Origin of the sequence: Cryptosporangium minutisporangium (genome assembly GCF_039536245.1) — a bacterium.
Taxonomy (GTDB): Bacteria; Actinomycetota; Actinomycetes; order Mycobacteriales; family Cryptosporangiaceae; genus Cryptosporangium; species Cryptosporangium minutisporangium.
Genome location: NZ_BAAAYN010000017.1, coordinates 230,687 through 346,029 on the forward strand (window position 1 = coordinate 230,687; position 115,343 = coordinate 346,029).

Annotated in this window: 98 protein-coding genes, 1 tRNA gene and 2 pseudogenes (2 of these 101 running past the window's edge); 38 read left to right on the top strand and 63 right to left on the bottom strand. The window is 70.4% G+C overall.

Annotation, left to right across the window (positions count from 1 at the left end):
• Window positions 1-485, top strand: the end of a protein-coding gene (locus ABEB28_RS12870; protein WP_345728279.1) for an RDD family protein. It extends 559 nt beyond the left edge of the window; the window shows 485 of its 1,044 coding nt (coding positions 560-1,044); the start codon falls outside the window, past its left edge; it ends in the stop codon at window positions 483-485.
• A gap of 40 nt (window positions 486-525) precedes the next feature.
• On the top strand, window positions 526-1,599 hold the full coding sequence (hisC, locus tag ABEB28_RS12875; protein ID WP_345728280.1) for a histidinol-phosphate transaminase: 1,074 nt from the start codon (window positions 526-528) through the stop codon (window positions 1,597-1,599).
• Between the two features lie 119 nt (window positions 1,600-1,718).
• Here hisC and ABEB28_RS12880 read toward each other — a convergent pair whose 3' ends face one another.
• The 4 genes and pseudogenes from ABEB28_RS12880 to ABEB28_RS12890 form a co-directional block, all read right to left on the bottom strand.
• On the bottom strand, window positions 1,719-2,837 hold the full coding sequence (locus tag ABEB28_RS12880; RefSeq protein ID WP_345728281.1) for a M20 family metallopeptidase: 1,119 nt from the start codon (window positions 2,835-2,837) through the stop codon (window positions 1,719-1,721).
• Window positions 2,838-2,943: 106 nt separating this feature from the next.
• Window positions 2,944-3,150: pseudogene (locus ABEB28_RS43105) on the bottom strand (hypothetical protein); the annotation flags it as partial.
• Window positions 3,151-3,231: 81 nt separating this feature from the next.
• Window positions 3,232-6,765: pseudogene (locus tag ABEB28_RS12885) on the bottom strand (ABC transporter ATP-binding protein); the annotation flags it as partial.
• Between the two features lie 68 nt (window positions 6,766-6,833).
• Window positions 6,834-7,832: an AraC family transcriptional regulator gene (locus ABEB28_RS12890; RefSeq protein WP_345728283.1), complete on the bottom strand. Its 999-nt coding sequence runs from the start codon at window positions 7,830-7,832 to the stop codon at window positions 6,834-6,836.
• A gap of 184 nt (window positions 7,833-8,016) precedes the next feature.
• Between ABEB28_RS12890 and ABEB28_RS12895 the strand changes: the two genes are divergently transcribed.
• Genes ABEB28_RS12895 through ABEB28_RS12910 form a run of 4 tightly spaced genes read left to right on the top strand, consistent with a single transcriptional unit; the run spans window position 8,017 to window position 13,711 of the window.
• Complete coding sequence (locus ABEB28_RS12895) at window positions 8,017-8,961, top strand: carbohydrate ABC transporter permease (RefSeq protein ID WP_345728284.1); 945 nt, start codon at window positions 8,017-8,019, stop codon at window positions 8,959-8,961.
• Window positions 8,958-9,779 (top strand): carbohydrate ABC transporter permease, encoded by an 822-nt coding sequence (locus tag ABEB28_RS12900; RefSeq protein WP_345728285.1) that lies wholly within the window; start codon window positions 8,958-8,960, stop codon window positions 9,777-9,779. Before ABEB28_RS12895 ends, ABEB28_RS12900 begins: the two co-directional genes overlap by 4 nt.
• Window positions 9,780-9,781: 2 nt before the next feature.
• Window positions 9,782-12,409, top strand: a complete 2,628-nt coding sequence (locus ABEB28_RS12905) for an alpha-L-rhamnosidase (RefSeq protein ID WP_345728286.1) — start codon at window positions 9,782-9,784, stop codon at window positions 12,407-12,409.
• Window positions 12,410-12,436: 27 nt separating this feature from the next.
• Entirely contained in the window at window positions 12,437-13,711 is a 1,275-nt protein-coding gene (locus ABEB28_RS12910) for an ABC transporter substrate-binding protein (RefSeq protein WP_345728287.1), read from the top strand.
• Window positions 13,712-13,775: 64 nt separating this feature from the next.
• On the opposite strand, the gene ABEB28_RS12915 is transcribed toward ABEB28_RS12910, so the two are convergent.
• Window positions 13,776-13,988: a hypothetical protein gene (locus tag ABEB28_RS12915; RefSeq protein ID WP_345728288.1), complete on the bottom strand. Its 213-nt coding sequence runs from the start codon at window positions 13,986-13,988 to the stop codon at window positions 13,776-13,778.
• A gap of 180 nt (window positions 13,989-14,168) precedes the next feature.
• Here ABEB28_RS12915 and ABEB28_RS12920 point away from each other — a divergent pair, with 180 nt between their 5' ends.
• Window positions 14,169-15,536 (top strand): GH1 family beta-glucosidase, encoded by a 1,368-nt coding sequence (locus ABEB28_RS12920; RefSeq protein WP_345728290.1) that lies wholly within the window; start codon window positions 14,169-14,171, stop codon window positions 15,534-15,536.
• Between the two features lie 4 nt (window positions 15,537-15,540).
• Here the strand turns inward: ABEB28_RS12920 and ABEB28_RS12925 are convergent, their stop codons facing one another.
• The 4 genes from ABEB28_RS12925 to ABEB28_RS12940 form a co-directional block, all read right to left on the bottom strand.
• Window positions 15,541-16,818, bottom strand: a complete 1,278-nt coding sequence (locus tag ABEB28_RS12925; protein WP_345728291.1) for an ATP-binding protein — start codon at window positions 16,816-16,818, stop codon at window positions 15,541-15,543.
• A gap of 248 nt (window positions 16,819-17,066) precedes the next feature.
• Window positions 17,067-17,555 (bottom strand): 2-C-methyl-D-erythritol 2,4-cyclodiphosphate synthase, encoded by a 489-nt coding sequence (ispF, locus tag ABEB28_RS12930; RefSeq protein WP_376980336.1) that lies wholly within the window; start codon window positions 17,553-17,555, stop codon window positions 17,067-17,069.
• 143 nt (window positions 17,556-17,698) lie between these two features.
• Window positions 17,699-18,451 carry a 2-C-methyl-D-erythritol 4-phosphate cytidylyltransferase gene (gene ispD / locus ABEB28_RS12935; RefSeq protein WP_345728292.1) on the bottom strand — a complete coding sequence of 251 codons (753 nt, stop codon included), beginning with the start codon at window positions 18,449-18,451 and terminating at the stop codon, window positions 17,699-17,701.
• A gap of 3 nt (window positions 18,452-18,454) precedes the next feature.
• Window positions 18,455-18,937 (bottom strand): CarD family transcriptional regulator, encoded by a 483-nt coding sequence (locus tag ABEB28_RS12940; protein WP_345728293.1) that lies wholly within the window; start codon window positions 18,935-18,937, stop codon window positions 18,455-18,457.
• Window positions 18,938-19,471: 534 nt separating this feature from the next.
• Between ABEB28_RS12940 and ABEB28_RS12945 the strand changes: the two genes are divergently transcribed.
• The 5 genes from ABEB28_RS12945 (at window position 19,472) to disA (ending at window position 24,932) form a co-directional block, all read left to right on the top strand.
• Window positions 19,472-20,206: a hypothetical protein gene (locus ABEB28_RS12945; RefSeq protein ID WP_345728294.1), complete on the top strand. Its 735-nt coding sequence runs from the start codon at window positions 19,472-19,474 to the stop codon at window positions 20,204-20,206.
• A gap of 6 nt (window positions 20,207-20,212) precedes the next feature.
• Window positions 20,213-21,076 (top strand): UbiA family prenyltransferase, encoded by an 864-nt coding sequence (locus tag ABEB28_RS12950; RefSeq protein ID WP_345728295.1) that lies wholly within the window; start codon window positions 20,213-20,215, stop codon window positions 21,074-21,076.
• Between the two features lie 185 nt (window positions 21,077-21,261).
• Window positions 21,262-22,101: a copper chaperone PCu(A)C domain-containing protein gene (locus ABEB28_RS12955; protein ID WP_345728296.1), complete on the top strand. Its 840-nt coding sequence runs from the start codon at window positions 21,262-21,264 to the stop codon at window positions 22,099-22,101.
• A gap of 93 nt (window positions 22,102-22,194) precedes the next feature.
• The gene (gene radA / locus ABEB28_RS12960; protein ID WP_345728297.1) at window positions 22,195-23,658 is read left to right on the top strand and encodes a DNA repair protein RadA; all 1,464 of its coding nucleotides are present in this window, start codon (window positions 22,195-22,197) and stop codon (window positions 23,656-23,658) included.
• 176 nt (window positions 23,659-23,834) lie between these two features.
• Complete coding sequence (gene disA / locus ABEB28_RS12965) at window positions 23,835-24,932, top strand: DNA integrity scanning diadenylate cyclase DisA (protein WP_345728298.1); 1,098 nt, start codon at window positions 23,835-23,837, stop codon at window positions 24,930-24,932.
• 584 nt (window positions 24,933-25,516) lie between these two features.
• On the opposite strand, the gene ABEB28_RS12970 is transcribed toward disA, so the two are convergent.
• Entirely contained in the window at window positions 25,517-26,224 is a 708-nt protein-coding gene (locus ABEB28_RS12970; RefSeq protein WP_345728299.1) for a hypothetical protein, read from the bottom strand.
• A 164-nt stretch (window positions 26,225-26,388) separates the two neighbouring features.
• On the opposite strand from ABEB28_RS12970, the gene ABEB28_RS12975 reads away from it, so the two are divergent.
• Window positions 26,389-27,306, top strand: coding sequence for an HhH-GPD family protein (locus tag ABEB28_RS12975; protein WP_345728300.1), 918 nt, complete (start codon window positions 26,389-26,391; stop codon window positions 27,304-27,306).
• 129 nt (window positions 27,307-27,435) lie between these two features.
• On the opposite strand, the gene ABEB28_RS12980 is transcribed toward ABEB28_RS12975, so the two are convergent.
• The 11 genes from ABEB28_RS12980 to ABEB28_RS13030 all read right to left on the bottom strand — a co-directional run bounded on the left by ABEB28_RS12980 (window position 27,436) and on the right by ABEB28_RS13030 (window position 40,986).
• On the bottom strand, window positions 27,436-29,961 hold the full coding sequence (locus tag ABEB28_RS12980; protein ID WP_345728301.1) for an ATP-dependent Clp protease ATP-binding subunit: 2,526 nt from the start codon (window positions 29,959-29,961) through the stop codon (window positions 27,436-27,438).
• A 409-nt stretch (window positions 29,962-30,370) separates the two neighbouring features.
• Window positions 30,371-30,721, bottom strand: a complete 351-nt coding sequence (locus ABEB28_RS12985) for a histone-like nucleoid-structuring protein Lsr2 (RefSeq protein ID WP_345728302.1) — start codon at window positions 30,719-30,721, stop codon at window positions 30,371-30,373.
• 137 nt (window positions 30,722-30,858) lie between these two features.
• Entirely contained in the window at window positions 30,859-32,325 is a 1,467-nt protein-coding gene (gene lysS, locus ABEB28_RS12990) for a lysine--tRNA ligase (RefSeq protein WP_345728633.1), read from the bottom strand.
• Between the two features lie 182 nt (window positions 32,326-32,507).
• The gene (locus ABEB28_RS12995; protein ID WP_345728303.1) at window positions 32,508-33,164 is read right to left on the bottom strand and encodes a TetR/AcrR family transcriptional regulator; all 657 of its coding nucleotides are present in this window, start codon (window positions 33,162-33,164) and stop codon (window positions 32,508-32,510) included.
• A complete protein-coding gene (locus tag ABEB28_RS13000; RefSeq protein WP_345728304.1) occupies window positions 33,137-34,513 on the bottom strand; it encodes a methyltransferase in 1,377 nt (458 codons plus the stop codon). The genes ABEB28_RS12995 and ABEB28_RS13000 overlap by 28 nt, the downstream gene beginning before the upstream one ends.
• The gene (locus tag ABEB28_RS13005) at window positions 34,510-35,421 is read right to left on the bottom strand and encodes an SRPBCC family protein (RefSeq protein WP_345728305.1); all 912 of its coding nucleotides are present in this window, start codon (window positions 35,419-35,421) and stop codon (window positions 34,510-34,512) included. The genes ABEB28_RS13000 and ABEB28_RS13005 overlap by 4 nt, the downstream gene beginning before the upstream one ends.
• 209 nt (window positions 35,422-35,630) lie before the next feature.
• Complete coding sequence (locus ABEB28_RS13010) at window positions 35,631-36,389, bottom strand: type III pantothenate kinase (RefSeq protein WP_345728306.1); 759 nt, start codon at window positions 36,387-36,389, stop codon at window positions 35,631-35,633.
• Window positions 36,364-37,278: a carboxylating nicotinate-nucleotide diphosphorylase gene (nadC, locus tag ABEB28_RS13015; RefSeq protein WP_345728307.1), complete on the bottom strand. Its 915-nt coding sequence runs from the start codon at window positions 37,276-37,278 to the stop codon at window positions 36,364-36,366. Before nadC ends, ABEB28_RS13010 begins: the two co-directional genes overlap by 26 nt.
• A complete protein-coding gene (locus tag ABEB28_RS13020; protein WP_345728308.1) occupies window positions 37,275-38,951 on the bottom strand; it encodes an L-aspartate oxidase in 1,677 nt (558 codons plus the stop codon). The genes nadC and ABEB28_RS13020 overlap by 4 nt, the downstream gene beginning before the upstream one ends.
• A 75-nt stretch (window positions 38,952-39,026) precedes the next feature.
• The gene (panC, locus tag ABEB28_RS13025; protein ID WP_345728309.1) at window positions 39,027-39,884 is read right to left on the bottom strand and encodes a pantoate--beta-alanine ligase; all 858 of its coding nucleotides are present in this window, start codon (window positions 39,882-39,884) and stop codon (window positions 39,027-39,029) included.
• A gap of 172 nt (window positions 39,885-40,056) precedes the next feature.
• Window positions 40,057-40,986, bottom strand: coding sequence for a Rossmann-like and DUF2520 domain-containing protein (locus ABEB28_RS13030; protein ID WP_345728310.1), 930 nt, complete (start codon window positions 40,984-40,986; stop codon window positions 40,057-40,059).
• 241 nt (window positions 40,987-41,227) lie between these two features.
• On the opposite strand from ABEB28_RS13030, the gene ABEB28_RS13035 reads away from it, so the two are divergent.
• Window positions 41,228-42,517, top strand: a complete 1,290-nt coding sequence (locus tag ABEB28_RS13035; protein ID WP_345728311.1) for a DoxX family protein — start codon at window positions 41,228-41,230, stop codon at window positions 42,515-42,517.
• Window positions 42,518-42,639: 122 nt separating this feature from the next.
• On the opposite strand, the gene ABEB28_RS13040 is transcribed toward ABEB28_RS13035, so the two are convergent.
• A complete protein-coding gene (locus tag ABEB28_RS13040) occupies window positions 42,640-44,070 on the bottom strand; it encodes a sensor histidine kinase (protein ID WP_345728312.1) in 1,431 nt (476 codons plus the stop codon).
• Between the two features lie 28 nt (window positions 44,071-44,098).
• On the bottom strand, window positions 44,099-44,776 hold the full coding sequence (locus ABEB28_RS13045; RefSeq protein WP_345728634.1) for a response regulator transcription factor: 678 nt from the start codon (window positions 44,774-44,776) through the stop codon (window positions 44,099-44,101).
• Window positions 44,777-45,157: 381 nt separating this feature from the next.
• Here ABEB28_RS13045 and ABEB28_RS13050 point away from each other — a divergent pair, with 381 nt between their 5' ends.
• The 4 genes from ABEB28_RS13050 to ABEB28_RS13065 are packed head-to-tail and all read left to right on the top strand — an operon-like array spanning window position 45,158 to window position 49,089.
• Window positions 45,158-46,147 carry a LolA family protein gene (locus ABEB28_RS13050; RefSeq protein ID WP_376980338.1) on the top strand — a complete coding sequence of 330 codons (990 nt, stop codon included), beginning with the start codon at window positions 45,158-45,160 and terminating at the stop codon, window positions 46,145-46,147.
• Window positions 46,144-47,127: an ABC transporter ATP-binding protein gene (locus ABEB28_RS13055; RefSeq protein WP_345728314.1), complete on the top strand. Its 984-nt coding sequence runs from the start codon at window positions 46,144-46,146 to the stop codon at window positions 47,125-47,127. The genes ABEB28_RS13050 and ABEB28_RS13055 overlap by 4 nt, the downstream gene beginning before the upstream one ends.
• Complete coding sequence (locus ABEB28_RS13060; protein WP_345728315.1) at window positions 47,114-48,097, top strand: ABC transporter permease; 984 nt, start codon at window positions 47,114-47,116, stop codon at window positions 48,095-48,097. The genes ABEB28_RS13055 and ABEB28_RS13060 overlap by 14 nt, the downstream gene beginning before the upstream one ends.
• A gap of 11 nt (window positions 48,098-48,108) precedes the next feature.
• Window positions 48,109-49,089, top strand: a complete 981-nt coding sequence (locus ABEB28_RS13065; RefSeq protein ID WP_345728316.1) for an SAM-dependent methyltransferase — start codon at window positions 48,109-48,111, stop codon at window positions 49,087-49,089.
• A 93-nt stretch (window positions 49,090-49,182) separates the two neighbouring features.
• Here ABEB28_RS13065 and ABEB28_RS13070 read toward each other — a convergent pair whose 3' ends face one another.
• Together ABEB28_RS13070 and ABEB28_RS13075 are read right to left on the bottom strand one after the other, a co-directional pair.
• The gene (locus tag ABEB28_RS13070) at window positions 49,183-50,574 is read right to left on the bottom strand and encodes a RidA family protein (RefSeq protein WP_345728317.1); all 1,392 of its coding nucleotides are present in this window, start codon (window positions 50,572-50,574) and stop codon (window positions 49,183-49,185) included.
• Window positions 50,575-50,980: 406 nt separating this feature from the next.
• Window positions 50,981-52,216: a cytochrome P450 gene (locus ABEB28_RS13075; RefSeq protein ID WP_345728318.1), complete on the bottom strand. Its 1,236-nt coding sequence runs from the start codon at window positions 52,214-52,216 to the stop codon at window positions 50,981-50,983.
• 120 nt (window positions 52,217-52,336) lie between these two features.
• Here ABEB28_RS13075 and ABEB28_RS13080 point away from each other — a divergent pair, with 120 nt between their 5' ends.
• Complete coding sequence (locus ABEB28_RS13080) at window positions 52,337-53,461, top strand: NADH-quinone oxidoreductase subunit D (RefSeq protein WP_376980340.1); 1,125 nt, start codon at window positions 52,337-52,339, stop codon at window positions 53,459-53,461.
• Between the two features lies 1 nt (window position 53,462).
• On the opposite strand, the gene ABEB28_RS13085 is transcribed toward ABEB28_RS13080, so the two are convergent.
• From ABEB28_RS13085 to dacB, 14 genes are all read right to left on the bottom strand, one after another.
• A complete protein-coding gene (locus ABEB28_RS13085; protein WP_345728320.1) occupies window positions 53,463-55,106 on the bottom strand; it encodes a hypothetical protein in 1,644 nt (547 codons plus the stop codon).
• Window positions 55,107-55,532: 426 nt separating this feature from the next.
• Window positions 55,533-56,345, bottom strand: a complete 813-nt coding sequence (locus ABEB28_RS13090; RefSeq protein ID WP_345728321.1) for an ATP-binding cassette domain-containing protein — start codon at window positions 56,343-56,345, stop codon at window positions 55,533-55,535.
• 118 nt (window positions 56,346-56,463) lie between these two features.
• Window positions 56,464-57,651: an ABC transporter permease gene (locus tag ABEB28_RS13095; RefSeq protein WP_345728322.1), complete on the bottom strand. Its 1,188-nt coding sequence runs from the start codon at window positions 57,649-57,651 to the stop codon at window positions 56,464-56,466.
• 84 nt (window positions 57,652-57,735) lie between these two features.
• On the bottom strand, window positions 57,736-58,020 hold the full coding sequence (locus ABEB28_RS13100; protein ID WP_345728323.1) for a hypothetical protein: 285 nt from the start codon (window positions 58,018-58,020) through the stop codon (window positions 57,736-57,738).
• Entirely contained in the window at window positions 58,017-58,529 is a 513-nt protein-coding gene (locus ABEB28_RS13105; protein ID WP_345728324.1) for a DUF3180 domain-containing protein, read from the bottom strand. The genes ABEB28_RS13100 and ABEB28_RS13105 overlap by 4 nt, the downstream gene beginning before the upstream one ends.
• A gap of 6 nt (window positions 58,530-58,535) precedes the next feature.
• Complete coding sequence (folK, locus tag ABEB28_RS13110) at window positions 58,536-59,060, bottom strand: 2-amino-4-hydroxy-6-hydroxymethyldihydropteridine diphosphokinase (protein ID WP_345728325.1); 525 nt, start codon at window positions 59,058-59,060, stop codon at window positions 58,536-58,538.
• Window positions 59,057-59,419: a dihydroneopterin aldolase gene (gene folB / locus ABEB28_RS13115; RefSeq protein ID WP_345728326.1), complete on the bottom strand. Its 363-nt coding sequence runs from the start codon at window positions 59,417-59,419 to the stop codon at window positions 59,057-59,059. The genes folK and folB overlap by 4 nt, the downstream gene beginning before the upstream one ends.
• Complete coding sequence (gene folP / locus ABEB28_RS13120; RefSeq protein WP_446684879.1) at window positions 59,416-60,216, bottom strand: dihydropteroate synthase; 801 nt, start codon at window positions 60,214-60,216, stop codon at window positions 59,416-59,418. Before folP ends, folB begins: the two co-directional genes overlap by 4 nt.
• 86 nt (window positions 60,217-60,302) lie before the next feature.
• Window positions 60,303-60,914 (bottom strand): GTP cyclohydrolase I FolE, encoded by a 612-nt coding sequence (gene folE, locus ABEB28_RS13125; protein WP_345728635.1) that lies wholly within the window; start codon window positions 60,912-60,914, stop codon window positions 60,303-60,305.
• 26 nt (window positions 60,915-60,940) lie between these two features.
• Window positions 60,941-63,154, bottom strand: a complete 2,214-nt coding sequence (gene ftsH / locus ABEB28_RS13130) for an ATP-dependent zinc metalloprotease FtsH (RefSeq protein ID WP_345728328.1) — start codon at window positions 63,152-63,154, stop codon at window positions 60,941-60,943.
• A gap of 217 nt (window positions 63,155-63,371) precedes the next feature.
• Window positions 63,372-63,941 carry a hypoxanthine phosphoribosyltransferase gene (hpt, locus tag ABEB28_RS13135; protein WP_376980342.1) on the bottom strand — a complete coding sequence of 190 codons (570 nt, stop codon included), beginning with the start codon at window positions 63,939-63,941 and terminating at the stop codon, window positions 63,372-63,374.
• Between the two features lie 57 nt (window positions 63,942-63,998).
• The gene (gene tilS, locus ABEB28_RS13140) at window positions 63,999-65,033 is read right to left on the bottom strand and encodes a tRNA lysidine(34) synthetase TilS (RefSeq protein WP_345728330.1); all 1,035 of its coding nucleotides are present in this window, start codon (window positions 65,031-65,033) and stop codon (window positions 63,999-64,001) included.
• Window positions 65,034-65,038: 5 nt separating this feature from the next.
• A complete protein-coding gene (locus ABEB28_RS13145) occupies window positions 65,039-66,136 on the bottom strand; it encodes a zinc-dependent metalloprotease (RefSeq protein ID WP_345728331.1) in 1,098 nt (365 codons plus the stop codon).
• A 115-nt stretch (window positions 66,137-66,251) separates the two neighbouring features.
• Window positions 66,252-67,652: a D-alanyl-D-alanine carboxypeptidase/D-alanyl-D-alanine endopeptidase gene (gene dacB, locus ABEB28_RS13150; RefSeq protein ID WP_345728332.1), complete on the bottom strand. Its 1,401-nt coding sequence runs from the start codon at window positions 67,650-67,652 to the stop codon at window positions 66,252-66,254.
• Window positions 67,653-67,727: 75 nt separating this feature from the next.
• Here dacB and ABEB28_RS13155 point away from each other — a divergent pair, with 75 nt between their 5' ends.
• The 3 genes from ABEB28_RS13155 to ABEB28_RS13165 all read left to right on the top strand — a co-directional run bounded on the left by ABEB28_RS13155 (window position 67,728) and on the right by ABEB28_RS13165 (window position 69,866).
• Complete coding sequence (locus ABEB28_RS13155; RefSeq protein ID WP_345728333.1) at window positions 67,728-68,255, top strand: inorganic diphosphatase; 528 nt, start codon at window positions 67,728-67,730, stop codon at window positions 68,253-68,255.
• A 74-nt stretch (window positions 68,256-68,329) separates the two neighbouring features.
• On the top strand, window positions 68,330-68,854 hold the full coding sequence (locus ABEB28_RS13160) for a GNAT family N-acetyltransferase (protein ID WP_345728334.1): 525 nt from the start codon (window positions 68,330-68,332) through the stop codon (window positions 68,852-68,854).
• Window positions 68,855-68,975: 121 nt separating this feature from the next.
• Window positions 68,976-69,866, top strand: coding sequence for an endonuclease domain-containing protein (locus ABEB28_RS13165; RefSeq protein WP_345728335.1), 891 nt, complete (start codon window positions 68,976-68,978; stop codon window positions 69,864-69,866).
• 69 nt (window positions 69,867-69,935) lie between these two features.
• Here ABEB28_RS13165 and ABEB28_RS13170 read toward each other — a convergent pair whose 3' ends face one another.
• Genes ABEB28_RS13170 through ABEB28_RS13180 form a run of 3 tightly spaced genes read right to left on the bottom strand, consistent with a single transcriptional unit; the run spans window position 69,936 to window position 72,461 of the window.
• Window positions 69,936-70,694, bottom strand: a complete 759-nt coding sequence (locus ABEB28_RS13170) for an SDR family oxidoreductase (protein ID WP_345728336.1) — start codon at window positions 70,692-70,694, stop codon at window positions 69,936-69,938.
• An 11-nt stretch (window positions 70,695-70,705) separates the two neighbouring features.
• Window positions 70,706-71,665, bottom strand: a complete 960-nt coding sequence (locus ABEB28_RS13175) for a quinone oxidoreductase family protein (protein ID WP_345728337.1) — start codon at window positions 71,663-71,665, stop codon at window positions 70,706-70,708.
• A 1-nt stretch (window position 71,666) separates the two neighbouring features.
• Complete coding sequence (locus ABEB28_RS13180; RefSeq protein ID WP_345728338.1) at window positions 71,667-72,461, bottom strand: SDR family oxidoreductase; 795 nt, start codon at window positions 72,459-72,461, stop codon at window positions 71,667-71,669.
• A 93-nt stretch (window positions 72,462-72,554) separates the two neighbouring features.
• Between ABEB28_RS13180 and ABEB28_RS13185 the strand changes: the two genes are divergently transcribed.
• Complete coding sequence (locus tag ABEB28_RS13185; protein ID WP_345728339.1) at window positions 72,555-73,778, top strand: acyl-CoA dehydrogenase family protein; 1,224 nt, start codon at window positions 72,555-72,557, stop codon at window positions 73,776-73,778.
• Window positions 73,779-73,786: 8 nt separating this feature from the next.
• Window positions 73,787-74,401 carry a TetR/AcrR family transcriptional regulator gene (locus ABEB28_RS13190; protein WP_345728340.1) on the top strand — a complete coding sequence of 205 codons (615 nt, stop codon included), beginning with the start codon at window positions 73,787-73,789 and terminating at the stop codon, window positions 74,399-74,401.
• Between the two features lie 210 nt (window positions 74,402-74,611).
• Here the strand turns inward: ABEB28_RS13190 and ABEB28_RS13195 are convergent, their stop codons facing one another.
• The 3 genes from ABEB28_RS13195 to ABEB28_RS13205 all read right to left on the bottom strand — a co-directional run bounded on the left by ABEB28_RS13195 (window position 74,612) and on the right by ABEB28_RS13205 (window position 77,643).
• On the bottom strand, window positions 74,612-75,073 hold the full coding sequence (locus tag ABEB28_RS13195; RefSeq protein WP_345728341.1) for a hypothetical protein: 462 nt from the start codon (window positions 75,071-75,073) through the stop codon (window positions 74,612-74,614).
• Between the two features lie 108 nt (window positions 75,074-75,181).
• A complete protein-coding gene (locus ABEB28_RS13200) occupies window positions 75,182-75,667 on the bottom strand; it encodes a helix-turn-helix domain-containing protein (RefSeq protein ID WP_345728342.1) in 486 nt (161 codons plus the stop codon).
• Between the two features lie 146 nt (window positions 75,668-75,813).
• Complete coding sequence (locus ABEB28_RS13205) at window positions 75,814-77,643, bottom strand: FAD/NAD(P)-binding protein (protein WP_345728343.1); 1,830 nt, start codon at window positions 77,641-77,643, stop codon at window positions 75,814-75,816.
• Between the two features lie 175 nt (window positions 77,644-77,818).
• On the opposite strand from ABEB28_RS13205, the gene ABEB28_RS13210 reads away from it, so the two are divergent.
• From ABEB28_RS13210 to ABEB28_RS13225, 4 genes are all read left to right on the top strand, one after another.
• Window positions 77,819-78,580 (top strand): MerR family transcriptional regulator, encoded by a 762-nt coding sequence (locus tag ABEB28_RS13210; RefSeq protein ID WP_345728344.1) that lies wholly within the window; start codon window positions 77,819-77,821, stop codon window positions 78,578-78,580.
• 59 nt (window positions 78,581-78,639) lie between these two features.
• Window positions 78,640-79,473 carry a hypothetical protein gene (locus ABEB28_RS13215; RefSeq protein WP_345728345.1) on the top strand — a complete coding sequence of 278 codons (834 nt, stop codon included), beginning with the start codon at window positions 78,640-78,642 and terminating at the stop codon, window positions 79,471-79,473.
• Window positions 79,474-79,594: 121 nt separating this feature from the next.
• Complete coding sequence (locus tag ABEB28_RS13220; protein ID WP_345728346.1) at window positions 79,595-80,731, top strand: PrsW family glutamic-type intramembrane protease; 1,137 nt, start codon at window positions 79,595-79,597, stop codon at window positions 80,729-80,731.
• A 60-nt stretch (window positions 80,732-80,791) separates the two neighbouring features.
• Entirely contained in the window at window positions 80,792-81,433 is a 642-nt protein-coding gene (locus ABEB28_RS13225) for a DUF4352 domain-containing protein (RefSeq protein WP_345728347.1), read from the top strand.
• 30 nt (window positions 81,434-81,463) lie between these two features.
• Here ABEB28_RS13225 and ABEB28_RS13230 read toward each other — a convergent pair whose 3' ends face one another.
• Entirely contained in the window at window positions 81,464-82,132 is a 669-nt protein-coding gene (locus ABEB28_RS13230) for a MarR family winged helix-turn-helix transcriptional regulator (RefSeq protein WP_345728348.1), read from the bottom strand.
• Between the two features lie 69 nt (window positions 82,133-82,201).
• Between ABEB28_RS13230 and ABEB28_RS13235 the strand changes: the two genes are divergently transcribed.
• A complete protein-coding gene (locus ABEB28_RS13235; RefSeq protein WP_345728349.1) occupies window positions 82,202-84,274 on the top strand; it encodes an MMPL family transporter in 2,073 nt (690 codons plus the stop codon).
• A gap of 252 nt (window positions 84,275-84,526) precedes the next feature.
• On the opposite strand, the gene mgrA is transcribed toward ABEB28_RS13235, so the two are convergent.
• The 4 genes from mgrA to ABEB28_RS13255 form a co-directional block, all read right to left on the bottom strand.
• Window positions 84,527-85,552, bottom strand: coding sequence for an L-glyceraldehyde 3-phosphate reductase (gene mgrA, locus ABEB28_RS13240; RefSeq protein ID WP_345728350.1), 1,026 nt, complete (start codon window positions 85,550-85,552; stop codon window positions 84,527-84,529).
• Between the two features lie 72 nt (window positions 85,553-85,624).
• Window positions 85,625-87,103 carry a purine-cytosine permease family protein gene (locus ABEB28_RS13245; protein WP_345728351.1) on the bottom strand — a complete coding sequence of 493 codons (1,479 nt, stop codon included), beginning with the start codon at window positions 87,101-87,103 and terminating at the stop codon, window positions 85,625-85,627.
• Between the two features lie 189 nt (window positions 87,104-87,292).
• Entirely contained in the window at window positions 87,293-88,036 is a 744-nt protein-coding gene (locus tag ABEB28_RS13250; protein ID WP_345728352.1) for a hypothetical protein, read from the bottom strand.
• Window positions 88,037-88,210: 174 nt separating this feature from the next.
• A complete protein-coding gene (locus ABEB28_RS13255; protein ID WP_345728353.1) occupies window positions 88,211-89,236 on the bottom strand; it encodes a phosphotransferase family protein in 1,026 nt (341 codons plus the stop codon).
• Between the two features lie 99 nt (window positions 89,237-89,335).
• Between ABEB28_RS13255 and ABEB28_RS13260 the strand changes: the two genes are divergently transcribed.
• Both ABEB28_RS13260 and ABEB28_RS13265 read left to right on the top strand, forming a co-directional pair.
• Window positions 89,336-90,250: a TetR-type transcription factor C-terminal domain-containing protein gene (locus ABEB28_RS13260; RefSeq protein WP_345728354.1), complete on the top strand. Its 915-nt coding sequence runs from the start codon at window positions 89,336-89,338 to the stop codon at window positions 90,248-90,250.
• Window positions 90,251-90,315: 65 nt separating this feature from the next.
• Entirely contained in the window at window positions 90,316-91,542 is a 1,227-nt protein-coding gene (locus tag ABEB28_RS13265) for an acyl-CoA dehydrogenase family protein (protein WP_345728355.1), read from the top strand.
• A gap of 51 nt (window positions 91,543-91,593) precedes the next feature.
• Here ABEB28_RS13265 and ABEB28_RS13270 read toward each other — a convergent pair whose 3' ends face one another.
• Window positions 91,594-92,208 (bottom strand): hypothetical protein, encoded by a 615-nt coding sequence (locus ABEB28_RS13270; protein ID WP_345728356.1) that lies wholly within the window; start codon window positions 92,206-92,208, stop codon window positions 91,594-91,596.
• Between the two features lie 136 nt (window positions 92,209-92,344).
• Between ABEB28_RS13270 and ABEB28_RS13275 the strand changes: the two genes are divergently transcribed.
• The 3 genes from ABEB28_RS13275 to ABEB28_RS13285 are packed head-to-tail and all read left to right on the top strand — an operon-like array spanning window position 92,345 to window position 96,239.
• The gene (locus ABEB28_RS13275) at window positions 92,345-93,001 is read left to right on the top strand and encodes a response regulator transcription factor (RefSeq protein WP_345728357.1); all 657 of its coding nucleotides are present in this window, start codon (window positions 92,345-92,347) and stop codon (window positions 92,999-93,001) included.
• The gene (locus ABEB28_RS13280) at window positions 92,998-94,119 is read left to right on the top strand and encodes a sensor histidine kinase (RefSeq protein WP_345728358.1); all 1,122 of its coding nucleotides are present in this window, start codon (window positions 92,998-93,000) and stop codon (window positions 94,117-94,119) included. Before ABEB28_RS13275 ends, ABEB28_RS13280 begins: the two co-directional genes overlap by 4 nt.
• 44 nt (window positions 94,120-94,163) lie before the next feature.
• Window positions 94,164-96,239 (top strand): serine/threonine-protein kinase, encoded by a 2,076-nt coding sequence (locus tag ABEB28_RS13285; RefSeq protein ID WP_345728359.1) that lies wholly within the window; start codon window positions 94,164-94,166, stop codon window positions 96,237-96,239.
• 412 nt (window positions 96,240-96,651) lie between these two features.
• On the opposite strand, the gene ABEB28_RS13290 is transcribed toward ABEB28_RS13285, so the two are convergent.
• The 8 genes from ABEB28_RS13290 to ABEB28_RS13325 all read right to left on the bottom strand — a co-directional run bounded on the left by ABEB28_RS13290 (window position 96,652) and on the right by ABEB28_RS13325 (window position 106,448).
• Window positions 96,652-97,101 carry a very short patch repair endonuclease gene (locus ABEB28_RS13290; protein ID WP_345728360.1) on the bottom strand — a complete coding sequence of 150 codons (450 nt, stop codon included), beginning with the start codon at window positions 97,099-97,101 and terminating at the stop codon, window positions 96,652-96,654.
• A 50-nt stretch (window positions 97,102-97,151) separates the two neighbouring features.
• Window positions 97,152-97,940: a DUF6339 family protein gene (locus tag ABEB28_RS13295; protein WP_345728361.1), complete on the bottom strand. Its 789-nt coding sequence runs from the start codon at window positions 97,938-97,940 to the stop codon at window positions 97,152-97,154.
• A complete protein-coding gene (locus ABEB28_RS13300; RefSeq protein ID WP_345728362.1) occupies window positions 97,937-98,851 on the bottom strand; it encodes a hypothetical protein in 915 nt (304 codons plus the stop codon). Before ABEB28_RS13300 ends, ABEB28_RS13295 begins: the two co-directional genes overlap by 4 nt.
• Window positions 98,848-100,677 (bottom strand): hypothetical protein, encoded by a 1,830-nt coding sequence (locus ABEB28_RS13305; RefSeq protein ID WP_345728363.1) that lies wholly within the window; start codon window positions 100,675-100,677, stop codon window positions 98,848-98,850. Before ABEB28_RS13305 ends, ABEB28_RS13300 begins: the two co-directional genes overlap by 4 nt.
• Window positions 100,674-101,669, bottom strand: a complete 996-nt coding sequence (locus tag ABEB28_RS13310) for a PD-(D/E)XK motif protein (protein ID WP_345728364.1) — start codon at window positions 101,667-101,669, stop codon at window positions 100,674-100,676. Before ABEB28_RS13310 ends, ABEB28_RS13305 begins: the two co-directional genes overlap by 4 nt.
• Window positions 101,666-104,239: a Z1 domain-containing protein gene (locus ABEB28_RS13315; protein WP_345728365.1), complete on the bottom strand. Its 2,574-nt coding sequence runs from the start codon at window positions 104,237-104,239 to the stop codon at window positions 101,666-101,668. The genes ABEB28_RS13310 and ABEB28_RS13315 overlap by 4 nt, the downstream gene beginning before the upstream one ends.
• A gap of 42 nt (window positions 104,240-104,281) precedes the next feature.
• On the bottom strand, window positions 104,282-105,364 hold the full coding sequence (locus ABEB28_RS13320; protein WP_345728366.1) for a DNA cytosine methyltransferase: 1,083 nt from the start codon (window positions 105,362-105,364) through the stop codon (window positions 104,282-104,284).
• 1,007 nt (window positions 105,365-106,371) lie between these two features.
• A tRNA-Thr gene (locus ABEB28_RS13325) sits at window positions 106,372-106,448 on the bottom strand.
• 108 nt (window positions 106,449-106,556) lie between these two features.
• Here ABEB28_RS13325 and ABEB28_RS13330 point away from each other — a divergent pair.
• Together ABEB28_RS13330 and ABEB28_RS13335 are read left to right on the top strand one after the other, a co-directional pair.
• Window positions 106,557-106,769 (top strand): DUF1737 domain-containing protein, encoded by a 213-nt coding sequence (locus ABEB28_RS13330; RefSeq protein WP_345728367.1) that lies wholly within the window; start codon window positions 106,557-106,559, stop codon window positions 106,767-106,769.
• Between the two features lie 60 nt (window positions 106,770-106,829).
• On the top strand, window positions 106,830-107,453 hold the full coding sequence (locus ABEB28_RS13335) for a hypothetical protein (RefSeq protein ID WP_345728368.1): 624 nt from the start codon (window positions 106,830-106,832) through the stop codon (window positions 107,451-107,453).
• 745 nt (window positions 107,454-108,198) lie between these two features.
• On the opposite strand, the gene ABEB28_RS13340 is transcribed toward ABEB28_RS13335, so the two are convergent.
• Window positions 108,199-108,726: an NUDIX domain-containing protein gene (locus tag ABEB28_RS13340; protein WP_345728369.1), complete on the bottom strand. Its 528-nt coding sequence runs from the start codon at window positions 108,724-108,726 to the stop codon at window positions 108,199-108,201.
• An 18-nt stretch (window positions 108,727-108,744) separates the two neighbouring features.
• Entirely contained in the window at window positions 108,745-109,587 is an 843-nt protein-coding gene (locus tag ABEB28_RS13345; protein ID WP_345728370.1) for a PSP1 domain-containing protein, read from the bottom strand.
• Between the two features lie 238 nt (window positions 109,588-109,825).
• Between ABEB28_RS13345 and ABEB28_RS13350 the strand changes: the two genes are divergently transcribed.
• Complete coding sequence (locus ABEB28_RS13350; RefSeq protein ID WP_345728371.1) at window positions 109,826-111,037, top strand: LPXTG cell wall anchor domain-containing protein; 1,212 nt, start codon at window positions 109,826-109,828, stop codon at window positions 111,035-111,037.
• 72 nt (window positions 111,038-111,109) lie between these two features.
• Here ABEB28_RS13350 and ABEB28_RS13355 read toward each other — a convergent pair whose 3' ends face one another.
• Together ABEB28_RS13355 and tmk are read right to left on the bottom strand one after the other, a co-directional pair.
• Window positions 111,110-112,315 (bottom strand): DNA polymerase III subunit delta', encoded by a 1,206-nt coding sequence (locus tag ABEB28_RS13355; RefSeq protein ID WP_345728372.1) that lies wholly within the window; start codon window positions 112,313-112,315, stop codon window positions 111,110-111,112.
• A complete protein-coding gene (gene tmk / locus ABEB28_RS13360) occupies window positions 112,312-114,606 on the bottom strand; it encodes a dTMP kinase (protein WP_345728373.1) in 2,295 nt (764 codons plus the stop codon). Before tmk ends, ABEB28_RS13355 begins: the two co-directional genes overlap by 4 nt.
• A 566-nt stretch (window positions 114,607-115,172) precedes the next feature.
• Here tmk and nrfD point away from each other — a divergent pair.
• Window positions 115,173-115,343 carry the beginning of an NrfD/PsrC family molybdoenzyme membrane anchor subunit gene (nrfD, locus tag ABEB28_RS13365; protein WP_345728374.1) on the top strand. It continues 885 nt past the right edge of the window, so only the first 171 of its 1,056 coding nucleotides appear in the window; its start codon is at window positions 115,173-115,175; its stop codon lies beyond the right edge, outside the window.

Consider the following 115,343-nt stretch of genomic DNA (forward strand, 5'->3'; position numbering starts at 1 on the left):
CGGTGTTCCTGCTGTGCCTGGTCGTCAACGGGTACTTCTACCTGCAGTTCGCGGAGCAGGTCGGGCCCAACATCAACGACATCCTGCTCGGCAAGGAGACGCTGTCCGCCGAGGCGAGCCGGCTGAACTGGATCATCTTCGTCCTGACGATCGGCCTCTGGTTCGCCTACGAGGTCCCCGGCACCGCCAACAGCGGGCAGACGCTCGGCAAACGCATCGTCGGCATCCGCGTCATCCGCGTCCTCGACGACCACACGCTGACGTTCGGCCAGTCGATCCGCCGCTGGCTGATCCTGATGCTGCCGAGCCCGGCGGTGAGCTTCCTGTGCGGCCTGCCCCTGCAGCTCGCCGACCTGCTCTGGTGCACGTGGGACCGACCGGCTCGGCAGTGCCTGCACGACAAGGCGGTGACGTCGATCGTCGTGCGGTCCGCAGCCGTGCCGGTGACCGGCGGGCCGTCGTCCGAACCGAAGAAGCCGCGCTGACCACCACCGATGTCAGCCTCGATCCCCGAAGGAGCCCTCGATGCCGCTGACCCGCGCTGACCTCGCCACGATCCCGCGCTACGTGGCCGGCCGGAACCCGAGCGACGTCGCGCGCGAGTCGGGGATACCGGAAGCCGTGAAGCTGGCCAGCAACGAGGTGCCTTACGGACCGCTGCCCGGCGTGATCGAAGCCGTGGCCGAGGCCGTCGCGCAGACCCACCGTTACCCGGACCCCGGCGTCACCGCGCTGCGGGCGCGGCTGGGCGAGCGGTACGGCGTCGCGCCGGAGCGGATCGTCTCCGGCTGCGGGTCGGTGGCGCTCGCCGAGCACATCGTCCGGGCCGCGGTCATGCAGGCCGACGAGGTGTTGTACTCGTGGCGCTCGTTCGAGGCGTACCCGATCATCGCGACGTCGAGCGGCGCGACGAGCGTCCGGGTGCCGAACACCGCTGACCACGGCCACGACCTGGACGCGATGGCGGACGCGGTCACCGACCGGACTCGGGTGGCGATCGTGTGCACGCCGAACAACCCGACCGGAACCGCCGTGCGCCGCGACGACCTGGAGCGATTCCTCGACCGTGTCGGGCCGGACGTCCTGGTCGTGATCGACGAGGCGTACCGGGAGTTCGTCCGCGACCCCGAGGTGCCGGACGGCTTGGACGTCGCGGCCGGCCGCCGGAACGTCGTCGTGCTGCGGACGATGTCCAAGGCGTGGGGGCTGGCCGGGATCCGGGTCGGGTGGATGGCGGCCGACCCGGAGGTGGCGGAGGCCGTCCGGAAGGTCGTCACGCCGTTCTCCGTCAACCACGTCGCACAGGCCGCGGCGCTGGCCGCGCTGGCCGCCGAGGACGAGATGGCTCGCCGGGTCGAGCTGGTCGTCGCCGAGCGGTCCCGGGTGCGCGACGCGCTGGTGGAGCTGCGTCCGGACGTGCCGGAGACGCAGGCGAACTTCGTCTGGCTGCCGCTCGGGGACGAGGCCGTGGACTTCGCGGCCGGGTGCGAGAAGCGCGGTGTGATCGTGCGCCCGTTCGCCGGCGACGGCGTCCGCGTGACGATCGGAACCCCGGCCGAGAACGACCTGTTCCTCACCGCCGCCCGCGAACTCCTCTGACGCTCCGTGGCGCGCGGAGCGCCCGCGGCTCGACGCCATTTCACGCCGAATCCGCCTCCACGCGCGCCGTGGAGGCGGATTCGACGTAAATCCGCGGGGCGGCGCGCTACGGCGCGGCGCTACTCGTGGGTGGCGACGCGGGAGACGTAGTCGCGGAGTACCGGGACGAGTTGCGCGAGCGACTCGGCGTCGACCCACTCGTCGTCACCGTGGTGCCCACCGCCGACCGGACGCGTCACCGCACACGGCACCCCCACCGTCGCGAACTGAGCGGCGTCACTCGACCCGAACGAGAGGCACCCGCCGCACGTCGCCCCGGTCACCCGCTCGACGCTGCGCGCGAACTCCGCCAGCAGCGGATCGGTGAGGTCGTGCTTGACCGGCGGGAACAGCACCAGCAACTCGAGGTCCGCACCGTGCTGCCGGCAGATCTCCGCGACGTCCTGCTCGACCGCCGCGAGCTCCTCCGGGCCCATCACCCGGATGTCGAGCACCGCCTCGGCCTGGTCGGGCAGCTGGTTCGGCGCCGTGCCGGCCCGGAGGAAGCTGATGTTCAGCGTGTCGACGTGCGGATCCTCGACCGGGAACCGGCGGCGGATGTCGGTGAGCAGGTCGAGCAGCTTGAACGACGCGCTCTCCCCCGCCCACGGCCGCGACCCGTGCACCGGAATGCCGTACGTGCTCACCCGCACCCGCCAGGCGCCCTTGGCCACCTCTTCGAGCTGCCAGTTGTCGCCACCGTCCGGCAACACCGCCACCCGCGCCCGGTACCCCTCCTCCTGGAGCAGGAGCTTCACGCCCAGGTCGCGGGTCTCCTCGTCGGTCGTGATCATCACGCCGAGGTCGTAGCGGTGCAGCTCGGGCGCGAGTTCGTCGATCAGCGCGAGGTAGGCGGCGATGGCCCCCTTCATGTCGAACACACCCCGCCCGACCAGCCGCTCACCGTCCCGCTTCAGCGTGAACAGGTGCTCCGGCCCCGGGACGACGTCCAGGTGCGCAGTGAGCATGACGCTGGGCGCCAGCGTGGGGTGCACGGTCGCCACCAGCGCACCGAATCCGTCCTGGTCGAACCGGCGGACCCGCATGCCGCGCTCGGCGAGGAACTCGCCGATCAGGTCGAGACCCTCCTCGGACGCAGCGAGGTTGCCCGACACCGTAGGCAGCGCTACCAGGCGCTCCAGCATCGGCACCAGCAACTTCGCACCGCCCGGCTCGGCCGCGACAAGGTCCCAGTCCAAGAAAACCTTCCCCAGAGAACGGGTTCAGCCCACGGATCGGAACGCGCCCGATGCCCGGCAATCGTCAGCTCCGCACCCTACCTACCCCTTCCCGACCTGTTCGCGGCTAACCCACCGCCTTCACCGAGTCCCGGCCCAGGGCGGCCGCTTCGGCGTCCAGCGCGGCCGCACCGTCCTCCGCCCAGAGCCGGGCGTAGACGCCGTCCGCCGCGATCAGCTCGGTGTGCGTGCCCTGCTCGGCGATCTGCCCGTCGACCAGCACGACGATCCGGTCGGCGCGGGCGGCGGTCGCCAGTCGGTGCGCGATCACAACGGTCGTCCGGCGACGCGACAGCGCGTCCCCGGCGGCGAGCACCACCGCCTCGCTCGCCGGGTCGAGCGCCGCGGTGGCCTCGTCGAGCAGCAGCAGGTCGGGGTCGACGAGCTCGGCGCGGGCCAGCGACACCAGCTGGCGCTGACCGGCCGAGAGGCCACCGCCGCGTTCGGAGACCGCGTGCCGGAAGCCGCCACGGACCGATCCGATCATCCCGATCGCCCCCACCGCCCGTGCGGCGTGCTCGATCCTCGCCGGCGGGCTGCTCGGCCGTCCGTAGCTGACGTTCGACGCGACGTCGCCGGTGAACAGGTGCGGTTCCTGCGGGACGACGCCGAGCCGGCTGCGGTAGTCGGCCAGCGGGTACTGCCGGACGTCCACTCCGTCGACCAGAACGGCGCCCTCGGTGACGTCGTAGAAGCGAGCCAGCAGCTTCAACACCGTGGACTTGCCGGCACCCGTCTCCCCGACCAGCGCGACCGTCTCTCCCGGCTCGATCGTCAGCGACACCCCACGGAGCGCCTCGGTGCCGGCACCGGCGTAACTGAAGCGGGCCTCGCGTAGTTCGACCCGCCCGGTCAGCCGCTCCGGAACCGGCGTCGGCTCGGCGGCGTCGCGTACCGACGTCGGCGTGCGCAGCAGGTCGCCGATCCGGCCGAGCCCGATGCGCGCCTGCTGGTACCCGTCGAAGACCTGGGAGAGCTGCTGGATCGGCTGGAAGAACAGCGCGAGGTAGAGCAGGAACGCGGTCAGGATGCCCGGTGTCACGCCGCCGCTCGCGATCCGGTGCGCGCCGACCGCGAGTACCGCGGCCTGCGCCAGGTCGGACAGCAGGCCGACGAACGGGAAGAAGATCGCGATGTAGGTCTGCGCCCGCATCCGCGACCGCCGGTACGCGTCGCTGCGGCCCGCGAAGTCCGACGCGGAGCGCGCCTCCCGCACGTACGCCTGCGCGACGCGCATCCCGGCGACGTTCTCCTGGAAGTCGGCGTTCACGATGCTGACGCGTTCCCGCGCCTCCTCGTACGCCACCGCGGAGAGCTTCCGGAAGAGCAGCGTCGAGATCAGCACGATCGGCAGCACCGCGAGGGCGACCAGCGCCAGTCCGACGTCGGTGAGCAACAGCGCGCCGGTGACGCCGATGATGGTCAGGACGCTCACGGCCGCGGTCGCCAGCCCGGTCTGCAGGAACGTCGAGAGCGCGTCGACGTCGGTCGTCATCCGGGTCATGATCCGTCCGGCCAGCTCGCGCTCGTAGTAGTCGAGCCCGAGCCGCTGCAGGTGCGCGAAGCTGCGGATGCGCAGCAGGTAGAGCACCTGCTCACCGGCTTTCGACGCGGTCACGGTCTGCGTGCGAACGGCGAGCCAGTCGACGAGCACCACGAGGACGCCGAGCACCCCGGCGACCACCAGCTGACCTTCCGAACCGCCCACCACGCCGGCGTCGATCGCGTGCTGGGCGAGCAGCGGGAACGCAACCGTCGCCAGCGCGTCCACCGCGATCAGAGCGATCGTCGCCCAGAGCAGCACTCGGATCGGGCGCAGCAGCCGCGCCAGCCGGAACTGCGGATCGGGCGCCCGCGGGTCGAGGCCCGGCAGGTCGGGACGCTCGGTGGCCGGCGGCAGCGCACGGACCTGGGCGAGCAGCTCCGGAGTAGCCGGCATGCCGCCCTGGTCGCCGTGCATTCCGCCGCCGTGTCCGACGACCCGGACGCCGGCGCGGCTGCCCGACGCGCGGGTCTCCAGCGCCTGGAGCGCCCGGTCGGGCGAGGACGCGACCAGCGGGTCCTCGATCTCCTCCACCGCCGGCCACAGCTCCGGCGTGACGCCCTGGGCGTCCGGATCGGGCGTGGCGCCCTGGGTGCCCACCGGGTCGGCGTCGGCTTCCGACTCGGGGCCGGCCAGCAACGACCGGAACAGCGCGCACCGCTCGGTCAGCTCGGCCTGCGTTCCCACGTCGACCACGTGGCCGCCGTCCAGGACCGCGATCCGATCGGCGAGCGCGAGCGTTGAGCGCCGGTGTGCGATCAGGATCGTCGTGCGGTCGGCGGTGACCTCGCGCAGCGTCGCGTGGATCGCGGCTTCGGTGACGTTGTCGACGGCGGACGTCGCGTCGTCGAGAAGCAGCACCCGCGGGTCGGTGAGGAGCGCGCGGGCCAGCGCGATCCGCTGCCGCTGACCGCCGGAGAGCGTGAGCCCTCGCTCGCCGACGAGCGTGTCGTAGCCGTCCGGCAGCGCGGTGATGAAGCCGTGTGCCTCGACCGCCCGCGCGGCCGCCTCGACCTCGGCTTCGGTGGCGTCCGGTCGGCCGTAGGCGATGTTCGCGCGCACCGAGTCGGAGAACAGGAACGCTTCCTCGAAGACGACGCCGATCGCACCGCGCAGGTCCGCCAACCGCACCCGACGAACGTCGACGCCGCCCAGCGCCACCTCGCCGCCACGGACGTCGTAGAAGCGGTTGAGCAGCAGGGACACCGTCGACTTGCCGGATCCCGGCGGCCCCACCAGCGCCAGCGTCTCGCCGGGCCGCACGTCCAGCGACAAGCCGTCGAGCACGGTGTCCTCCGGCGCGTAGCCGAACTCGACCCGGTCGAAGCGGACGCCGAGCGGCCCGTCGGGCAGTGGCACCGGATCCGGGTCGTCGACGATCTCCGGCCGGCTCTCGATCACGTCGTAGACCCGCTCGACGCCCGCCCGGGCCAGTTGCCCCATCGTGAGAAGGCCGGACACCACCCGGGTCGCGCCCGCGAGCGTGGCGAGGTAGGCCGCGAACGCGACGAACGTCCCGATCGTGATCCGGTCGGTCAGTGCGAGCCAGCCGCCGAGCACGAGGACCGCGACCTGGCCCAGCTGCGGGAGCGCGGCGAGCGTCGGGGTGAGGACTGCGTTGATCCGAGCGGCGCGCATCCGGTCGGCGTAGAGGCGCCGGGCGGCGTTCTCCAGCCCGGCGATCTCCCGGGACTCCTGGGCGAACCCCTTCACGACGCGGACGCCGGTCACCGACTCCTCGACCCGCTCGGCCACCTCGCCGGCCCGCTGCTGGGCCGACCACGTCGCCGGGAACAGCCGCTGACGGCTACGAGTGGCCGCCCACGCGACCGCCGGGGACACGGCGAGCGACACCAGCGTCAGCGGTACCGAGAGGGAGAACATCGCGACGACCGCGATGACGAACAGCAAGACCATGCCGAGCGCGAACGGGACGAACGCCAGGATGCCCTGCACCATCTGCAGGTCGGAGATCGCCCTGGAGACGACCTGGCCGGTGCGCAGCGCGTCCTGGCGAGGGCCGTCGAAGCGTTGCAGGGTCGTGAACACCGCGTTGCGTAGATCGTGCTGGACGTCGAGCGAAAGCCGCCCGGCGGTGTACCGCCGCATGAACGTCGCGGCGAACCGCAGGACGCCCAGACCGGCCAGGATAGCGGTGATCATCGTGACCCGGTCGACCCGACCGTCGATCGCGTCGTCGATGGCTTCCCTGGCCAGCAGGGGTGCCGCGCCTTCGAGGAGGGTGGCGCCGACCGAGGCGACGATGACGCCGACGACGAGCCGGGGGTGGGCCCAACAGGCGGTGAAGAGGCGGCGGATCCATCCGGGAGACGTCGTTGTCGGCACAATCGGAGGTTACTTCGCACCCCCGACGTTCTGCCGGGCCGCGCTTCCCGCGCCGAGCTTCCCGCTCGTCACCGGGAGCCGTCGCGCAGAGCCGTCTCCGCGCAGCGGGCGGCGTTCGCCGGGCGGAAGTACGCACCGGCCGACGTTGGCGCGTCCGCGTGCGGCCGGACCCGCAGCTGCGCCCGGTTCTCCGCGAATTGGCTCCGGTAAGCGGTCGCGGTGACGCCGAAGTGCGCCTTGAACCGCCGCGCGAAGTAGTTCTGGTCCGGCCACCCGACCGACCGGCCGATCTGCGTCACCGGCTCGTCGGTGTCGAGCAGCAACTCCGCCGCCTTCTCCACCCGGTGCCTCGCGAGGTAGGCCATCGGCGGCAACCCGGTCGCCGACTTGAACAGCCGCACCAGGTACCCCGGCGTCAGGTGTAACTCGTCCGCCAGCTCGGCGAGCGTCCACGGATAGGCCGGACGCTCCTCCAGCAGCCGCATCGCACCGAGCACCGCCCCATGGGTCGGTCCGGGCGACTCCCCTGCCCGCCCGGACGCCGCCGCCCGCGCCACGATGCTCAGCGACAGGGTCAGCCGCGCCACCATGTCCGCTCGATGCGTGAGCACCGACTCCGAACCCAGCTCCGCCAACGCGTCCAGGTGCTCGATGCACTCCGCGAGCCGCGCGTCCGGCAGCGCCATACTCAGCACTCCACGGCGCTGCATCGCCATCGGGCCGGTCCACAGCAGGTACCCGAGCCCCGGGTCGGCTTTCGCCCAGGCCAGCTCCCGGTGCACCATCTGCGCCGGGACGCAGAGGTTGTAGAGCCGTAAGTCGCGGCATTCCTGGTACGCGTGCCACACCCCGGGCCGTAACAGCAGCACGTCGCCGCGCCGCAGCGGGTCGCGTCCGGCCGGCGACACGTGCAATCCTTCCCCACCGAGGACGAACGCCACCTCGAAGAAGCTGTGGGTGTGCGTCTTCTGCACCACCGAGTGCAGGAATCGAAATGCGTAGGCCTGGACGCCTTCGCGCAGGTAGAGCAGGCCGCTCCGCGCCTCGTTGACCGGGATCTCCCGCACGCCAGCACGCTACCGCTGGGCGACGCAAAAGTTAATTCTGTGCTACCGCGGGTGCATCCAGGGCTATCGACCCCTGGGTGGGCAGGCGCATGCTTCCTCCCCAAGAACGGTCGGTGGAACGTTTCAATCGATCGTCCGGCAACCCCGGTCCACCCGACACCGCTGTCTGCCCGGAGGTGAGGCCATGCCCGCGCGTACGCGCACCCGGCCCGCGCAGTCCGCGCCGCCGCCCCTCGACGAGCCGCCCACCCGTCGGCGCCGCCGCCCCGGCACGCTCTGGCTCTTCCTGGTGCCTGCGCTCGCGCTCTACGCGTTCGTCGTCCTGATCCCGAGCGGGCGCGGAGCTCTGCTCGCGTTCACCGACTGGGACGGCCTGAGCCCGGACCGGGCGTGGATCGGCTTGGACAACTTCCAAGCCATCCTCGACGACGAGGACGCGCGCGCCGCCGTGGGCCAGACGGTGCTGGTCGCGGTGGCGATCATGGTCATCCAGAATGCGATCGGGCTGCTGCTCGCGCTCGGCGTCAACTCGCGGATCAAGAGCCGCAACGTCCTGCGCGTCTTCCTGTTCGCGCCGGCCGTGATGACTCCGGTCGTCGTCGGTGCGCTCTGGAAGAACCTGCTCGCCCCGGACGGCGCCGTGAACTGGGCGCTCGACACGGTCGGGCTCGGCAGCCTGAAGCAGGACTGGCTGGGCGACCCGAACGTCGCGATCTGGTCGGTCGTCGGCGTGGTCGTCTGGCAGTTCGCCGGCTACTCGATGGTGATCTTCCTGGCCGGCCTCCAGGGCGTCCCGCAGGACGTCTACGAGGCCGCCGAGGTGGACGGAGCGGGCCCGGTCCGCCGGTTCCGACACGTGGTGTTTCCGCTGCTCGCGCCCGCCACGACGATCAACCTGATGCTCTCGATCATCGGCGGGCTCAAGCTGTTCGACCAGGTCTGGGTGATGACCGGCGGAGGTCCCGGCCACTCCAGCGAAACGCTGTCCACGCTCATCTACAAGGACGCGTTCCAGTTCGGCGAATTCGCGTACAGCATCGCGCTCGCGGTCGTCCTGACGATCTTCGTGGCGCTCATCTCCAGCGGTCAGTACTGGCTGCTCCGCCGCCAGGAGGAGGCGTCCCGATGAGGTCCTACAGCTGGCGGACGTTCGTCCTCGAGTTGGTGATGCTCGCGGTGACCGTCGCGTTCGCGTTCCCGCTCTACGTGCTGGTCAACCTGTCGCTCCGCGACCCGCAGGACCCCTCGTCCGCGGCCAGCCCCACGACGTCCCCGACCACCCAGAACTATGCCGACGCCTGGCAGCAGGCGGGTCTCGGCGGGGCGATCGCGAACAGCGCCCTGGTCACGATCGCCAGTGTCGTGGTGATCGTGCTGGTCTCCTCGCTGGCGGCCTACCCGCTGGCCCGCTCGACCGCTGCCTGGTCCCGCGCGACGTTCCTACTGGTCATGCTGGGCCTGCTACTGCCGTTCCAGCTGGCGCTGCTGCCGCTCTACCAAACGATCCGCGACCTGCACCTGCTCGGGACGCCGTGGGCGTTGGTGCTGTTCTACAGCGGTCTCCAAGTGCCGTTCGCGACGTTCCTCTACGTCGGCTTCCTCCGAGCGATGCCCAGGGACTACGAGGAGGCGGCGCTGCTGGACGGCTGCTCACCGTTCCAGGCGTTCCGCAGTGTCGTCTTCCCGCTGCTGCGGCCGGTCACCGGCACCGTCGTCATCCTCAACGCGGTGCTGGTCTGGAACGACTTCCTGACGCCGCTGCTCTACCTGAGCGGAAGTACCCAGCAGACGATCCCGGTCGCCATCTTCGGCTTCCTGGGCCAGTACGTCTCGCAGTGGGAGCTGGTCTTCGCCGGCCTGGTCATCGGCTCGCTGCCGATCCTCGTCGTCTATTTCGCGATGCAACGCCACATCATCAAGGGCTTCGCCGGAGGGCTGAAGGGTTGATCATGCTGACCCCGTACGCACTGAGTTGTGACGGCCGGACCACGCCGCTGGGCCTCGACGAGCGCACGCCGCTGCTCTCCTGGCGCCTCCGGTCCGACCGGCGCGGCGACGCCCAGACCGCCTACCGGATCCTCGTCACCGAGGACGGCGTCCGGCGCTGGGACAGCGGCCGCGTCGAAGCGGGCGAGAACGCTCAGATCCGGTACGACGGCCCGGCGCTGCGCTCCGGCACCCGGTACGAGTGGAGCGTCACGGTCTGGAACGCCGACGGCGCCGAGGCGGGCACCGCTGACTCCTGGTTCGAGACCGCGCTGCTGCACCCGGACGAGTGGGCCGCGGTCTGGATCGGTCGCGACCCGAGGATCCAGCCGCCGTTCGACCCGCCGGTCGTCGACGACCTGACCGACCGGGTCCGGCACCTGGCCCCGCCGCCGCACCTCCGCCGGGCGTTCCAGCTGGCGTCGCCGCCGGTCCGCGCTCGCCTCTACGCGACCGCCCGGGGGGTGTACGAGCCCCGACTGAACGGGGTTCGGATCGGCGACCGGGAACTCGCGCCGGGCTGGACCGAGTACCGCACTCGCATCCTGTACCAGACCTACGACGTCACCGACGTCGTGCAGGCCGGCGAGAACGTACTCGGCGCGGTGCTCGCCGACGGCTGGTGGTCGGGGTACGTCGGCTTCGACAGCCGGCACCAGGCCCAGCACTACGGCGACGCACCGCAGTTCCTGGCCCAGCTCGTTTGCGAGTTCGCGGACGGCTCGACCCGCACGATCACCACCGACTCCGAGTGGGTCGAGCGTCCCGGGCCGATCCGCTACGCCGACCTGCTGATGGGCCAGCACGAGGACGCGGCCCTCGCGCTCCCGGGCTGGGACTCCCCCGGCTACGACGCGCACGGGTGGACGCCCGTCCAGGTAGTGGACACCGCACCCGGGCCACTCGTCGCCGAGCCGGACGAACCGATCCGGGTGACCGAGGAACTGCACCCGGTCTCGGTGACCGCACTGGGCGACGGCCGGCACCTGGTGGACTTCGGCCAGAACATGGTCGGCCGGATCCGGCTGACGATCCGGGACGCCAAGCCCGGCCAGCGGATCCGGCTGCGCCACGCCGAGGTGCTGACCGACGGCGAGCTCTACACCGAGAACCTGCGCACCGCCGAGGCCACCGACCTCTACCTGGCCGCCGGGCAACCGCTGGAAACCTTCGAGCCGTCCTTCACGTTCCACGGCTTCCGCTACGTCGAGGTGACCGGCTACCCCGGCACGCTGGCGGCCAGGGACGTCGTCGGCCGCGTCCTGCACAGCGACACACCGTTCACCGGTTCGTTCGAGTGCGACGACGAGACGGTCAACCGGCTGTACCGCAACATCCGCTGGGGACAGCGCGGCAACTGGGTGTCGGTACCCACCGACTGCCCGCAGCGGGACGAGCGGCTCGGGTGGCTCGCCGACGCGCAGATCTTCGCGCCGACCGCGATGCGCAACGCCGACGTCCAGGCGTTCTTCGCCCGGTGGCTCGCCGACGTACGGGCCGCCGCGACCCCGGAGGGCGCGTTCCCGGACATCGCACCGAAGGTCGCGATGCTCACCGAGGGCGCGCCGGCCTGGGGTGACGGGGGCGTGATCATCCCGTGGCTCCTGTACCGCGCCTACGGCGACACCAGGACCCTCGAGCGCTCGTACGACTCGATGACCGCGTGGATCGGGCACGTCCACCGCCACAACCCCGATCTGATCTGGCGTCACCGGGTCGGCAACAACTACGGCGACTGGCTCCAGGTGGACGCCGAAACTCCACGAGACCTCCTGGCCACCGCGTACTTCGCCCAGAGCACCGCGCTGGTCGCCGCCGCGGCACGCGTCCTCGGCCGGGACCCGGAGCCTTACGACACCCTGCACGCGCGCATCCGCGCGGCGTTCGTCGACGCTTTCGTCGAGGACGACGGCCGGGTCATCGGCGACACCCAGACCGGTTACCTGCTCGCGCTCGGGTTCGACCTGCTGCCGCCGCACCTGGTGAAGCCAGCTTTCGCTCGTCTCGCGGCCGACGTGGAGAAGCGCGACCACCACCTGACCACGGGGTTCGTGGGGGTGGCGCTGCTCTGTCCGGTGCTCGCTCGGCACGGCCGCCCCGACCTGGCCTACGCCCTACTGCACCAGGACACCTACCCCTCCTGGGGCTACTCGATCGTCCACGGCGCGACCACGATCTGGGAGCGCTGGGACGGCTGGACCGCCGATCGGGGATTCCAGGCCGCCCAGATGAACTCGTTCAACCACTACAGCCTGGGCTCGGTCGGCGACTGGCTCTACGGCGGCGTCGCCGGGATCGAGCAGGCGCCGGACTCGGTGGGCTACCGGGCGCTCGTCCTGCGTCCCACCGTCGGCGGGCGCCTCACCTGGGCCCGCGCGAGCCAGGAAACGATCCGCGGCCGGGTCGCCTGCGGGTGGCGCCTCGACGGCGACCAGGTCGTCGTCGACGTCGAACTCCCGCCGGGCACCACCGCCGACCTGCTCGTCCCCACCTCCGATCCGACGTCGATCCGCGACGGGAACGGCGAAGCCGTTCCCGGGCCGGAGCTCCGGTTGACGTCCGGCACCTACCGATTCACCGCCCCCCGATAACCCCCACCCCACTCCGGGAGGACACCGATGTCCAGAAAGCGGTCACTCGCCACTGCCGTACTCGCGGCGAGCGTTGCGCTCACCGCAGCCTGCTCCGGCGGTACCAACGCCGCGAACGACGACGGCGGCGGTGGCGACACGCTGCGCATCGCGTCGGTCGCCACCGACCGGGTCGGCACCGAGGCGGTGATCGCCGCCTTCAAGAAGTCCCACCCGGACGTCGAGTTCACGACGTCGTACGCCGACACCGACCAGTACCAGGGGACGCTACGCACGCAGCTGGCCAGCGGCACCGCCCCGGACGTGTTCTTCGCCTGGCCGGGTAACGGCAACCCGGGCGCGATCGAGGTCCTGGCCCCGACCGGCTACATCGAGGACCTCTCCGACCGCCCGTGGGTGAGCGACATCCCGGACGGGATCAAACCGGTCACCGAGGTGGACGGCAAGACGTACGTGGTCCCGCTGACGTTCGCCGGGATCGGCGCCCTCTACAACAAGAAGGCGCTGACCGACATCGGCGGCAAGGAGCCGACGACCTGGTCGGAGATGCTGACGCTCTGCGGCACGGCCAAGTCCAAGGGCAAGGCGCTGTTCGCGCTCGGCAACCAGACGAACTGGGTCACCCAGCTGGCCGACTACGCGCTGGCCGCGACGCTCGTCTACGGCAAGACGCCGGACTTCGCCCAGCAGATGACCGACGGGAAGGCGACGTTCGCCGGGTCGGCGTGGAAGACCGCGCTAGTCCAGTACCAGGAGATGGAGAAGCGGGGCTGCTTCTCGGCCAACCCGCTCGGCACGTCGGTGGAGAACGCGGTTTCGCAGGTCGCCTCCGGTAAGTCGGTCGGCATGATCCACGTGACCTCGGGGCTCAACCAGCTGAAGGCGGAGGCTCCGAGCGGTACCGAGTTCGGCATGTTCGCCGTGCCCGCCACCGACAACCAGGCCGACACCCGGATGCCCGGCGCCGCCGGCGGTTCGTACGCGGTGAACGCGAAGGCGAAGAACAAAGACCTCGCGCAGGAGTTCATCGACTTCCTCGGAACCCCGGAGGCGATCAACGCCTACGCGCAGGAGACCGGCAACCTGCCGGGTATCCCGAACGACGAGTTCAAGGCCGACCCGGCGCTCCAGCCGCTGATCGACGCGCAGAAGGCCGGCAAGACCGTGCCGTTCATGGACCAGCTCTGGCCCAACCCGAAGGTCCAGAACGTGCACTTCGCAGCGATCCAGGACATGTTCTCCGGCAAGGCGACGCCGGATCAGGTACTCGCCCGGATGGACGAGGCCTACAAGGCCGGCTGACCGGAAACAACGAGGCGGGGCGGCCCCGAGAGGGGTCGTCCCGCCGTGTCAATCCCACAGTCGATTAGCCAATGAGTTGCAATGCCCAGCGCATCCGGTCGGCCGCCATCTCGGGGTGCTCGCCGTACTCGGCAGCGAGCCAACAGGCGCAGCCGGTCGGGCCGCCGAAGCTCCGCAGGCTGTCGTCGATCGCGGCTTCCACCTGAGCGGGCGTTGGATGCTCGGACGGTTGCAGCGGGCTGACGAACAGCGCTTCGGCCGCCACTGCAAGCGACATCTAGATCACCCCCCTTCGTCTGCCCCACTGTATGACCATCGTCACTCCGGCGCCCGATGAATGGACATTGCCGGTTGCAAGCCTCCCATTACTACCTTATTGAGGGCAAAACAACACCTCTAACGCGCGTGACGAGGACGTACGAGACCCCCCGCTAAGCTGCTCCACCGGAGGTGGAGCGTGACCGTATCCGAGCAATTCCCCCAATTTCCACCAGACTTCGTATGGGGCGTGGCGACCGCTTCGTATCAAATCGAAGGCGCGGTCAACGAAGACGGACGCGGTCCGTCGGTGTGGGACACGTTCAGTCACACTCCGGGGAAAACCCATAACGGCGAAACCGGTGACGTCGCCGACGACCACTACCACCGGTACGCCGAGGACCTGGACCTGATGGCCGGCCTGGGGGTGGACGCCTACCGCTTCTCGATCGCCTGGCCGCGGATCCAGCCGACCGGTGACGGCCCGGCCAACCCCGCCGGCCTGGACTTCTACGACCGGCTCGTGGACGCGATGCTGGCGCGCGGGATCACCCCCGCGGCGACGCTCTACCACTGGGACCTCCCGCAGGCCCAGGAAGACAAGGGTGGCTGGCTGCAGCGGGACATCCCGCAGCGGTTCGCCGACTTCACCGCGCTCGTCGCCGAGCGGCTGGGCGACCGGGTCGGCTACTGGATCACGCTCAACGAGCCGTTCGTCGTCACCGCGTTCGGGTACGCGCTGGGCACGCACGCCCCGGGGCAACGGCTACTCGCCGGCGCGTTCCCGGTGGCGCACCACCAGCTGCTCGGGCATGGTCTCTCGATCGAGGCGCTGCGCGCGGCCGGCGTCTCGGGCAAGCTCGGCGTCACGAACGCGCTCGCGCCGGTGCACCCGGCGGCCGACGACCCGGCCGACGCCGCTGCGGCGAGCATCCTGGACCTGCTGCACAACCGCACGTACACCGACCCGCTGCTGCTCGGCCGCTACCCCGACGACGTGCCGACCGTGTACCGCGGCGCCGACCTGTCGGTGATCAAGGACGGCGACCTCGCCACGATCTCCACGCCGATCGACTTCTTCGGCGTGAACTTCTACAACCCGCAGCGGGTCGTCGCGTCCGGGCCGGAGAACTTCGGCCACGAGATCGTCGAGTACCCCGGCGTCTCCACCACGGCGATGGGCTGGCCGGTCGTTCCGGAGGCGTTCACCGAGCTGCTCACCGGCCTGACCGCGCGCTACGGCGAGAAGCTGCCGCCGATCTACATCACCGAGAACGGCGCGGCCTACGACGACAAGGCCGACGCCGACGGCCGCGTCCAGGACGACGACCGGATCGCCTACCTCGACGCCCACCTCCGCGCGGTGTACGCGGCGATGGCGGCCGGAGCCGACGTCCGCGGCTACTTCTGCTGGTCGTTCCTCGACAACTTCGAGTGGGCCGAGGGGTACGCGAAGCGGTTCGGGCTCGTCCGCGTCGACTACGAAACGCAGCAGCGGACACCGAAGGCGTCGTACGACTGGTTCCGCGCCGTCATCGCCCGCACCCGGGACGCCCACGGCGAGTAGTCGGTCAGCGCCTGCGGTGCGTCCGCAGGTAAGCGTGCAGGTCCTCGTAGCTGCCGTCGGACGGTCCGGCGGCAGCACGGGCCAGATCGAGCCAGGTGCCGACGCTCGGCCGCACCCGCCGCACGGCCGCGGCCAGATCCGTCTCCTCGATCGGCCGTACCTGGCCCTGCTGCAACGAGTCCGACAATGCCGTGTCGGCCGCGATGTCGACGACCCGCCGCAGGTCAGCGGCGGAGTAGCCGGCGGTCGCCTCGGCGGTCACGCTCAGGTCGAAGTCGGCCACCAGGCGGTCCCGCAGCTGGTAGCGCAGGATCGCGTGGCGGGCGTCGGCGTCCGGCGGTGCGACCAGCACCATCCGGTCCAGACGCCCCGGGCGGCGGAGCGCCGGGTCGAGGTCCCACGGCCTGGTCGTCGACGCCAGCACGACCACCCCGTGGTCGGCCCGGGCCAGCGAGTCGAGCTCGAACAACAGCTGGTTGACGACGGCGCGCAGCGGGCTCGGGTTCTGCAGCCGGGAGCGCTTCGGGCCGAGTGCGTCCACCTCGTCGAGGAAGAGCACGCACGGCGCACTCCGGCGGGCGGTCGCGAAGACCGCGCGTAATCGGCGCTCGGCGGCGGGATTCGACGCCAGCATCTCGGCGGTGGAGGCGGGCCGGTCGAGCACGTCGGAGCGGCCCACCCGGTAGAAGTTCGCGCGCAGTTCGCCGGCGATCGCACGGGCGACGAAGGCCTTGCCGCAGCCGGGCGGCCCGTACAGCAGGACGCCGCCGGTCGTGCGCTTGCCGAATGCCCGGGCGAGCGCGGGGTTCCGGGTCGGGGCGATCGCCCGCTCGATCCGCTCTTTCGCGTCCGCCGCCCCGACGACGTCCGCCAGCGTCAGGTCGGTGAAGACGACGCCGTCCACGTCGCCGACGCCGACCGGATCGGGTAAGCCGTCGTGGACGCGGACGTCGGGCAGGTCCTGCACCTGGGCCTCTGCCGCGTCCCAGTCGAAGCCGGAGCGGTCCACCATGGCCGGGTCGGTGCTCGGACGGTCCGCGGCCACCCGGCTGCCCGGGCGGGTGAGGCCCAACTCGGCGGAGGCCCGTCGCAGCAGCGCGATCGCCTCTTCGTTCGCGGGATCCGACCGGAGCACGGTCGAGCAGTGTTCGAGCGCCTCGGCGGCACGCCCACGGTCGAGCAACAAGCCGGCGACGTGGAGGCGCAGTGGGATGTCACCCGCGGCGGCGGCGACCGCAGCCAACAGGCTGGCCAGGAGCGGATCCTCCTCTGCCGGTCGCATACCGCGCAGCGTATCGACCCCCGGCCGTGCACCGCTTCGGTAGCGCGCACACGTAACAAACATCAACCCGAAAAGCCGATGCCCCCCGATCGGCGGTCGCGAAGTCGCCCACGCGCGCAGCGCAGTTTGCTTTTGTACCTGCTACGGCGCTGGAGCCCGCTGAGGGCAGGGCTGGCAGTCGAGCGCGCTGACGCCGTGACCCCGGGCTTGCTGTCATAAGGAAGCGCGCTCGCCTGTCAGCGTCGTCCTCAGCGGGCCGCCACCAGGGCGACCGCGGTGGCGGCTAGGCCTTCCCCACGGCCGGTGAAGCCGAGGCCGTCGGTGGTGGTCGCGGAGATCGAAACCGGAGCGCCGACTGCGGCGGTGAGCACCTGCTCCGCCTCCGCCCGACGCGCCCCGATCCGCGGCGCGACCCCGATCAACTGCACCGACACGTTCCCGATCAGGTGTCCGGCGGCCCGCACCCGCCGGGCGGTCTCGGCGAGCAGCGTCACGCCCGAAGCACCGGCCCACTCCGGCCGATCGGTGCCGAAGTTGGTCCCCAGATCCCCGAGCCCCGCGGCCGAGAGCAACGCGTCGCAGGCCGCGTGCGCCGCGACGTCGCCGTCGGAGTGACCGGCGAGGCCGGGCTCACCGGGCCACTCCAGCCCAGCGACCCAGCAGTCCCGATTCTGGTCGTACGCGTGCACGTCGCTGCCGATGCCCACTCGCGGCAACCGCGGCGACGGCTCACCCACCGGCAGCGGCGCTCCGGCCGGCGCGGGGCTGATCGGCGCAGGCAACTGGGAGCCCAGTTCGTGGGCGCCCAGCTCCACCGTGTCGGGAATCTCCACGGCACCGGGGTCGGTAATGATCTCCGGCGCGGGCTCGGGTGTCGTCGTCACGTGCGGGAGCCTGCCATGCCGCTCGCCGAGCGCTGAACACCGCTCTCCTCCGCGAGGACCGCATGTGCGACGACCAGGTCGAACGGTCGCGTGATCTTCAGCGCGGACGCGTGCCCCGGCACGGTGTGTACCGGAACCCCGAGCCGCTCCACCAGACCGGCGTCGTCGGTAACGTCTTTTCGACCGCCCGTTGCCGCCGTCGCGTGCGCCTCGGCCAACACCGACCGGGCGAACCCCTGCGGCGTCTGGACCAGTCGGAGCACTTCCCGGTCGACTGTGGACGACGCGACGCCGTCCGGACCGACCTGACGCACGGTGTCGACCACCGGCAGCACCGGCACCACCGCCGGATGCCCGGCCCGCACCGCCGCCGCGACCTCGTCGGCCAGCCCGGGGGGCGCCAACGCACGCGCGGCGTCGTGCACGAGCACGATGTCGCAGTGGCTCGGGGCGGCAGCCAGCGCGATCGCTACCGACGCTTGGCGGGTGTCACCGCCCTCGACGACTACCAGCTCGGCGGCCGAGACGACCGGCGCGAGCAGGCCGCGAACCGTCTCGGCGGCGCCGGGTGGGGCCGCCACGACCACCGCGGCGACGCTGCGGGCCGCTGCCAGCCGCCGTACGGCGTGCACCACCAGCGGTTCCCCGCCGAGGTGACGGAGCGACTTCGGTGCCCCCGGACCAAGACGCTCGCCCCGGCCGGCAGCCGGGACGAGCGCAACGGTGTCTCGAGTGTCCAGTGCGGACACGAACTACGAAGCCAGGACCTTGTCGAGCAGCTGCTCGGCGTCGTCCTTGCCAGTCCCCTCGGCGAGGGCGAGTTCGCCGACGAGGATGTCGCGGGCCTTCGCGAGCATGCGCTTCTCACCAGCGGAGAGGCCACGCTCCTTGTCACGCCGCCAGAGATCACGAACGACCTCGGCGACCTTGTTCACGTCACCGGAGGCGAGCTTCTCGAGGTTCGCCTTGTAGCGACGCGACCAGTTGGTCGGCTCCTCGGTGTGGGGAGCGCGGAGAACCTGGAAGACCTTGTCCAGACCCTCCTCGCCCACCACCTCGCGGACGCCGACGATTTCCGCGTTCTCGGCAGGGACACGAACGGTCAGGTCACCCTGGGCGACCTTCAGGACGAGATACTGCTTTTCGACACCCTTGATCGTTCGGGTTTCGATGGCCTCGATGAGAGCGGCCCCGTGGTGGGGGTACACAACGGTCTCGCCGACGGTGAAAGTCATGAGTCGGAAACCCCTTTCGCTGTGTCAAGGATAACACGGCGTCACCGCGATCGGGCATGGTCTGGGCCACTGAAACCGCAGGTCAGGGGACGTGACAAAACTCTTGGAAGCTTGACACGTTCATCCGGCCTCTGATCGGCGCGCTGGTCATCGTCGGTGGCCGGGTTCCACACAAAGGACGGTACCGGGTTCCGCCAGGCCCACCATGTGAGATCAGCCGCAGCCTCGTCGACCGACCCGTAAGCCCTGTTCGGCCGAGGTCCCGGGGCCCGTTTCCGACCCTCACCTACGGAATCCGTAGGTGGGGGCCGACGAACACGGCGAGCCGACCGACGCACCGGCGACGCGACGGCCTCCAGGGCGTACCGACCGACCGCGCACGCACCGCTCCGACCCCCCGACTCCGCCGTTCGTCGCCCGGTTGCCGGACGCTCCGGTGGCCGCTTTTTCCGGGTTTTGAGACCCGATCTGGGAGTGAGGTGGCGCGCTGTCGAGGAGTCGGTCACAGTAGGGGAGAGCGTGGTGGAGGCGCCGATGAGCCGCCGACCTGACAGTGACGAACCGGCCAGCGACGAGCCTGGCCACGACGGAGAGATCCGCGGTCTGCCGCCCGAGTGGGGGACGATCGTGGTCCCCGATGACCTGCGCGATCTGGCCGACGAGATCTCTGCGGTGCAGGCCGAGCTGGCCGGTCGACCCCCCGGTCGACGACGGCGGTGGCCGCGCCCCGGAATGTCCGCGCCGCTGTGTGCGCTGATCCTCTTCCTGGTGGCCGCGATCGGCAGCTTGATGGTGATCGTGTTGCCCAAACCGAACCGGCCGCCCAGGCGGGAGCCGCTGGCCAGCCCGAGCGTGGCCGTCGGCGTGGCGGGCGGGCTGGTACCCCCCCTCTCCCTGGTCGGCTCCGATGGGCAAGGTTCGTCGCTACGCGAGTTCCGGCCGTCCGTGTTGCTGATCTCCCCCGCCGGCTGCGTTCGCTGTGCGGCAGTACGGAATCAGCTGATCGAGGCGACTGACGAGACTCAGCTCACCATTGTCTGGATTACGGAGAGTAAGCGGCCCGTTACAGAAGTACCTGGCCTGCCGACCGGGCGGCTCGTCTCCCTGGCCGATCCGACCGGAACCGCCAGAGCCGCGATCGCCAACGTCTCGGCGACCGAGCCGACCGCCGTCCTGGTGCGGACCGACGGGCGGATCCGCCGGATCGTCCCGAACGTGCCGGACCCCGCTCAGCTCCGGCCGGAGCTCGCCGCACTGACGATCCGCTGACGCCCGTTGACGATCTCGACACCGACCCGACGCGCTCCCGCCCGGTGGATCCGTGCCGGTTGGGCGCTGATCCGGGCGTGCCACCCCGAGCCCGCTCTCGCCGTGACCGTCGGCGTCACCGCGCTCGCTGCGGCCAGTGGCCGGTCCGTCGCAGGCCTGGCGGCGGTGGCCACCGCGGTGCTCGCCGGGCAGCTGGCGACCGGCTGGAGCAACGACTGGCTGGACGCCGACCGCGACGCGGCCGTCGGGCGGACGGACAAGCCGGTGGCTACCGGCGAGGTCTCCCGCCGTCTCGTCGGCGTGGCGGCGCTCGTCGCGGGGCTGGCCTGCGTCCCGCTCTCGCTGCTCTCCGGCTGGCAGGCCGGCCTGGTCCATCTGGCCGCGGTGGGCTGCGCGCTGGCCTACAACGCCCGCCTGAAGTCGACGCCGTTCTCCGCCCTCCCGTACGCGCTCGCGTTCGCAGCGGCACCGGCGTTCGTCACGCTCGCTCTCCCCGGCTCGCCGTGGCCGCCGGTGTGGCTGACGGTGGCCGGTGCCGCGCTCGGCGCCGGTGCGCACTTCGCGAACGTCCTCGGTGACCTGGAGGAGGATGCGGCGACCGGTATCCGCGGCCTGCCTCACCGACTCGGCCGACGAGCGAGCGAGGCGATCGCAGCCGGGTTGATGGCGCTGGTGGCGGTCGTGTTGACGGCCGGACCGCCCGGGCCGCCGCGGCCCATCGCCTGGGGCATCCTGGGCGTCACCGCGATCGCGCTCGGCCTCGGCGCCGTCCTGGGACGTCGGCCGGGCTCCCCGGCGCTGTTCCGGGCGGTGCTGGTCGCCGCGGTCTGCGACGTCGCGCTGCTACTCCTCAGCGGCACCAATCTCTGACGAATAGCGTCGCTGACCTCGGGTAATTCGTAGCTCGGCGTGGCACGCCGACCCGATGCGCGGACCCGCGTCGGCCAGACACTACGCTATAGGCGGTCTACGCAACGTAGATACCCGAGGTGTGTACGCGCAGTCGACGCCTATCCCGCTCGCCTGCGTCAGTAGAGGCCAGAGAGGAAGCTGCCGTGAGCCGCTCGACGGACACCAGGCGGCGTGGCCGCCGGGCCGCGACCCTGATCACGCTAGGTCTCGTCGGCGCGTTCGCGCTGACCGGTTGCAGCTCCGGCCAGATCGCGGAGACCGCGCTCAAGGTCGCGTCGATCCCCGGGGTCGACTCGCAGGCCGGTGACGTAGCGATCCGGAACGTCGTGGTGTCCTTCCCCCCGGAGGGCTACACCTGGCCCGCCGGCAGCAACGTCCCGCTGCAGCTCACGCTGATCAACAACGGCAACACCGGCGACCGGCTGACGTCGGTCACCAGTGACATCGCCGGCTCCGTGGTGCTGCAGGAGGTACCGGAGGGCGGTCAGGCCACGGTCGGACCGACCGTCACCCCGTCCGCGAGTGCCTCCGAGACCGCCTCGCCGTCAGCGGGCACACCGAGCGCCGGCGACGTGACGCCGTCCGGCGCGGTCGTGGTCGGCACGCCGACGCCGACGCTCAGCGGTGGGGTGCCGAGCCCGGCGCCATCCCGCGGAACGCCGTCCCCGGTCGTCGAGTCGCCGCTGGCGACCGCGAGCCCGGCCGCCTCGCTGCCGCTGGAGATCCCGGCCCGCCGAGTGGTCCCGCTCCAGCCGGGTGGCCCGCAGCTCGTCCTGACCTCGATCACCGAGGAGCTCGACGCGGCGACGGTCGTCACCGTGACGTTCAACTTCGAGCGCGGCGGCTCGGTGACCCTGCAGGTGCCGTTCGCCGCGCCGGAGAGCCCGCTGCCCCGCGCCTCGGTCACCCACGAGAACGAAGAGGGCGGCCACGGCGTCGAGTCCGAGCACGGCACGGAAGAAGACAACGAGCACGCCGAGTAGGCGCACTCCGCACTCCCGACGGCGGGCGGCCGGACCACGTGTGGTCCCGCCGCCCGCCGCTTTGTGTCACACCGGCACCGTAGGGTTCGGCTCATGCCACCCCGCACCGCTACCAAGGCCAACCGCGAGCGGCCCGCCTACCGCTGTACCGAGTGCGGCCTCACCGTTGCGAAGTGGGTCGGCCGGTGTCCCGAGTGCCAGGCCTGGGGCACGATCGACGAGGTCGGTGCGGGCCCGGTCGCTCTGCAGCAGGTGGGTGCCGGTCCGGTCACCGCACCGGCCCGCCCGATCGGCGAGATCGACGTCCGGGCCGCCCAGTCCCGGCCGACCGGCGTCGACGAGCTCGACCGGGTACTCGGCGGCGGCCTGGTGCCGGGCGCCGTTCTACTGCTCGCCGGCGAGCCGGGCGTGGGTAAGTCGACGCTGCTGCTCGAGGTCGCTCATCGGTATGCCGCCAGCGGCGGTGCGCCGGCGCTGGTGGTCACTGGCGAGGAGTCCGCAGCCCAGGTCCGGCTGCGCGCCGACCGCACCGACCGGATCCACCCGTCGCTCTTCCTCGCGGCCGAGACCGACCTCTCCGCCGTGCTCGGTCATGTGGAGGCGGTCTCCCCCGGGCTGCTCGTCGTCGACTCGGTGCAGACCATCTCCTCACCCGCGCTCGACAGCGCGCCGGGCAGCGTCACCCAGGTACGCGCGGTCACCTCGACCCTGATCGCCTCGGCGAAGGCCCGCAACATGGCGACGATCCTCGTCGGTCACGTCACGAAGGACGGCAACGTGGCCGGCCCGCGCGTGCTCGAGCACCTCGTCGACGTCGTCCTGCACTTCGAGGGCGAGCGGCACTCGACGCTGCGGCTGGTCCGCGCGGTGAAGAACCGGTACGGGCCGTCCGACGAGGTCGGTTGTTTCGAGATGCACGACCGCGGCATCCGCGGCCTGGCCGACCCGTCCGGGCTATTCCTCACCCGGCACAGCGAGGCGGTACCGGGTACCTGCGTGTCGGTGCTCCTGGAGGGGGTCCGGCCGCTGCTGGCCGAGGTACAGGCGCTGGTGGCGCCCAGCCACATCCCCACTCCCCGGCGAGCGGTCAGCGGGCTCGACTCGGCCCGCGTCGCGATGGTGCTCGCGGTCACCGAACGACGGGGCCGAGTGCGGCTGCAGGAGCGCGACGTCTACACCGCGACGGTCGGCGGCGCGAAGGTCACCGAGCCCGCCGGAGACCTCGCGGTCGCGCTCGCCGTGGCGTCGGCTGCGCGCGACGAGGCGCTGCCACCCGACCTGGTGGCGATCGGCGAGCTCGGGCTGTCCGGCGACGTCCGCCGGGTGGGCGCGGTGGAGCGGCGATTGGCCGAGGCCGCGCGCCTGGGCTTTCGGCAGGCGCTGGTGCCGACCGGCTCGATCGAGCGCAAGCCACCGAACATGATCGTCACCGAGGTCGACGATCTACGGGCCGCCTTGGGGCACGCGTTCCGGGATAAGGTGCGTAGCCTGTCCGAGGTACGGCCGACGCCGTCCGGGGAAGGATCCCCAACAGGTCGACGACGCCCTGCTCCGTGAGGCTGCGCTTCGGAGATCGGACTTGCCCGCGGCGGGCACTCTGAGGCTGTCCAGGGAGTCCGCTACGACCGCCGCGCCGGTGGAGTGCCAACTTGTGTCGGTACTCCGACACGGTGTCACCAGCGGGCCCACACCGCGCGGAGAGGCGTGGCCGCCGTAGACTGCCGGAGAATCAGATGCCTGGAGGTACAGCCGTGGTCGGGACGGAGCGCGATGAGCAGCTCCGGCAAACGCTCGCCCGGATCGCGCCGGGTACCTCCCTGCGGGACGGACTCGACCGGATTCTGCGCGGTAGCACCGGTGCCCTGATCGTTTTCGGACACGACAAGACCGTCGACGCGATCTCGACCGGCGGCTTCCCGCTCGACGTCGAGTTCACCCCCACCGGGCTTCGTGAGCTGGCGAAAATGGACGGTGCGCTGGTGCTGTCCAACGACGGCTCGCGGATCGTGCGGGCCGCCGTGCACCTGATGCCCGACTCGTCGATACCGGCGGTCGAGTCCGGCACCCGGCACCGCACCGCCGAGCGGGTGTCCAAGCAGACCGGCTTCCCGGTGATCTCGGTCAGCCAGTCGATGCGCATCATCGGGCTCTACGTCGGCGGCACCCGCTACGTGCTGGACGAGACGTCGTCGATCCTGTCGAAGGCCAACCAGGCACTCGCGACGCTGGAGCGCTACAAGCTGCGGCTCGACGAGGTGTCCGGCACCCTGTCGGCGCTGGAGATCGAAGACCTGGTCACGGTCCGCGACGCGATGTCGGTGACCCAGCGGCTGGAGATGGTCCGCCGGATCTCCGACGAGATCGCCGGCTACGTGATCGAGCTCGGCACCGACGGACGCCTGCTCAAGCTCCAGCTGGACGAGCTGATGGCCGGCGTCGACGCCGACCGTGAGCTGGTGATCCGCGACTACCTGCCCTCCGGCCGCCGCACCAGGTCGGTCGCCGACGTCCTCGACGACCTCGACCGGCTGTCCGCGACCGAGCTGCTCGACCTGACGCTGGTCGCCCGCGGAGTCGGCTACCCGGCCACGGCCGACACCCTGGAAGGCGCCGTGAGCCCGCGCGGTTACCGGCTGCTCGCGAAGGTTCCCCGCCTGCCGGGCGCGGTCATCGACCGCCTGGTCGAGCACTTCGGCGGGCTCCAGAAGCTGCTCGGAGCGACGGTCGACGACCTCCGCGCGGTAGAGGGCGTCGGCGACGCCCGCGCCCGCTCGGTGCGCGAAGGCCTCTCCCGCCTAGCCGAGTCCTCAATCCTCGAACGCTACGTATAGCGGCCCGCCCAGAACGACGCGCCGCTGATGGTTGGCACGCGTTCCGGGTAGCGCGCCGGGTGGTTGTCGCGCTCTCCGGGTCGCGCCGGGTGGTTGTCGCGCTCTCCGGGTCGCGCCGGGTGGTTGTCGCGCTCTCCGGGTCGCGCTGGGTGGTTGTCGCGCTCTCCGGGTCGCGCCGGGTGGTTGTCGCGCTCTCCGGGTCGCGCTGGGTGGTTGTCGCGCTCTCCGGGCAGTGCAGCGTTCCGGGGTGGGCGTCCACGGCGACCGGCCCTCCGCTCCGAAGGTGTTGCCACGACCGTAGGAATCCACCGGCCGCCGCGACGTGTTTTCGGGAAGACCACCTCCCACGGAGCACCCGGACGTGGTTTTCGGGGAAGACCACCTCTCAAGGGGCCGTCGCGGCATGGTTTTTCGGCAAAACCCCAAGCGCCACCCGCGCATGACGAAGCGCCCGCCCCGAATCGGGACGGGCGCTTCTGGTGTCAGCGCTCGCCGGCGCGGTGGCCGGCGGAGATCACTTGACCGAGACGGTGGCGCCGGCAGCCTCGCACTGGGCCTTCGCCGTCCTGGGCGGGCCGTGCACCTCAGGGATTCACCGTGAAGGGGACGGGCTTGCTCTCCAGGGTGCCCAGGCGAGCCACCAGCTGGTACTTGCCCGGCTTCACCGGGGCGCCGGTGACGCAGTTCTTCGACGACGTCGTCCCGCCCCACTTGATGTAGTAGTTGAGCGTCTCCCCCGGTACGAGCTTCCGATCGACCGTGGCCGCGGCGGCGTCCGCGCGCGAGCTGCAGTCGTCGGACGACCACACCTTCGCCGTGCCGGAGAGGATCTTGAGCTCCTGCTCGTTCGAGCCGACGTCGCGGCGGCACGCGGCCGACGAGGAGTTCTTGACGACCAGCCGCATGGCGGCGAACTCACCGATCCGCACCGAGCCGTCGGAGGGCACGGCGGTGAGGGTGAGCGCCGTGTCCGCACACGCCGCCGAGGAGGACTTGGATCCGCCGGCCGGTGCCTGCGGTGCGGCGGTCGCCGAGTCGGGCGACTCCTGGCTTGGGGAGGCGTCGGCGGAGCCTGCCCCGGACTCGCCGGGATCGGGTGAGTCACCGCCGCCTGCCGCCGGGGAGGCCTGGGTCGTGGAGGGCACGCCGACTACACGTGCCGCGTCACTGCCGGAACCACCGGAGATCATGCACGACGCGAACGCCAGCAGAATGATTACCAGTGGCCCGAGGATCAACAGGCGCCGACGCCAGTAGACGCTGGATGGGTGGGGTCCGACCGTCCAGTTCATGGTGGACGAACGGTATCGCTCCGAGCCGCCGGATGCGCGACGGCGCGCCGAGTCTCAACCTGACGTGGAGACGATCACACGCGTCCGCCGTCCACCTCCCGTCTCACCGCCGCGGCGGGGGCACGGCGCGCGGGAAGACACCGACCCTGGCACGATCAACGCTGATGTCAGCGACCCCCGCCTTCGATACCCAGCCCCCGGAGATCCCGCTCGCTACCAGGTTCGCCGCACTCGTCCTCGACTGGTACGGCGAGAACGCCCGGGACCTTCCCTGGCGCACCGCGGACGCCACTCCCTGGGGCGTCCTCGTCAGCGAAATCATGCTCCAGCAGACGCCGGTCTCCCGCGTCCTGCCCGCGTACGAAGCGTGGATGGCGCGCTGGCCGACGCCGGCGGCGCTGGCGGCGGACGAGCCGGGCGAAGCCGTCCGCGCCTGGGGGCGCCTCGGTTATCCGCGGCGTGCGCTCCGGCTGCACGAGTGCGCGGTGGCGATCACCGAGCGGCACGGCGGGCAGCTCCCGACCGACCTGGAGTCCCTGCTCGCGCTGCCAGGCGTCGGGGCGTACACGGCCCGGGCCGTCGCGTCGTTCGCGTACCGGCAGCGTCACGCGGTCGTGGACACCAACGTCCGGCGGGTGCTCAGCCGGGTCGTGACCGGGGTGGCCGACGCCGCTCCGGGGTCCGCCACCCGTGACCTCGCGTTGGCCGAGCCGCTCGTCCCCACGGACGCCGAGGTGGCCGCGCGCTACGCAGTCGCGGTGATGGAGCTCGGAGCGCTCGTCTGTACGGCTCGAGCGCCCCGCTGCGCCGACTGTCCGATCGTGGCCGACTGTGCGTGGTTCCGCGCCGGTAAGCCGGCCTACGACGGACCGGTGCGGCGTCCCCAGGGTTACGCCGGCACCGACCGGCAAGTGCGTGGGCGGTTGCTGGCCGTCCTACGGGACGCCGAGGGCCCGGTCGCCCAGGCGGCGCTGGACGTCGTCTGGCACGACGCCGTGCAGCGCAGCCGCGCCCTGGACGGCCTCGTGACCGACGGGCTCGTCGATCCGCTCCCCGACGGCCGCTACGCCCTACCCCGCTGATCTACGCCAAGTCCGCCTCCACGACGCGTGTGAAGGCGGATTTGGCGTAACTGCGCGTCCGGCCCAGCTCCGGTGAAACGCCGAAGGGCGAGCCCAACGGGGCCCGCCCTTCGAGCGAAACAGCGTGCCTTACTCGGCGGCCGTCTCGCCGGTGGCGATCTCGGCGGTGACCGCATCCGGCAACGGAGCCGGCTTGTCAGCACCGCGGAACGTGAACTCGCCCTTGGTGTTGTCCTTCTCGTCGAGCCCGGTCACGTCGACGACGACGATCTGACCGGCGGACAGCTCGCCGAACAGGATCTTCTCCGACAGCGTGTCCTCGATCTCGCGCTGGATCGTCCGACGCAGCGGCCGAGCACCCAGCACCGGGTCGTAGCCCTTCGCCGCGAGCAACTTCTTCGCGTTGTCGGTGAGCTCCAGCCCCATGTCCTTGTTCTTCAGCGCGGTGTCCACCCGGTTCAGCATGAGGTCGACGATCTGAACGATCTCTTCCTCGGTGAGCTGGTGGAAGACGATCGTGTCGTCGATCCGGTTGAGGAACTCGGGACGGAAGTGCTGCTTCAGCTCGTCCTGGACCTTGAGCTTCATCCGCTCGTAGTTGCTGGTCGTGTCGTTGCCGGCCTGGAAGCCGAGCGACACGGCCTTGGCGATGTCGCGGGTACCCAGGTTGGACGTCAGGATCAGCACCGTGTTCTTGAAGTCCACGATCCGGCCCTGGCCGTCGGTCAGGCGACCGTCTTCCAGGATCTGCAGGAGCGTGTTGAACACGTCCGGGTGAGCCTTCTCGACCTCGTCGAAGAGCACCACGGAGAACGGCTTGCGGCGCACCTTCTCGGTGAGCTGGCCGCCCTCGTCGTACCCGACGTAGCCGGGAGGGGCACCGACGAGCCGCGACACGGTGTACCGGTCGTGGAACTCGGACATGTCGAGCTGGATCAGCGCGTCCTCGTCACCGAACAGGAACTCGGCGAGCGCCTTCGAGAGCTCGGTCTTACCCACACCGGACGGGCCGGCGAAGATGAACGAACCACCGGGACGCTTCGGGTCCTTCAGGCCGGCCCGGGTACGCCGGATGGCCTGCGAGACCGCCTTGATCGCCTGCTCCTGGCCGACGACCCGCTTGTGCAGCTCGTCCTCCATGCGCAGGAGACGGCTGGTCTCCTCCTCGGTGAGCTTGAAGACCGGGATGCCCGTCCAGTTCGCCAGGACCTCGGCGATCTGCTCGTCGTCGACCTCGCTCACGACGTCGAGGTCGCCGGCCTTCCACTCCTTCTCCCGCTGCGCCTTCTGGCCCAGCAGCTGCTTCTCCTTGTCGCGGAGCGACGCGGCCTTCTCGAAGTCCTGCGCGTCGATCGCGGACTCCTTCTCCCGCCGCACGCCCGCGATGCGCTCGTCGAACTCGCGCAGGTCCGGCGGAGCGGTCATCCGACGGATCCGCATCCGGGCGCCGGCCTCGTCGATCAGGTCGATCGCCTTGTCCGGCAGGAAGCGGTCGGAGATGTACCGGTCGGCCAGCGTCGCGGCCGCGACCAGCGCCCCGTCGGTGATCGAGATCCGGTGGTGGGCCTCGTAGCGGTCACGCAGGCCCTTGAGGATCTCGATCGTGTGCGCCAGCGACGGCTCGCCGACCTGGATCGGCTGGAACCGACGCTCGAGAGCGGCGTCCTTCTCGACGTACTTGCGGTACTCGTCGAGCGTGGTGGCGCCGATCGTCTGCAGCTCACCCCGGGCCAGCATCGGCTTCAGGATCGACGCGGCGTCGATCGCGCCCTCGGCGGCACCCGCACCCACCAGGGTGTGGATCTCGTCGATGAACAGGATGATGTCGCCGCGGGTGCGGATCTCCTTGAGCACCTTCTTCAGGCGCTCTTCGAAGTCACCGCGGTAGCGCGACCCGGCGACCAGCGCGCCGAGGTCGAGCGTGTAGAGCTGCTTGTCCTTGAGCGTCTCGGGCACCTCGCCCTTGACGATCGCCTGCGCCAGCCCTTCGACGACGGCGGTCTTGCCGACGCCGGGCTCGCCGATCAGCACCGGGTTGTTCTTGGTGCGGCGGGACAGCACCTGCATGACCCGCTCGATTTCCTTTTCCCGACCGATGACCGGGTCGAGCTTCTGCTCGCGTGCGGCCTGGGTCAGGTTGCGACCGAACTGGTCGAGGACGAGCGAGGTGGACGGCGTGCCTTCGGCTGGGGCACCGGAGCCGGCCGGCTCCTTGCCCTGGTAGCCGGAGAGCAGCTGGATCACCTGCTGGCGGACCCGGTTGAGGTCAGCCCCCAGCTTCACCAGGACCTGGGCGGCCACGCCCTCGCCCTCGCGGATGAGCCCGAGCAGGATGTGCTCGGTGCCGATGTAGTTGTGGCCCAGCTGCAGGGCCTCGCGGAGCGACAGCTCCAGCACCTTCTTGGCCCGTGGCGTGAACGGGATGTGCCCGCTCGGCGCCTGCTGACCCTGCCCGATGATCTCCTCGACCTGCTGGCGAACGCCCTCCAGCGAGATCCCCAGGGACTCGAGCGCCTTGGCCGCGACGCCCTCACCCTCGTGGATGAGGCCGAGCAGGATGTGCTCGGTGCCGATGTAGTTGTGGTTGAGCATCCGGGCTTCTTCTTGAGCCAGGACGACAACACGCCTCGCGCGGTCGGTAAACCTCTCGAACATCCCTCGTTAGCTCCTCACGTGCCGGTGGGCACCGTGTGGTCGCGAACACCTGATGGCGCCCGTCCCACCACTGTAGTCGGGTGATGACCTCCGGCCACCCGCCGCGGGAACCGGATCCGGCTACCGCCGGTGCACCGCACCGGCGACGTCCATGACTACGGTTCTTACAACGGTGGAGCGGAAGCCACGCTTCCGACCGGCTGTCCGCTGAGAGCGAACAACCGCCTCGTCCCGCCACGGTCGGCTTTTCGCCGACCGCATAACTACCCCTAACAGCAGGTTACGGACGCTCTGCACGGCGGCGTCCGCGGGGTGGCCGGTACGGGGCCGGCGGCGGGGCAGGGAGCCCGAAAGGAGTACGTCGAGAGGCGGTGCTGGGGCTAACGGTGAGCACCCACCGCTGTCCGGGTCAGCTCGCGTGGAACTTCTGAACGATGTCGTTAGGGATACGACCGCGGTCGGAAACCTTGAATCCGCGCTTCTTGGCCCATTCCCGGATGGCCTGGTTCTGCTCGCGATCAGCGGTCGCAGTGGAGCCGGAGGAACGGGTGCGGGCAGCGGCGGCCTGCTTCACTGCGGCGGACCGGCCGGACTTACGCGCAGCGCCGACGTAAGGCGCTACCGCATCCCGCAAGGTCGCGGCGTTCTTGGACGACAGATCGATTTCGTAAGATACGCCGTCGAGCGAGAACGAGACCGTCTCTTCTGCTTCCCCTCCGTCGATGTCATCGACGAGAAGCACCTGCACCTTCTGCGCCACGAATTCCTCCCGGCTCACCAGAAAAACTGGGTACGGCTAAATACAATCACGGCACCGACCGAAACGCCAATACCCAGTATCCACAAAACGCTGGGTAACCGCTCAGCACCCTGCCTGCGGTCACCCAACCGTCGCAGTTAAACCGGTCGGACGAACGGGAACAGAATCGTCTCTCGGATGCCGCGACCGGTGAACACCTGGAGCAAACGGTCCACGCCCATACCCATTCCACCGGACGGTGGCATGCCGTATTCGAGGGCGCGCAGGAAGTCCTCGTCCAACTGCATCGCCTCGACGTCTCCCTTGGCCGCCATGGCGGACTGGGCGACCAGGCGTTCGCGCTGGATGACCGGGTCGACCAGCTCGGAGTAGGCGGTGCCGCGCTCCACCCCGTCGATGTAGAGGTCCCACTTCTCCGCGACGCCCGGCACCGACCGGTGTGGACGCGTCAGCGGACTGGTGTCGAGCGGATAGTCCCGGACGAAGATGGGCCCGGCCAGCCGCTCCTCGCACAATGCCTCGAACAGCTCCTCGACCAGCTTCCCGTGGACCCACAGTGGATTCACAGCGATACCGTGCTTCTCGGCGTACGTGCGCAAGGTCTCGATCGGCGTCTCCGGCGTGACCTCCTCGCCGACCGCCTCGGAGACGAGCGTAAAGAGCGACGCGGTCTCCCATTCACCGCTCAGGTCGATCTCGGACCCGTCGAAGCGCTCCACGATCGTCGAGCCGAAGACCGCGGTGGCGGCCTCCTGGTACAGCTCCCTGGTCAGCCGGGCCATGGTGTCGTAGTTACCGTAGGCTTCGTACACCTCGAGCATGGTGAATTCCGGCGAGTGCGTGGAATCCGCCCCTTCGTTACGGAAGTTTCGATTGATCTCGTAAACCTTCTCAATGCCACCCACCACACAACGCTTCAAGAAGAGCTCTGGTGCGATGCGTAGGTAGACGTCGAGATCGAACGCGTTGAAATGCGTGATGAACGGCCGAGCGGCCGCGCCTCCGTGCACGGTCTGCAACATCGGCGTCTCGACCTCGAGGAACTCCCGACGGTTCAGGGAATCCCGTAGCGCGCGTACCGTCTCGGTACGTACTTCCACCATCCGGCGGGCTTCCGGCCGAACGATCAGATCCGCATAACGCTGTCGGATCCGGGTTTCCTCACCCATCGGCTTGTGAGCGACCGGCAACGGACGCAGAGCCTTTGCGGTGAGCACCCAACGATCGGCGAGGATGCTCAACTCGCCTCGCCGGGACGTGATGACCTCACCGTCGATCCCCACGTGATCGCCGAGATCGACCAGGGACTTCCAGCTCTCCAGCGATTCCGCGCCGACCTGGGCGAGGCTGAGCATCACCTGCAGCTCGGTGCCGTCGCCCTCCCGCAGCGTCGCGAAACAGAGCTTGCCGGTGTTGCGGATGAAGAGGACCCGTCCGGTCACCGAAACGCGCTCGCCGGTGTGCTCGTCCGGCCCCAGGTCGGGGTAGCGGCCCCGGATCTCCGCCAGCGTCGTCGTGCGCGCGAAGCCCACCGGATACGGCTCGATGCCCTCGGCGAGCATTCGGGCCCGCTTCTCCAGCCGGACCCTGACCTGCTCTGGCAGGTCGCTCTCGAACGCGTCGGCGTCGGCCGCCGGGTCGGCGTTCCCCGGCGAAACAGGAGCCCCGTTGTCAGAGCGCGCGGGCTGGTCGGTGGAGTTCTCGGTCACGCGTGGAGCCTATCGAGCCTCGCCGATCCGTTTTGACCGGCGGCAGCGGTATCAATTCCGCCGTTGCGTCGCAGATCTCATCTCCCGCGGGAGGGCGGCGTATTCGATCCGGTGACGCCGCGGATCCGACGTCGCAGTGCGGAACTCGCGACCGGGCCGAGGTCGTCGGCGACCTCGAGCAGTATTCCGAGCCGGTCCAGCGCGTCCAGCGCGGCGGTGGACCCGTTCGGGTCGACGGCTTCGAACAACTCCATGCCGACGAACGCCGCCGAGACCGCGTGCGCCAATCCGGTCACGTCGACGACCTGTTCGATCGGCGATCCGGTGACCACCCGGCGGAGCACACCTTCGATCTCCCGCACCCAGAGCTGGATCGCCTCGCTGGTCGCGGACGCCAGACGCTCGTCGCCCTGCGCGCCGGCCAACATCTGGGCCAGCAGCGTGACGTTGCCCCGCTCGCGCTGATCGGCGTGCAGGTCGCGGCCGAGCGCGAGCAGTTCCCGCATCGTCCGGATCGCCGCGAAGCGCTCCCGGTACCGGGCGACGTCGGCCGCGGTGGCTGCCCGGCAGGCCTCGTTCAGCAGGTCCGCGACGCTGCCGAAGTGGTAGAAGACCAGCGCCTGGTTGACGCCGGCGGTGGCCGCCACCGTCCGCGCGGACGTACCGGCGATGCCGTTCCGGCGAACCGTCTCGATCGCCCCGTCGATCAAGCGCTGCCGGGTGTCCTCCGCCATTCGTCTCCGTTCACCGAGGCCGCTTCGGGCCGCTCGTCGTGGCCCGGCGCCGACGGTAGTCCGCGGCCGACCGGCTCCGCGCTCGGGCCGAAGCCCACTCCGTCGGCGACCCTCGCCACGACCCACCGAATCACCGGCAGCCGCGCGAGCCAACCGAGCACGGCGGGCCCCGCGCCGACGTGCTCGACGGCGAGCGCGACCGCCTCGACACCATCGACCACTACGCCGTCGTCGCGTTCGTACCGCACCCGGTACAGCGCGCCCGGATATTCCCGGGCGTCCGCCAGCGTCAGCCCGACTCCGTCCGAGCGGCCGAACGCGCCGTGCAGCTCGCGGCACTGCACGCAGCCGAGGTCCAGATAGAGCGTGGCGGATCGGAACCCGGCCGGACGCCGTCGCGGGATCCAGCGCCGCACCCGGCTGCGGTACGCCGTCCACTCCGGCCCGTACCGACGCCGCAGGTCGTCGTCCTCGTGTTTCTCGGCGACGGCTTCGCTGAAGACCACCGACATCACCGCGGCAGCGGCCACCGCCCAGCTCTCGAGGGCGATCGCGAGCACGCCGGTCAGTAGCGTGGCCGAGACCTGCATCGGGTTCGCCAGGTAGGCGTACGGACCGGTGGTGACCAGCCGGCTCGGTGGGTCCCACGGGTAGGGCGTCCCGCCGCCCCGCTCGGCGAATTCGCGCACCGCGGCCAGACCGGGCACCGAAGCGAGCACGGCCGCCTGAACCAAGAGCGAGAGCCACCAGCGCGGAGCACGCAACACCGCACTCCAGGATCCGTCGCCCACCGCCATCACGACGGTCGGCACCAACCAGAGCACCAACCCGGCGAAGAGAGCCATCTGCAGAACGACCCGCAGACGCAGGTGGCGTCCGGCCGCCGTGCACTCCCCCAGCACGACCGCCGGCAACGCCACCAGCAGCAGTCCGAGCAGCTCGCCCCATCCCCAGCCGGAACCGAGCCGGACCAGCGGCGTGAGGGCGGGCATCGTCACCGCGTCGATCCAGCCGACCGCCGCGAGCAGGATCGGCGTCCGCAGCATCGTCGGCCAATGACCGGACAGCAGTCGACCGACCGCCACCGGCAGCGGTCCCCAGAGCACCGCCCAACCCAGCCAGAGGTCGGCGGGCAGGCCGTCGAACGCTCCGTGGACCGGCAGGTACGACCACCAGTCGGCCCAGCGCGCCAGGCGGTCCAGCAACGCGACGCCGACCAGCGCCAGGAGGAACGCGAGCAGTAGCGCGCCGCGCGTGCGCCGGGAGCCGCGGACCGGGTAGGCGGCCGCGACCAGCGCGGCGACGGGCACCGCGAGGACGGCGTACCGCGCGACCGCGAGGCCGGTCATGCCGGTTGCAGCCCGAGGCTGTCCAGGAGGTAACGCTCTCCGGCGCGGACGAACGCGTCCTCCATCGGCCCGAAGTACCAGGACGGGTCGAGTCGGCGCTCGAACTCGATCTGCAGCCGGACGTCCGAGCCGCCGTCCGGATTCGACGCCCACCGCAGGACGGCCGTTCGCCAGATCAGCGAGTGGTTCGTCATCGACGTGTCGGAGAGTCGGCGGAACACGATCCGGCGACCGTCCCGGTACGGCTCGTTCGCGACGACCTGGGTGACGATCGCGCCACCGTGCTGGCCGATGTGCCACCGGCGGCCGACGTCCACGCCGGCGCCGGCCGCGTGGTCGGGCGTCGGGTAGCCGAGGCGGAGCAGCAACGGGCGCGCGACACCGAACCGCGGACCGGCCGCGACGGTCGCCTGCACCTGCGCGGGTGTGAGCACGACGTGGCGGGTTACGGTCACCGCCTGGACCGGCGCGATCCGCAGCGTCGGGATCACGCCCTCGATTGCGATGACGGCGAGTAGTGGCAGAGCGAACGCCACCCCGAGGCGGCGGTCGAACAGCCGCACCAGGCCGGCGACGCCATGCGCGGCCAGGTAGACCAGCGGAGCGGCCATCAGCAGGCAGATCGCGCCTTCCTGGAGCAGGGCGGCGAAGAGCAGCATGAGGATCGTCGTCGAGACGAAGACCGTGCCGTGCAGGCTGTAGGGCGCCGGGGCCAGTGCGAGCAGGAGCGCGAGCCCTGCCGGAAGGCCCACGAACAGCAGCGCGCTGTCCTCCCGACCGGTCGCGACCGTGATCCAGAAGCCGAGGATCGCGAAGACCGCGACGATCACCGTCCATCCGACGCGCCACCACATTCCACGCCGCCGACGTGGTGTCTCCTGCGGCGCCGCCGCTTCGCCCTCGTCCATGCTCGCCTCCTTTGAGCGATCGCTCAAGGCCGAGCATAGGCAGGGTTTGAGCGATCGCTCAAGACGCCGCGCCGTTGAACCGCCGTAACTACGGCGCTGGAGCCCGCTGAGGGCGGCGCTGGCAGTCGAGCGCGAGACCGCCGCGACCTGGCTGTTGTCTCGAGATCTCGCGCTCGCCTGTCAGCGTCGTCCTCAGCGGGCCGTGCAGATCAGGCGTTTTTCTCGAAGGCCAATCTGAGGCCGATCAGAGTCAGGTTGGGCTCGTGGTTGGTGATCTCGCGGGACTCGCCGATCACCAGCGACGCGAGGCCGCCGGTGGCGACGACGGCGGTCACCCCGCCGAGTTCCTCCACCATCCGACGCGCAATCCCGTCCACCTGCCCGGCGAACCCGTAGATGATCCCGGACTGCAGCGCTTCGACCGTGTTCTTCCCGACCACCGACCGAGGTCGCACCAGCTCCACCTTCCGGAGCTGCGCCGCCCGCGCGGCCAACGCGTCGACCGAGATGTCGATACCCGGTGCCAGCGCGCCGCCGAGGAACGCCCCGTCCGCCCCGACGACGTCGAAGTTCGTCGACGTCCCGAAGTCGACGACGACGGCCGGCCCACCGTAGAGGTGGTACGTCGCGAGCGTGTTCATGATCCGGTCCGAGCCGACCTCTTTCGGGTTGTCCATCACGATCGACACCCCGGTCCGAATGCCCGGCTCGATGATCATCGTCGGGATGTCGCCGTAATACCGATCGAGCATCGTCCGCAGCTCGCGCAGCGTCGCGGGCACCGTGGAGCACGCGGAGACGCCGGTGATCTGCACGGCCTCGCTCTCCAGCAGACCGCGGAACAGCAGCGCGAGCTCGTCCGCGGTCATCCGGCTGTCGGTCCGCACTCGCCAGGAGTGGACGAGCTTCTCCCCCGAGAACGTCGCGAGCACGATGTTCGTGTTACCGACGTCGATGGTGAGCAGCACCGTGAAGACCTTCCTGGCGGGGGCGTAGATCGAGGGCGATGTCGAGGATCGGGGACGAGTGGGTCAGGCCGCCGACCGAGAGGTAGTCGACGCCGGTCTCGGCGAACTCGCGGGCCCGGTCGAGCGTCAGCCCTCCGGTGGCCTCCAGCTCGACCTTCGCGCCGACGGCGGCCACCACCTCGCGCAGGAGGTCGGGCTCCATGTTGTCGAGCAAGAGGAACGTCGCACCGGCGTCCACGGCTTCGACCGCCTCGGCGACCGTGTCCACCTCGACCTGGACCGGCACCTCGGGGAACGTCGCCCGGACCGCCTCGAACGCCGCGGTGATCGAGCCGGCCGCGAACTTGTGGTTGTCCTTGATCATCGCGACGTCGTAGAGGCCCATCCGTTTGTTGGTGCCCCCACCGGCCCGAACCGCGTACTTCTCCAGCGGACGCAGGCCCGGCGTCGTCTTGCGGGTGTCCAAGACCTGCGCGCCCGTACCCTCGATCGCCTCGGCCCAGCTCCGGGTGTGGGTGGCGACGCCGCTCGCCCGGCAGAGCAGGTTCAGCGCGGTGCGCTCGGCGGTGAGCAGCGCCCGCGTCGGCCCGGTGACCGTCGCGAGCACGTCCCCGCGCCGCACCGAGGCCCCGTCCGCCACCAGCACCGTCCAGTCCGTCGCACCGGCCGCCTCGAACACCGCCAATCCGACCGACAGGCCCGCGACCACACCGGAGTCCCTGGCGACCAGGTCCACGACGTCGACCTGGTCCGCCGGGATCGTGGCCACGCTCGTCACGTCGACGCCGTCCGGACCGCCCAGGTCCTCGGCGAGCGATCGGGCGACCAGGTCGCGAACCCACGCGGGATCGAGCCCCGCGGCCAGGAACTGCTCGTCGAGAGAGCTCATGTCATCGCCTCGTACGTCTCGGTCAGCGCACCGTCGGGCCCGATCGCCGCGAGCAGGTGCCCCCGCCACGCGTCGACCGCGTCCGGGAAGTCTTCACGCCAGTGGCAGCCGCGGGTCTCCTCCCGGGCCAGCGCGGCGGCGACCAGCGCGGTCGCCACCGTGTGGAGGTTCGTGACCTCCCAGTTCACCGGGCGCGGGTCCATCGAGCGCTTGCCGCCGAGCTGGGCCAGGGTCTCCAGGGTGGACTCGAGCGAGTCAGCGGAGCGCAGTACCCCCGCACCCCGGACCATCGCGTGCTGCAGGTCCTCGCGCACTCCCGAGGACACCACGTAGCGATCGAGCCCGCTGCCTTCCACGTCCAGCGGCTCGGCCTGGGGCGGTAGGTCGCGGGCGAGGTCCGCGCCGATCCGGCCGGCGAACACCAGCCCCTCCAGCAGCGAGTTCGACGCGAGCCGGTTCGCGCCGTGCACGCCGGTGCACGCCACCTCGCCGCACGCGTAGAGGCCGGGCACGCTGGTACGCCCGTGCAGGTCGGTCCGGACGCCGCCGGACGCGTAGTGCGCCGCGGGCGCCACCGGGACCAGGTCGGTGACCGGGTCGATACCGGCCTGCCGCGCCCGGGCCAGGATCGACGGGAACCGGCCCTCCAGGAAGTCCGCGCCGAGGTGCCTGGCGTCCAGCCAGACGTGCTCGGCGCCCTCGGTGAGCATCTCCCTGGTGATGTTCTTCGCGACGATGTCCCGCGGTGCGAGCTCGGCCAACTCGTGCCGCCCCACCATGAACCGCTCGCCCGCGCCGTTGCGCAGATAGGCGCCCTCGCCGCGCATCGCTTCGCTTACCAGCGGTTGCTGGCCGGCGGGCGCGTTCGCCCCGAGGTACAGCGCGGTCGGGTGGAACTGGACGAACTCCAGGTCGGTGACGACGGCTCCGGCGCGCAGCGCGAGCGCGACCCCGTCGCCGGTGGAGACCGCCGGGTTCGTGGTGGACGCGAAGACCTGGCCGAGCCCGCCGGTCGCGAGCACGACGGCCCGGGCCAGCACCGCGCCGACGCCGTCCTCGGTGCCCTCGCCGAGCACGTGCAGGCTGACGCCGGCCGCCCGACCATCGGCGCCGGTGAGCAGGTCGAGCACGAGCGCGTGCTCGATCAGCCGGATACCCGGGTCGCGGTGAATGGCGGCGTGCAGCGCTCGCTGTACCTCCGCGCCGGTGGCGTCGCCGCCGGCGTGGACGATCCGGTTCGCGTGGTGACCACCCTCGCGGGTGAGCATCAGCGATCCGTCGGGGTTCCGGTCGAATTCCGCGCCGGCCCGGATCAGCTCGTGCAGCCGTCCCGGGCCTTCCCGGGTGAGGACCGCCACCGCGGCCGGGTCACAGAGCCCGACGCCGGCGACCAGCGTGTCCTTCGCGTGGGCGGCCGGGGTGTCGAGCGGGTCGAGGACGGCCGCGATGCCACCCTGCGCCCACCGGGTCGAACCGTCGTCGATGTTGACCTTGGTCACGACCACGACCGACAGCCCGGCCTCGCGGGCATGCAGCGCGGCACAGAGACCGGCGATGCCGGAACCGATCACGCAGACGTCCGCGGTGACGGTCCAGCCCGGCGTCGAGGTAACAAGACGGCGCGGTACCGGGCCGACAGTACCGACCGCCTGAGCCCTCCGTTGGACATCCACGTCTGGGAGCCTATTCGCTGGTGAACGCCGGTAGTCCGACGCGCGGCGTGCTACTGCCCACAGTCGGGACCGCACTCATCGCGCGGCACCCCCGAGCACGACGGGGCCGTTGTCGATCAGCCGGGTCGTCCCCACCTTGGCGGCGAGCAGCAGCCGCGCCGGGCCGCTCTCCGGAGCCGGTCCCAAGTCCGGCGCGGTGACCACCGCGTAGTCCAGCTCCAGGCCGGCGGTGTCGGCCAGCAGCGTGCGGGCAGCGGTCTCGACAGCGTCCGCGCCGTTCGGCCCGGCCTCCGCGCCGGCGCGCAGCGCAGCTGCGAGCGCGAGCGCGATCGTCCGCTCGGGCTCGGACAGGTACCGGTTCCGGCTGGAGAGCGCCAGGCCGTCCGGCTCCCGCACGGTCGGGACGCCCACCACCTCGATGTCCAGGTCGAGATCGCGGACCATTTGCCGGACCAGCGCGACCTGCTGGTAGTCCTTCTCCCCGAAGAAGACGACGTCCGGCCGGGTCAGGTTGATCAGCTTCAGGACGACCGTCAGCACGCCGTGGAAGAAGCCCGGACGGCTGGCACCCTCGAGGATTTCGCCGAGCGGCCCCGGGTTGACCCTCGTGTTGGGCTGCCCGTTCGGGTACATGACCTTCGGCGTCGGAGCGAACACGACGTCGACGTCCTCGCGGGCACAGATCGCCAGGTCGCCCTCGAGCGTCCGGGGGTACCGGTCGAAGTCCTCGTTGGGCCCGAACTGGAGCGGGTTGACGAAGATCGTGGCGATCACGGTCGCCGCGCGCGCCCGCGCCTGGCGCAGCAGGGCGGCGTGACCCTCGTGCAGCGCGCCCATCGTCATCACGACCGCGACCGGGCCGTCAGCACGCTCGCGCGCACGGGCGAGCGACTCGCGGTCGGTGACCACCGCAGGCGCCTGTACCCCACCCATCCTGACCTCCTTTGTGCACGGCCCGCCCAGGGGCGAGCCTGACGGCCGCGCGCAAGGCCTCGAGACCACAGCAAGGTAGAGGCGGCCTTGCGCGGACGCCAGCCTCGTCCTGGGCGGGCTCCACCGCCGTTGGAAGTACGCGCGCCTAGCGGCGCTTCAACTACCCAGTTGATCACGTTGCCGAGGTGCGGCTACCCAGGACGTCCAGTAGGCCCTCGGCCGCCGCGGGGTCGAGGCGGCCGGCCGCGATCGCTCGGTCGGCCGTGCGGCGGGCCATGGCCAGGTAACCGGCGACCGCGCTCGGCTGACGTCCGCGCAGGGCCGCGAGATGGCCGGCGACGGTTCCGGCGTCTCCGCGGGACACCGGACCGGTGAGGGCGGCGTCCCCCGACCGGAGAGCGTTGTCCAGCGCCGCCCCGGCCAGCGGCGCCAGCGCCAGACCGGGCTGCTCGACGCCGGCCGCGCGCAGTAGGTCGACCGCGTCGTTGATCAACGTGACCAGGTGATTCGCGGCCACCACCAGCGCGGCGTGGTAGAGCGGCCGCTGGGTGTCCTCGACCCAGATCGGCTCGCCGCCCATCTCCAGCACCAGCGCCTCCCCGACCGGACGCAGCTCCGGCACGGTGGTGACACCCCAGTGGACGCCGGCCAGCCGGCTGTCGTCCTCGTCCCGACCGCTGAACGTCATGATCGGGTGCAGCGCGAGCGGCAGTGCCCCGGCTCGGGTGGCCGGTTCGAGGACGCCGAGCCCGTGGGCACCGGAGATGTGGACGACCAACTGGCCCGGCCGGAAAGCACCGACCTCGGCGAGCCCGGTGATCAACGGTTCCAGGGCGTCGTCCGGGACGGCGAGGAGGGCCAGGTCCGCGGCGGCGACCACGGCGTCCGGCGGGACGATCGGCGTGCCGGGCAGTCGGCGGGTCGCACGATCGAGCGATGCGCTGCTCACCGCGGAGAGCGCGACGATCCGGTGCCCGGCCCGGGCGAGCGCCGACGCGAGCACCGATCCGGCACGGCCGGTGCCGACCAGGCCGATGGAGAGTCGTCCGGGCCGGTCGGTCGGGGACGACCGTTCCGGCGAGGAGTCGTGCGCGTGGTCCATGATCCAGTCCTCGGGCGCGGGTACCGGTCGCGGCAAGTATGCGCGTGCGTGGACGCGCGAGGTAGAGCGTGTCAGACGTGTCACAGCGTGACTACCGGAGGGGCGACCCGTCCGACCTACACGCATGTAATCCGAACTAACACTGTCAACCTTTGCCATCGATCGGCCATCCGAATTACACCACTTGCCGGAATCGGTGTATTCATCTATTAATGGGATGAAGGTGACCAGAGGAGGCTGCATGGCTCGCGCCAAGACTGTGCCCCGCCACACCGCCGCGTCCGTACCACCGGACCAGCAACCGCCGGAGCTCGCTGCCGAGCAGCGAGAACAGACGGAGGAGCGGCGCGGGGGCCACGGCGCGACGGCCCGTCGGCACGGTCGACGCGCGGCCAACCACGAACAGCACTCGGTGTTCGAGGACCGGTCGATACTCGACGCGCTGTGGAGTGCGGTGGTCGCTGCGCCGACGAGCGTGATGCCTCCGGCCGCCCCGGAAGCAGCGCCCGCGGAGGATGACGCGCCACCGCACGCAGCCGCACCACCGCAGGGCGAAGCGCCAGTCCAGGCGGCGACAGCGCCACCGGCCCCGCCGACTCCGGCCCCGGCCGCCGCGACGACCGTCGAAGCGCCGCCGCCGGTCGCCGCGACGCCCGCCCCGGTGGCGTCCGCGGCGCCGGAGCCGTTCACGCCGGTCCTCGGCCGCCCGATCATCCCGACGACGCCACCGGCCGCTGTCCCGGCGTCACCACCGGCACCGACACCGGTCCCGGGTCCGGCCGGCGACGCAGCGGCCGCGGGGATGCCGGGGATGACACCGCCGACCATGCCGCCGCCCGTCGCCGAAGCACCGGAGAACGCCGAACACCTGGGACGCGCCGGACACGCCGCTCCTCCCGGGACGCCGCCTCGCACCACCGGACCGTTCGACCTGAGCTACGCCGCACCGCCCTCCACCAACCGGACCATCTGGGCCGGTCCCCGGCACGCGGCACCGCACGACTGGAACTCGCTCAGCACGCTGCTCGTGGTCGAGACGCCGGCCGCAGTCGCCGACGCGGGCCTGCTGGTGCTGCGGCTCGTCGTCGGCCTGACGATGGCGGCGCACGGCGCTCAGAAGGCGTTCGGGTTGTTCGGCGGAGACGGGCTCGCAGCGACCGCCGAGGGTTTCTCCACGCTGGGCTACCAGCCCGGAATCCTGTTCGCGCTGGCTGCAGTGGTCGGCGAGCTGTTCGGTGGCTTGCTGCTCGCGATCGGCCTGCTCACGCCGCTCGCGGCCGGGGGCATCATCGGCGTGACGGTCAACGCGATGGTGGCGGTCAACCTCGGCAACGGCTTCTTCGCCAGCCACGGCGGCATCGAGCTGCCGCTGATCCTGACCGGGGCCGCACTGGGGCTGTTGCTCACCGGCCCGGGACGATACGCGGCCGACGCCCGCATCCCGTTCTTCAACGGCGCCGCCGTGCAGTGCGCGGCGGCAGGCATCGCCCTGCTCGCGATGCTCGCAAGCCTCGGCGCTCACCTGATCTAGGGAGCGACCCACCCATGACGCCTTGATGGTCCAACTCCGGCCCGAGTTGGATCATCAAGGCGTCATCTTTCCGCCGTGCTGGACGACCCCCGCCGGCCCGAGCCGGAACTCCACTCAAGGCGTCATCTTTCGTCGTCTTCGGCGGCCTCCGGTGGGCGGGAGAGCGGCAGGTGGACGCTCGCCACCAGGCCGTGCGGCTCCGCGTCACTCAGCACGATCGACCCGCCGTGGCGGCGCACGACCTCCCGAGCGATCGCCAGCCCCAAACCCGCCCCGCCGCTGTCCCGGTCGCGCGCATGGCTGGTCCGGGTGAAGCGCGCGAACACCCGTTCCCGGTCCTCGGCGGGGATCCCCGGACCGTCGTCGATGACCTCCAGCCGAGCCTGGTCCCCGTCCGACCCCAACCGCACCTCGACCCGCGCCTCCGCATAGCGCACCGCGTTCTCCACCAGGTTCGTGACGACCCTGGTCAACGCGTCCTCGTCCCCCTCGACGACCGCGGACGCCGCGCCCGGACGGTCGGCCCGCACCACCGGCACCCGCGTGCCGGTCGACCGGCCTGCCACCGCGTCCGCGACGACCGCCAACTCCACCGGCTCGGCCGGGCGGCGCTGTGCCGGCCCGTCGTCCATCCGCGCGAGCAACAGCAGGTCGTTGACGAGACGCGTCAGCCGCTCGACGTCGGCGAGCAGGTCGGCTGGGTCCGCCGGAACCGACGTCACCTCCGCCACCTCGATCTGCGTCCGCAGGCTCGCCAGCGGGCTACGCAACTCGTGGGCGGCGTCCGCGACGAACGCTCGCTGCCGTGCGCGCGCCGCGTCCAATCGGGCCAGCATGCTGTTGAGCGTGATCGCGAGCCGGTAGATCTCGTCCTGCGCCCGCGGCACCGGCAGCCGGTCGGCATCCCCCGACGCGGGCCGGCCGGCCGTGATCATCTCCGCGCCGCGGCGAAGTGCCTCCACCGGGTGCAGCGCGGCCCCGACCATCCGCCAGGCCAGCACCACGAGGACGATCAGCAGGAGGGCATATCCGCCCAGCACCACGACCCGCACCACCCGCACCGACTCGTGCACCTCGGTCGCCGGCACCGCCACCAGCACGGTCTTCGGGTCGGACTCCGTCCCGGCGGACACCGCGGCCACCCGGACGACCCCGTCCACCCCGAACGAGTGGCCGGGCTCGTACCGGGTGCCCTCGCGCTCGACCTCGACCAGCTCGTCCACCGGCAGCATCGACTTGAGTCGATCCGCGCCGCCGGTCGCCGCCAGTACCTGACCGTTCTCGTCGATCACCTGGATGACCGTGGTTCCGCCAGCCGGGATCAACTCGGGCAACGCGCCGGCGTCCTCCTGCGCCGCGACGTCCTGAGCGGTCTGCAGCGCAGTCACGTCCAGTGCGCGTTCGAGCGTCGTCCGCAGGACGACGACCAGCACCACCACGCTCAGCACCAGCGCGAGCACCACCGCCGCGGCTGCCAGCGCGACGAGCCGGGTCCGCAGCCGAGCCCTCCGCCAGGCCCGCACCGGCAACCGCACCGCGGTCCCGAGGCTCATCCCCGACGCCCCGACCCGGTCTTCACGCTCATCCGCCGTCCGGTTCCAGCCGGTAACCGGCCCCGCGCACCGTCGTCACCGCCCGGCGGCCGAACGGCTGGTCGATCTTGCGCCGCAGGTAGCCGACGTACACCTCGACGACGTTGGCCTCGCCCGTGTCGTAGAGGTCCCAGACGTGTTCGAGCAGCTCGACCTTGCTCACGACCTCACCGGCGTGGCGCATCAGGTACTCCAGCAGCGCGAACTCGCGGGCGGTCAGCGAGATCTCGGCCTCGCCGCGGGTCACCCGCTTGGAGGCCGGGTCAAGCACCAGGTCACCGGCGGTCAACGCCACCGGACGCTCCGGCGCACCCCGGCGGAGCAACGCCCGCAGCCTGGCTACCAGCACCACGTAGGAGAACGGCTTGGTGAGGTAGTCGTCGGCGCCGGCGTCCAACCCGTCGGCCTGGTCGTACTCGCCGTCCTTCGCCGACAGCATCAGCACCGGCACCCAGTTGCGCTCGGCGCGCAGCGCCTGGACGACCCGGTAGCCGGAGAGCTTGGGCAGCATGACGTCGAGCACCACCGCGTCGTACTCGTTCTGGCGCGTGCGCTCCAGACCGTCCAGGCCGTCGTGCGCGACGTCGACGACGAACCCCTCGGACTGCAGACCGCGCCGGAGCGCCGCAGCCAGCCGCACCTCGTCCTCGACGACCAGTACCCGCACGTGCTCCCCTTCGTTGCCCCGAATGGCGGCCGGGTCAGCCTCCGGCACCGCCACTGAGAAGAGGCTGAGGACTTCCGTGAACCCTTTCGACCTCCGACCTGCTCCGAGGGCAAGCGTCCCCAGCAGCGGCCGGTCGAAAGAGTTCGGTCTCAGCCCGGTCTCAGCATGCACCGAGCAGCATCGGCTTGTACCGCTGCCCACCGGGAGGTGTTCGCCTTGTCTCCGCAGGATTCCGGGGCACCACCGCCAGAGCGCCCGGAGGAACTCTCCTCCGGGTCCAGCTGGACCGCCCTCGCGGCCGACCCGTTCGCGTCCGCGCGCCGGCCGCTGCTGGTTCGCCGACCCGCCTTGCGGTGGGCAGTTCCCGCTGCCGTCCTGATCATGGCGCTGACCATCGGCGGCGTCAGCCGGATGCTGACCGCCGACGCCGCACCCTCGCTGCCACCGCGCACCGCTGCGGAGCTGCTGGTCGACCTGCAGACCGCCGTCCCCCACGCGCTGTCCGGGACCGTGGTGCAGCGGTCGGAGTTGGGGCTGCCGGACTTCTCCGGCGGCGGCCGGAGCGACTCTAGGTTCACGTCGATGCTGACCGGCGTCCACACGCTGCGCGTCTGGTACGGCGGTGAGGACCGGCAGCGGGTCGCGCTGCTCGGCCCGTTCGGCGAGTCGGACGTCGTCCGGAACGGCAACGACGTGTGGACGTGGTCGAGCGAGGAGAACACCGCCACGCACACCCGGCTCACCGCCGAGGATCTGCGGCCGGTCCGCCCGAAGCCGTCCTCCCCGATGCCCACGACCCCGCAGGACGCCGCCGACAAGGCCCTGGCCGCGCTCTCGCCGACCACCGAGGTCACCACCGACGGCACCGCGAAGGTCGCCGGGCGAGCCGCCTACGAGCTGGTACTGAAGCCCAAGGACGCACAGACGCGGATCGGGCAGGTCCGGCTCGCGATCGACGCCGAGAAGAAGATGCCGCTCCGGGTCCGCGTCTACGCCCGCGGCAGCAACAGCCCGGCGTTCGAAGTCGGCTTCACCCAGGTCTCGTTCGCGACGCCGGACCCGGCTCAGTTCGAGTTCACTCCGCCCGCCGGCGCGACCGTGAACGAGGCCCCCGCCGACGGCAAGCAGCCGGACCTCACCGACCGCGTCTCGGTCGTCGGATCCGGCTGGACCCAAGTCGCGATCGTGACCGGGGTGCAGACGTCCGGTGCGACGCGCTCGATGGTCGACGCGCTACCGAAAGTCAGCGGCTCCTGGGGTAGCGGCCGACTGCTCGAATCCGACTTGATCTCCGCGCTGCTCACCGACGACGGCCGGCTCGTGTTCGGCGCCGTCGATCCGGAGCGCCTCTACGCGGCGGCAGCGCGATGACGGCGCCCGCGGTCGAGCGTCGCCCGCAATCCGAACAGACCGAAGAAGACGCGCTTGCGGTCGCCACCGCGGGGTTGACCAAGCGGTTCCGAGGCGGCCAGCTGGCGGTCGACGGGATCGACCTCGCGGTGCCGACCGGTTCGGTCTACGGGTTCCTGGGCCCGAACGGGTCCGGGAAGACGACGACGATCCGGATGCTGCTGGGGCTGGTGCAGCCGACCGCAGGCACCCACCGGCTGCTCGACGGCCGGATGCCGGAGGACGCCGCGGCGGTTCTGCCCCGGGTCGGCGCGCTGGTCGAGGGCCCGGCGTTCTACCCGCACCTGTCCGGGCTCGACAACCTCCGGCGTCTGGACGCCGTCGACCGCACCGCCGACCCGGCGACCTCCGCGGAGCGGATCGGAGCAGCGCTGGACCGAGTCGGCCTCACCCCCGCCGGCAAGAAGCGCTACCGGGCCTACTCGCTGGGAATGCGGCAGCGCCTCGGGCTCGCCGCTGCCCTGCTGCGCCCCCGTGAATTGCTGATCCTCGACGAGCCGACGAACGGCCTGGACCCCCAGGGCACCCGTGAGGTGCGGACGCTCGTCGCCGAGCTGGCGGCGTCCGGCTCCACCGTCCTGCTCTCCACGCACCTGCTCGCCGAGGTCGAACAGATCTGCACGCACGTCGGCGTCATGCACGTCGGACGCTTGGTCGCACAGGCACCGCTCGCCGAACTGCGGTCCGCCACCGAGCCGCGCGTCGAGATCGAGACCGACCGCCCGGCGGACGCGGTGGCGACGCTGTGCCGGTTGGCGCTCTGCGACGTTCTGGCCGACGGACGGCGGGTGAGCGCCGCGCTCGGCGACCTGCCCTCCGACCGGGTCGTGGCCGCGCTGGTCTACGACGGCGTGCCGGTGCAGGGATTCCGGGTCGCTGTGCCCGACCTCGAAGAGGTCTTCGTCGATCTCACGGGGGAGGGCTTCGATGTCAGCGGCTAACCGGAACGCCTCGTACACGCTGGTTCCCGGCGCTTTCATACCGCTCAAGGGTGGGAGGGCGGGGCCGGATTTTGTGCCGTTGCCCGCGCGGCGCTCGAGCGTGCCCGGCACGATGGCCACCGTGCCGGAGAAGGCCAGCCGCTTTCGCGGTGGGTATCCGATCGGCCGGTTGTACCGTTCCGAGCTGCGGTTGATGTTCGGGCGTCGCCGCAACCTGGCCGCCCTGGGCATGCTCGCGGCCGTCCCGGTCGTGATCGCGATCGCGGTCTGGTGGTCGGGGCCGACGCGCGGCGCGGACGCACCGGCGTTCCTCGCGCTGGTGAACGGCAACGGACTGTTCGTCGCGCTGACCGCGCTCACCGTGTCGCTGCCGCTGTTCCTGCCACTGGCGGTCTCCGCGATCGCCGCGGACTCGATCGCCGGCGAGGCGAGCCTCGGTACGCTGCGGTACCTCCTGACCGTGCCGGTGAGCCGGACCCGCTTGCTGCTGGTGAAGTTCGCCGCCGTGGTGACCTACACGTTCGTCGGGGTCGCGCTGATCGCGGCGGTCGGCGCCGCGATCGGCGTGCTGCTGTTCGGCGCCGGCCCGGCCGCGCTGCTCTCCGGTGCGCAGGTCGGCTTCGGCACCGCGATGGGTCGGCTGGCGTTGGTGTGCCTGTACCTGACCGCCTGCCTGGTCGCGCTCGTCGCCGTCGGCATGTTCGTCTCGACGCTCACCGAGCAGCCGATCGGCGCCACGATCGCCGTCGTGGCGACCGCGGTGACCTGCGAGATCATCGACGCGGTGCCGCAGTTGTCCGCGATCCACCCGTACTTGCTGACGCATTACTGGACGACGTTCGGCGAGCTGCTGCGCGACCCGATCAGCTACGGACCGCTGGTCTCGGGTCTGGCGAGTGCCGCCGTGTACACGCTGGTGTTCGGCTCCGCCGCGTGGGCGCGGTTCGGCTCCAAGGACGTCACCTCGTAGGGTTCGCGTCCGTGCTGGTTCCATGGCGGCAAGCCGCTCAGGACGCGTTGTACGGGCCGAGCGGGTTTTACCTCTCCACCCGCCCGGCCTTCCATTTCCGCACGTCCGTGCATGCGGCTGCGGACCTGTTCGCGGACGCGATCGGCGCGTTGCTCGACCGGGTGGACACCGCGCTGGGCCATCCGGACCCGATCGATCTGGTGGACGTCGGAGCCGGCGGCGGGGAGTTGCTGTCGTCCCTGTCCGTTCCGGCGACCCTGGCGCGGCGCCTGCGGCTGACCGCCGTGGAGCGCGGTCCCCGCCCGTCGGGGTTGGTGCCCGACGTCGCCTGGGTCGACGAGTTCCCGCCGGTCACCGGCCTGCTGGTGGCGAACGAATGGCTGGACAACGTGCCGCTCGACGTGGCGTGCCGGGACGCGGACGGGGTGGACCGGCTGGTGCTGGTGGATCCCACCTCCGGCGCCGAGACGCTCGGGCCGCCGCTCTCCGGCGACGACGCGGCGTGGGTGGCACGCTGGTGGCCGCTGACGTCTCCGGGCGACCGGGCGGAGATCGGCGCTCCGCGCGACGCTGCATGGGCGTCGGCGGTGGGGCGGGTGCGGCGCGGGCTGGCGGTGGCCGTCGATTACGGGCACGACGCGGCGTCGCGGCCGACCGGCGGCTCGCTGACCGGGTACCGGGACGGTCGGCAGGTACCGCCGGTGCCGGACGGCAGCTGCGACCTGACCGCACACGTCGCGGTGGACGCGGTCGCCGCGGCCGTTCCCGCGAGCGGCGCCGTCGTGCGCCGCCAGCGGGAGGTGCTGCGGGAGCTGGGAGTCTCCGGGCGGCTGCCCCCCAGGAAGCTGGCGAGCACCGATCCCGCCGGGTACCTACGCGCCTTGAGCACCGCCACCCGCGCCGCCGAGATCACGTCCCCCACCGGTCTGGGGTCGTTCTACTGGCTCTTCCAACCCGTCCAACTCAAGAACGTCAAAGACGTTCTGCCCTGACGTTGAGCGCGCCGAGGGCGGCGCTGGCAGTTGAGCGCGAGGCCGCCTCGTATAACTGGTCGCCTGTCAGCGTCGTCCTCAGCGGGCCGCCCACTAGAGAGGGAGGGCGGCCTGGGCGGTGATTTGGACGGCGGCCTCCGGGTCCCAGAAGCGGCGGACTTCGCTGAGCGTCAGAGCGGGCATCAATCCACCGAGGCGGGCCCGCCAGACGCGGCCGATCGCACGCGAGCTCGCCTGGTACTCCTCGATCGAGGTCACCTGCACCGCGACACCGACCAGGTGCTCCGGGGAGCCACCGGCGGCCACGAGAGCGGTCAGCAGGTTCTGGAGGGCCCGGTCGAACTGGCCCACGAGGTCACCGTCGACGATGCGTCCGTCCCGGTCGACGCCGGTCTGACCGGCGAGCAAGACCAGCTGCCCGGTCGCTACGGTCGCGTGCGAGTAACCCCGCGGGTCGGGCAACTCGTACGGGTTCACCCGGCGGACGAACTCCGGTTCGCCGCCGACCGGACGATTGGCCGGGCGCGCGCCGCTCCGGTGCACCCGTCCGGGCGGATCCGACCGCTCACCCCGGCCGTCCGGCCGTCCGGTCACCTCGAGCCGTCCGGTCGCCTCGAGCCGTCCGGTCGCCTCGTGCCGCCCAGGTCCGTCCAGCCGTCCCGGGGCCTCCGGGCGGGCACCGGCCTCGGGCGCCGGCCGCCGAGCCGGGTCGGCGACGACCGCCCGCCCGGACACCGGCACCGAGGCCCGCGCCGCGCGCGGCCGATCTCCGGTGTCCGCCACTCCACGCGGCCGGTCACCGGTGTCCGCAACGCCTCGCGGGCGCTCTGCGGGGTCGACGCCGCGCAGCAGCACGTCTCCGGTCTCCGGCGGCATCCGCCGCGGCCGGTCCCCGGTGTCCGCCACCCCGCGTGCCCGGTCGGCCGGGTCGGGCCGCCGCGGCCGGTCTCCGGTGTCGGCCCGTCGCGGCCGGTCCCCGGTGTCAACCATGCCGCGGGATCGCTCCGCCGGATCGACCCCGCGCAGGACGTCCCCCGTCTCCGGTATCCGCCGCGGACGCGCGGCCGGGTCGAGCCGCGGCGGGGGGTCCCCGGTGTCCGCGACCCCCCGCGGGCGCTCCGCCGGGTCGAGCCGTTGCGGCCGGTCACCGGTGTCCGCGATGCCGCGCGGACGGTCGCCGGCGTCGCCGCGGCGGGGCAGCACCCGGCCGCGGTACCCGTCCTCTTCGATCGGTTCCGGCCGCCGCTGCTGAGGGAACCGCCGCGCGGCTGGCTCGTCGTCGGGGCGGCGGTGCGGCCGATCGTGGCCCTCGTCGCGACCGGCCCGCCCGGCCCGAGCCGCGACCCGCGCCGGGTCGTCCCGCCGCACCAGCGAACGGCCCGGCGAGAACTCCTCTTCCGTCCCCGGGTTCCGCCGCTCACGGCGGTCGGAACGCTCCGGACGCTCGTCGATCGCGGGGTCCAGGGCCCCGAGCGGATCGGTCAACGGATCCGGACGTCGACCGGCCTCTCGCGACGGCGCATCGTCCCAGCTCCGCCGCCGGTGACGCTCGGAAGCGGACCATTCCTCGTCGGGGTGGCCGTGGCGGGGGTGAAGGGGCTGGAGGTCGCGCGCTCGGTGCCGACCGCTCTGACCCAGATCGTCAGTCACTCCGAAGCTCACGCCACAACCGTCCCAGCGTTGTCACCTTTACCTGACCCGTCTGCGCAGCCGCGGGCCCACGACGGCGTGACCGGGCTGGAGTCCGGTGGCACATCTTCCGCTCCGAAGCGGCACCGGGGCAAACCGAGTTGGCTGCCACCCTACGATGCCCCGACGTCGGACGTGGCTGGATCGGACGATGCGCACCCGTGCCTTGACCGCACCGTGACTCGACTGCGCGGACGCCGCATCACACCGTGACCTGCAGAGTTTCCAACCCGCGGATGACGTATCCGGATTTCCAGCGCGGCGTCTCGGCCAACGCCAGCCCTGGCACCCGGCGGATCATCGTCTCGAACGACGTGGCCAGCTCGATGCGGGCCAGCGGCGCGCCCAAGCAGTAGTGGATGCCCGCACCGAAGGAGATGTGCGGATTGGGTGAGCGTCCCAGGTCGAGGCGCTCGGCGTCCGGGAAGACGGTCGAGTCGCGGTTCGCGGAGCCGAACAGCAGCGCGACCTCTTCGCCGCGCGGGATGCGGACGCCGTGCACCTCGATGTCTTCCAGCGCCCACCGCTCGAACAACTGGAGCGGGGTGTCCCACCGCATCAGCTCTTCGATCGCGGTGCCGTACCCGACCTCGCCCGCGCGCAGCCGCGCCAGCTCCGACGGGTTGCGGAACAGCGCCCACCAGCCGTTGCCGGTGACGTTCACGGTCGCCTCGTGCCCGGCGTTGAGCAGCAGCACGCAGGTCCCGACCAGTTCACCGTCGGTCAGCTGGTCACCCGCGTCGGCCACCGACGCGAGTGCGCTGATCAGGTCGTCACCCGGGTTCGCCCGCCGCTCGGCGGCGAGTCCGACGAGGTACTCGGTGAACTCGACGCTGGCGCGCACCGCCTTGGCCTGCGCTTCGGCCGACGGCTTCAGCTCGTACATCCCACAGATGTCGGCCGACCAGGGCCGCAGCAGGTGCCGGTCGGAGTCCGGGATACCCAGCATCTCGGCGATCACCGCGACCGGCAGCGGCTCGGCGACGGTCGCGATCAGGTCCACCGGCGAGCCCTGGGAGCCCGCGTCGAGCAGATCGGAGACCAGCCCGTCGGCGAACTCCCGGATGCGCGGCGTCAACCGCTCGACCGTCCGCGGCGTGAACGCCTTCGAGACCAGCCGACGGAGCCGGGTGTGGTCCGGTGGCTCCCGGTCCAGCATCCCGTTGTTGTTCAGCGTCCAGAACGGTTCGAGGTGGTCCGCCGGCGGCTGGTGCCCCATCTCCTCGTGCGACGCGACGTGCAGGTAGGACCGGCCGAGCCGACGATCTCGGAGCAGCGCGTCGACGTCTGCGTGCCGGGAGAACACCCACTGCCCGGTGCGCTCGTAGCGCCAGATCGGCGCGTTGGCGCGCAGATCGGCGTAGACGTCGTAGGGCCAGGCCACGAACTCCGGCGACTGCGGGTCGAACGCGGGAGCGGGAGCTAGTGATCCGGTCATTCGACCACGCTAAGCCATGTTTCATCGGTTCGGTCTGCTGGCCTTTGAAACATGGCTCGGCCCGCATCGTGGAACGATGAGCGGGTGGAGCTCACCGTCGGCCTGGGTAGCGGCGCGGACATGGTCACCGACGACCGTCTCGCCACCGCTGACATGGTGCTGAACATCGGTCCGCAACATCCCTCGACGCACGGCGTGCTGCGGTTGCGCCTGGTGGTGGACGGTGAGCAGGTCATCTCGGCCGAGCCGATCGTCGGCTACATGCACCGCGGCGCCGAGAAACTGTTCGAGGTGCGCGACTACCGCCAGATCATCATGCTGGCCAACCGGCACGACTGGCTCTCGGCGTTCTCCAACGAGCTGGGCGTCGCACTGGCCGTCGAACGGATGATGGGCATCGAGGTACCGGAGCGGGCCACCTGGCTCCGGACGCTGCTCGCCGAGCTCAACCGCGTCCTGAACCACCTGATGTTCCTGGGTTCCTACCCGCTGGAGATCGGCGCGATCACGCCGATGTTCTACGCCTTCCGCGAGCGCGAGACGCTCCAGGCGGTGATGGAAGAGGCCTCCGGCGGCCGGATGCACTACATGTTCAACCGCGTCGGCGGCGTCAAAGAGGAAGTGCCGGCCGGGTGGACGAACCGGGTACGGCTGGCGGTGGCCGACGTCCGGCGCCGGATGGCCGACCTGGAACAGATCATCCGGACGAACGACATCTTCCTCGCGCGCACGGTCGGCATCGGTGTCCTCGACCCGGACGTCGCCGCCGCCTATGGGGTGAGCGGACCGGTCGCCCGCGCGTCCGGGCTCGACCTCGACCTGCGCCGGGACGACGAGTACCTGGCGTACGGGGAACTGAGCGACGTGCTGGAGGTCGTCACCCGCACTGCGGGCGACTGCCACGCACGCTTCGAAGTGCTGCTCGACCAGGTGCACGTCTCGCTCAACCTGGCGGACGCCTGCCTGGACCGCCTGGCCACCGTAGGCGGGCCGGTGAACGTCCGCCTACCGAAGGTCGTGCGCGCGCCGGAGGGCCACACCTACGCGTGGACCGAGAACCCGCTCGGCATCAACGGCTACTACCTGGTGTCGCGCGGCGAGAAGACGCCGTGGCGGCTGAAGCTGCGGACCGCGTCGTACTCGAACGTGCAGGCGCTGGCCACGCTCTTGCCCGGCACGCTGCTGCCGGACCTGGTGGCGATCCTCGGCTCGATGTTCTTCGTCGTCGGCGACATCGACAAGTGAGCTACCAGGAGCGGCTGCGCTCCCAGGGCTGATGGGGGCCACGGTCGTCGTCGGCGGAGGCGTGCCGCGCGTGGCGTCCGCCGGAGCCGCTCGACTCGTCCGGGGCGGCGTTCCCGCCGGCCGGGGGTAGGTGCTCCAGGCTGGGCAGCTCGAACTCGGCGGACGCCTGGTCGGCCGACGAGCTGCCCCGGTGTTCGGACGCCGGGGGCCAGGTCGGTGCGGGCGGGACGTCCGGCAGCTCGTCCCAGCGCTGCGAACCGAAGCCGTTCCCCGAGCCGAAACTGTCGCCGGCCGCGAACCCGTTGCCGGACCCGAAGCCCGGCTCGGCGCCGAACGCGGGCTCCGAGAGCGATCGCCCGCCGACCGTGTAGGGGACGTCGAAAACGTCGCCGGTGATCGCGCCGGTGATCACATGTGGGTCGTCGCGGTCGTAGCGCTGCGACCCGGTGTCCCAGCTGTTGCTGGTCTCGCGCCAGGACGACCACTCGCTCGCCGAGCTGAGTTCGCCGTCGCGGCGGCTCTCGGGCTCCGCGGCGGGCTGCGGCGCCGACGGCGACCCCGACCGTGCCCAGAACTCGCTGTAGTCGATCGTGCCGGCCTCACCGGGGGCACCCTCGGGGCGCTTCTCCGCAGCGTCGGCACCGTCCGCCGTCGTGCGCGACCCGTAGACGCCCGCGTCCAGCCGCTGCGGCGTGTAGACCGGCGGGGCGTCGTCGTAGTCGATCAACTCGTACGAGGGCGCCTGGTCGTCCTCGGGGGCCCGACGGCGCCCGCTGCGTCGCCGCCCGGAGGTGTCCTCGACTTCCGGGTCGTAGGACGCTGGCGAGGCGGAGGAGCCCGGCGCGTAGGTGCCGGCCTGGTACGTCTGGCGGCGACCGCCGGGATGGCCCTGGTTGGCCGGGTCGCCCACGTCGTCCACGTCGGCGCGGCGGCGACCGTACTCGGTGCCGGTCGGCTTGCCGCCGGGCACCGGGGCACCGGCCGCCGGGCGACGCGGCCGGTTACCGGCGGGTGCCTCCGGCGCTGCCGGGTCACCCGGGGTACGGGCGCTGCCGTACGTGCCGGCCTGGTAGCGGATCGGCTCCTGCCGGGCGGCACCGGGAGCTCCGGGAGCACCGCCGCGGCCGTCGGCGTTCTCCTCCTCGGTACCGCCGAACCAGTCGTAGCCGGGGTCGGGCGACGGAAGGTTGACGCTCGTGGCCTCTTCGCGTGCTGTGATCGCGCGCCGCTCGGCGCGGCTGCGCGAATCGTTGCCCCGGTAGCGGCCGTCGACCGGGTAGTCGTCCTCCGCGGCCGGTAACGCACCGGTTAAGCGGTTGAGCCGCGTGGACTCGGCGCGCAGGACGCTGTCGCGACGGGTGGCCTCCAGCTCACGGTGAACACGCTCGAGTTCGCGGTGGACCGAGACCTCCACACCACGACGAAGCGAGTCGATGTCCGCACGGAGCCGGTCGACCTCGGTGCGGAGCTGGTCCTCGACGTCGTCCTTGACCATCGCGGCGTCGTCCCGCAGGACAACGCTCAGGCCGATGATGACGACGGAGAACACGGCGAGCACAGCGGCTGCCCGCAGGGGCCCGACGCCGTTTCCGAGCACCAGGAGCAGTGCCGCGATCGGTGCGATGGCGACGCCGACCCAGAACAACTTGCCGACGTGACGCCGGAAGTCATTCGTAGTCGGTGCGCTTTCGCTCCCCCCGCGCTCCGGGGGCGGTAGATGAGGCGGCGGCATGCGATCGAGGTTAGCGAGTCGCTCACCCGGTGTCCGCGTTCTGGGCGATCCAGAAGCCTCGCCTGCGGGCATATCGCCCGTCTTGTCGGATGCGTTCGCGTCCACACCAGACGGTTCGCCCGGTTTTCGTACGTCGGTGGACGGTTCAACACTATCCGTAGTCGGCTCGTCCACCTCCACCGACCGTGCACTCTGCGGATCCACAACGCCACGGTAACCCGACACTCGCACCACGCCGGGCCAGCGATGACCGAAAATCTCACTAAGGGTGAATCTGATATTCCTTACGGCAGTTAACTATCTGGTGATCGAGGCGGAAAATCCGGGATCGCGCCGAATTTAGTGACCGTGGCCACCTGCTGCGTCCGAAGGCTCGCCGTCGAGCTGCAGGACCTGGTCGCAGGCGCGCTGGGCGAACTCGAAATCGGCCGTCGCGAGCAGGACAGCGTTCGGCGACCCGCTGGGCAGATCGCGTACCAGGCCGGCCAGCGCCGCCGCCGTGGCCGCGCCCATGCCGACCGCCGGATCGTCCAGTAGGAGTAGTTCCGGACCGGCCAGCAGCGCCCGAGCGAGCACCACCCGGCCGTGCAGCGACGCCGGGACGGCGGCCAGGTCCGCATCGGCGTACTCAGCCGCTCCCAGCCGGGACAGGTGATCCCTCGCCAGCTCCCGGAGCGCCGGGCCCTGCACCCGGAAGCGGGTCGCGCCGAACAGCGCAACACCGATCCCCGCCTGACGTCCGGCGGGAACGGCCGGGACCCGAGGCACCCCCGGCGAACCGACCAGAACGTTCTCGAGGACGGTCAGGCCCCCGTAGAGACCGACGCCCTGCAGCGTCCGGGCCACACCCATGGTGGTCAGACGGTGCGGGCGCGGACGTAAGGCAGCCCCACGCCAGGTGATCTCGCCCGCCTCCGGCCGCACGAAGCCGCAGACCGTGTTGAACAACGTGGACTTGCCGACGCCGTCCGGCCCGACGACGCCGACCACCTGTCCGGACTCGACGCTCAACGAGAGGGTGCTCAAGGCGACCGTGGTGCCCAGCCGAGTCCGGACGTTCGCCAGCCGCAGCACCGGTAAGCGAGTATCCGAGCCGGTCGGCCGGGTACCGGTAGCGGTCGGCACGGCCTGGTCCGAGGACATCAAAGCCATCCCTGTCTCCTCGGGAGCGTCGATCCGTCAGCAGCCGAGTATGTGGTAACCGTCACACCATCTGCAAGACATGTTCCGGCAACCAGGCAGGGACATAACGGGCAGCGGACGCGACGACTCAGCGGCGTCCTAGACGCTCCATCAGGCGGGTGACCGCCAGCCCCACCAGAATCGCCGCCCCGGAGATCACCGCACCGACCCACCGATCCGCCCCGACCAGGTCGAGGTGCAGCCGGATCAGTCCGAGCAGGACGGCAGCGAGGACGACACCGAAGACCCCACCCCGTCGCCCGTGAGCGCTCACCCCGCCGAGCAGCGCGACGCTGAAGCCCACCATCGCCAGCTCGGCCATGCCCGCGTACCCGGCGGCGCTGGAGCCGCGGTTCGCGGTGTCCAGCAGGCCGGCGGCCGCCGCGAGCGCACCTGATCCGGCGAGCGCACCTGCCGCCGCGATCGAGGCGACGAATCCCACCCGCTTGGCCGGGTCACCGGTCGGACGCGAGCGACCGACGAAACGCCGGAACGCCGGAACGGCGAGCAGCAGCCCGCCCACCACCGAGATGCCGGCGGCACCGGCGAGCCACCACTCCGCCGCCACGTGGACGTCCGGCGTCTCACCGCCGACCGGACGCGCGGCGCTGCCGGCCAGTGCAGGCACCAATCCGGACAACAACCCGGCGATACCCAGGCTCACGGCCCAGCTCGGGACGCCGAACAAGGTGCTGAACAGCGCGATCACCAGGCCAGCCAGCGCTCCCCCGGCGAGCGCCATCGCCAGCGCGTTACCGAACGGATGGCCCTCGGCCCCGACCAGCCAGGCGTAGTCCGCCCCCGCCGCGATCGCGATCGCTCCGATCGCGATGTTCGGCATGCCGGCTCGGAGCGAGAGCGCCGCCGCGCTGCCCAGGAGGACGGCGGTGGCGATCCAGAGCAGGACGGCCGGGCCGGCGTCGCCACGGAAGATCTGGTCGTCCTGCGCGAGGACGAGAAGCACCTCGGTGACACAGGCCGCGGCCAGGACGACTTCCCAGGCCAGATGCGGCCAGAGCCGGTCCCGGACCGGAGGCTCGGACACCGGCTCGGCGAACGTCGGCGGCACCGGGGGCGGCGGCTCCTCGGGCGGAAGCGTCGGCACTCCGTACGGCGGCGTGTTACCGCCGAGCAGCTCGGTCGGGGTGTCGTCGGCGAACCGGAGATCGTAATCCGGCGGGTACTCGTACTCGCCGGTCGTAGTGCCCGGCAGGGTCAGCGTCCCGGAGTCCCGATCGTCGATACCCGGATCGTCACTGTGCTGTTTGCCGTCCACGATTGACCTCCCGGCGCGCGCCCGCGTCGACCCCCGTCGAAATCCGACAGTAGCCCCCAAGCGCACACCCGGGCGGCCCGGCGATCACTCCGAGTGCTTGAGCAGGTAGTCGATGAACGCCGCGCGGATGATCGGCTCCTGCTCGCCGTACTCGTGTCCGGTCAGCTGCCGCCAGAGACCGACAGCCTCCTCGATCGAGGTGCCGACCGAACCGAGACTCTCGTCGTTCGACTCGGTCTCGCGGGCGCTCGGCAGGCGCTCGATCAGGTTCCAGAAGAAGCCGATGTCGCCCCGCTTCCGTGCGCTCGCGAACGCGCGGCCGCGCAACTCCTCCGTCGACAACGCGTCCAGGGTGGCCAGATCGCTCATGGGTACGTCCTTTGATCAGGATCTTCGTCGTCAGGTGGTTCCGGGATCCGGCACGACCGCTCCAGCCACAGCGCGGCCGCAACCAGCAGGATCGCCGCGACCAGGCCGCCCGTGCACTCCGGCAGGTCGTCGGCGGCCGCGGCCAGCCGGTCGCGCTCGCCGAGCAGGAACACCAGCAGGCCCGCGTACAACCCGACGAACAGCGCGCCGCCGAGCGACGACGCCTTCGCCAACGCGGCGAAACGGGCGACGGCGAGCGGCTCCACCGGAGCGGCGCCCTCGTCCCGGTCGATCCGGGACTTCGTCGCGCGGGCCACGATCAGCTCGAAGATCGCCAGCAGCGCCAGCGTCAGTACCGGGAACCAGGTGAACGTCGGCAGGTCACCGTAGAACCGGTTCGCCATCGCCCAGGCCGCTACACACGCGACCAGCACCACCAGCGCGAGGCTGCCGGGGCGGGTCGGGGTCAACCGCGGGGTCGGCGTCGGCGGGCTGGGGGGCGGAGTCACTCCTGGTCACCTCTCCAGGCTCAAGTCATCGCGGCGGCGGACACTGGCCCGCTCATTGTCCGGCAGCGCCTCGACGAGCTCACGCACTGACCGCGTCGAGCCGCGCCCGGCGAGTACCGCGTCGGGCTCGACCGCGAGCCACGGCACGAGGACGAACGCCCGCTGGTGGGCGCGCGGGTGCGGCAACGTCAGCTCGGGGTCGTCGGAGAGCACCGGCGTCCCGTCCGCATTGTGCACCTGCACTACGTCCACATCGAGCGTTCGCGGGCCCCACCGCACGTCGCGCACCCGGCCGGCGGCGAGCTCGGCCTCCCGGCCGGCCGACAGCCATCCGGAGGCGTCACGGTCGGGCGCGTCGGCCACCAGGATCGCGTTCAAGTAGTCGTCCTGCGGAACCGGTCCCCAGGGATCGGTCTCGAACACGGGCGAGACGCGCACCGCGCCGTCGCTCCGGAGTGCGGTGATCACTGCGGCCAGGTTTGCCAGCCGGTCACCGAGGTTGGATCCGATCGAGAGCACGGCTCTGGTCACGAGCGTTCCCGCCGGACCGTCACGGCCACGTCCGCGAACTCCAACGGTATCGGCGCCTGCGGCTTGTGCACGGTCACCTCCGCGGCGCTCACCCGCGGATCGTCCAGGCAGACGTCGGCCAGCCGGGCGACGAGCTTCTCCAGCAGGTTCACCGGCTCACCCGCGACCACCGCCGCCAGCCGCTCGGCCAGTTCGCCGTAGTGCACGGTGTCGGTGACGTCGTCGGTCTCCGCCGCCTTGCGCGTGTCGAGTTCCAGCACGACGTCGACGACGAACGGCTGGCCGTCCCGACGCTCGTGGTCGTAAACCCCGTGGTACCCGGTCACCCGCAGACCGGTCAGCACGATCCGGTCGCTCATCCTGCGGCCCTCCGGTACGCCTCCACCACCGCGATCGCATCGACGCTCTGCCGAACTTCGTGCACGCGCACACCCCAGGCACCCGCCTGAGCCGCGAGCACCGTGATCGCCAGCGTGGCGTCCTCGCGCTCGTCGACCGGCCGCGGTTTGCCTGCCGCGTCGGCCAGGAGTGTGCCCAGGAACGACTTGCGGCTGGCGCCGATCAACACCGGCAGCCCCAGACCCTGCAGGACGTCCAGCCGGGCCAGCAGCTCCCAGTTGTGGACGCCGGTCTTGGCGAACCCCAGCCCCGGGTCGAGGATCAGCGACTCCGGCGTCACCCCGGCCGCGACCGCCGCGTCGACCCGTGCCGACAGCTCGTCCCGGACCTCGGTGACCACGTCGTCGTAGTGCGCCAACTGCTGCATGTCCCGGCTGTGGCCACGCCAGTGCATCAGGATCCACGGGCAGCCGGCATCCGCGACGACGGCACCCATGCTCGCGTCCGCCAGCCCGCCCGAGACGTCGTTGACGACGGTGGCGCCGGCCGCGAGAGCCGCCTCGGCCACCGCCGCACGGGTCGTGTCGATGCTCACGACGACGTCCGCGGCGACCAGCTCGCGGATCACCGGGACCACCCGGGCGATCTCCACGGTGGCGTCGACCCGCTCGGCACCCGGCCGGGTCGACTCACCCCCGACGTCGATCAGGTCGGCGCCCTCGGCGACGAGCTCGCGGGCGTGCGTCACCGCAGCGTCCAGGCTTTCGTACCGCCCACCGTCGGAGAACGAGTCGGGCGTCACGTTGACGACGCCCATCACCACGCACCGCCCGACGTCGGGTAGGCCGGTCACCTGCTGGGCCCGAGCCGAAGTGGCGGGACCACTCGCTGCGGACCGGCCGGTCACCTGCCTTGTCCGAGAATCAGGCTCATCGCCTCGGCCCGTGCGGCCTGGGACCGCTGGAACCAGCCCCGCACGGCCGACGTCACTGTCCGGGCGCCGGGCTTGCGGATGCCCCGCATCGACATGCACAGGTGCTCGCACTCGACGACCACGATCACGCCCCGCGGCTCCAGCCGCTGCATCAGCGTGTCGGCGATCTGCGACGTCAGACGCTCCTGCACCTGCGGACGCCGCGCGTACGCCTCCACCAGCCGGGCGAGCTTGGACAGGCCGGTGATCCGGCCGTCCTCGCCCGGGATGTAGCCGACGTGCGCGACGCCGTGGAACGGCACCAGGTGGTGCTCACAGGTCGAGTAGAGCTCGATGTCCTTCACCAGGACGATCTCCTCGTGGTCCTCCTCGAAGACCGTGGTGAGGAGTGCCGCGGGATCGACGTGCAGCCCGGAGAAGATCTCCGCGTAGGCCCTGGCCACGCGGGCCGGCGTCTCCCGCAGGCCCTCGCGGTCGGGGTCCTCCCCGACCGCGGCGAGGATCTCCCGCACCGCCCGCTGGATCCGGAGCAGGTCGACGGCGTCCGCCGCCGACGTGCCCCCCTCACCAGCGGGCGTCAGTGCATCCGACGCGACCGCTTCGGTGCTCAGCGCAGGTCCTCCCCCTCGGAGCAGTGCATCGGTCCGGCCGGACCGGAGTGGCCGGGGTTGCCCGGCCAACCGGGCTGCCCGGGAACCGGCGGACCACCGAGCGTGTCGCTCTGCGGCGGCAGCGGGTCGGTCAGCGGGTCGCCGGAGGCCGGCACCGCCGCGTCGCTACCGGGGTTGAGCACGACGTGCGGCTCGTCGTCGTCCGGGGCCGCGTGGGCGCCCCCGTTCGTACGGAGGCCGCTGGCGCCGTTCGAGAGCCGGGCGGTCGCCTCGTCCGCTGCCTTCTTCTGCAGCTCGGCGAGTTCGGCCGGCGTCATGACCGGCGGCTTGTCGCTGGGCGCGCGCTTGCCGAACCCGTTGAACGGCGACATCGGCGGACGCTTCTGCACCCGGGCACAGATCCGGGCCATGTCGTCCTTGCTCAGCGTCTCCTTCTCCAGGAGTTCGAGCACCATCGTGTCGAGGACGTCGCGGTACTCCGAGAGGATCTCGTACGCCTCGTCGTGGGCGAGCTCGATCAGAGCCCGCACCTCGGCGTCGATCTCGGCGGCGAGGGAATCGGAGTAGTCACGCTGGTGACCCATGTCCCGGCCGAGGAACGGCTCGGAGTCACTGGTGCCGTACTTGACCGCACCGAGCTTGGCGCTCATGCCGTACTCGGTGACCATCGCGCGGGCCATCCCGGTGGCCTTCTCGATGTCGTTGCCGGCGCCGGTGGTGGGCTCGTGGTAGACGAGTTCCTCCGCTGCCCGGCCACCGAGTGCGTACGCCAGCGTGTCGATCAACTCCGACCGCGTCTGGGTGTACTTGTCCTCGGTCGGCAGGATCAGCGTGTGGCCCAGCGAGCGGCCACGCGGCACGATCGTCAGCTTGTGCACCGGCGCGGAGTGCGGCAGTGCCCAGGCAACCAGCGCGTGTCCACCCTCGTGGTACGCGGTGACCTTGAGTTCCTTCGGGCTCATCGCCCTGGTCTTGCGCTCAGGACCTGCGATCACGCGGTCGATCGCCTCTTCGAGCGCCTCGTTGGTGATCGCCTTCTTGTCCTGCCTGGCGGTGAGCAGCGCGGCCTCGTTGATGACGTTCGCCAGGTCGGCACCGGTGAAGCCCGGCGTGCGGCGAGCGGTCGTGTCGAGGTCGACGTCGGGCGAGAACGGCTTGCCCTTGGCGTGCACCCGCAGGACGGCCTTGCGCCCCTCCAGGTCCGGACGGTCGACCGCGATCTGCCGGTCGAAGCGGCCGGGACGCAGCAGCGCCGGGTCGAGGATGTCGGGCCGGTTCGTCGCGGCGATCATGATGATGCCGCCCTTGACGTCGAAGCCGTCCATCTCGACCAGCATCTGGTTGAGGGTCTGCTCGCGCTCGTCGTGGCCACCGCCGAGGCCTGCGCCACGGTGCCGGCCGACCGCGTCGATCTCGTCGACGAAGATGATCGCCGGAGCGTTCTGCTTCGCCTGCTCGAACAGGTCACGGACGCGGCTCGCACCGACACCGACGAACATCTCGACGAAGTCGGAGCCGGAGATCGAGTAGAACGGCACGCCCGCCTCACCGGCCACCGCACGGGCCAGCAGCGTCTTACCGGTTCCGGGCGGGCCGTAGAGCAGGACGCCCTTCGGGATCTTCGCGCCGATCGCCTGGAACTTGGCCGGGTTCTGCAGGAACTCCTTGATCTCGTGGAGCTCCTCGATGGCCTCGTCCGCACCGGCGACGTCGGCGAACGTGGTCTTCGGCGTGTCCTTGCTGACCAGCTTGGCCTTGGACTTGCCGAAGTTCATGACTCGGCTGCCGCCGCCCTGCATCTGGCTCATGAAGAGGAACAGCAGAACGACGACGACCAGGATCGGGAGAACCGTGATCAGAAGCGTGACGAAGATCGAATCCCGAGTGACCTTCGTGTCGAAGGCCGGTCCGCCCGACTGCGCCTTCTCCGTCAGGAGATCGAAGACGGTGTCGGCGGACTGGGACGGGAACGACGCCTCGATCTTCTCCGAGCCGCGGTAGTCGTTCTTCAGGTCCAGCCGGATCAGTTGCTCCCGGTCTTGGAGCTGTGCTTTGTCGTAGTTGCCGTCGCGCACCTGTGCCAGGGCGACGGAGGAGTCGACCTTCTTGTAGTCGCCGTCGCCGGTGAACAGTGAGCCCAGCAGCAGAGCGACCAGGATCATCAGGATGATCCAGACCAAGGGCCTGCGGATGAAGCGGGTACGTTCCATGCTGCGTGCGGGGTGCTCAGAAAAGCAGAGCCCCGGCCCCTCCCGATTCTCAGGCTATTAGGCGCGTGTCGGTGTGCACTTCAGGTGGTTCAACGAGCTATTACTCGAAGTTCACTCGGATCTTGGAAGAGTACTCCGAGCCCACCGACCCTGCAGGTGGCCGGTCGGCAACCCTCCGAGACAACGGGTGAACCGTGGTCACCGTTCCCGTGACCGGTCATCCGGCGCCGTAAACCTCAGGCTTCAACACCCCGACAAACGGCAAACCGCGGTACTGCTCGGAGTAATCGAGGCCATATCCGACGACGAATTCGTTCGGGATGTCGAAGCCGACGTAGGGCACCTCCACCGGCACCTTGACCGCATCCGGCTTGCGGAGCAGCGCGACGACCTGGACCGAGGCCGGGTTCCGGCTGGCCAGGTTCCGCAGTAGCCAGGAGAGCGTCAGCCCGGAGTCGATGATGTCCTCGACGACCAGGACGTGCCGGCCGGCGATGTCCCGGTCGAGGTCCTTCAGGATCCGCACCACGCCCGACGACGTCGTCGAGGATCCGTACGAGGAGACCGCCATGAACTCGACCTCGGTCGGGTGCTGCAGCTCCCTGGCGAAGTCGGCCATGAAGACGAACGCACCCTTGAGCACGCCGACCAGGAGCAGCGGGCTAGTCGCGTCGGCGTCGTAGTCGGCCTCGACCTTCCGGGCCAGCTCCGCGATCTTGTCTTTGATGTCGGTGGCCGAGACGACCACGCGCTCGATGTCGGCCGCGTACGGGCCGGAGTTCTGCAACTGGCTCGTCACAGAAGCAGCCTACGGGCGACCCACGACCACTCTGCCCCCAGGGCCTCACCTCGGGACAAACCGCCTGGCGACGTGACGCGCGACGAGTATCCCGTTGGCTCGCACCACCTCGATGCCCTCGGGGAGGTGGACCGCGCCTTGGCCGCGCCAGCGGGTGACCAGCGCGTCCAAGGCGTCGACATGGGTCCACGCCAAGGTGCCGGCCGGAGCGCCCTGCTCGATCGCCCACCGCCGCAGCACCCGCCCGCGCAGGGCAGGGTGGGCGTCCGCCAGAGTTCGCGTGTCGAGCGTGCGATGTCTCCGCGCTGCCAGGAAGTCCCCGTCCGGCACGGCCGGGTCCGGCACCGTCACGCGGACGAGCAGCTCGGCTGCGAGGTCGTCGAGCAGGTCCGCGTCGGCGCGCAGCAGCGCGGCGCTGCGCGCCAAGCCGGCCATCAGGCCACCCCCGGCGGCCTCCTCCAGCGCGGGCAATACCGCCCGCACCCGCGACCTGGTGTAACCCGGGTCGACGTTGTGCGGGTCGTGCCAGATCGGCAGCGCTTCGTCCGCGCAGGCCGCGTGCGTCGTCGCACGGGGAAGCTCCAGCAGCGGACGTCGGTAGACGCCTCGGGCCGGCGCCATTCCGGCCGCCGACCGCGCTCCCGAGCCGCGCGCGAGCCCGAGCAGCACGGTCTCGGCCTGGTCGTTCGCGGTGTGGCCGAGGAGCACGGCCGCAGCCCCGTGACGGGCCGCCGCGGCGTCCAGGCCTGCGTACCGGGCGTACCGGGCCGCCGCCTCCGGCCCACCCCGAGCGCCCACCTCGACCCGGACCGCCTCGCACGGCTCGAACCCCAGCTCGGCCCCCCAGGCGACGACGTCCGCCGCCCGCTCCGCCGAACCGTCCTGCAGTCCGTGGTCGATCGTCACCAGCCCGGCCCGGAGCCCGGCCCGGGGCGCCTCGAACGCGGTCGCGGCAGCCAACGCGGTGGAATCGGGCCCGCCGGAACAGGCCACCAGCACCAGCGAGCCGTTCGGCAGGTCGCGCAGGACGGCCCGTACCGCGACCCGAACCGCGGCAACCGCCGCCGGCGGTCCGGCCATCGGCGTTAGTTGGTGGCGGCGGTGGCGCCGTGCACGCGCGCTACCCAGGCGTCCGGGTCGTTGATCTCGGACGCCAGCGGCAGCGTGCCCGCCGACGTCCAGATCTGGTTGAAGCCGTTCATGCCGACCTTCTCGACGACAGCGGCGACGAACCGCCGCCCCTCGGCGTACTGCCGCATCTTGACCTCGATGCCCAGCAGCCGGCGCACGAGCTTCTCGATCGGGTTGCGAGCGGCCCGACGGGCGTTGAACCGGGCCCGGATGCCCTCGACGGTCGGCACCACGTCCGGGCCGACGCCGTCCATCACGAACTCGGCGTGGCCCTCGACCAGCGTCATCAGCGCGGTCAGCCGGTCCACCACCGCGCGCTGCGCCGGGGTCTGGACCAGGTCGAGCACCGAAGCCTTCGAGTCCGGGTTGCGGACCGCGTCGGCCAGTGCCGAGATCCCGTTGCGGACGCGGTCGGCGAGCGCCTCCGGGTCGAGGTCGGTCGCGTCGACGAACGCATTCACCTCCGACAGGAAGTGGTCGCGCAGCCACGGCACCGCGGTGAACTGGGTCCGGTGGGTGACCTCGTGCAGGCAGACCCAGAGCCGGAAGTCGGTCGGGTCGACGCCGAGCTTGCGCTCGACCTCCACCACGTTCGGCGCGACGAGCAGCAGCCGACCGGGCGCACCGGAGAACACTTCGTACTGGCCCAGCACCTTGCTGGAGAAGAAGCCGAGGATCGTGCCGACCTGCAGACCGGTGGCCTTGGAGCCGACCGTCTTGACGGCGGTACCCATCGCGCCGCTGACCGGCCCGAACGTCTGCGGCTTGGACGCGGAGGCCGCCTGCAGCTTCTCGATCACCGGGTCCATGACGAGCTGCAGACCCTCGACGTTCGACCGCACCCAGTCGGTTCGGTCGACGACCTGGACCGGCGGATGGTCGACCTGGGCACTCAACCCGGTGTAGGCGGCGACGTGCTCCTCCGCGACATCGGTGAGGCGGCGCAATTCCAGCACCACGTCAGCTGCCTCGGTGACGCTCACCCGCGGGCCACCACCGGTCAGCGTCGCGGCGGTGGAGACCGCCAGATCCCAGTCCACCATCTGCGTCATCTCTTCACGGTACGGGTGAATGGCACGCAGCGCCCACCCACGGCGGTTTCGACCGGATCGACGGCTACGAGCGGTGTGCCGGGCCGGGCCGCCTGCCCACCGAGAGGGCTGCGGATCATCGGCAGCCGCAGCGGGCCAGCGTCGCCGCGATCTGGTCGAGCGCGTCCTGAGCGCCTTGCGTCCCACCGTTGGGCACCCCGTTGGCCACCGCCGCGAACGTCAGGATCCGCCCTTCCACGGTCACGGTGAGGCCGGACAGCGAACTCACCCCGGAGAGCGTTCCGGTCTTGGCGCGGACCAGGCCGACGCCTGCGGTCGCCGAGGCGCCCTCGAAGCGGTCGGCCAGCGTTCCGCTGTACGAGGCCACCGGCAGCCCGGCCAGCAGCGTTCGCAGCTGCGGATGATCCTTGCCGACCGCTGCGGTCAGCAGCGACGTCAGCAGGTTGGGCGTCAGGCGGTTGAGTCGGGAGAGCCCGCTGCCGTCCCGCAGCCCGAACCCGGCGGTGTCGATGCCGGCCTCGAAGAGCACCGCCTGCACCGCCTGGGCGCCACCGGCGAACGTCGCCGGAAGCCCTTTCTTGACCGCCACCAGCCGCAACATCGACTCGGCGATGACGTTGTCGGACTCGGTCAGCATCGCGTCGACGACGTGCGAGAGCGGCGGCGACTTCAGCTCGGCCAGTTGCTGGGCACCCTCCGGGGCGGTTCCGCGGACGACCTCGACGCTGCCGGCTCCGAGCAGCGCCGCGAACCGCTGGCCGACGAAGAGATCCGGCGTCGACGTCCGGGGCGCCTCGTGGTCCGGGGTGGGCTGCACCCGGCCACCGTTGGCGGTGAGCGCGTTCACCGGCGCCGAGTAACCACCGGAGACGATGTCCGAGTCCCAGCCGGGGCCGATCGGGTCCCCGGTGAACAGGCTGCTGTCGACCACGATCCGGGTGACCTGGGCGCCCTTCAGGGCGGTCCGAACGCTTCCCGCGAGGGTGTCGAGCCGGGCCGCACCCGGGTAGCTGTGGCGCTCGTCGAAGGCCAGCGTCGGATCGCCGCCCCCGACGAGCACGATCTCGCCCGGCGTCGAGCCCTGCACGACGCGGGTCGTCAGCCGATGCGACGGTCCGTAGGCCAGCAGGACCCCGGCGGCTGTGACGGTCTTGGTTGTCGAGGCCGGAGTGACCGGTGTGTCTGCATTTCTGCTGAACAGCGTCGTCCCGTTTTCCGCGTCCCGTACCGACACGGCTACGCTGGTTCCGAGCCGGCGGTCAGTGAGCAGGCTGGTGAGCGCAGCGGTGAGTCCCGCCTCGGTGGGCGGCTCGGCAGAGTCGTCGTCGGGGCTGAGCACCGCTGGTGGATCGGTGAAGACCGGTCCCGCGGCGACGGCGGGGATCAGCACCCCGACGCGGCCGTCGTCCACCTCGCTCGCCCCGCCGCGCACGAACCAAAGCAGGTCCGTGATCAGCACGGCGGCGAGGACCCAGCAGAGGGTGAGCCACAGCACAGGGTGGCGGCCGTTCTGCATATCCTCCCCAAGGGCTGTTTCCGACCTGCGAGACACTAGCCGTAATCAGTGCCCGACCCGGTGAGGAGCCCATCCGTGGAGTTCGACGTCACGATCGAGATCCCGAAGGGTCAGCGCAACAAATACGAAGTCGACCACGAGACCGGGCGGATTCGCCTGGACCGGATCCTCTTCACCGCGACCCAGTACCCGGCCGACTACGGGTTCATCGAGGAGACGCTCGGTCAGGACGGCGACCCGTTGGACGCCCTGGTCCTGCTGCAGGAGCCGACGTTCCCGGGGTGCCTGATCCGCGCCCGCGCGATCGGCATGTTCCGGATGAAGGACGAGAAGGGCCCGGACGACAAGGTCCTCTGCGTCCACGCGAACGACCCGCGGCAGGAGCACCTGCGCGACATCCACCACCTGCCGGAGTTCGACCGGCTCGAGATCCAGCACTTCTTCACGGTGTACAAGGACCTCGAGCCCGGGAAATCCGTCGAGGGCGCGCAGTGGGTCGGCCGGGCCGAGGCCGAGCTCGAGATCGAGCGCTCCCGCAAGCGTGCCGTCGAGGCGCACGGCGACTTCACCGGCACCGGCGACGCCCACCCGCCCTCTGAGTGAGCAACCGCCCGGCGAACCGATACGCCTTTCCGGGGTAGCGCTCGTACTCACGTGAACATTGGGATGATGCCCCGGTGAGTGGGATCGACGGGGTGGCAGCGGTACGACCGGCCGCCGACGAGGAGCTGGCGGGCCTCGGCGAGGTCGAGAAGGCCTCCGAGGCACCGTTCATCGAGGCGGGCATGATCCTGCCCGCCGAGTACTCGACAGCTGACCAGCTGCGGAAATGCGCTGTCGTGCTGGTGGCGCCAGGCCCATCGGGGACTCCGGTGGGCTTCGCGTCGGTGGACGTCGTCGACGGCGCGGCGCACCTGTCCCAGCTGTCGGTGGACGCGGCCTACGGACGGCAAGGGCTCGGACGCGGCCTCCTGGCGGCGGTGATCGGCTGGGCACGGCGCAACGGGTTACCCGCGGTGACGCTGACGACCTACCGGGACGTCGCGTGGAACGGCCCGTTCTATCGGCGGTACGGGTTCGTCGACCTGGACGACGCCGACCTGACCCCCGGCCTGCGCGACATCCGCGATCACGAGATCGGGATGGGCCTCGACGAGTTCGGCCCTCGAGTAGCCATGCGCCGCCCCCTCCGCGCAGCCTGACGCCGATTCACGCCGAATCCGTCTCCACGGGAGCCGTGCAGACGGATTCGGCGTAACTGCGCGCGGACCCTGCCTGTGGACAGCGGGCGGCAGGTCCCGGAGCGCCGCCAGGCTGGAGCGCATGGGGAAGCGCCGGCCACATCGGCCCGAAGAACTGCTGGGGCGTCCGTTCCGTGGCTCCACCGCGATCCGCCGGGGCCTGATCACCGCTGACCAGCTCGGTGGGCGAAGTTGGCGGCGGATCCATCACGACGTCTACGTCGACGCGACCTTGCCCGTCGACCATCTGCTGCGGTGCCAGGCAGCGAGCCTCATCCTCCCCGCGGGGGCAGCCCTGTCCGGACGCTCGGCGGCCTGCGTCGAAGGCCTGCCGATCGCCGACGATCGCGCGCCGGTATCCGTGCTGGTTCCACCCGGCACTCGGTTCGCACACCAGGGCTGTGCGACGCGGCAGGTGTTCCTGCCACCGACGCACATCCGACCCGGGAACCCGCCGGTGCGTCCACCGGTCACCATTCCGCAGCGGACCGCCTGGGAGATCGCCCGCGAGCCCGACCTGGTCGAGGCGGTGGCCGCAGTCGACTACCTGCTGCACCGGAACTACCTACGCACCGGAGCGATGGACGCATGGGTCGCGGCGCATCCCCGGGCTCGAGCAGCCACGGTGATCGCGCTCGCCGACGGGCGAGCCGAATCCCTGCCGGAGTCCCGCGTCCGGATCCGGCTGAAGCTCGCCGGGCTACCCGAGGCGGTACCCCAGCACGAGATCTGGTCGGGGCGGACGTTCGTGGCGCGGGTGGACCTGGCGTGGCCCGCGGCGAAGGTGGCGTTGGAGTACGACGGTGCCCACCACGCCGAGTACGGTCAGTTCGCGCGCGACCGGGCCCGTCTCAACCGCCTGGTCGAGGCGGGCTGGACGGTGATCCACATGACGGCCGCGGACCTGCGCGAGCCCATCCTCTTCGGCCAGATCGTCGACCAGCTCCGAGCCGCGCTCGGCCCTCGACGCTGACGCGCGCCCAGATACGTCGAATCCGTCTCCACGCGAGCCGTGGAGACGGATTCGACGAGAATTCGCGCGTCAGGCCGAGAAGGTCGCGCCCAGCGCGGCGCCGCCGTCCACCACGAACAGGCCGCCGGTCACCCAGGAGGCCGCGTCGCTGGCCAGGAACAGCGCCGCGTTCGCGATGTCGTTCGGCTGCCCGAGCCGCTGCATCGGCCACGGGTACTTGGCGTCCTCGCCGGCCCCCTCCCAGAGCGCCCGCGCGAAGTCGGTCTTCACCAGGCCCGGCGCCAGCACGTTCACCCGGACGTTCGGCCCGACCTCGGTGGCCAGCTGCTGCGACAGGAAGATCAGTGCCGACTTCGTGATGCCGTAGATCGCCAGCGGCCCACCCGCCCGCAACCCGTCGATGCTCGACACGTTGATGACCGAGCCGCCGTGCTCCTTCATCCACCCGCGGTACGCGGCCTGCGTCCAGACCAGCGGCCCGCGCAGGTTGACCTCGAACGTCTTGTCCCACGCGGGGATCTCGGCGTCGATGACCGGCCCCATGTACGGGTTGGTCGCGGCGTTGTTCACCAGGACGTCGAGCCGGCCGAACTTCTCCAGCGTCTCGGCGACGACCCGCTCGGCGTCCTCGGCCTTACCGGCGTGTGCGGCGATCGCGTGCACGCGGTCCTCGCCGATCTCGGCGACGGCCTTGTCCAGCCCCTCCACCTTGCGGGCGGTAAGCACGACCTTCGCGCCGGCGTCGGCGTAGGTCTTGGCGATCGCGGCGCCGATGCCGCGCGAGGCGCCGGTGACGACGGCCACGCGCCCTTCCAGGTTGATGTCCACTCAGGCTCCTATCAGCGGGACGGGTCGAGAACGAGCTTGCCGACGGTGTTACGGGACCGCAGTGCTTCGTGCGCGCGGCGGGCCTCGGAGAGTGCGTACTCCCCACCGGGTACAGCGCGCAGGGTGCCATCGAGAACCATGCCGAACAGCTCGGCGATGGCCGGCCGCAGCACGTCGCCGGGGAGCAGGAACGCGTGCGCGAGCCACATGCCGGCCACGGTCGTGGAGTGCGAGAGCAGACTCGCGGGCTTGATCGGGCTGGGCTGCTCACGGCTGGCCATGCCGTAGAAGGCCAGCCGACCGAACGGTGCCAGCGCGGCCACGCTCTGGTCGGTGATGCGCCCACCGGTCATGTCGAGCACGATGTCGACGCGCTTCCCGCCGTTGGCCTCCCGGAGGGCCGTGGTCATGTTCTCCGCCCGGGAGTCGACCGCGACGTCCGCACCGAGCTCGAGCGCGAGCTTGCGCTTTTCCTCGCTGGACGCCGTGGCGATCACGCGTCCGGCGCCCCAGGCCTTGGCGAGCTGGACCGCCAGCGACCCCACCCCACCGGCCGCCGCGTGCACCACCACGGTCTCGCCGGGGGCCAGCGGCGCCGAACGACGCAGCAACAGCCACGCGGACGCACCCTGGACGACCATCGCCAGCGCGGTCGTGTCGTCGATCCCGTCCGGGACGTCGAACGAGAGCCCCGGCTCGATCAGCGCCTTCTGGGCGTAACCACCGCCACCGGCGAGCAGCGAGACGACCCGGCGGCCGTCCGACGTCCGCCCGACGACCTCGGCGCCCGGTATCAGCGGCAACGTCGCCGCGGCGAGGTAGGAGTTCTCGGCCTGGTGGGTGTCGGCGAAGTTGACGCCCGCCCGGTCGACGTCCAGCACGACCTGCGTACCGGTCGCCACGGGGTCGGGCAGATCGGTCGGGACCAGCACCTCCGGCCCACCGAACGACGTGATCTGAATTGCGCGCATCTCAGTTCTCCCGGAAGGCAGTGATCTGGACGGACGGGTCTGCGGACGGCGCCTTGTCCCCGGCTTCCGTTCGCGGACCGGGGACGTTCCGGAAGGCGAACGGCTCGGCCGGGCGGCCGACCTGCACGTACCAGGCCTCCCCGGTACCGGAGCCGGCCAGGATCGCGTCGAACGCCGCGACGACGTCGGAGACCTCCAGCAGCGGGACCCCGGATCCCACCAGCACGTCCCGGACGTCCTTGATGATCGCGGTCTCGGCGAACGACGGGCAGAGCGCGTTCACCCGGATGCCCGCCGGCGCGTACAGCGGCCCCAGCGCTCGGACCAACCCCACGACGGCGGCCTTGTTGGCACCGTAGATCGGGTCGAACGGCACGGCGGTCAGACCGGCGAGGCTCGCCGTCGCGACGATGTTGCCCCCGCCGCGCGCCTTCAACGCCGGAAGCGCCGCGTGCACGCCGTAGACCACGCCGTCCAGGTTGATCGACATCACCCGGCGGTAGGCCTCCGGCGTGAACCCCTCTTCGAGGCCGAAGCCGGTGGCCACACCGGCGTTGAGAAACGCCAGGTCGAGACCGCCGAACTCGGCGACGGCGGCTTCGACAGCCGCCAGGCTGTCGGCAGGCTCCCGTACGTCGCACCGCCGGAAGACGCCGCCGACCTCGGCCGCGACCGCCTCACCGCCGGACACGTCGACGTCGGTGACGAGCACTCGGTACCCCTGCGACGCCAGCCGACGCGATACTGCGGCACCTATACCGCTGGCCCCGCCGGTCACCCAGGCTGCCTTAGCCATCCGAACCTCCTTTGGTCGGCGTCCTCTACTCAACTTACTGACTCGTCGGTTACTTTAGGCATATTCAGTGAGACACACCTCGGGAGGACTTCGATGGATTTTGAGCCCAGCGCGCGAGCGCAGGAGTACATCGACCGCCTGACCGAGTTCATGGACTCGCACGTCTACCCGGCCGAGCCCGTGTACGAGACGCAGCGCGCCGAGCTCACCGCCGCCGGTCAGCCGCACCAGCTTCCGCCGATCGTCGAGGACCTCAAGCGGGAGGCCCGGTCGCGCGGGCTGTGGAACCTCTTCCTCCCCGACTCCAAGGACCCCGAGCACGGTCTCAGCGTCACCGACTACGCGTCGCTGGCCGAGATCACCGGACGCTCGCCGCAGCTCGCCCCGGAGGCGATCAACTGCGCGGCGCCCGACACCGGCAACATGGAGCTGCTCCACCTGTTCGGCACCGACGAGCAGCAGGAGACCTGGCTGAAGCCGCTGCTCAACGGCGAGATCCGCAGCTGCTTCGGGATGACGGAGCCGGACGTGGCCAGCTCCGATGCCCGCAACATCAGCACCCGGATCGTCCGCGACGGCGACGACTACGTGATCAACGGTCGTAAGTGGTGGACGAGCGGCGCCGCCGACCCGCGCTGCAAGGTCATGATCCTGATGGGCAAGACCGATCCGGACGGTCCCACCTACGCCCAGCAGTCGATGGTGCTCGTGCCGATGGACTCCCCCGGCTTGGAGGTCGTCCGCGACCTCAGCGTCTTCGGCTACCACGACCAGCACGGCCACTGCGAGATCCGGCTGACCGACGTCCGGGTGCCGGTGAGCAACCGGCTCGGCCCGGAGAACAGCGCGTTCGCGCTGGCGCAGCAGCGGCTCGGCCCCGGCCGCATCCACCACTGCATGCGGGCGATCGGCATGGCCGAGCGGGCACTCGAGGCGATGTGCCAGCGCGCCACCACCCGGGTCGCGTTCGGCAAGGAGCTTTCCCGGCAGGGCGTCGTCCAGCAGTGGATCGCCGAGTCCCGGATGGCGATCGAGCAGGCCCGCCTGCTGACGCTGAAGACCGCATGGCTGATCGACAAGAAGGGCTTCCAGTCGGCCCGGACCGAGGTCGCCGCGATCAAGGTCGTGGTGCCGCAGATGGCGACCAGCATCCTGGACAAGGCGATCCAGCTGCACGGTGGTGGCGGCGTCAGCGGCGACTTCCCGCTGGCGCGGGCGTACGCCGGTCTGCGGACGCTCCGCCTGGCCGACGGCCCGGACGAGGTGCACATCATGTCGGTGGCCCGCACCGAGCTGGCGCCGTACCTCGGTAAGTGAGTGTTCCGGTGAGACGTCGACTCACGTCGGCGTCCAGGCGCGAGCAGCTGATGTCCGTGGCCCTGGACGAGTTCGGGCGGCGCGGGTTCCACCTGACCCAGATGGAGCACGTCGCCGCCGCGGCCGGCGTCTCGAAGGGCCTGCTCTACCAGCACTTCGAGTCCAAGGAAGAGCTGTTCGCAGCGGTCACCGCGGCGATCGTCGAGGACCTGTCCCAGCGATTGCACGCGGCGACCGTGCCGACCGATCCGGCGCTGGAGCGGGTCCGGGTACTGGCGAAGACGTTGTTCGACTTCGCCACCGGCCAGCCCAGCGCCTGGGCGGTGATCATCCGGCACTTCGACAAGCCCGAAGTCGGGGACGAGCTCCGGGGCCTGCGAGACGGGCTCGGCGCGATCATCGTCGACCTGATGCTGCTCAACCGCCGTAATAATCCGACCCGGCTCGCCGCGGCCGAACCGGTGGTCACGCTGCTCGCGCCGATGGTGACCGGCGGGCTGATGTCGCTGATCTCGTGGTGGCTCGACCATCCCGAGGTCTCCCGGGAGCGTGCCGAGTCGATGGCGGTCGACTTTCTCTGGCTCGGGTTGGAGCGGATCCGTGCCGGCGAGCGCCTAACCTGACCGACTTGGCCGGACCGCGCGGGTCCACTGGGAACCGTTGCCGTCGGAAGGGCTGGACCTCATCGTCCCACCTCCCATTGGTACCGATAGGGGTGGATCGAGCGTGAGCCGCTTCAGGCCAAACGTCAAGCATGCCCAGATATGAGCAGCACAAACACGCGACGGCCCGGAGCACCTTTCGGTGCTCCGGGCCGTTTGTGACCTGGTAGGTCAGCCGATCTTGTCGCCGGCCTTCTCGGTGGCGGTCTCCGCGTCGGACGCCGCCTTCTTCACGGACGTCCGGGCAGCCTTGACCTGCGACTTGGCGGTCTTGGTCTGCTCGACGGCGGCCTGGGTCGCCGGGTCCTTGCGGATGTTCGACACCAGCTTCTCGCCGCGGTTCGCGAACTCCGAGTAGGTCCCGGTCACGCGCCCCTGGACGTCGGTGATCGAGCTGCGCAGCGTCTGCGGCAGCACCCGGGCCTGGTACTGCAGGTCCTTGACCTGGCTGCGCAGCAGCTCGACGACCGCTCCCTGGTAGCGCGGGAGCGAGCGGATCTGCTCCACGGCGTAGTCCGCGGCGCCGACGTAGGCGTAGAGGCCACGACGCGCGTCCGGCAGCGCGAACTTGACGTCGCCCTTGGCCTCGACGGTGTTGCCGGTCTTCTTGGTTTCGGTCTTGGCAGTGGCCACGATGGATTCCTCCCTGGCTGGTGCGTTTGGGGTTGGGCCCGTGCGTCTTCGACGCGAGCCGCGCCGAAGGCATCGGCGGTACCAGCCCGGCAGCGGCGCCGGGACGGCTCAGGACTGCGTTGCGCTGGGGGTTTCGGCCACCGGCTCCGCAGCCTCCGACGACGCGAGCGGAACCTCGGCCGGGTCGACAGCGGTGCTTGCAGTGACCTCGTTCTCACGCCGGAACGAGTGGTAGATCTCCAGCAGGATCTGCTTCTGACGGTCGGTGAGGTACTCGTCCGCCGTGATCGCGGACGCCGTGGCGCCGAGCGTCCCGTCCGTCCGCAAGCCCTCGACGTCGTCGAGCGTCTCCCGGTCGAGCAGTCCCGCGTGGACGTACAGGGTCTCGGCGGAGATCCGCAGCGCCTTGGCGATCTGCTGGAGGATCTCTGCCGACGGTTTACGGAGCCCGCGCTCGATCTGGCTGAGGTACGGGTTGCTGATGCCGGCCTGCTTCGCCAGCTGCCGGAGCGAGATCTGCGAGCCCGCCCGCTGCTCGCGGATGAACTCGCCGAGCGTCCGGACCGCGTCCTGCGGTGACTTGAGCGAAGACACGGGCCTCGCTCCCTTCACCGCTCGATCCACCCCGACGCTCGCTACGCTACCCCGAGTGCTAGCTAGCAGCAAGCACTTCCGCTAGGCGTTGCTAGCACACAGGCTCGAAGCTGGAGAAAACCCGCTGGTAGAGGCGGGTGAGAGGGCTAGGGCGTGGCGCTGCCCACACCTGCTACCAGAGCGGACAGGACCGCACGAGCGGCCCGGTCAGCCATCCGGAACGGGGCGGCGTTCGTCCGCGGCCGAGCGAACGCCGCCGCTCCGCGCGAGCTGGTGTACCAGCCGATCGCGAACCGACGCGGGTGCTCCTCGCCGTTCCGGTTCACGATCCGATGTTCGCCGCTCGTCCGTAGGCGTCCGGTGGGCACGGCGTCCACGGTCTCCTCCACGCCCTGCCCGGACGCCATCAGGTCGCGGAGGAGTTCGTCGGCGGTGGCGCTCACGCTCGGCCTCGGCAACCGCGCCTCGACCAGAGCATCCGCTTCGACGACCGGCGGAGCGGCCGACGAGCAGGCCCGGAACCGCCCGTCGACGCCGTCGATCCGGACGTCCGGCCCGAGAAAGTGGACGATGCCGGCCCGAGAGAGTGCGACCAGCTGTTCGAGTCGGAACGCCGGCGGCCCGCTGGCCAGGAAACTGAAGAACCCGTGCCACCACCCGTCGAGCTCCTCGACCTGGCTCCGTCCGGACAGGCGTCCACTTCCGACCAGCCGCGGCAACTGCGCGTAGACCGACAGCAGCGCGAGGAAAGCCCCGAGATCGGCGCTGTACGCCTGGTCGTTCCGCCGGGCGACGTCCGCTTGGACGTAGGCCCGTAACGCGTCTTGCACCGCGTCGTCGTCAGCGAAGCGCGCCTCGGCCAACGGACGGTCGAGCCGGTCGAGGTCGAGCCGGTCCTCCTCGGCCGGAACGGCCGAAGCCACCAGATCGACGCGCGCCGTGCCGTACCAGGGAACCTCGGCGTACGCGGCGGCGAACTCCGCCCACGGCAGCGTGGTGCGCTCGGGATGGGCGGTGAACAGCTCGTGGTAGTAGCCCCAGCCGATCTCCTTGGCGATCAGCGGCCACACGTCCCGGCGGAACTCGAGTGGGCCGCTCAGCGCGTCGATCTGCTCGGGGCCGAAGAACCGAGGCAGCGGGGCGGGCTTCCCGGCCAGGCGGTAGCCGGTTTTGGCGTGGTAGGGCACCCCGCGCCCCGAGCCGACGTGTAGCCGCGGCTCCCTTCCGGACGGTAGGTAGGTTCCGTCGTCCAGGTACCGCCCGCCTCGTCCCTCGGTGAGCAGCACGACCAGGTCCACGAAGGCCAGGCCGAGCCCGCGGACGAGCACGTCCTGCTGTGGTCTCAGAGCGGCGAGGTCGAGGTCCGCGGTGTAGGCGGGTGGCACGTAGGTCAAGCCATTGGCCTGCGCGTACGCCGACAGCCGCGCGGCCTCGCCGGTCGGCTCGGCGTCCAGGTGCCCGAGCGCGAGCACGACGACGTCGGCCTCCAGCGGCTCCGTTGTCCCGGCGAGGTGGATCAGCTGGCGACGGTCCGGCCCGTCCACGACCCGGACGGCCCGATCGGCGACGACGTCGATCGTGACGTTGGGCGGCGCGCCTGCGCGGACCCGGTCGAAGACCCAGGACAGGTAGCCGCTCTGCACCTGGCGGCTGACGAACGAGCGGCCCTCGACGTCCGGGGCGCCGGTCTCCCCCGCCCACTCGTGCAGAGCGGGGCCGGCCGCGAGTGGCCCCTCCACCAGCACCGTCTCGTCCGGGAACATCGTGACGTCCTCGGCCATCGAGTTCATCAGGAGCAGCGGGGACTGGTCGGCCCGCCACACCCGTCCGGCGCCCGGTGGATGCGGGTCGACCAGCGTGACGCGGACCGGCTGGGCGCCGAGCAGCTCCGGCGCGTTCGCCACCAGCCGTTCGAGCAACCCGGTCGCACCCGGCCCGGCACCGATCACGACGAGCCGGGTGGGTTCTGCCGTCATCCGCAGCTCCTCGGCCCAGTTCTCCTACGGGCATAGTAGGCGCTGCTGCACGTGGATGTCTTGACCCTCACGCGACGTGAGTCCCTACCGTCCTTCTCATCCGCATTGAATTCTTTTCGAAGGGCGTCTGCTGAGGTCGCTCGGAGGTTCAAAGAGTTCACCCAAGGGAGGGCGAATGAACTGGTCAGTCGGGCAGGTGGCGAAGGAAGCGGGGATAACCGTCCGCACCCTGCACCACTACGACGAGATCGGGCTGCTCTCCCCCAGCGGACGTACGAGCGCCGGCTACCGCCGCTACTCGTACACCGACCTCGAGCGGCTGCAACGCATCCTCGCGTACCGGCAGCTGGGGTTCGGACTGGAGGAAATCGCGGCGATCCTGGACGACAGCTCCGTCGATCCGATCGATCACCTGCGTCGGCAGCACACGCTGCTCACGGGGAAGATCGACGAGCTACAGCAGATGGTCGCCGCCGTCGAAAAAACGATGGAGGCGAGAAGGATGGGCGTTTCGCTCAACCCGCAGGAGATGTTCGAGGTGTTCGGCGAGAACGACCCGACGCAGTACGAGGAAGAGGTCAAGGAGCGCTGGGGCGACACCGAGGCCTACCGGCAGTCCCAGCAGCGGACCGCGCAGTACACCAAGGACGACTGGCTGACGATCAAGGCCGAAGCGGCCGCCATCGTCGAGCGGTTCCGCGCCGCGTTCCTGGCCGGCACTCCGGCGGACTCCCCGGAGGCGATGGACGCCGCCGAGGAGCACCGGCAGCACATCACCCGGTGGTTCTACGACTGCTCCTACGAGATCCACCGTGGTCTCGGCACGATGTACGTCGAGGACGATCGCTTCACGGTGAACTACGACTCGGAGACGCCCGGCTTGGCGGCCTACCTCCGAGACGCGATTCACGCGAACGCGACTCGCGCCGGTAAGTAACCCGACAGCGGCGCCACCGCGCGCCCCTTAGCGTCGCGATCGAGCTGAGGGGGTGCGCGGTGGAGTCGTGGGTGATCGCGATGGTGTTCGCCGGTGTCGTCGTGGTGGCCGCCGTCGTCGGCGTCGCGGTGACGACCCGGTCGGTCATCCGCGGGGTGTTCGGCGGCGGGGACGTGTTCGGGGCCTCGACGTCCGGCGGCGGCGGCTCGTCTGGCGGCTCGTCCGGCGGCTCGTCCGGCGGCTCGTCCGGCGGCTCGTCCGGCGGCTCGTCCGGCGGGGACCTGTTCGTCGGGCTGGCGGACGCAGCGCTGCGCGCGACGGCGGAGTCCGGCCGCGAGGAGTTGGCCCGGATGACCAGCGTGCTGCGCGAGGACGTCGCCGAGCTGCGTTCCCGTTCCGAATCGGCAGCAGTGAACACCGCACTCACCCGCGCCACCCAGCACGTCGAGGCGTTCGCGTCCGGCGGCCAGAGCCACCTCTACCGAGCCACCGCGGCGATGGCGGAGGCCGGCCGGTTGCTCGCGCCGACCGGTCGGCCCGCCTGTCTGTTCAACCCGGCGCACGGACCGGCCTCCGTCGAGGTCGACTGGTCGCCCGCCGGGAGCATGCCGCGCCGCGTCCCGGTCTGCGCCGAGGACGCTGCCCGGATCACCGCGGGACAGCCACCGCGGGTCCGGCAGGTGCCGACCGACGTCGGTCCGCGCCCCTACTTCGCCGCGAGCCACCTCTACGCCGACTGGGTACTCGGGTGGTACGCCGGTGAAGACCCGTATCTGACCGCCCGCCTGCTCGCCGGAACCGACCTCGGCGCGCACCTTCCGGACCGCATCCAGGGACGACGGGAATCGGGTTCGGACAACCCGATGGGGACGTTCGGCACCGTCCATCCGTGACGCAAAGGCGTCCGTCCGCGGCCCGCGAGACAGGTCGATCGGAATACCCGCGGCAGGTCCATCCGTGACACTCGGGTCAGAGGGAAGGCGAAGTTACGACATTTTTGTCAGTATTTGAGACATGCAGTGGCGTCGAGACCTTTGGCTCGTTGTCCTCGCTATCGGCGCGGGCGCCTTCGCCGCGGGAGAACGCATCCTGGCGGCGTCGGACCAACCCGGCCTGGTGACGCCGGTCCTCGTGGTGGGACTCGCCACCGCACCGGCCGCGTTCTACGCCGCCTGCCTCGGACGTCAGCTGCGTTTCACGCTGCCGACCTGGGTGGTCGTGGCGTCGGCGGCGGTGGCCGCGCTGCTCGGTGCCGGCATGGCCGGGCTGCTCGCCTACCCGGTGCTGGACGAACTCGGTCCGGTGTCGACGGTGGCGGTGGCGCTGGTGAAGGAGTCGGTGACGCTGCTCGTACCGCTGGCCGTGCTGTTCGCGCTGCCCACTCGGCGAGCCGCGGACGGCCTGCTGGTCGGAGCGGCGGCCGGCGTCGGGTTCGCGGTCGCGGAGACGGTCGGGTACCTGGTCACGTCGCCGGACGTCGTCGGACCCACCGCGCACGCGGTGCTGGTTCGCGGGCTGCTCAGCCCGGCGGCCCACCTGGCCTGGGCGGGCATCGTGGCCGCGGCGCTCTGGCTGGCCGCGCTGGAGCACTGGAGCGGGCGGGCGCTGCGTCGGCTCGTGCTGGCGATGAGCGGCGTCGTCGTGTTGCGAGCGCTGTGGGAGAGCGCGGACAGCGTCCCGGTGCGGGTGCTGCTCACCGCGTTGAGCGCGCTGCTGCTCGGGTGGGTGATGGTGCGGATCATCGGACCGCGTCGGGGCGTTCCGACGCGTGTGCTGGCTCGTCCGGGTGCGGCGACCGACGGCGCGGCCGAGTCGCCCGCCCGTCCGGCGGCCGCGGCCGGTGCTCACCCAGCGGCTCCGGTCGGTGCTCGTCCGGCGGCTCCGGCCGGCGCTCGTCCGGTGGCGGCGGGTGTGGGCGCCCGCCCAGCAGGCGCCACCGGCGGGGCGAGTTCCGCGGGCGCGGCCGACCCGGCGCCGATACCGCCCTCCTCAGCGGCCGCCCCGGCTCCCTCGGCCACACCGACCCCGGCCGCACCGGACCCGGCCGCACCGGACCCGGCCGCACCGAGTTCCTCTGCCGCGCGGGAGGCCACCGTCGATCCCTCGGCGGCGGCAACAACGGCCAGCGGCTCGGGAACCAGCAAGGCCTGATCACACGTTCCCCAGAAGCTGCATTTCGTCACAGCGGTAACATCACTTACCGTTCTTTTCATGGAAAAGCACGATCCGCCGACGTTCGAATGGACTCCGCCCACGAAGCGGCGGAGGCTGACGACGTTCGCCGCCGGGACGTTCGCCGTTGTGCTCTTCGGCCTGTGCGGCGTCGGCATCTGGATCGTGGACGGCGGGCCGGCGAACGATCCGACGCCCCGCCCGACGAGCGCGGCGCCGGTCGCGCTGGCCAGCCCGTCACCGGACGACGACGTCATCGAGTTGCTCGGCGACAGCGGGCCCCGACTCGGCAGCACGGTGCGCCACGGCGTTCTGGAGTACCGCGTCACCGAACAGCGCTGCGGGGTGTCGGAGGTCGGTGTCGGCGCCGGCAGCGCGGGCGAACCGACGCGCGGAAGCTTCTGCGTGGTGACGCTGAGCGTCCGCAACATGAGTCGGAGCGCGCAGGTCTTCACCGCCGCCGACCAGGTGGGTTACACGACGACCGGCGCGCGCTACCTCGGCAGCGCTCCGGCGACCCGGTACGCCAACGGCAGCAGCCGCGCGTTCCTCACGCCGATCGGACCGGGCACCGCGGTCACCGGCATGATCGCGTTCGACCTGCCGAGGGGAGCCCAACTCGACTCGCTTCGTCTGCGCTCCACCGCGTCGTCCGGCAGCGTGACGGTGAGCCTCAGCTGACGGCGTCTCCGCGCCGAGAGGTGTCGAGCGTCAGGTCGCAGTCACAGGCCGATCGTCGGTGACCCGAAGGTCGTCCGCGGACCCCGCGCCGTCCGGAGAACCTGCGCCATCCGGTAAACCCGCGCCGCCAGGAAAGCCCGCGCCACCCGCGTCGCCGTCGGCGGCTCCAAGCGCCCGGCCGTGGTCGGCAACCGCCCGGCCGTGGTCGGCAACCGCCCGGCCATCGCCCACAACCGCCCGGCGATGGTCGGCGGCCGCGTCGGTGACCGCGGTCAGGAAGCGGTGCGCCACCGCGATCTCCTCCTCGGAGAACTCGCCGACCACCCGGTAGATCCGCTCGTGCAGCGGCCCGAAGAACTCTCGGGCCAGCTCCATCGCACCTTCGTCGTAGTGCAGGTAGACCCGCCGCCGGTCGGATCCGGTCCGCACTCGCCGGATCTGCCCGAGCCGCTCCAGCCGATCGATCACCGCGGTCGTCGCCCCGGACGAGAGCCCCAACGTCTCCCGGAGCCGGCCGGGCGTGGTCGGCGTCCCGCGCCCTTCCGCGTCCATGACCTCGATCAACGCGTGCAGGTCAGTCGCGTGCAACCCGTGCCGATCGGCGAACGCGTGGGTGACCAGCCGCGCCTCCACGAAGTAGCGCCGTAGTTCCCGTCCCAGCTCCCGGGTGCGCTGGCGCCGGCGGTCATCCGTGTCCACGAGTTGCAGGTTACCGCTACGTCTTCAACAATCTCGATTATCGAGAGACTTCACGATCGAGAGAGAGCGATGATCAACTTCGTGACCGGTCGCCGGTCGGCCTGGCTGGTACTCCTGCTGACGGTGTTGCTGTCCGGGCTGGTGATCGCGTTCGGCGGTGCCGCGAAGAACAGCAACGAACCGACCGCTGCGCTGCCCTCGTCCGCCGAGTCGGCCAAGGCTGCCGAGCTGCAGAAACAACTCCCCAGCGGGGAGACCAACCCGGCGCTGATCCTGTACGCGCGCGGCGGCGCACCACTGACCGACGCCGACGTCCGAAAGATCCAGGCGGACGCGAAGACGTTCGCTTCGCTGGCACTCGGCAGGCGCATCTCGCCCCCGATCTTCGCCCCGGACCGCACCGCCGCACTCCTCGCCGTGCCGTTCGCCGCGAACCTCGACAACGACCTCGTGATCGACCGCGTCACCGAACTCCGGGACAAGGCGAAGGACGGACTCCCCGACGGGCTCACCGCCCAGGTCACCGGCGGCGCCGGCTTCCGCGCCGACATCGCGTCGTCGTTCAGCGGGGCCAACTTCAAACTGCTGACGGTCACCGCGGCCGTCGTCGCGGCATTGCTGCTGATCACCTACCGCAGCCCCGTTCTCTGGCTGGTACCACTGGCCGTCGTCGGCCTCGCTGACGTCGTCGCCGCCTCGGTGATCGCGCTGATGTCCCGGGCCACCGGCCTGAACGTCGACCCATCCACGACCGGCATCGTCGACGTCCTGGTGTTCGGAGCAGGCACCAACTACGCGCTCCTGCTGATCGCCCGGTACCGCGAGGAGCTGCGCCTCACCGAGGATCGCCGGGCCGCGATGCGTAAGGCCCTCCGGTCCGGCGGCGCGGCCATCGTCGCCAGCGCCGCTACCGTGACGTTGAGCCTGCTCACGCTCGCACTGGCGATCCTGGAAAACGACCGCGCGATCGGGCTCGCCGGAGCGGTCGGCATCGTCATCGCCGCGGTGTTCGGCCTGGTCGTGCTGCCGGCCGCACTCGTCGTCTGCGGTCGCGGTTTGTTCTGGCCGTTCGTTCCGAAGGTGGGCGACCCGGACAAGTCACGGACCGGGGTATGGGCCAAGGTCGCGTCCGGCGTGGCCCGGCGTCCGGTCGCCGTGATCGTCTTCTCGCTGGTGCTGCTCGGCGTGCTGTCGGCCGGTCTGACCGACGCCCGGCTCGGGCTCAGCCAGTCCGAGCAGTTCCGGGTGAAGGCCGAGTCCGTCGACGGGCTCGAAGCGCTGGCCCGGTACTACCCCGCCGGCGCGACCGACCCGGTTGCGGTGATCACCACGCCGGACAAGGCCGAAGAGGTCGCCGCGCTGGCCCGGGACACGCCCGGCGTCGCATCGGTGCGGCCCGGAGAGTCGGCCGGCGACCTGGCGGAGCTCGACGTCGTACTGAAGGCAGCGCCGGCGACCGCGGAGAGCTACGACGCGATCCGCGCGCTCCGATCGGAGCTGGACTCGACCGGCGCACTGGTCGGCGGCTCGGTCGCCACCGAGCTGGACACCCGGGACGCGGCGATCCGGGACCTGAAGGTGATCGTGCCATTGGTGCTCGGAGTGGTGCTGATCGTGCTGATCGTCCTGTTGCGCGGAGCGATCGTCGCGCCAGTGCTGCTGATGCTGACCGTCGTCGCGACGTTCTTCGCCAGCCTCGGCGCGAGCACTTTCCTGTTCACGCAGGTGCTGGGTTATCCAGCGCTCGACACCGTGGTGCCGCTGCTGGCGTTCCTGTTCCTGGTGGCGCTGGGCGTGGACTACAACATCTTCCTGGTCACCCGAGCCCGGGAGGAGGCGCTGCGGCACGGCACCCGGGAGGGGATCACCACCGCGGTCGCGGTCACCGGCGGGGTGATCACCAGCGCCGGCATCCTGCTGGCCGCGGTGTTCGCGGTGCTCGGAGTGTTGCCGCTGATCACGCTCACCGAGATCGGCGTCATCGTCGGCCTGGGCGTGCTGCTCGACACCCTGCTCGTCCGGACCGTGCTGGTGCCGGCGCTGGTGGTGCTGCTCGACCGACGCTTCTGGTGGCCGTCGCCTCTGTCGCGGTCGGCTTCCCCGTCCGCGTCGGCTGAGCGTCCGGAGAAAGCCAACGCCTGATCTACGCCTGCCTGGCGCGCGCCGGTCGCTTCCGCGACCGGCGCGCGGCCCGTCCGCTGAGACGTCCCGCTCCGCCGTAGGTGGCAACTCACCCACCCTCCGGTTGCTGGGGGTATGCATGGCTCCGCGCCCAGGCCACACCGCACCCAGCGCGGGGTTCGGGGTCGGGGTCTGGAGCGAATTTCGGGAACACCACCTGTCAGGACCCCGGGGCGGGCGGATTTTCGGGAAATCCGCCCGGTGCGGTGGCGCTCAGCTCTCCGAGGAGCGGGCCCAGAGGTTGATCCCCACCTCGACGGCGTGCTTGTCGATCTCGGCGAGCTCAGCCTCGGTGAACGCGGTGTTCTTGGTCGCCGCGAGGTTGTCCTCGAGCTGCGCGACGCTCGACGCACCGATCAGCAGCGACGAGATCCGCTCGTCCCGCAGCGCCCACGCCAACGCCAACTGCGCCAGCGACTGCCCGCGGGTCGCCGCGATCTGGTTCAGCGCCCGGATGCGCGCCATCGTGTCCTCGGTGAGCATCGACGACGTCGCGGAGCCCTCCCGAGCCACCCGGGAGTCCGCCGGGATCCCGTTGAGGTACCGGGTCGTCAACAGCCCTTGCGCCAGCGGCGAGAACGGGATGCACCCCACACCCAGCTCGCCGAGCGTGTCGAGCAGCCCGCCCTCGATCCAGCGGTTGAACATCGAGTACGACGGCTGGTGGATCAGCAGCGGCGTCCCCAGGTCCCGCAGGATCTGTGCGGCCTCCACCGTTCGCTCCGGCGAGTAGCTGGAGATCCCGACGTACAGCGCCTTCCCGGATACGACGGCGGTGTGCAGAGCACCCATCGTCTCCTCGAGTGGCGTCTCCGGATCGAATCGGTGTGAGTAGAAGATGTCGACGTACTCCAGCCCCATCCGGGCCAACGACTGGTCGAGGCTGGCGAGCAGGTACTTCCGCGACCCCCACTCGCCGTACGGCCCTGGCCACATGTCGTAGCCCGCCTTCGTCGAGATCACCAGCTCGTCCCGGTACGGGCGAAGGTCCTCGGCGAAGATCCGCCCGAAGTTGATCTCGGCGCTGCCGTACGGCGGGCCGTAGTTGTTCGCCAGGTCGATGTGGGTGACGCCGAGATCGAACGCCCGCCGGACGATCGCGCGCTGGGTCGCGAGCGGCGACTCGTCACCGAAGTTCTGCCAGAGGCCCAGCGAGATCTCCGGGAGCTTCAACCCGCTCCGGCCGACTCGGCGATACGGCTGCTGCTCGTACCGTGCGGCGTCCGCTTCGTAACCCATCAACTCACACCTTCGGTCTGCGCAACTGAACGCTCTTCGATCTCCGGCCTTCTCCGAGGCCACGCGACCTCATCAGTCGCCGGTCGACGAGAGTTCACTGTTCACCAGCGAGCCTGACACAGCCGGGTGGGCTTCCTGCGCGCGCACCGCACCCCGGCCCAGCAGCAGGTATCCCACGAAACCGATCACCAGCGAGACGAGCACGCCGAGGTTGGCGAACGCCCAGTCGCCGGTCTTCCCGCCGAGCGGCCCGAGGAAGTACCCCTGCCAGTCGAGCCAGGACGCCAGCGTGTTCGTCACCAGCCCCCAGCCGACGACCGAACCGACCACCACCAGCCCGACCGAGACCCAGCGAATATCGCCGTACCGGCCCGTCGGCGTGAACAGCTCGGCCTCGGCGTAGTCGGACTTCCGCAGCAGGATGTCGGCGATGAAGATGCCGCACCAGGCGGCGATCGGAACCCCCAGCGTGATCAGGAATCCCTGGAACGGCCCGAGGAAGTCGTTGGCGAAGAACACCACGTAGACGGCGCCGATCAACATCAGCGTCGAGTCGATGCAGACCGCCACCCAGCGCGGCACTCGCACCCCGACGTTGAGCAGCGCGAGACCCGACGAGTAGACGTCCATGATCGCGCCGGCGACCAGGCCGAGGATCGTCGCGACCGCGAACGGCACCAGGAACCACGTCGGCAAGATCGTGGTGAGCGCCCCGATCGGGTCGGCGCCGATCGCGGAGTTGAGGTCGTCCGAAGAGCCCGCGAGCAGGATGCCGAACAACAGCAGGATCACCGGGCCTAGCGACGAGCCGAACGCCGTCCACCACACCACGCCACCGGTCGACGCCGAGCGCGGCAGGTACCGGGAGTAGTCGGCGGCCGCGTTGACCCAGCCGAGACCGAAGCCGGTCATCGTGAAAACCAGTGCGCCGAGCACGGCGGGCGCCGAGCCACCCGGCAGATCAGCGACCTTGCCGAAGTCGATCTCGTCCGCCGCGAAGCCCAGATAGGCAACGGTCAAGACGCCCGCGATGCAGGTGATCCACTTCTGCGCGCGCATGATCAGGTTGAAACCGAGCGTTCCGCCGACCGCGACCAGCGCGACGACGACGACCAGTGCCACGACCTTCGTCGCGGTACCACCGCCCCAGCCGAGCCGGTCGGAGATCGTGGCGGAGGCGAGCACGGCGACGACGACGAGCGAGGTCTCCCAGCCGACGGTCAGCAGCCACGAGATCAGCGACGGCAACCGGCTCCCGCGGACGCCGAACGCGGCCCGGGTCAGCGTCATCGTCGGAGCCGAGCCGCGCTTACCGGCGATCGCGATGATGCCGACGAACAGGAACGAGGTCGCCACGCCGATGATCGCGACGAGCGTCGCCTGCCAGAGGGCGAGGCCGAACCCGAGAACGTAGGAGCCGTAGCTGACGCCGAGCACCGAGACGTTGGCCGCGAACCACGGCCAGAACAGATCCCGCGGTCGGCCCTTCCGTTCCTCTTCGGCGATCTGATTGATGCCGTTGGTCTCGACGCTCAACGCCGTGTCGCTCATCGTCTTCCCTCGGGACGTGGTGGGAATGTCGGTAGTCCTCGCCGAGCACCGAAAGGCCGATCGTCCCAGCAGCGTGGACGATCGGCCAGTGGCGAGCCGACGCGATCGGCGCCGAGCCCTAGCAGGAGGAGCACGCCACCCAGCGCGGGCCCGGCCGATCTGGGCCGGGACCGCTGGCACGGCGGCGAGCTACCGCGGGGGGTAGCCAGGCGGCGGGTACTGCCCCGGCGGCGGATAACCAGGCGCGCCCTGGGCCGGCGGATGCGGGGGCCTCGGTGCGGGCGGCGCCCCGTAACCGGGCGGCGGGTAACCGGGCGCGGCATAACCCGGCTGCGGGTACCCGGGCTGCGGGTATCCGGCCGGGGGCTGCTGCGGCGGATACCCGCGCTGGGCCTGCGCGGCGTACTGGGCTTGCGCCGCGTACTGGGCCTGAGCGGCGTACTGGGCTTGCGCGGCACGTTGGGCTTGCGCGGCGTGTTGGGCCTGCGCCGCGTACCGGGCCTGCGCGGCGTACTGAGCCTGCGCCGCGTTCGGCTGCCCGGGCGCACCCGGCTCGTCCTTCTTCCCCTTCGCCGCCGACGCCGCCCAGATGACCGACGCGATCAGCAAGAACCCGCCGATCGCGGCCGGCGTCAGTACGCCGGCCCAGCTGAACACATAGGCCTCACCGTCGTGGATCCGAACCTCGACGGTCTTGCCTTCCTCGTCCGTACCGACGCCCTCGATCTGACCGCGCTGCTGGACACCGTTCGACGTCCAGGTGCCGTTGCAGTTGGTGCGGGAACGTCCCTTCCGGCCGTACGTCTTGGTGCACTGCTCCACCACCGCGGTGGTCTTCTCGCCCGTGGTTCCGGCGTAGTAATTCCAGCCGCCCCAGCCGAGCAGGCCTAAACCGATGACGAGCAGCGCCAACGCCGACGCAATGGCTCTCACGTGACTGATCCTTCTTGCCGTGTCCGCTGGGACCCCCGTGATCCCCGGGAACTCAGGTGGCACACGTTAGCGAGCCCCACCGACATCCGTCGCGTGCTCGCTCACAAGCAGGCACGAACTAGGGAGAAGCCCTACGGCGCCGTCGTCGTCCAAATCGGAGCGAGAGAACCGGCGTCAGGCGTTGACGTCGGACAACGCCGCGTGGCCGCGCTCCACCAGCGACGGCACCATCGGACCGAGCCGGTCGAAGCCCTCACCCACCGTCATCCCCTGCAGCGACCGATAGTGGATGCCCTCGAAGATCGCCGCCATCTTGTAGTGCGCGAACCCGAGATACCAGGGCAGCTCGTCCAGGTCGGCGCCGGTGAGGCGGCCGTACTCCGCCACCAGGTGGTCACCGCCGGGGAACGCCGGGAGGTCACCGGGTACCGCCGCCACCGGACTGTCCAGCCCTCGTATCCCGTCCCACCACATGACCATCGAGGCCAGGTCGGTGAGCGGGTCGCCCAACGTCGCCATCTCCCAGTCGAGCACCGCACGGACGGTCCCGGTCCGAGCGTCGACCACCGTGTTGTCGAGCCGGTAGTCGCCGTGGACGATGCCCGCGCCCTGGCGCTCCGGCAACCGCGCGGCGAGCCGCTCGTGCAGCCGGTCGAGCTCCGGCAGTTCGCGGCTGCGGGAGGCGTCGAGCTGACGAGCCCAGCGGCGGAGCTGGCGCTCCAGATACCCCGCGGGCCTGCCCAGATCGCCGAGCCCCACCGAGGCCGGGTCGAGCCGGTGCAGCCGGGCGAGGACGTCGATCAGCCCGTAGGCGAGTGCTTCCGCACCGCCTTCGTCGAACCCGGCGAGGTCATCGACGCTCCGCAGCACCGCGCCGTCCACGAACTCCATGACGTAGAACGGCGCGCCGATCACGTCCGCACCCCCGAGCACCAGCGGGCGCGGCACCGGGACGTCGGTCGGATGCAGTGCGGACAGCAACCGGTGCTCCCGGCCCATGTCGTGCGCGGTCTCCAGGACGTGCCCCAGCGGTGGCCGTCGCAGCACCCACCGTCCGACGCCGTCGCTCACCAGGTAGGTGAGGTTCGATCGCCCGCCGGCGACCAGCTCGGCCCGCAGCGGCCCGGAGAGCAGCCCGGGCAGCTCGGCGCGCAGAAACGCCTCCAGCGACTCGATCTCCACGCCCGGCGTGGCACTCATAGACTCTCCTGAAGACGAGCGATCGATCGATCTGTTCAAATGAACATGGCGGCACGGTCGTGCGCTGTCAAGGGTCGCCGTCCACCGGAGGAGGTCGCGTTGAAACCCATCCCCCCGCCACCGGTGCCCGCCGCGTCCCGGGTTCCGCCACCCGCGGCGACCCGCGCTACCGCGGGCGCGACCGGTCGCACGGTGACGGCCGACCGCGGGCGGCTGGGCGCCCGGCTGCGTACGGCGCGACGCGCTGCCGGGTTGACGCTACGCGCCACCGCCGACGCGCTCGGCGTCAGCGTCGGCACCTGGAGCGCGGTGGAGAACGGCCGCACCCGGATCACCCCCGACCGCGTCGCCGCGGCGGCCCGCCTGTTCGGCGCGGAGGTCGACAGCCTGACCGAACCGGCCGCCACACCCGAACCGACGGTGGGGACCTGGCGCGACTTCCCGCCGCTCGACCTCCCCCCGCCGCTGGCCGGAGCCCTCAGCGCGTTCGTCGAGCTCGGCTACCACGGTGCGACGATCCGCGACATCGCGCAGCGTGCCCGCCTGTCGGTACCGGGCCTGTACCACCACTGGCCGACCAAGCAGCACCTGCTGGTCGCACTCCTCGACCGCACGATGGAGGAGTTGCTCACCCGCGCCGAAGCCGCCCGCGCCGAGGGCGACGGTCCGGTCGAGCGTTTCGGACTGCTGGTCGAGTGCCTCGCGCTGTTCCACACCCATCGACGGGAGTTGGGCTTCATCGGGGCCAGCGAAATGCGCAGCCTGGACGAGCCCGATCGCAGCCGGATCGCCGCGCTGCGCGTCGACGTCCAGCGCATGGTCGACGTCGAAGTCCGAGAGGCCAAGCGCCGTGGGCTGTTCGGCACGCCGCTGCCCCACGAGGCGTCCCGGGCGGTCGTGACGATGTGCACCGCCCTGCCGACGTGGTGGTCGCCGACCGGCCCGACTCCGCCGGCGACGGTCGCCCAGCAGTACGTCCAGTTCGCGCTCGACCTGGTTCGCTCCGCGCGTTGACGCGCCGTCCGAGCGGCACCTATGTTCAGAACCTAGCAAGCGATCGGTCTGTTCAGGAGGCAGCGATGACTTTGCCTGCGCCGTCGGCCCGCGCAGTGGAACTCCGCGAACGGATGGTCGAGTTCCTCCGTGAACACGTACTCCCCGCCGAAATCCGGTACGTGGAGCATCGCCGCGGCGCCGGGCCCGACGATCACGTCGTGCCACCGGTCGTCGAGGAACTGAAAGAGACGGCGAAGAAACTCGGGCTCTGGAATCTCTTCCTACCGGCCGAGTCCGGGCTGACCCAGCTCGAGTACGCACCGATCGCCGAGCTGTCCGGCTGGTGTCACGACCTGGCGCCGGAGGCGATCAACTGCCAGGCGCCCGACACCGGCAACATGGAGCTGCTGCACCTGCTCGGCACCGACGAGCAGAAGGAGCGGTGGCTCCGGCCGCTGCTCGACGGGCGGATCCGGTCGGCATTCGCGATGACCGAACCCGACGTCGCCAGCAGCGACGCCACCAACATCAGCACCCGCATCGTCCGGGACGGCGACGAGTACGTCGTCAACGGTCGCAAGTGGTGGACCAGCGGCGCCGCCGACCCCCGATGTGCGTTCTTCATCCTGATGGGCAAGACCGATCCGGACGCCCCCACCCACCGTCAGCAGACGATGGTCCTGGTGCCGCGGGACACGCCGGGCGTCACCGTGGCCCGCGATCACAGCGTCCTCGGGCACTGGGACCAGCACGGTCACCCCGAAGTCGAGTTCGCCGACGTCCGAGTGCCGGTGACCAACGTGATCGGCGAGGAGGGCGGCGGATTTGCGGCCGCCCAGGCCCGGCTCGGGCCGGGCCGGATCCACCACTGCATGCGGGCGCTCGGAGCGGCCGAGCGAGCACTGGCCCTGATGGTCGCCCGCGCGCAGTCCCGTGCCGCATTCGGTGGACGCCTCGCTGACCAGGGCGTCGTCCAGCAACAGATCGCCGAGTCACGGCTGGAGATCGAACAGGCGCGCGCGATCTGTCATCTGGCCTGCGCGACGATCGACGAGTCCGGCAACAAGGCCGCGCGGAACCTCGTCGCGATGGCGAAGGTCGCCGTACCGCGGGCCGCCACCAGCGTGATCGACCGGGCGATCCAGGTGCACGGCGGCGCCGGCATCGGTGACACCACGCCGCTGGCCTGGATGTACGCCTGGCACCGCGCGATGCGCCTGTTCGACGGCCCGGACGAGGTGCACCTGCGTTCAATCGCCCGCGCCGAACTGCGCGCCGAGCCCGTGGTCCCGCCGGCCTGGAGCGTCTGACCCGAGTCGGTGCCGGGCAGCAGGTGTGCCCGGCACCGGCGCGGTCCGGACCTACGCGTTCGAGGGGACGCCGGCGTGCCGGACGGTCTCACCGCCGCTCGAGCTGTGGACCCTCTTGCTCCTGCGCGCTGGCGCGTACTTCTCGCAGGCCTCCTCGGCCGCCTGGAACTCCGAGCCCTTCGGGTCGATGCCTTCCGGGAGCCGCAGCGATCCATCGGCGCGGGGCGTCGGGAAGTTCTCGACCCCGTTCTCCCGCATGCACTGCGCGTACCGCTTCAGCTTCTTCACCTCGGACGCGGAGAGCTTCGGCTTGGCCGGTGCCGCCGGGGCGCACTTCTCGGTCGCCTTCCGGGCCGTCTCGGGGTCGACGTCCTTCGGAAGGATCGACTCGACCCGTCCCGGCTCGTCGCCCCGCGGCGGGTTCACCTTCGGCGTCTCGAAGCCTGGAAGGCCGTTGGCTCGCATGCACTTCGCGAACTGCTCCGCCTTCTCCTGGGTGAACGGCGCCTCGCCTCCCTCCGTCACCGCGACGAGGCTCGCCTTGCCCGGCTCCGACGAGCGGTTGTGCGTCGGCCCCCCACCGTCGGACGCCCAGGCGGCGCTGCCGCCACCGGCCAGCGCCAGGACGGTGAACGCGCCGACGACCACTCCCAACTTGAGTCGCATCTGTTCTCCCTCATCGATTCGACGTGCGGACGTCGGTGCGACCTCCGCACGTCGGATTGGAGTCATCGGCACGCTTCCCGGCCGTTTCCGATTTCGGAAACGGCGAGGAAATGCGGCGGGAGGTCACTATGGAGGGATGCGGATCCTGGTGGTGGAGGACGAGCCGCTCCTGGCCGACGCGGTGGCGACCTGGCTCCGTGGCGACGCACACGCCGTCGACGTCGCGCACGACGGCGGCGCCGCACTCGAGCGCATCGGCGTGCACGACTACGACGTCGTCGTGTTGGATCGCGACCTGCCGGTCGTCCACGGGGACGACGTCTGCCGTACGACGGCGGCCGAGCACCCGGACGTCCGCATTCTGTTGTTGACCGCGGCGGCGGAGATCGACGACCGGGTCACCGGTCTCACGCTCGGGGCCGACGACTACCTCCCCAAGCCGTTCGCGTTCCCCGAGCTCGCGGCGCGGGTGACCGCACTCGGGCGACGGGCGCGTCCGGCCGCGCCCCCGATCCTGCAGCGGGCGGGGATTCGACTCGATCCGCACCGTCGCGAGGTGTACCGCGACGGCCGGTACGTCCCCCTGTCGCGGAAGGAGTTCGCGGTGCTCGCCGAGTTACTCCGAGCCGAGGGCACCGCGGTCTCGGCCGAGCAATTGTTGGAGAAGGCGTGGGACGAGAACGCCGATCCGTTCACGAACGCCGTCCGGCTGACGATCCTCAAGCTGCGCCGCAAGCTCGGCGATCCGCCGGTGGTGCTGACCGACACCGGCGTCGGGTACCGGATCCCATGAACAGGCTGACGCTGCGGCTCCGGCTCGCGCTGGTGTACGGCGGGCTGTTCATGCTCTCCGGCGTGGTGTTGCTGGCCGTCACGTACGTGCTGATCGCGCAGCGCCTGCCGGCCGCCGGGGACGGGGGCCCGCTGGTGAAGGCAGGCGTGCCGGGCAAGGGCGAGTCGGTGATCACCGACGTCCGACAGGATGCGCAGCACGAGGCACTCACCGCTCTGCTCACCCAGGGCGGGATCGCGCTCGCCCTCGTCGGTGTCGTGGCAACGGCGTTCGGCTGGCTGATCGCAGGCCGGATGCTCCAGCCGCTGCACCGCGTCACCGAAACCGCCCGCCGGATCGCGGACGCGCCGATCGCCGATCGCATCCTGCACGAGCGCATCGCACTGGATGGTCCGCGCGACGAGGTCAAAGAGCTGGCCGACACGTTCGACGTCATGCTCGAGCGGCTCGACCATGCTTTCGACGGCGAGCGACGCTTCATCGCGAACGCGTCCCACGAGCTACGGACGCCGCTGACCGTCAACCGCGCCTTGTTGGAGGTAGCGCTACACCGTTCGGAGCCGGTGCCCGAGGTGCGCCACCTGGCCGAGACACTGCTGGCCGTCAACGGGCGCCATGAACGGCTGATCGATGGGTTGCTACTGCTCGCGCGGTCCGAGCGGGACGTCGGCGAACGGGCCTATCTCGACCTGGCCGACCTGGCCGACCACGTCGCGAACGCGGTGCAGCCGGGGTCGGTGACCGTGCTGACGAAGCTGGCCGAGGCGCCGACGCTCGGCAATCCGGTGTTGCTGGATCGGCTCGTGCAGAACCTGGTGGAGAACGGGGTGCGGTACAACCTGCCGTCCGGCGGGTGCGTCGAGATCCTGACCGGTGTGGCCGGTGGGTCGGCGGTGCTGGAGGTGCGCAACACCGGGCCGGTGGTGCCGCGCTACGAGGTGCCTGGGTTGTTCCAGCCTTTTCGGCGGTTGTCGGAGCGGGTGGCCGGCGGGTCCGGCGCGGGACTGGGTTTGTCGATCGTGCAGGCGGTCGCGAAGGCGCACGGCGGGTCGGTTTCAGCGACGCCGGGCCTAGAGGGCGGCCTCGTCGTTACGGTGGTGCTGCCCTTGGCGGCGTAGTCGGCGTGGCCATTGAGGTCGATGGGGAACGGTACCGTGTTCGGGTGCTCACTCCGGGAACCATGCTCAACCGCCGTTACCGGCTGGACCGCCGGATCGGAGTCGGCGGTATGGGCGAGGTCTGGGCAAGCACCGACACGCTGCTCGGACGCCAGGTCGCGATCAAGGCGCTGCTGCCGGCCTTGGTCTCGGACGCGGAATTCATCACGCGGTTCCGCACCGAGGCGCGGATGATGGCTGCGCTCCGCCACCCAGGCATCGTCCAAGTGCACGACTACGGCGAGAACGCCCAGGTCGGCGACGACCATCTCGATTACGTCGTGATGGAGCTCATCCAGGGTGAGCCGTTGTCGAAGCGGATCAAGGCGGTCGGCGCCCTGGGCGTCATCGAGACGCTGACGATCGTGGCTCAGACTGCGGATGCGTTACACGCAGCGCACGAGGCCGGGATCGTGCACCGGGACGTCAAGCCCAACAACCTCCTGATCCGGCCCGACGGGGCGATCGTCCTGATCGACTTCGGCGTAGCCCGGTCCGCTGAGATCACCAGCGTGACGTACGGCCACCTCATCGTCGGGTCGCCGCAGTACATGGCGCCCGAGCAGGCAACCGGCGGCCCGATCTCGCCGGCGACCGACATCTACGCGCTGGGCGCCGTTGCCTACTCCTGCCTGGTCGGTCGTCCGCCGCTCACCGGCGACAGTCCGGTGCACGTCATAGCGCGGCTCGTCCAGGGCGAGCCGGTGAGTTTGCCGGCCGAGCTGCCCGCGGCGGTGTCGGCGTTGGTGCTGCGAGCACTGGATCGGGAACCCGGGAAGCGGTTCGCAACGGCGGCGGCGTTCGCGGAGGCGGCCCGTGCGGCGAAGGCCGAGGTCGCCGTCGCTGAGATCAGTGCACAGTCGACCGTGGCTACTGCCACGCAGGTCATCGCTCCGTCGGCTGCCGCCGATTCGGTGGGCGTTGGTGGCGGGGCGGATGCCGCAGGTACGGCAGGCGCCGCAGGTCCGGCGGGCACCGCAGGTACGGCGGGCACCGCAGGTACGGCGGGCGCGGCGGGTGCACCGGCCGCCGGCGCGCAGCCGGTGGCCTCGGGCAGCCCGATGGCTCCTCCCCCCGGACCGGCCTTTCCCGGGCTGACGCCTATCGTCCCGCCGGGTCCTGTCTCCCCACTTGCAGGCGCTCTTCCTGGACCCGCGCTTCCCTCGGGCTTTCCTACGCCGTCGGCAGCAGGCACACCGTTTCCCGTAGGCCCTTCAGCGGGACCGACCTATCCGGCGGAGCCGACATCCTCACCGGGACCCACCACCCCGCCGCCGGTCTTCCCCACCAGCCCACCCTCTTCGTCCAAGTCCGTCGCCTCCGGCGCTGGCGGACAGCCGGGATCCGCGTCAGAAGCACAACGCGGCAAGCGTCGTGGTGCAGCGCTTGTCGGGGTGGCCGGAGGGGTCGTCCTCGGACTCATCGCCCTGATCGCCCTACTGGCTTTCCGGCCGGAGTCATCGCCGTCCGAGGCACAAGCAGCGACGACCAGGACCGCCGACGCCACGGCAGGTGCTAGTCCGACGGCAGGAACTGGCCAGGGCCAGTCGAGCGCCCAATCGACCAGCAGGCTCACCGCGTCTCCCACACCGACGCTCGAGCCCTCCAAGCCGGCGCCGTCGTCGACGCCATCGGCACCAACCCAGCCGTCGGCAGACGCACCCGGTACGAATCCCACACCCGGACCGCAGCCCAGTGCCGCACCCCCCACGACGGCACCGCCCGCAGCGCCACCACCCGCAGCGCCACCACCGGCGCCGAAGGCCGACCCCTCGGCGTGCCCCCGCGGCTACGTCTGCTTCTGGACCGGCGCGAACTACACCGGAGACATGGGAAAGCTGGCTGGTAAGAACACCGACTGGGCGGCGTTCAAGCACGCCACCTGCCCGGGCGGGACGTGGAGCGCCTGCGCTTCCTCGGTCTACAACAACGGCGCGAACTGCAAGGCGCAGCTGTTCAACCAGATCGGCTTGAAGAGTGCCCCGGGGACGTCGCCGCTGGTTCTCGCGCGCCAAACCGGCGCGACGCAGCTGTCCGGCTCGATGAATCGCCAGATCCGGTCGAACAACTGGATCTGCTGACGCGTCGCCGGAGGCACCGCGCCGCTGGCGTCGATTAGGAGTGATTCGTTCAACGGAACCGACACGACGTCCTGGTGATTGCATCGGGAGTTGCGGCGGACAAAGCACGAGGGACCGGAACAGCTACGGTCACACCGCTCCCTTGCGACCGCGCCAGACGGCGCGCTGTCGCTCGAACCCGGGCACTCGTACGCCTGCGTCAGGCGTCGCGGCGTTGTCGCGCTTGGTTGGAAGGCACGGCATCGAGCTGAATGTCGAACGAAGCTGGTCGAGGCGCGGTGGCGCGGGCGGTGGGGCTCGGTGTCGGCGGCGCCGGGGGTGGGGGCGGGCTGACCGTGACGGTGATGCTGCCGCTGACCGCCTGACGGCCCGCCCATGGGTGGGTGCCGCGTCCTACGAGCTGACCGGAGCTTCAGTCCTCAGACCGCGACGATTCCGCGTTCCGGGTTATCCCGGCCCGAACGGCAGTGTGGGACTGTCCGGCCCGTCGCCGCGCTTGTTCGATCACTGCCTGGATGCGCTCAGCCGCCTCGGTCGGGTCTTCGTGCTCCCAAATCCGGACGACGGTCCAGCCGTGCTCGGCAATCAATCGGTCGGTCTCCGCGTCTCGTTCGCGGTTGCGGCGTACCTTCTCGGCCCAGAAGGTCGCGTTGGTCTTGGCGACGGTGTGGTGCTGCGGGCATCCGTGCCAGAAGCAGCCGTCTAGGAAGATCGCGACGCGGGCCTTGGTGAAGACAAGGTCGGCAGTCCGGCGCAGACCTGCTACGGGCCGAGTGTTGACGCGGTAGCGCATGCCGCGGGCGTGAACCGCCCGGCGCAGCGCCAACTCGGGGTTCGTATCGCGAGACTTGTTCGCCTGCATGCTGGCGCGGTTGCCTGGGCTGGACGCCCACGATGCCCCAGCTCGCGGAGTCATGGGTTAGCCGTCCCGCGGGTCTGGTCGAGCGCCTTGACCGAGTCGCGAACCAGCTCATCGACACGCGCCTGAAGCTGCTCCTCGTGCAGCGCCATGAAGAGCGTGAATGGCAGCAGACGTCTGACGCGCTTGGTGACGTCCCTGATCACTCGGCGACGAGCAATGTGAGGGGGCGTCAAGTCGGGGTTCGTGACGGCGCGGGCGAGCGCTCGGGCGAGCGCTGGTCGTCCGCCGATACTCCGACGTTCGAAGATCTGGTTGAGGTCTGACTCACTCAGACGCGCGAGCAGGGTGCAGTCGGCCCGGCCGTCGGTTGTCGGCGTGGCTAGAGTGAACGCCTGCCACCAGAGTCGGCCGAGGGCATGGCGTGTGATGTCGGTGCAGATCCATCTCTGCTCATTGGTAGCGCTGGGCCAACGCCATGCAACAACGTCGGGAATGACCTGGATAGCGAGGAAGGTCCACAGGTCCCTCGCACTCGCTTCGGCCGGTTCCAAGCGCATCTGGTCGACCATGACGGACGCCAGAGTGCGGTCCGCCGCGGTCCGGTCGGTGTCAGTGGCGGTCCCCGGGTAGCCATGGGCCATGACTGCGTCCCGGAACCTACCGGCCAGCCGGTCGAGGTGTTCGGAAGCAGCGGGTACACCCCCGGTCGCCGCGAAGTACATGTCGGGGTGTCGCGGTTCAGCACCGTCTCGAAGCTCGTCGATGTTCCGACCCGTGAACTGAGACAGGCGAGCTCGGGCGGCGAGAGGCGTCAAGCGGGGATAGAGCAGGAGCGTCATGACGCACCGTCGGGTGTGGCGCGGCGCAGAGCGCCTTGGAGGCGTGCAGCGAACTCCCCGGGACGTTCGGCGCGTTGCGCCGCGAGGGTCTGATGTGGTTCGCCGGGGAAGAGGGACTCCAGCGCGATGGCGAGGCTGGCGCCGAAGCTGTCGGGCTCGACGACGCAGTGGGGAAGGGCCTCCAGCCAATCTGGTCGTAGCAGGACGAGGTCGACTAGTTGTCGGGTGACGTCATGACGCATCTCGTCGAGGAGCCGCTGCTGAGCTGGCGTGGGAGCGGCTGCCCGCACCGCAGCATTAACCAGTTCCTTGTCGGCGGCGTTGAGATACAGCCGGAGCCCGCCCATGACTGGCATGTCGGGGTCCGGCGGAGTCTGTAGATACCAACGGGCGGCCGGGTCGATTCCGGCGCCCGTGAAGTCACAGACGCTGATCGGGAACATCGCGTCATCGCCTTGGAGACGGGTGGTCATGACGTCATCGAGAAGGATCTCGCCGGCGCGGGAAGCGATGAAGCTTTGCGGGTCGGAGGAGTCGACGGCGACAACGACGGCCGTGCGCAGCACAAGCGAGCCACCGAGATTCGTTCCGGCGATGCGTCCGGTGAGCGTGTGTGTCGAGGCCGCAATGAGATCGTCGACGTGACCGAGGAGCCCAGAGAGCTGCGAGGCGGTGGCCGTCCACTCGCAGACACATGCCAGCTCCGTCTCAGGTGGGAGTCCGGCGTGCTGCAGCAGGGCGGGAGCGTCGACTTTGACATCTCGAGTTAGGTGCAAGTCGGTCTGGTAATCCCAGGCGGCCACCGTCGCGGGCAGCGAGACGGGTACGCCGTCCGCGCCGAAGGACTGCCACGGCGTGAAGGTGATACAGGTCGCCGGAGGCCTCAGGTAGGGGTAGACAGGCGCGCTCATGCCTTATCTCTCTCGCCAGCCACCAATTCAAGGCTGACCGAGACCTGGGTGGCGGCGCCGGACACTGGTCGAACCACGACCGTCCACCGGCGCGGGTCCGACGGGCGAACTTGAGTGTGGTCGCCCAGCACACGCGCGCCGTCGGATTGGAGTTCGACGACACGCGGCCGGGGCGCACCGGTCGGTGGTTCCGTTTCGTTTCCGACGTCGAGGGCTACGACGGCGTCGGCGGTGAGCACTAGCGTCTCCGTGGTCTCTGCGACGTCGACTACGGTCACGATGAGCGGTTGCCCATCGACGATCGCCATCGTCGGGGCTTGAACTACCGACACTTTGGGCCTTCGGCCGCGACCGCCACCGGGTGCGTTGCCTCGCGTCGTGATGGCCTCAGATGTCACGCCGGTGGGTGCGACCAGGACGCCAAGGCGTTGTGAGAGATGTCCCAGCGGCGGTTGCGTCATTACCGACACTGCACCGACGGATGCTGCGGCGATGTCGGCGAGCCGCGTGCGGATACCTCGGAGGGCGGCGTCGACTGTGCGGCGGTCAGAATCTGGTAGGCCCTGAGTAACCCATGCGTCATGGGTGGGAGGCTCGGCCGCGGCGAACGACTCGTCGGAGGCCCGACTGCTCCGGAACACAGCTCCGTACTGCTGATCGTCAGCGGGCAGGACGGGGCCTTCGAGATACGTGACGACAAGGCCTGCCTGTCTCATCAGGGCACAGTGCCTGGCTGGGCCGCTAAACGGTGCAGCGATGTCGCGCCAGTCGCGCTTGGTCGGGGCGAGCGCGGAAGTGGCGTGAAAGGAACCGATGTCGAGGGGTGTCGGCCGCCGTCTTGTGATCGACTTGCCATCGCCAGCGTTGATCGCCTTGAGAGATGTGACGAACGGCCACAGCCTCGGCACAGACACAGGGTCGGGAACCTCAATGGTTCGACTGGCGGTAACGACTCGGCACTCCATGGCCGGTTGCCCCCCGTCGGGGGTAGCGAGCAACGGCCACAGATTCCACAGCATCGCCGAGGCGATGAAGTCGGCGCCGTGCTCCACGTCGCGAACTGGGGCCTCGTCGTCGGCGTTCCCGAGGTCGCTTCCGAGGTCAGCACCGACGATGACGATGTCGGTACCGAGGGCGTCTGGTCCTTCGAAGCACGGCAAACCGAGACCGTCGGCAATCGCGTCGGCGTCGTCGTCGAGTAGTGGGTCGAGAACACCGTCCCTAACGGTTCCCCACCAGTGACGTCCCGTGAATGGGACACCGTCGGCCTGAAATCTGTGCCCGAGAGCGACACCGATCAGCCGACTCTGTACTCGTCCCTGCCATCTGCATCGGGACCGGACCAGGACGACGCCTACCGAGCTGGTGGTGAATAGGATGCCTTTACCGAAGCCGTACGTCCCGCCGCCGAACTCTTTGTCCCGCGGCTCGCCGATGTTGCGAATCAAATTTACGAAATCCGGTTCGTCGCCCAGTTCGTCGGCGCGGAGCGGCCCACCGAGCCCAGTGGTGTGACGGTCGGAGACGGTCAGCATCACGGTCGACTCGCTGGATAGACACGCTTCCAAGCCGAGCGAAGCGTCGCCTGCGGGCTCGGGTAGGAGGATCTCGCGCCAACGTCCGCGGGCATCGGCGTCGAGCGTATTGAGAGTGATGGTGAAGTCGACGGGATGCTCGCCGCTGCGCGCGTCAGCGCTGTTCTGGGCGGCTTCGCGGACGAGTACATCAAGCGAGTCGAGACGCGGGGTGCCGAGTTGCCTGCGGATTCCCTCGGATGCGGCGGATCCTTCCGGCGCGAACCGTTGCGACCACCATTGTGGCGTCACGACAGGTCCCCGGTACAAATGAGCCTCGCAGCGCCGCCTGCGGTGGCGTGCGGGGTGAGGCCGGCAAGGTCGAGGTCGTACCGGACGGCGACTACCTCGGTCGGTACGGCGGCGAAGGAGTTCACGTCCAAGCGAGGGAACACGGGGTCGATCTTCCATGCGTACAGAGCCGACTGAGTGAATTTGCGCGCACGGTAACGGTCGGCTTCGGCGTGTACGTATCCGGCCTTGGCGAGTTGTCGCCCCAAGCCAGCCAGATCGCCGATGGTCCGCTCCAACGCCTCTACCAATTCGGGTAGCGACACGCCGTCGGCGGCCGCCTCGAGTCGCACCACTGCGAGGACGAGCTCGTGGCCCGGGCCGACGTGCAGTTGATCGAGGCCATGAATCGTCACCGTGGAGCCGCGGGAGCCGACGGTCTTCACCTCGACGCATCGTCCGCCGAGCGTGAAGTCGTGGACCGCCCGGTCCGGGCCAGTCCACAGGCGGTCGACGAGGCCGACGAGGCCGGCCTCGGCGAGCAACTGCAGAATCAGCAGCTCACCGATCAGTCCGCGTAATTCTCCTTCACGGAGCACGCCACCACTGGGGCGTAGCAATTCCCGCCATTGCTGCAAGACCCGTGCTACGACCTCGCCGACCACCGCAGGGGCATCGGCGACGCCCTCGACCAACGCGACGATCATCTCGTCGAAGACGTCGAACAGGTCAGGACGGTGGCAGACGACGTCGACGTAGCGGCGTCGGTGGCCGTCGATGATCAACGGGCGGGTGTCCACTCGCACGTGCGCCGACTTGCCGTCCTCGACGGTGGCGTGGTCTTCGCTGATTGGAAGGAGCAGATGGTGGTCGCCCCGGCTGTCAAGACCCAACGCGGCCGGCCCTGATTGGGTGGAAACCGGGAGGTCGAGGGTGGCGATGGTGCCCTCGGGTCGGCGCGTTGCGAGGAGCCTCCATCCGATCCGAACCGTCGACGCGATATCGTCGTTCACGCCTCGTCCTCGGACAGGGCGGCACGCTCCTCTTCGGCGTCTTCTGCGTCGGTCGGCTGGTCTTGCGGGTTAACGGCTATATAGCTGACGTTGGGCACCCAGTCGTCGGCAGTACCTGGGAAGACGAGCGCCATACCCAGGACGTGCTCGACTGCCTGGAGTGGGTCACGAGTCTGTTCGTTGCCCTCGTCCGGAGGAGAGTCCTTTGCGATCGGATACAGCAGCAACAGGCCCTGCATGCGATGGCGGGGGTCGCGGTCGCGGCTGACCATGAGGTCGGCCTCGGCCATTCGACGGGCCGTCGCGGGCGGGATATCCAGGTCGATGACGCGGTGTTCCTTGCTCATCAGCGTCTTGATGTCGGCCTTGTCACCTCCGGTGTCCTTGAGTTTTGACCGGTTCACCGTGCCGACTACGACGCCGGATGCAAAGGTCACCAGGTGCTTCTCGTCCGTGTCCGGAGGTGACCCGACAACGGCGACGCTCCAAGAGAGCAGGGCCGGATCGGACTGGCGGTTCTCCTTACGGATGTACTTGGTAATGAGGGCGTCGTTGAGGTCCGGCGAGTCCTCGTGCACGTGATACGACTTGAGGAACGCCAACACATGTTCGACGTCGACTTCCCGCAGCAGCACCTCGCCGCCCGCCACCTCAACGGCTGCACCGTCGTTGATCGCGGCCTGCACGAGATCCCTGCCAGCCTGCAGGTTCTCATACAGCCACTTCTCGTCGTGCTCGCGGAAATAGCGGGTCTGTACCCGTCGACCGCCGTACGACGCGTAGGCGATTCGCGCGGCACCCATCTTCGCCGTGACATTGAGCACGGGGTGCGTACGAATGCGGACGCCGACGTCACGAGGACTGAGGTCCTGCTCCTCGTATCGTTCGATGTCCAAGCGGATCTCGTGCTCGACGACGGCCAGGTGGCGAAACCAGGAACGTAGCCGTTGCGTCATCCAGATCCGCGGCAGATCCTCGTATCCGGGTCGGTAGCCGAACCAGCGACCCATCTGCAGCAGGGTGTCGTAGGTTGACGCCGACCGTACGAAAAAGCTGGCTACGAGCCCTTCCAGCGTCAGCCCTCGCGAGAGAGTATTGCCGCCGACGGCGATAGCGGTGACGGGCGGGCCGGAGTAGTTCAGGCGGTCCTTGCTCCGGCAGTTGTCCAGCACGATCGTGGTGTCCTGAACGACTTGCCGCAGTACCGGCAGCAGGGTGTCGAAGTCAACGTGCGGATACCCTCCCAGGGGCACTCTGCCCTGCTCGTCCTGCCACTGCTTTGCTAGAGAGTCGAGGAGCGTCTGATCGAAGGCCGTTAGACCGGTCAGCACTCGAGAACGAAAGCCCTCAAGAACCGGGCGGAACGCTTCGTGGACTGCCGTTGTCATGCTGGTATGCACCAGCATCGTCGAGTGTCCCGAGTCGCGTCGAAGGCGCCGTACCGCTGTGGCGAGCCAGAAGTACCGAACGGCGTCTCGAAGCGAGTCAGTCAAATCCGGTGCGAAGCCGACCGCTGCGGCCCGGGTAGCCGGACGCAGCGACGGCACCTCGTCGTCGCCGATGATGCGCACCATGTCGTAGCCGTCCAGCTCGGCGCCTCGAGCCTCGCCCTCCGCCGCGTCGCGACCGAAGATCGACTCTGCACCGAAATAGCCCTGCTGTCGCGGCAGGCTGACGATGAACGACTCGGGGTACAGGTCGTCGGCGTTCGGGTCGATCAGCACGTTCGCGAATGGTGTCGCCGTGTAGCCGAGGTAGGTCGCCCTGGGGAACAGGCTGAGGAGCTCAAGGATCTTGGGGTTGATCTGCTTAGTATCGACGCTGGCCTGATCGGCCTCGTCGTCGACGATAAGAGCCGGGATATTCGCCAGCACGGGTCGAGCGGCTTTCAACCAGGTGATCAGCTTCGTCAGGACGGTGTGCCACTTCTTCACCACGAACACGGCCACCTTCTGACCGTTGGGCTGTAGCAGGGACACGGCCTTCTGCGTCGGGCGCTGAAAATCACGCTCGACGTCAGTCATCTCGATCCAGCCGCCCTGGTTGAGATCGAACAGCTCCCTCTTGAGCCGCTGCTGGGTCTGCATGCGCAGCCCGTTGTGAATCCCGGAAAGGATAATCACGACGCGGAACCCTACATCCGCGGCCTTACCGACCACGGCTGTGAAGTTCGTGGTCTTGCCGCTCTGCACGTGCCCGACGACAAGGCCCTTCGTGGTGAACCTAGGCTCCGCAGGGTTGTCACCGAAGCCGATGATCTTCGACGAAACCTCGTTCAGCTCGTCGACACGGCTCTCCGGCCAGGCCTTGTCGTGGAGCAGGAACTTCTTGAATGGCGGCCAGAACGCGTCGTTCGGCTGCGGGCCGGCGTACCATCCGTCATCGCGCCTACCCGGAGCCGCCAGAATCTTCGGCGGATAGCCATTCTTGACTTGCGTGATGCGGCGGTCGTACTCGGCGATGACCGCGTCGGCGGCTTCCGGATGCATCTGCCGGAACCGGTCGGCCGCAAGGTCCCGCCCACGCCGGTAGACTACGTCCAGGAATGTCTCGAAGAGGGCATCGTCCACAGTCGGTCACCTTATCCGATTAGCTCCGACGCTTTTGGCTGGCTAGAGACGATCATCCAGCGCTTCGGCGATGTACTGCCCAAGGGCTTGGGCCAACTCCACCGGCACCGCATTACCGATTTGTCGCGCAATCTGAATTTTTGTGCCGCACCAGCGAAAATCGTCACCGAAGCCCTGCAAAAGGGCTGCTTCCCGGTGAGTGATCGCCCGATGCTCGGAGGGGTGAAGGTAGCGACCCTTCTCGGGCTTGAAGAATTCGGTCCGTATCGTCACCGAAGGTTTATGCCACCGGAGACGACCCATAACGTCTCCGGCTCCGCTCGTGTGCTTCAACCAACACGGTGACTTTAGACGGTCGGGAAGACTGAACCGGTTTTCACCTTCACCGATGTGTGTAAAGCGCTCTAGCGAGCGCGGGTCGTAGTGGCGAGTGACGTGAAGGTCGTAGCCGGTATATGCGCCCGGCATCGTCACGCCGAAGTGCTCGACTGTCGTCTTAGGCAGGTCACGCTGCTCCGCGGGAACCTTCATCGGCACATCAAGCAGCGCGTCGTACACCGTCTTGCGGCGATCCGCGGGCACGGACCCGTCCGGTACCTCGATCGGCTTCAGAAGGTCGCGGTGGGTGCCGATGACGATTGCCCGCCTGCGTACCTGCGCGGACCCGAAGTCGGCCGCCACCAACAGCTTCTTGTCGAGTACGTAGTCGGACAGGAGCCCGCCCTCGGTCTCCGCTTCCAGATCAGCGAATTGAGTGCTCTGCAGAAAGCGAGGAACGTTCTCGATAACGAAGGTTTTGGGCTTGATCAGACCTAGCACACGCACGTACTCACGCCACAGCTCGTTCCGCGGATCGTCGTCGCGCTTCGATCCAAGATTGGAGAAACCCTGACACGGAGGGCCGCCGACGACTACGTCGGCCTCGGGCGCCGGTTCGTCCTTCAGCCAGTCGACGATGCTGCCCGGCCACATGTGGTCCTCGCCGAAGTTCTCGGCGTAAGTAGACGCGGCAGCCAGATCAAGCTCCACCGCCGCGACCGCATCGTAGCGGCCAGTACGCCGAAAACCCTCAGTAATCCCACCACATCCGGCGAATAGGTCGATGACGCGGTACCGGTTGAGCATGGCACGAACGATAGCCGGCCAACGCTGCATCGCGCGCGTCGACCCACAAGCCCTAGCCCCGGTATACCTACTAAGCCAGAGTCGAGTATCTCGGCCTCGGCGAACCATGGACTATGCCGCCGCGCTGGCGACACCCACCACAAGGGAGCGGGCCTGTCGGATGACCGTCCCGCAGCGCGCCGACCAAGACCTCGACGCCGGGAAGCTCGAGCCTCGCTGTCGTGTACAAGTCGATCAACGCCGCTCACACCCGGGCCACGCGGCCCCCGGTGAGCGGCAACGCCGAGTTCGAGAGCTGGAAGACCGTCCGCTCGATTAGCTTCGGCCCCAATCAGGCAGGACGGCTGGTCGACACCGCCCGGATCCTCATCATCGCACTGGAATGGACCCACGGTCATCCCCAAGGGCAAGGTTTGCAACCTGGAGTTTCTATTAGATCAAGCGATGTAGGCGATCGCCTGTCCCGCCGGAGGGCTCCTGCCCTCCGTGTCCACGACCGGGCTAACCTCATGGACAAAAGTCGAAATCAGCTCACTCCATAGGGTCATTTCGCGGCAATCGATACGTTATTCAGTCCAGTATTGTTCTGGGCGGCATTCTAAGCAACCGTCCGTCATTGCCACTCAAGCGAAGCATGAAGGCCCTTAGGGACCTCGCCGGGTAGCCCTACGATCGGCCCACCTTCGGTTCACGGCTGCGCTATATCCGAGCCTTTGAGAGCCACCGATTCTCGCGAATTCCGTGCGGCTCGACTCAGAACCGCTCGCGCGCCAGCTTCTGAACATGATCGGAAGCCGCCACGAAAGGCATCTTTCCCATTACCAACCAAGACCCGGAGCATCCCGCTACAGTGCGTAGCGACGCTACGGATGCAGCGTGGCCGAACGCGGGACTTTCGTATCGGGCGGAATATCCCTAAGAGAAGACCGCCCGCCAATAACCCGGCGATACAGCGAAACTAGGTCTGCAACGGTCGACGTCCCCTCAGGGGACGTCTGGGCTAATCGTGGAGCCGCCTAAGGGAATCGAACCCTTGACCTACGCATTACGAGTGCGTCGCTCTGGCCGACTGAGCTAAGGCGGCAACGTGCGACACCAGTGTAGCGGGTCCGCCGCCGACGGCCGAATCCGTGCACCCCCTTCGTCTAGCCCCTACGGTGTGACCATCCCCTTCACGGCCGGAGGTCGCTAGATGGACCACAGTGCGGAGCGCCTCCGCTACATTCTGCTCACGGCGCCGGACGGTGATGAGCTGGCGACGCGCGTGAGTGAGGTACTCGACGAGGGTTACGAGCTCTACGGGTCACCGGCGATCACGATCGACACCAACCAGCAGCTGATCGTGGCGCAGGCCGTAGTGCTGCCGCCGTACGCGGCGGGCCGCTACCGACGTCCGGGCGCCTGAGTCACCTGTCGCGTCGCCTACGCGTCCGGGCGGGCTGCCAACGGCCGAGGAGGAACGCGGGTGCCACGGGGGTCGGCATGGATGGGGCTGGTCGGCGCGGCGATGGCCGCCGCCGGAGTCGTCGCCAACCCGGAGCCGGCGTGCGCTTGTGACTGCCTGCCGATCACCCCGGGCGAAGCCCAGTCCGAGGCCAGCGTCGTCTTCGTGGGGACGGTCGAACGGCTCGCGGGGAAGCCTGACGAAGGGTCGCCGGAGCCGGTGACGTTCGTCTTCTCGGTCGAGAGCGTGGTCAAGGGGACGCTGGGCGCCGGACCGACGTTCCGGGTGCAGACGAACAACGGGTCGGCGGCGTGCGGTGTGGAGTTCGAGGTCGGTAGGCGGTACGTGGTGTACGCGTCCGACGCCGATGGGACTCCGTTCGTGACGCAGTGCGGTGGTACCCACCGGCTCGCGGTGGACGATCCTGGGCCGGGCCCGTTGGGCGGCGAGCCGGACGCCGCCCCGGCGGACGGTGTGCGCGCGGACGGTGGCGAGCCGGACGCCACCCCGGCGGGCGGGACGCGCGCGGACGGCGCTCGTTCGGGCGCCATCCGGACGGAGCGGGCTGCTGCGAGCGCGTCCTTAGTGCTCAGCACGTCCGGGGTACCGCCTAGACCGGCGACCGCATCCGCGCCGGTGGCATAGCCGGCTTCCCCGCCATAGCGAACGAGGAGTGTCCGTACATGCCGGTCGAGGGTGTCATCGCCGCCGTGGGAATCATCGGCCTTCTGATTTTGGCGATCGTGCTGATATCCCGGTCGCGTCACCACGACTGACGCGTGAGGCGCGCCGACGGCAGCGCGGGTGGTTGTCGCCGCTTCCGGGTGCGCGGTGGAATGGATGTTGCGCTTCGCGTGCCATGGTGCGGAGAGCGCGACAACCACCGGGCTCGCCACACGGAAGGTGCGACAACCACATCCCGCGCCACACGGAAGGCACGACAACCACCTTGCGCATCGCACGGAAGGCACGACAACCACGCACGCAGCCGCGCGGGAAGCACGCCAACTACCGGGCGGGCCGCACAGCCCGCTGCGCCGCCGCACGGAAGGTGCGACAACCACATCCCGCGCCACACGGAAGGCACGACAACCACCTTGCGCATCGCACGGAAGGCACGACAACCACGCACGCAGCCGCGCGGGAAGCACGCCAACTACCGGGCGGGCCGCACAGCCCGCTGCGCCGCCGCACGGAAGGTGCGACAACCACGCCGTGCACCGCGGCAACCGCCCCGCGCCCCGGCGGCCATCGGGCGGGACGGGAGCACGGCGGCGTACTAACGAGGACGCGAGGCGCACTTCCTGCACCACGACGGTGGAGCGGGACGTCGAGGCCTCGAGCCCCGGCTACCGCGCCGAATCAGACCGCGCCCGCCAGGCAGGCGTAATCATCGCAGTAGGCGGAACAGTCCCCAAGCGGCGATCGAGTGCGCGTCGCGCACCTCACCGGACCGGATCATTTTTTCGAAGTCCTCCGCCGACACCCAGGTCTGTCGCATGTCCTGCTCGGACGCTTCGCGGGACGTTTCACCCGGAATCAGATCCGTCGCGAGGTAGACGTCGAAGTACTGGCTCATGACGCCCGGCGCGGCCTGGAGGTTGCCCAACAGCGTCCATGTGGAGGCCCGGAAGCCGGTCTCCTCGGCCAGCTCGGCGCGGGCCAGCTCGAGCCCGGTACCGGGGGTCGCGCCGGGGGGCCAGCCGCCCTGGGGGAACTCCCAGCAGCGGGCGCGCACCGGGTAGCGGTACTGCTCGACGAGGTGGAAGCCTCCGTTGTCCCAGGGGACGACGAGCGCGAAGTCGCGTTTGTCGATGACGCCGTAGATGCCGGTCGAGCCGTCCGGCAACCGGACGGTGTCCTCGCGGACGCTCAGCCACGGATTTTGGTACGCGATCCGGGTGTCGAGCTGCTCCATGCCCACATGATGCCCTGCTCAGCCGCCGACCGGTCCTTCGGACGCCGGCGACGATTCGTACGCCTGCCGCGACCCGCACACGCTCGCCCGGCTGCACACGCAGCGGCTGCCGTCCGCGTCGAGCCGTACGGTCACCGAGTCCGACGGCACCGACCGGCCCACGACCCGTCCGCGCCCGGACGACGTTTCGACCCGCTCCCCCACGGCCGGCGCGGACGCGTCGAATGCCTGGTAGAGCGGGTGCTCGTACTTCAGGCAGCACATCAGCCGGCCGCAGGCGCCGGAGATGCGCATCGGGTTGAGCGGTAGGTCCTGGTCCTTCGCCATTCGGATGGTCACCGGCTCGAAGTCGGTGAGGAAGGTCGAACAGCAGAGGTCACGGCCGCACGGACCGATGCCGCCCTGCGCCTTCGCCGCGTCGCGGGGATTGAGCTGACGCAGTTCGACGCGGGCGGAGAGGGTCGCGCCCAGGTCGCGGACGAGCGCCCGGAAGTCGACCCGATGGGGCGCGGTGAAGTAGATCGTGGTGCGGTTGGCCTCCAGCGCGTGGTCGACCGCGACGACTTTCATCGGGAGATCGTGGGCCCGGATCAACCGCTTCGCCGCGACCTTGCCCTGCGCCTTCTTGCGCCGGAGTACCTTGTCCCGTTCCAGGTCGCTGTCGGAGGCCAGGCCGGCCAGCACCGGGAACCCGGACGTCTCGTCCGAGACCCACTGCGGCGCCCAGACGCACTCGGCGACCTCGACGCCGTCGTCGGTCGGCACCAGAACGCGGTCGCCGACCTTCGGTGAGTACGGGCCCGGATCGCAGTAGTAGAGCCGGCCGTACCGGGTGAAGCTCACCGCGCACAGCATGCCCATGAACGCACGGTACCGGCGCGCTACCCCACACGTGGGGCCATTCGGACAGCAAAGACGAGACGGTACACCGCTTACCGCCCTCCGACCGTCACGGCACGCCGGAAGGCGTCGTTGATTTGCCCGTACCGTCCCCTCAGGAGAACAGGGTTCCTTTATGTACCAGTGGTCCCGCAGAGCGGCAGGACTGGCTCTGACGGCCGCCTGGGTGGTCACTATCAGTAGCGGCGGACAAAGCACTATGAGTACTGATTTCACCCCCGTGGCCCACGTCGAGCAGGTGTCTTATCAGGCGCGCGCGTCCGCGACCGTGCTGCGGTTGGCCACTTCGGACGCCGGGCCGCACGGCACCGCACTGAGCGGCCTCCGGCTGGGCACCTCGACCGCCCGCGTCGATACCGACGAGGAGCCGCGGTCTTCCGCATCGGCGGTCCAGGTGACCGGACCGCCGGGGGTGCCGCCCGCGGCGGTCAGTAGGAGCGCGGGCGAGCACGACGAAGAGTCGGGCACGATGACCCGGACCAGCTCCGGCGCCGACCTGGAGATGCTGACGCTCGGCGGCGGGCGGCTGACCGCCAACGCGCAGTGGGTGGAGCACGCGGAACCGGCGGTGTTGAGCTCGGCGCTCGCGCGCCCCGGGGAGCTGGTGCTACACCCCGAGGACTCGCCGTTGATGCAGGTCTGGCGGGGCAGCCAGACCCGGACGCAGACTCAGCTCGTGGCCGTTCCCGGGCAGCCGACGCTCGGTATGCGGTCCACGGCCCGCGCCGAGCTCACCGCGATCACCCTGTTTCGGGGAGCTCCCACTGAGCTCACGGTCCGATTCCTCACCGCGCCGTCGCTGGTCGCGGTCGCGGCGGGAACTGACCGCACGGACGTCCGCTACCGCCCGCCGGTCGTCGCGGTGACGGCCACGCACGGCCGGAGCTACCGGCTGGACTCGGTCGGCGAGACCATCGAGGTGCCGTTGGCGGGTCCCGGGTGCTGCGACGGTGGCGGTTTGCTGCGGATCAGCCTCGGTGCGGTACGCGAGCGCACCGGTCACACGAGCGTGGACGCCACGGCATCCGCGGTGCGGCTGCAGGTCCTCGGGGCCGATGGCGCCGGACGTCTGCTGGACGCCACGGTCGGGGACCTGGACGTGTCGGCGCGGGTGCCGATGGGTGGGCTCGACGGACCGTGCCGGGCGTGCGCCGACGACCCGCCGGTGGACGCCGGATCGGCGGGTGGGCGGGGCGCCGAACCGGCCGCGCCCAGCACCAACGTGGCGTCCCCGCCGGTGGAGCCGACGGAGCGGGTGGAGCCGAGCCCGGTTCCGTCGTCGGAGGAGCCGAGCGCCGATCCGACGCTGCCGCTGACCGGGACGAGTTTGTCGCTACTGGCGGCGATCGGTCTGGCGCTGATCGGTATCGGGTGGATCGTGATGCGGGCCGCCCGCCGCTCCGGCCGCTGACGCTGCCGGGCGTTGCCGGGCGCTGCACACTTCTGGCACCTATAACCGCCAGAAGTGTGCAACGCCTCGCGGCTAGCCCTCGAAGAGCGTCACCATCAGGGCCTCGACCGCGATCCTCGGCTTCACGTTCTCCTCCAGCGCCGTCCGGCACCGCAGCACCGCCTCGATCCGGCGCAGGACCGACTCCGGCTCCCAGCGTGCCGCCGCCGCCCGCACGACGTCCTCGATGTCGACGTGCACCAGCGGTACCGCCGCACCCAGCCGCACCATCAGGACGTCCCGGTAGAACGCCGCGAGGTCGACCAGCGCGCGGTCCAGCGCGTCCCGCTGAGCCCGCGTCGCACGCGACTTCTGTTTCCGCTCCAGCTCCTTGATCTGGCCCGCGGTGCCCCGGGTAGCGGCGGTCGCCCCCTTGCCGGTGCCGCCAGCACCGAGCGCGCGCTCCAGGTTCGCCTTCTCCGCGGCCGCCTGACCCTCGGTCGCGGCCGCTGCCTCGGCTTCGGACGCGGCGATCAGCGCCTCGGCGGCGTCGTAGCAAGCCGAGATGTTGCTGAGCGAACGGGGCACGGCGAGCACGGCACGACGCCGGGCCTGGGCGTCGGCATCGCGGGCCAGCCGACGGGCGCGGCCGACGTGACCCTGCGCGACGGCGGCCGCCCAGCGGGCGGTGGTCTCGTCGACGCCGTCCCGCCGAGCCAGCACGTCCGCCACCGCGGAAGCCGACGGTGTCCGCAGCGGAACCACTCGGCAACGCGACCGGATCGTCACCGAGACGTCGTCCGGGTGGGCGGAGGGCGCGCAGAGCAGGAACACCGTGCGATCGGTGGGCTCCTCGACGGCCTTCAGCAGGGCGTTCGACGCTGCCTCGGTCAGTCGGTCGGCGTCTTCAACCAGGACGACCTGCCACCGGCCTCCGGACGGCGACGACGCGGCCCGGAGCACCAGCGCCCGCATGTCGCTGACCCCGATCGACAGGCCTTCGGGGGCGACGATCCGCACGTCGGCGTGGGTGCCGCCGAGTGTGGTGTGGCACTCGTTGCACTCACCGCACCCACCGCGTGGACACTGCAGCGCCGCGGCGAACGCCCGCGCCGCCACCGAACGGCCGGAGCCCGGCGGGCCGGTGAACAGCCAGGCGTGGGTCATCTCGCCGGGCGGCACCGGCTCACCGGCGACGATGCGACCGGCAGCGGCCGACGCTCGGGCGAGCACCGTGACCGCGTCGTCCTGCCCGACGACGTCCGCGAAGACGCCGGGAACGAGTGCAACGGCGGTCATCGCGCCTCCATCGAAACGCCGGGGTCGGATGCACCGGAGCCGGTGCGCGAGTCAGCCGCCCCGGCGCCGGGGCGCGGATCGGACGCCGCAGCGCCGGCGGGACCAGGGGCGGCGGTGGCTTGGCTCGGTCGGGCGGCGGCCGGGGTGTCGTCGTCCGCGTCGGCCGGCCCCGCCGGTACGGCCGCCTCGTCCGCGGCGGACGCCCCGGGAGCGGCGGACGCCCCGGGAGCGGCGGAGGCAGGCGGAGCGACGAACGCACCGGGCGCGGCCGGGCCGCAACCGCCGGGATCCGGCTCCTCCGAGACCCCGGGCGAGACCTTCAACAACGGCGCCACCCGCACCTTGATCCGATCGGCGAGCATCCCCGTCGAGCTCCCCGCGTCGAGCACCAGGTACCGCCGCGGATCCGTCGCCGCACGATCCAGGAACGCCCGCCGCACCCGCTCGTGGAAGTCCGCCGACTCCGCCTCGAGGCGGTCGACCGCACCCCGATCCCCCACCCGGGTCAGCCCGATCGTCGGGTCGACGTCGAGCAGGATCACCAGGTCGGGAACGAGCTCAGCGGTCGCCCAGCGAGAGAGCCACTCGATGTCCTCGGACGCCAGGTCGCGCCCGGCCCCCTGGTAGGCCAGCGACGAGTCGACGTACCGATCGCAGACGACGATCGCGCCCCGAGCCAGCGCCGGACGGATCACGGTGGCGACGTGGTGCGCACGGTCGGCGGCGTAGAGCAGCGCCTCCGACCGGGACGACGGCGCGTCGTCGGAGTGGTCGAGGATCAGCGACCGGATCTGGCGGCCCAGCGGCGTCGCGCCGGGCTCGCGGGTGGCGACGACCTCGAAGCCGCGCGAAGTGAGCCAGTCCGTCAGAGCCCGGGCCTGGGTCGACTTGCCTGCTCCCTCACCACCCTCGAAGACGATGAACAGGCCGTCGCCGGAGCGGTCGCCCGGCACCGGCAGCGAGTGCCCACGCAGCGTGGCAGCCAGATCTCGAAGGAGCGGAACACCAGGTTTGTCATCCATTGCCCGGAATGAGAACACACTCGCGACCATCGCCAGTACGCCACTCAACAGGAGGAGGATCCGCGCGGCGGACAGGTCGAGGTCGAACGCACCGAGCGGGATCTTCCGCCCGCCACCCACCCCCACCAGCAGCGACGAGAGCGCGATCGACAGCAGCAGGACGACTCGGACGCACCCCTGGACGAACGCGAACACCCGCCCGCGCATGGCGTCCGGAACTTCCAGGCCGAGCAGCGTCGTACCGGCCAGGTAGGCCATGCCCGCGCCGGCCCCCGCCAGCATCGTGAGCGGGATCGCCATCACCAGGTGCACCGAGAACGGCAGCGCGGCGACGGCGAACCCGGACAGCCCGATGCTCGCGCAGAACCAGCGCCGCCGCGACAAACCGCGCACCAGCGACGGACCGAGCCCCATCCCGCCCGCCAGACCGACGAACAGCGCGCCGAAGAGCAGGTAGAACGTGGCGTCGCCACCGCCGAGGCCGCGCGCGAAGAACTGCCCGACGCCGACGACCACTCCACCGGCGGCGAACGCACCCAGGATGCCGAGCACCAGGCCGCGGACGAGCGGCGTCCGACCTGCGTATTTCCAGCCGTCGAGCAGCGCGGTCGGCAGGCTGGGCTCCGGCACGCCGGCCGGACCGGAGCGGCGCAGCCGCCCCTCGCCGGTACTGATCTCCTTGATCGTCGAGACGACGGCGGCGGCGACCAGGAACGTCAGCGCGTTGAGGTAGAGCGCGGCGTCGTTCGGGTCGATCGCCAGCCGCGTCGGGTCGTCCCGCACCAGCGAGAGCAACAGCCGGTTGAGGCCCGCACCGATCACCACTGCGAGCAACGGCGTAACACCGTAGGTGGCGATCAGGCTGAGCTGGTTGGCCGCCTCGAGTTGCTCGCGCGGAACCAGGTTGGGAACCGAGGCCTCCTTGGCCGGGTTCCAGAACATCCCGACGACCTCGATCGCGAACGTCGCGACCAGTGCCCAGACGACCGCCACCGGGACCGAGCCGACGAGCGCCACCAGCGGGATCGACGCGAACAGCACGAACCGGATCAGATCACAGGCCACCATCGTCCAGCGCCGGTCGAACCGGTCGACGAACGCTCCGGCCAGCGGGCCGAGCACGATCGTCGGCAGTAACCGGGCGACCACGACCCCGCCGAACGCCAGCCCTTTGGCCGTCGACCCGGTCACCTGACCGGCCGCGAACAGGCTGGTCGCGAGCAGTCCGAGCCAGTCACCCAGGCTGGAGAGGCCGAACGTCAGCCACAACCGGCGAAACGGCCGGTTACGCAGTACCGCTCGAATTTGCGACGCATCGGTCGCGAGCGGCCTGGGGTCGAGAGGGCCGGGTGGGCCCGGTGCCGCACTGATGGCTACTTCTCCTGGCTACGTGGGGTCTCGCGGGCGACTGTGGGGGTTCGCAGGCGACTCCGAGCGTATCCGGGGGAGGGAACCGTTAGGTCCAAGTGCTTCCGCGAGCGGGGCGGCTCTTCCCTGGGCCGGCCGAACCGGGCCCCACAGGGTGGCTAGACATCGAACTCCTCCTCGAAACGCGACAGGCGCGTCGTCAGGCCGTTGGAAACGACTGCGGGCGCCCGCCCCGGCGCCCGGCGTCTCCATTGTGCAACGGCCGCGGCGTTCGGCAACGGCTGGGACTGGTGAGTCTGCGGTGACCGGACAGGCATTGGCGCCGGACGGTCAACCGATACCGGCCGGACGACCGACCTCACGTCGTTGACGTGCATAAATACCGCAGATTGCGGCATTTGTTCAGGTGCACCAACCCCATTCCGATGGGTCTTCCAAAAGCTCATTCCGACGCGATGGAGGCGGGCATGGCGGGACCCGGACGGGACGGCGGGACACCGACGGTGCCCACCTATTACGTCCACCGCCCGATCCGGGTGGCACCGGCCAGGCAGGCGCCGGACATCCCCGCCTACCTCTACTTCGGCGGCATCGCCGGAGCGTCCGCCGGCCTGGCGGCGCTCGCGGAACTCGCCGGC

Coding starts and splice junctions, on each gene's coding strand:
- hisC (WP_345728280.1), top strand. CDS start 526: ATGCCGCTGACCCGCGCTGACCTCGCCACGATCCCGCGCTACGTGGCC.
- ABEB28_RS12895 (WP_345728284.1), top strand. CDS start 8,017: ATGCCCGCGCGTACGCGCACCCGGCCCGCGCAGTCCGCGCCGCCGCCC.
- ABEB28_RS12900 (WP_345728285.1), top strand. CDS start 8,958: ATGAGGTCCTACAGCTGGCGGACGTTCGTCCTCGAGTTGGTGATGCTC.
- ABEB28_RS12905 (WP_345728286.1), top strand. CDS start 9,782: ATGCTGACCCCGTACGCACTGAGTTGTGACGGCCGGACCACGCCGCTG.
- ABEB28_RS12910 (WP_345728287.1), top strand. CDS start 12,437: ATGTCCAGAAAGCGGTCACTCGCCACTGCCGTACTCGCGGCGAGCGTT.
- ABEB28_RS12915 (WP_345728288.1), bottom strand. CDS start 13,988: ATGTCGCTTGCAGTGGCGGCCGAAGCGCTGTTCGTCAGCCCGCTGCAA.
- ABEB28_RS12925 (WP_345728291.1), bottom strand. CDS start 16,818: ATGCGACCGGCAGAGGAGGATCCGCTCCTGGCCAGCCTGTTGGCTGCG.
- ABEB28_RS12940 (WP_345728293.1), bottom strand. CDS start 18,937: ATGACTTTCACCGTCGGCGAGACCGTTGTGTACCCCCACCACGGGGCC.
- ABEB28_RS12945 (WP_345728294.1), top strand. CDS start 19,472: ATGAGCCGCCGACCTGACAGTGACGAACCGGCCAGCGACGAGCCTGGC.
- radA (WP_345728297.1), top strand. CDS start 22,195: ATGCCACCCCGCACCGCTACCAAGGCCAACCGCGAGCGGCCCGCCTAC.
- disA (WP_345728298.1), top strand. CDS start 23,835: ATGCCTGGAGGTACAGCCGTGGTCGGGACGGAGCGCGATGAGCAGCTC.
- ABEB28_RS12970 (WP_345728299.1), bottom strand. CDS start 26,224: ATGAACTGGACGGTCGGACCCCACCCATCCAGCGTCTACTGGCGTCGG.
- ABEB28_RS12975 (WP_345728300.1), top strand. CDS start 26,389: ATGTCAGCGACCCCCGCCTTCGATACCCAGCCCCCGGAGATCCCGCTC.
- ABEB28_RS12980 (WP_345728301.1), bottom strand. CDS start 29,961: ATGTTCGAGAGGTTTACCGACCGCGCGAGGCGTGTTGTCGTCCTGGCT.
- ABEB28_RS12995 (WP_345728303.1), bottom strand. CDS start 33,164: ATGGCGGAGGACACCCGGCAGCGCTTGATCGACGGGGCGATCGAGACG.
- ABEB28_RS13000 (WP_345728304.1), bottom strand. CDS start 34,513: ATGACCGGCCTCGCGGTCGCGCGGTACGCCGTCCTCGCGGTGCCCGTC.
- ABEB28_RS13005 (WP_345728305.1), bottom strand. CDS start 35,421: ATGGACGAGGGCGAAGCGGCGGCGCCGCAGGAGACACCACGTCGGCGG.
- nadC (WP_345728307.1), bottom strand. CDS start 37,278: ATGAGCTCTCTCGACGAGCAGTTCCTGGCCGCGGGGCTCGATCCCGCG.
- panC (WP_345728309.1), bottom strand. CDS start 39,884: ATGGGTGGGGTACAGGCGCCTGCGGTGGTCACCGACCGCGAGTCGCTC.
- ABEB28_RS13030 (WP_345728310.1), bottom strand. CDS start 40,986: ATGGACCACGCGCACGACTCCTCGCCGGAACGGTCGTCCCCGACCGAC.
- ABEB28_RS13035 (WP_345728311.1), top strand. CDS start 41,228: ATGGCTCGCGCCAAGACTGTGCCCCGCCACACCGCCGCGTCCGTACCA.
- ABEB28_RS13040 (WP_345728312.1), bottom strand. CDS start 44,070: ATGAGCCTCGGGACCGCGGTGCGGTTGCCGGTGCGGGCCTGGCGGAGG.
- ABEB28_RS13050 (WP_376980338.1), top strand. CDS start 45,158: ATGGCGCTGACCATCGGCGGCGTCAGCCGGATGCTGACCGCCGACGCC.
- ABEB28_RS13055 (WP_345728314.1), top strand. CDS start 46,144: ATGACGGCGCCCGCGGTCGAGCGTCGCCCGCAATCCGAACAGACCGAA.
- ABEB28_RS13060 (WP_345728315.1), top strand. CDS start 47,114: ATGTCAGCGGCTAACCGGAACGCCTCGTACACGCTGGTTCCCGGCGCT.
- ABEB28_RS13075 (WP_345728318.1), bottom strand. CDS start 52,216: ATGACCGGATCACTAGCTCCCGCTCCCGCGTTCGACCCGCAGTCGCCG.
- ABEB28_RS13080 (WP_376980340.1), top strand. CDS start 52,337: ATGGTCACCGACGACCGTCTCGCCACCGCTGACATGGTGCTGAACATC.
- ABEB28_RS13090 (WP_345728321.1), bottom strand. CDS start 56,345: ATGGCTTTGATGTCCTCGGACCAGGCCGTGCCGACCGCTACCGGTACC.
- ABEB28_RS13100 (WP_345728323.1), bottom strand. CDS start 58,020: ATGAGCGATCTGGCCACCCTGGACGCGTTGTCGACGGAGGAGTTGCGC.
- folB (WP_345728326.1), bottom strand. CDS start 59,419: ATGAGCGACCGGATCGTGCTGACCGGTCTGCGGGTGACCGGGTACCAC.
- folP (WP_446684879.1), bottom strand. CDS start 60,216: ATGGGCGTCGTCAACGTGACGCCCGACTCGTTCTCCGACGGTGGGCGG.
- ftsH (WP_345728328.1), bottom strand. CDS start 63,154: ATGGAACGTACCCGCTTCATCCGCAGGCCCTTGGTCTGGATCATCCTG.
- tilS (WP_345728330.1), bottom strand. CDS start 65,033: ATGGCCGGACCGCCGGCGGCGGTTGCCGCGGTTCGGGTCGCGGTACGG.
- ABEB28_RS13145 (WP_345728331.1), bottom strand. CDS start 66,136: ATGACGCAGATGGTGGACTGGGATCTGGCGGTCTCCACCGCCGCGACG.
- dacB (WP_345728332.1), bottom strand. CDS start 67,652: ATGCAGAACGGCCGCCACCCTGTGCTGTGGCTCACCCTCTGCTGGGTC.
- ABEB28_RS13165 (WP_345728335.1), top strand. CDS start 68,976: ATGGGGAAGCGCCGGCCACATCGGCCCGAAGAACTGCTGGGGCGTCCG.
- ABEB28_RS13175 (WP_345728337.1), bottom strand. CDS start 71,665: ATGCGCGCAATTCAGATCACGTCGTTCGGTGGGCCGGAGGTGCTGGTC.
- ABEB28_RS13180 (WP_345728338.1), bottom strand. CDS start 72,461: ATGGCTAAGGCAGCCTGGGTGACCGGCGGGGCCAGCGGTATAGGTGCC.
- ABEB28_RS13185 (WP_345728339.1), top strand. CDS start 72,555: ATGGATTTTGAGCCCAGCGCGCGAGCGCAGGAGTACATCGACCGCCTG.
- ABEB28_RS13205 (WP_345728343.1), bottom strand. CDS start 77,643: ATGACGGCAGAACCCACCCGGCTCGTCGTGATCGGTGCCGGGCCGGGT.
- ABEB28_RS13210 (WP_345728344.1), top strand. CDS start 77,819: ATGAACTGGTCAGTCGGGCAGGTGGCGAAGGAAGCGGGGATAACCGTC.
- ABEB28_RS13220 (WP_345728346.1), top strand. CDS start 79,595: ATGCAGTGGCGTCGAGACCTTTGGCTCGTTGTCCTCGCTATCGGCGCG.
- ABEB28_RS13225 (WP_345728347.1), top strand. CDS start 80,792: ATGGAAAAGCACGATCCGCCGACGTTCGAATGGACTCCGCCCACGAAG.
- ABEB28_RS13235 (WP_345728349.1), top strand. CDS start 82,202: ATGATCAACTTCGTGACCGGTCGCCGGTCGGCCTGGCTGGTACTCCTG.
- mgrA (WP_345728350.1), bottom strand. CDS start 85,552: ATGGGTTACGAAGCGGACGCCGCACGGTACGAGCAGCAGCCGTATCGC.
- ABEB28_RS13245 (WP_345728351.1), bottom strand. CDS start 87,103: ATGAGCGACACGGCGTTGAGCGTCGAGACCAACGGCATCAATCAGATC.
- ABEB28_RS13255 (WP_345728353.1), bottom strand. CDS start 89,236: ATGAGTGCCACGCCGGGCGTGGAGATCGAGTCGCTGGAGGCGTTTCTG.
- ABEB28_RS13265 (WP_345728355.1), top strand. CDS start 90,316: ATGACTTTGCCTGCGCCGTCGGCCCGCGCAGTGGAACTCCGCGAACGG.
- ABEB28_RS13270 (WP_345728356.1), bottom strand. CDS start 92,208: ATGCGACTCAAGTTGGGAGTGGTCGTCGGCGCGTTCACCGTCCTGGCG.
- ABEB28_RS13275 (WP_345728357.1), top strand. CDS start 92,345: ATGCGGATCCTGGTGGTGGAGGACGAGCCGCTCCTGGCCGACGCGGTG.
- ABEB28_RS13280 (WP_345728358.1), top strand. CDS start 92,998: ATGAACAGGCTGACGCTGCGGCTCCGGCTCGCGCTGGTGTACGGCGGG.
- ABEB28_RS13290 (WP_345728360.1), bottom strand. CDS start 97,101: ATGCAGGCGAACAAGTCTCGCGATACGAACCCCGAGTTGGCGCTGCGC.
- ABEB28_RS13295 (WP_345728361.1), bottom strand. CDS start 97,940: ATGACGCTCCTGCTCTATCCCCGCTTGACGCCTCTCGCCGCCCGAGCT.
- ABEB28_RS13300 (WP_345728362.1), bottom strand. CDS start 98,851: ATGAGCGCGCCTGTCTACCCCTACCTGAGGCCTCCGGCGACCTGTATC.
- ABEB28_RS13320 (WP_345728366.1), bottom strand. CDS start 105,364: ATGCTCAACCGGTACCGCGTCATCGACCTATTCGCCGGATGTGGTGGG.
- ABEB28_RS13330 (WP_345728367.1), top strand. CDS start 106,557: ATGGACCACAGTGCGGAGCGCCTCCGCTACATTCTGCTCACGGCGCCG.
- ABEB28_RS13340 (WP_345728369.1), bottom strand. CDS start 108,726: ATGGAGCAGCTCGACACCCGGATCGCGTACCAAAATCCGTGGCTGAGC.
- ABEB28_RS13345 (WP_345728370.1), bottom strand. CDS start 109,587: ATGGGCATGCTGTGCGCGGTGAGCTTCACCCGGTACGGCCGGCTCTAC.
- ABEB28_RS13350 (WP_345728371.1), top strand. CDS start 109,826: ATGAGTACTGATTTCACCCCCGTGGCCCACGTCGAGCAGGTGTCTTAT.
- ABEB28_RS13355 (WP_345728372.1), bottom strand. CDS start 112,315: ATGACCGCCGTTGCACTCGTTCCCGGCGTCTTCGCGGACGTCGTCGGG.